Raw genomic sequence first — 115,343 nt, 5'->3', positions numbered from 1 at the left:
AACGACGCCGGACGCACCGCCATGGACAACATCACCCGCGCCGATCCCGACCGTGTATGGACGGTGCGGGAAGTCGCCGAGCATGTCGGCATTGGCGGCATCGGCCCGGTCGTCGCCGGCGGGCCGGAAACCGTCGCCAATGCCATCGAGGCCTGGGTGGATTCTACCGGCGTCGACGGGCTCAACCTCTGCTATGCCGTGATGCCGGAGACCTTCGAGGATATCGCCGACCTGCTCGTCCCCGAGCTGACCCGGCGTGGCCGCTACAAGCGCGCCTACACGACCGGATCGCTGCGCGAGAAGCTCTTTGGCGAAGGCCCCCGCCTCGCCCTGCCGCATCCCGCCGCACGCACGAGGCCGGTAACGGCATAACGCACCCATGGCTCGGTATCGAACCTCTCGCCGGCAGGCGGCCGCCTGACAGGCCGCTCCGCCACTACCAGCAACCCCGCCACAACCAATGCAGGGTGGTGCTCCGCACCTGAAAATCCTTACATCTTAATCGGTTAAAGGAAGTCAGACCCGACAACTCGGCGTCCCGCCGGCCCTCATTCGCCGCCGCACGGGTTGACGTGATGGCCGTGGTATGCACACTGGTCTTACCACGGCATGACAAGACATGAGCGACACGTTCGAAATCACACGGCTGGATGAGCAGGGCGGCAAAGGCTTCGAGAAGGTCTTTGCCTTCCTGCGGGAACGGCTTCTGGCCGGCTCGCTGAAGCCGGGCGACCGGCTGATCCCGGAGCGCGAGCTCGCCGCACAGCTCGGCGTGAGCCGCCCCATTCTGCGCGAGGCGCTACGCGCGCTCACCGTGCTCGGCATCGTCGAGATCCGCGACCGCGTCGGCACCATCGTGCGGCGCCCGGATATCTCGGTACTGAACGACTTCTTCACTTTCGCGCTCTCGCACCGCGCCGACCTGATGGACGACGTGATCCAGGCACGCGTCGCGATCGAGTGCCAGGCTATCCGTCTCGCCGCCGAGCGCGCGAGCGTGTCCGACCTTGAGCGCCTGCAGGTCGCCCTGCGCCGGATCGAGGAGACGATCGACGACACCGAGGCCGGCGGCCGGGCCGACTTCGAGTTCCACCGCGCCATCGTCCGGGCCAGCGGCTCGGAAACGCTGGCCGTGCTCTACGACTCGATGGCGGCGGTGCTCACGCGCTCGCATCTCGACCGGCGTCACCTCGTGCGCCTCTTCGACATGCGCACCTATCTCGTCGAGGACCACAAGCGGGTGTTCGACGCCATCGTCGCCGGCGACCCCGAGGTCGCCGACCGCACGCTTCGCGAACACTTCGCGATAGGCGACGAGTTCCGCCGCAAGCTGGCCATCCAGGGAGGACGCGCCGCCGGCAAGCTCGACTGACGCATCGAACGACAAGCAAAAAGAAGGAAGTCATGGGACGGAACAACCAGGGACGCGTCGGCTTCATCGGCCTCGGCACGATGGGTCGCGAGATGGCGCGCAATCTCATCGAGGCCGGCTTCACCGTGCGCGTTTTCGACGTGCTGCCGAATGCCGTCGCCGAACTCGTCTCTCTCGGCGCGGAGCCGGCCACCGGCCCGGCGGATGCCGCCCGCGATGCCGACGTCGCCATCACCATGCTCCCGGACACGCCGCAGGTCGAGGAGGTCGTGCTCGGCCCCGGAGGCCTTCTTGCCGATCCGCCGCGCGGCCGGCTCGTGGTCGATATGAGCACCATCTCACCCGTCGCGGTGCGGCGCATGGCCGACGAATTGAAAGCCGCCGGCATCGACATGATCGACGCGCCGGTTTCCGGCGGCCCCGTCGGCGCCAAGAACGGCACGCTGTCGATCATGGCCGGCGGCGACGCCGAAGCCTTTGCCCGCGCGACGCCCTTCTTCGAAGCGATGGGCGCCACCATCAACCATGTCGGCGGCCCCGGCTCCGGTCAGGCGGTGAAGCTGTGCAACCAGCTCATCTGCGGCATCAATATCCAGGCGATCTGCGAGGCCATCGCGCTCGGGCGCGCGTTCGGCGTCGACCTCGATCAGATGCGCGGTGTTCTCCTTGGCGGCTCGGCCGCCTCCTGGATGCTCGACAAGCTCGGGCCGTCGATGATCACCGGAGACGCCTCCGCCGGCTTCCGCATCGATCTGATGCTGAAGGACCTGCGGCTGGTGCAGGAACAGGCGCTCGCTTTGTCGGTGCCGCTGCCGGCGACCGCGCTGGTCACAAGCCAGTATGTCGAGGCCCGCGCCCATGGCGAGGGGACGAACGGCAATCAGGCGCTGTTCCGCGTCTATGACCGCATGGCCAACCAGCCGCGGCATCCCGGCAACGGCTGACGCCACAAGCACGCATTCTGGACAGTGAGGTGGGGTTCTCCACCATGGGTCTTGAACTCGATTTCTCGGTCGTTCTCGACCGCTGGCAGAGCCTGCTCGACGGAGCAGCGCTGACGCTGGAGCTCGCCTTCATCGCCGTGATCTGCGGCGCGTTGATCGGCGCCCTCGGTGCCATCGGGCGGCGGGGCGGCAACGTCCTCATCGCGCGGCTCTGCGGCGCCTATGTCGAGGGCATCCGCAACACGCCACTGCTGGTGCAGATCTTCCTCGTCTATTTCGGGCTTTCCAGCCTCGGGCTGAAGTTCTCCGCCTTCACGGTCGCGGCGGTGGCGCTCACCATCAATGTCGGCGCGTACACGACCGAAATCATGCGCGCCGGCTTCGATTCGATCCACAAGGGCCAGATCGAGGCGGCGGAAGGCCTCGGCCTGTCGAAGGCGCAGGTCTACTGGCATGTCGTGCTGTGGCCGGCGATCGAGCGCGTCTATCCCGCCCTCACCAGCCAGTTCGTGCTGCTGATGCTGGCCTCGTCCGTCACCTCGCAGATCTCGGCCGAGGAACTGACGGCGGTCGCCAACTACATCCAGTCGGAAACCTACCGCTCCTTCGAGACCTACATCGTCGTGGCGCTCATCTACGTGGTGCTGTCCTTCATCATGCGGCTCGGCTTCTGGCTGCTCGGCCTCGCGCTGTTCCCGCGCCGGCGCCGCCTCGGCACCCCGCTGTGAGGAGAGGACCATGGGCGGCACTCTGAATCTCAACCATCTCCTCTTCCTCGGCCACGGCGCTCTGTGGACCATCGGCCTGTCGGTGATCGCCCTCATCGGCGGCGGCGCCGCAGGCTTCCTCATCGCGCTTTGCCGCGTCTCGCCGAGCCGCCTGCTGCGCATCCTAGCCGCGACCTATGTGCAGCTCATCCAGGGTACGCCGCTGCTCGTCATCATGTTCCTGTCCTTCTTCGGGCTGGCGGCGATCGGGCTCAACATCTCGCCTTTGCTCGCTGCCGGCGCCTCGATGACGATCTTCGTCGCCGCCTATCTCGGCGAGATCTGGCGCGGCTGCATCGAGGCGGTGCCGAAGCCCCAGTGGGAGGCTGCCGAAGGCCTCGCCCTGTCGCGCAGCCAGCGCATGGTGAAGGTGATCCTGCCGCAGGCAATCCGCATCGCGACCCCGCCCACGGTCGGCTTCATGGTGCAGATCATCAAGAACACGTCGCTCGCCTCGGTCGTCGGCTTCGTCGAACTGACCCGCTCCGGCCAGATCATCAACAACTCGCTGTTCGAGCCCTTCCTCATCTATTCGATCATCGCCCTCGTCTACTTCTCGCTCTGCTACCCGCTCTCGCGCCTCAGCCGCCGGCTGGAGCGAACGGCCCTCCAGAAGAAGCCGGCACTGGCCTGAAGCCGGCCCTCGAGGAACGCGAAGGAAAACGCCATGAACGCCCATACTCCTCCTCCCGTTTCAGCCGGTACCGCCCCGGTCGTCGCGCTGCGCAACGTGCACAAGAGTTTCGGCCCGCTGAAGGTGCTCGACGGCGTGAGTTTCGAAGTGGCGCGCGGCGAGGTGACGGTGCTGATCGGCCGTTCGGGCTCCGGCAAGAGCACGGCGCTACGCTGCATCGACCGGTTCGAGACCATCGACAGCGGCGAGATCGAGGTGTGCGGTCTGCGCGTCGACAATCCGCAGCTCGATCTCAGGGCCCTGCGGCTGGACGTCGGCATCGTCTTCCAGAGCTATAACCTGTTCCCTCACCTCACCATCGAGGAGAACATCACTCTCGCTCCGCATTCGGTGAAGAAGGTGCCGAAGAGGGAAGCGAAGACGCTCGCCGCCAGGGTGCTGGAGCAGGTCGGTCTCGGCGACAAGCTCCATGCCTATCCCGAGCAGCTCTCCGGTGGTCAGCAGCAGCGCGCGGCCATCGCCCGCTCGCTCGCCATGCAGCCCAAGGTGATGCTGTTCGACGAAGTGACCTCGGCCCTCGACCCGGAACTCACCGGCGAAGTGCTGAAAGTCATCGAAGCCCTCGCGGCCGACGGCATGACCATGGTGATGGTCACCCACGAAATGGGCTTCGCGCGCGGCATCGCCGACCAGGTGGTGTTCATGCACAGGGGCAAGGTCCACGAGGCCGGCCCCGCCGACATCCTCTCATCGCCCGCCACCCCGGAACTCGCTCAGTTCGTCGGGACAGGGCTCTGAGCCGACAAAGCAAACGAACCAAAGGGAGAGACGCATGCTCAAGCATTCCGTGCTCGCCGCCGCGCTGGCGGCCGCCTGCCTGCTCGGCGGCACCGCCGTCCGGGCCGACCAGCTCGACGACATCATGGCGGCGAAGAAGATCCGCATCTCGACGGATCTCGCCATTCCCCCGTCCGGCATGATGGACGGCAGCATGAAGCCCGTGGGCTCCGACGTGGAGACCGCCGAGCTGCTGGCCAAGGACCTCGGCCTCGAGATCGAGTGGGTACAGACCACCGGCGCCACCCGCATTCCGAACCTGCAGACCAACAAGGCCGACATCGTCATCTCGACGCTCTCGGTCACGCCCGAGCGTGCCAAGGTGATCGACTTCACCGCGCCCTACGCCGCGCTTCAGTCGGTCGTCGGCGGCCTGAAGACGCTCGACGTCAAGAGCTGGGACGACCTGAAGGGCAAGACCATCGCGGTCTCGCGCGGCACCACGCAGGACACCGCGCTCACCAACCGCGCCAAGGATGGCGGCGGCTTCAACGTCGCCCGCTATGACGACGACGCCACCATGGTGACCGCCGCCGTCACCGGCCAGGCCGACTTCGTCGCCACCTCGGCGACCATCGTGAACCAGGTGGGCGTGAAGAACCCCGCCCGCGCCTTCGAGCCGAAGGTCCTCATCACCACCTTCGATCTCGCCATGGGCGTGAAGAAGGGCGAACCGCGCCTCGTCGCCAGGCTCAACGAGTGGATCGCCGAAAACATCAAGAACGGCAAGCTGAACGCGATCTACAAGAAGTATCACGGAACCGATCTGCCCGAGAACATGCGCGGCGCGAGCTGACCCCAACCGATCCCGGCGGCGCCCGCTTTACGGGCGCCGCCTTTTCCCGACCCCAAGAGGAATAGAACATGCGCCTCGTCATTGGATCCGATCATGCCGGCTGGTCGCTGAAGGGCGCCGTCATCGACCACGTCCGCAGCCTCGGCCATGAGGTGATCGACGTCGGCTCGTATGACGACAAGCCGGTCGACTTCCCCGACATCGCCCGGCAGGTCGCCGCCAAGGTCACCTCCGGCGAGGCCGAGCGCGGCATCATGGTCTGCGGCACCGGCGTCGGCGCCTCGATCGCCGCCAATAAGATGAAGGGCATCCGCGCCGCGGTCTGCCACGACATCCATTCCGCCCATCAGTCGGTGGAGCACGACGACGTCAACGTCATGTGCATCGGCGCGCAGATCGTCGGACCGTGGCTCGCCAAGGACCTCGTCTCCTCCTATCTGTCCGCCGAATTCTCCACCGACGAGGACTTCCGTCGTCGCGTCGAGAAGCTGCATCAGATGGACGCCGAAGGCTGAGCGGACAGCGGAGCGTACACATGACGACGCCTGCCCAGCGGCCTCGCATCCTGGTTTTCGGCTCGATCAACATGGATCTCGTCGCCTCCGTGGCGACGATCCCCCGTCCGGGCGAAACCGTGCTCTCCGCCGGCTATCGCACGCTGTATGGCGGCAAGGGCGCCAATCAGGCCGTCGCCGCCGCTCGCATCGGAGGTTCGGTGGCCATGATCGGACGGGTGGGGCGCGACGCCTTCGGCGAGGCATGCCGCGCCAATCTCGCCGGCAACGGCGTGACGACCGATCACATCGCCGCCGGCGAGGAGCCGACGGGCTGCGCCTTCATCACCGTGGATGCCACGGGCGAGAACGCCATCACCGTGGCGAGCGGCGCCAATGGTTCGGTCCGTGCCGGCGACCTGCCGGACGCCCTCGTCGACGGAGAGACCGTCGCCGTCATGCAGATGGAGGTGCCTCTCTCCGCCAGCCTGTCCGCGGCGCGGCGCGTGAAGGCCGCGGGCGGGCGGGTCGTCTGGAATCTCGCTCCGGCCCCCGCCGATCTCACCGCCTCGGATCTCACCGACCTGCTCTCGGTGACGGATATCTTCATCGTCAACGAGATCGAGGCGCTGATGGCGGCGGCGAGGCTCGGCGCCCCTGCCGATATCGAGGACGCCGCCCGGCTTCTCGCTGGCCGGGGCAACGTCACCTGTGTCGTCACCGCCGGCTCGGCAGGTGCCATCGCCCATGACGCGCAAGGCACCCGCCTTCACGCGCCGGCCCTGCCGGTGAAACCCGTGGACACTACCGGTGCCGGCGACACCTTCGTCGGCATTCTGGCGGCGGAACTGGCGGGTCATAGCGAGTTGGGGAATGCGCTGGGGCTCGCCTGCGCCGGCGCGTCGCTCGCCTGTCTGTCCCAGGGCGCCCAGAACGGCATGCCGACGCGCCACGAACTCAACGATTTCCTCACCGGTAGCCGCTAGCAGCCGACGATCCGGGTGGGACGGGGCCGTCGGCCCCGTCGCTCACACCGGCGTCACGCGCCAGATGCAGTCACCGACGTCATCGACGACCAGCAGCCCCCCGCGCTTGTCGACGAGAACGCCGACCGGGCGGCCCAGCGCCTTTCCATCGACGCGGAAGCCGCCGAGGATCTCCTCCGGCGGCCCGGCCGGCACGCCATTTTCAAACGGGATGAAGATGGCGCGGTACCCCGATGGCGGGTTGCGGTTCCATGAACCGTGCTGGCCGATGAACACGCCGTTCCTGAACCGTGCGCCGAAGCGGTCGTCGTCGACGAAGGTCAGTCCCAGGGAGGCGGTGTGCGAGCCGAGCGCATAGTCCGGCTTCAACGACGCCGCCACGAGGTCCGGTCGCTGCGGCTTCACCCGCTCGTCGACGATCTTGTCGTAGTAGCAGTAGGGCCAGCCATAGAAGGCCCCGTCCTTCACCGAGGTCATGTAGTCGGGCACGAGATCGTCGCCGATCTCGTCGCGCTCGTTCACGCTGGTCCAAAGCTCCCCTGTCACCGGGTTCCAGTCCATGCCGACCGGATTGCGCAGGCCGCCGGCGAAGACGCGCACGGCGCCGGTCGCAATGTCGACCTCCAGAATGGCGGCGCGGTTCACCTCCTCCTCCATGCCGAACTCGGCGACATTGGAGTTGGAGCCGACGCCGACATAGAGCTTGGTGCCCGCCTTGTTGGCGACGAGGCTCTTGGTCCAGTGGTGATTCCGCCCGGCCGGCAGATCGCAGACCTTCACCGGCGGCGCGTCGATCCGTGTCGCGCCCGGCTCATAGGGAAAGCGCACTACGGAATCGGCGTTGGCGACGTAAAGCTGATCGCCAACCAGCGCCATGCCGAAGGGCGAGAACAGGCTCTCGAGGAAAGGTAGCTTGATCTCCGCCACGCCATCGCCATCGGCGTCGCGCAGCAGGGTGATGCGATTGGCGCTTTTCACTCCCGCGCCGGCCCGCACCATCACGAATCCCATCGCCCACCAGCGCAGGCTGAAGATGCCGGCCGGCAAGGGGGGCGCGGCCGTCTCGGCGACGAGGATGTCGCCATTCGGCAGCTCGTAGATCCAGCGCGGATGGTCGAGCCCCTCGACAAAGGCCTCCACCTTGAAGCCGGGCGCCGGTTTCGGCTTCTGTCCCGCGCTCCAGCCGATCGCCGGTGCGATCTTCATGATGGGAATGAGCGTCGGCTTGGGCTTGGGCAGCTTGGGCAGATCGCCATAGCCCGCCTCTTCCGCGAGCGCCGGCGACTTGCGCAGATCGGTGAGCAGATGAATCGCGCCGGTAATGCACGCGCCCACAAAACCGCTGATCTTCACATAGTTGGCCATGATCGGCTCCGGCTGGAGAGGTGCCGTCATCTGATCCCGGAAAGGTGCGGACACGCAATCCCCGGCTGACGATGCCCCGCCCATCTTTGCGGCACTTGGTGGTTGGCCTGCGGCATCATGCACAGATCTTTGGCCGACCGTCGGTTTTGGTAGCTCAGGCACGTGCGAGCTCGCACGATCATATGACTATCATGGCACCATCAATCGTCAGCCCGGCCGGCGAGATCCTTGCCTGCAATCGCGCGCCAGCTTGAAAACGCGTCCTTCATCCAGCGGGACCCGGCGCAGGCCGCACAAATCTATGTGCGATGCGCATCCTTTTTGCAGCCAGACATGTGGCAGCCACCTTTAGTTTCTGGCCCTCGTCATGTGTTCCGCGCCTAATAGAACTGCTGTCCGTTCGGCATTATTCCGCGCGGCGCCTCTTCGACTTCCCCCGACAAATGGAGAAAAAGATGACCTCACTTGGCATGAAAGATGAGTTCGCGGCGCGTGTCCGCGTGGCTTCCGCCTCCGGCAGCCTCTTGAAGGCACAGGCGGCTCAGGCAATCAGCGGTATTGGCTACGACAACCTGCGCCTGGAAATCGACACGCTGAACGCAACCTGCTGGTGCTTCATGCAGCCGGTCGACAAGCCCTCCTATACGCACGAACTCATGCACGACATCAGCCGGATGCAGACGGCGATCACGCGGACCTTCGCCGACCTGCCCGAACCGGCAGTCGCCCCCTTCTCCTGGTTCGTCATGGCCTCCGCCGTGCCCGGCATCTACAATCTGGGTGGCGATCTCGGCCATTTCGCGCAGCGCATCCGCAGCGGCGATCTCGATGCGATGCGCCGTTACGGCCACGTCGCGGTGAAGGCGATTCACCGCAACGCGGTCGCCTTCGATTCACCCATCGTGACCATGGCGCTGGTGCAGGGCGACGCGCTGGGTGGCGGCTTCGAGCATGCTCTCTCCTTCGACCTGATCGTCGCCGAGCGCTCCGCGAAGATGGGTCTGCCGGAAATCCTGTTCAACATGTTCCCCGGCATGGGCGCCTACAGCTTCCTGTCGCGCCGCATGGACAGGAAGAGCGCCGAGGCACTCATCCTGTCCGGGCGCGTGCATACGGCGGAGGAGCTTCACGAGATGGGCGTCGTGGACGTGCTGGCGGAGGATGGCCAGGGCCAGCAGGCAGCGGTGGAGTACATCTCCCGCCACAACCGGAAGCACAACGCCCACCACGCCGTCTATCGCGCCCGTCGCCGCGTCAATCCGGTGACGCTCGATGAGCTGATCGATGTCGTCGACATCTGGGCCGAGGCCGCGCTGAACCTCACCGAGGCAGATCTGCGGAAGATGGACCGGCTGTGCGCCGCCCAGAACCGCCGGCTCGCGGGCCTGCAGAGCGAGGTGCCCATCCTCGTGGCGGCCGAATGACCTGGATCGGCGATGCATCCTCTGGATGCATCGCCTACCTCCCGTTCTTCAGCCGAGGCCGGCTTCGCGCGCCGAATAGGCGCGCATGGCCGCCTGCGTCCGCTTCAGCTCCGCCCTGGCCTGCCGCGTGAATTCCGCGGCTCCCGCCCGCAATTCATCCCCGCGCAGATCCCTCCACGGCGCGCATACCCGACCGAGCGCGAGTGCACCTATATTGGCCGAGCTGCTCTGCAAGGCATGCGACTCGCTTCGGAATGCAACCAGATCGCCCTCGGCCGCACTGCGGCCGAGCCTGTCCAGCATGGCCTCCGCGTCGACGAGATAGTCTTCCATCAGCTCCACCAGGAATTCGGAACCACCGAGCTTGCGCAGGTTCTCGACAGCCTTTTCATCCAGGCTGGGCGGAGCATCCATTTGGACGAGCGTCGGCCGCGGCACGAGGCGCGGAAGCGGGCTCGGTCCGTCGCCGAGCGCGATCTTGTCGATGACTTCCAACAGAGCGGCCGGCTCGACGGGCTTGATGAGGCATTCGTCCATCCCGGCGTTCCGCCACCGGCTGTCGGTTGACGCGGTTGCGTCGGCCGTCAGGCCGACGATGGGAAGCCGCCGGTCGCCGGTCGCCATCATGCGGTAGAGTCGGGTGGCTTCCAGACCATCGGTATCGGGCATGTTGAAGTCCATCAGCACGATATCGATCTGCTCCGCCTTCTCCTCCAGAAGGTCGAGCGCTTCATCGCCGGTTTCAGCCAACAGCACGGAATGCCCCGCCCCTTCGAGGATACGGGAAAAGACTCGCTGGTTGATGCGATTGTCGTCGGCCAGCAGCACACGGCGCGGCCTTCCCGGACGCACCGGCCGCGGCGGCGCGACCGTACTGGAAGAAGGCGCGGCCAGCTCGCAGGCGATCGTCAAGGCGCGACGCAGCTCGATCTCCGCCGGATGCGCCGACAGGCGACTGACGCCACGTTGCCGCGCCGCCATGGCCGGCAAGCCCGCCGGGACCTGCGGCTCGATCAGCACGGTCTTGGAGGAAGGCCCGGCCGGACCGGAGATGAGCGGCAGATTGCGGCAATCCGGCTCGAAGAGCAGGCGTATGGCGCCCATCGCTTGCGGCGGGAACATGCGTGCCGGCCCTTTTCGGGGATCGGCGATGAAGGGGGTGATGCCCAGCGCGGACAGGCTATTCAGCAGGTCGGCCAACGGGGCCACATCCCGGCAGACCAGCACGACGCCGCTCTCGCGCCAGGGCTCGCGCGACGTCAGCCCCTCGTCGTCAAGCGCCGAGACGGGGACGTTGAAATGGAAGGTACTGCCCTCCCCGAGCGTGCTTTCCACCCCGATCGAGCCGCCCAACAACCCCACCAGCCGCCGGGCGATGGCAAGGCCGAGCCCCGTACCGCCGAAGCGGTTCATGATGCTTGGGTCGGCCTGGGTGAAGTCCTCGAAGATGCGCTCCTGGTCCTTCGCCGCGATGCCGATACCGGTATCGGTGATCTCCATGAGCAGTTGCAGGCTGCCGTCCTCTCCCGGCTCGCCGTCCACCGCGATAGTCACGCCGCCCTCGCGGGTGAACTTCACCGCATTGCCGACCAGATTGACGAGGATCTCGTGAAGATGCTGCCGGCTCCCCTGCAGACGCAGCGGAGTGCGGGGAGTGACATGGATGTCGAAGCCCAGCCCACGCGCACGCACCTGGCTCTCCACCATCCGCCGCGCATCGACCAGCAGCGCAATGAGATCAAACTCCTCATTCGCCACCGGCATCCGCCCCGCCTCGATTCGGGAGAGGTCTAGGAGGCTGGTGATGAGCGACTGTAGCGAGCGGGTGGCGACGGCGACGGTCTCGACCATCTCGCGCTGCTCGGCCACCAGCGGGCTGGCGCGCAGGAGGCCGGTCATGCCGACGATGGCGGTGAGCGGCGTGCGCAGCTCGTGGCTGACGCTGGCGAGGAACAAGCTCTTGGCCTGACTGGCTTCTTCCGCCGCCTGCGTCGCCAGCGAGAGCTTGCGGATCAGCGTGCCGGCATAGGCCGGCAGGATCACCAGCCCGCCCAGCAGCCCCGCCGACAGGTGCCATTGCTGGTACCAGAACGGCGTCGTCCATACCACGATACCGAAACAGGCCGTAGCAACCGGGATAGCGATCGCCAGCGAGGCGAGGCCGAAGCGGAAGCCGTTGCCGAAGATCACCCAGAGATAGATCGGGAAGAACAGCGCCGCGACCTCGCCGCCCAGATGCAGCTGCCAGGAGAGGAAGCCGCAGTCGAGCAGCAGCGCGAACAGGCGCCGGCCGCGCGACACGCCGGGATAGAGGATGATGTGGCCGAGCACCCCCAGGGCGAGCGGGATGTAGAGCGCCATCACCGCCAGCGCGCTGCCGAGATCGCTGCTGCTGCGGTTCACCAGCAGCACGATGACGATGATGAAGGCGAAGACGAGCCGGTTGAAGCTCATCTCGTGTTCGCTGTCGGGCCGGTTGCGCAGGCGCGACCCGATCCAGCGCAGCGGCGCGGTCAGGGAGCGGAGCATGCTAGCGGCGGCCCGCATGCTCTTTCTCCGTCGCCGGCGCACCCCCGGCCTCCCCGAGGCCATGCTGCGTCAGCCAGACGGCAAAGGCCTCGGACGGGATCGGCTGGCTGAAATAATAGCCCTGCACCTCGTCGCACCCTTCCGAGCGCAGCAGCGCGAGCTGCGATTCCTCCTCCACCCCTTCGGCGAGCACCTGAAGGTGCAGGATGTGGCCGAGATCGATGATGGTGCGCACGATGGCCAGCGCCGAGGGATCGCTGCCGAGATCCTGCACGAAGGAGCGGTCGATCTTGAGCCGGTGCAGCGGGAAGCTGCGGATGTAGCTGAGCGAGGAGTAGCCGGTACCGAAATCGTCCACCGACAGGGTCACGCCCAGCGCGCGCAGGGACTGCATCTGGGTGACGATCTGCTTGTCATAGCCGAGCAGGATGCCCTCGGTCAGCTCCAGCTCCAGCGAGGTCGGACGCATGCCGCTCGTGCGCAGGGCCTCGCGGACCAGCGTCTCGACCCCCTCGCGCCGGAACTGGATGGGCGACAGGTTGACGGCGATGCGCAGGTCGCCGAGGCCCTCGGCGCGCCACGCCGCGCCCTGCCGGCAGGCCTCGTTCAGCACCCATTCGTTGATGGGGACGATGAGGCCGGTCTCCTCCGCCAGCCCGAGAAAAGCGTCGGGCGCCAGCAGGCCGTGCTGGGGATGCTGCCAGCGCAGCAGCGCCTCGGCGCCGACCACGCGGTTGCTGCGCAGGTCAATCTGCGGCTGGTAGTGGAGAAGGAACTCCTGACGCGACAGCGCGCCCCGCAGGTCGCTCTCGAGCTGCGCCGTCTGGCTGGCGCGCGGGCGCATGTCGGCGGCGAAGAACCGCCAGGTGCCGCCACCGATGGACTTGGCGAGATACATCGCCTGATCGGAATTCTTGAGCAGTTCGTCCGGGTCGGTGCCGTCGCGCGGCGCGAGGGTGACGCCGATGCTGGCGCCGATCTTCAGCGCGTCCGGGGTATCGTCGCCATTGCTCAGAAGATCGAGGATCGACTGCGCCAGACGGGCCGCGTCGTCCGGCCCGTCAATGTCCGGCTGCAGGATGGCGAACTCGTCGCCGCCCAGACGCGCCACCGTGTGGCTGGGACCGACCAGCTCGGTCAGGGCCTGGGCGACGCGCTGCAGCAGTTCGTCGCCCTGATGATGGCCGTGGGCGTCGTTGATCGCCTTGAAGCGATCCAGATCGATGAAATGCAGGGCGAAGTTCTGGTCGCCGCGCCGCCCGCGCGCGAGCTCGCGGCGCAGATGATCGCGCAGCAGCATGCGGTTGGGCAGCCCGGTGAGGGAATCGTGATTGGCGATGTGCTCCAGCCGCCGCTCGGCATGGCGCCGCTCGGTGATGTCGATGGAGGTGGTGAGGATGTTGACGATCTCGCCCGAGGCATCGCGCAGCGGCGCCTTGCTGGTGAGATAGATGCGCGGCTCGCCATTGGGCGCCAGCGCCTCCTCCTCGCGGGTGGGGATGGCGCGGCCGGTCTTCATCACGAGCTGGTCGAGCCGGCGGCTGATATGGGCCCGCTCCTCGCCCAGCAGCGCCTCGATGGGCTGGCCGACCACATCGGACGGCGCCTTGCCGACGAAGGCGGCCTGATGGGCGTTGACGAACACGCAATTCCCGTCGCGGTCCGTCGCGTTGATCATGGCGGGCACGGTATCGATGACCTGCGCCAGGGCCTCGCGGCTCTCGCGGAGCTGAAGCTCCTTGGCGGAGAGGCTGAGCTCGAGAAGATCGGCGCGCCGCGCCAGCAGGATCTGCTGCGAGCGAAGCCGGAGCAGGTTGCGGGCGCGGGCGAGGAATTCGACGTGGTCGACCGGGCTGAGCAGGAAATCCGTCGCCCCCGATTCGAGCGACGTGACGCGATATTGCTGATCGTTATAGGCGGTGATGACGATGATCGGCACGTCGCGATTGCCGCTGGTGGCCCGTACCGCGGTGGTGAGTTCCGCGCCGGACATCGTCGGCATCTTGTAGTCGGTGATGATCAGATCAGCCGTGTTCTCGGCCAGCCAGTCGAGGGCCTTTCGCGGGTTTTCGAAAGACCGGACATTGACGTTCGATTCGAGCTGTCTGGACAGTCTTGAATAAATGCGCCGGTTGGTCGAGCTGTCGTCGATGATCAGTATTGCAGGCATCAGCGTTCGCGCCACCGGACACACAAGAAGCTACCCAAGCTAACCAAAACCCGGCGCGCCGGATAGGCCGGACAACATGCCCGGCATTCCGAAAACAGCCGCAGATTCGAAGCAGATTCAGCGCCCGGAAGCCTGCCGGACGGCGCGCGATTGAGGCCCCGGCGGCGCCGGCTATCGGCGCGGCGCGGCGGCATGGCAGGTCTTTCTGTCGGCAGATGGCGTGTCGCCACTTTATTCCTGCGCCCCCGGCGGACGAACCGACCCGACCGGCTCCGCATCGCGGACGTGATGACCCCGAACGCGGTTTTCGGCAAGCGCTTCCTCCATCCCGGCGGGAATGTCCGGTGGGAAGCGGGGAAGCCCGTCAGCGCAGCAGCGCCTCGGCCTGCCGCACGCGCATATCCGGGTGCGCCTCGACGAGCAGGTCCGCCAGCACGGTGCCGGGCGGCGCCTGCAGGAAAAGCTCCATCCCGCGCTCGACCAGAAGCTCCACGGCATCGTGCCACAGCACCGGCTCGGCGACGTTGCGGGCGAGATCCTGCGCGATGGCGGGCGCCTCGGTCAGCACGCGGGCGCGGCGGGCGCTGGCATAGAGAAGGCGCGGCGGGCGAACGGGCATCGCGGCGATGGCGCCAGCCAGCGCGTCCGCCACCGGTTCGAGCAGAGGACAGTGGGAAAGCGTCGCCACCGCGAGCCGCTCGGCCTTGCGGGCGCCCGCTTCCACCGCCAGACGGCAGAGCGCGTCCAGCGCCGGCTCCGCCCCCGCCACCACGATCTGACGGGGCGCGTTGTAATTCGACAGGTAGAGATCGCCCGACGCGCGGGCGCGTGCGACGAGATCGCGCAGGGTGCGGGCCGGCAGGCCGAGAACCGCCGCCATGCCGTAGCCCGCCGGGAACAGGCGCGCCATCCGCTCCCCGCGCAGGGCGACGAGACGCAGCGCATCGGCGAAATCCAGCACGCCGGCGGCGACGGCGGCGGGAAAGGCGCCGACCGAATGCCCGAGCACCGCGTCGACCGCGACGGCCTCCGCCGCCAGCGCCCGCGCCGTGGCGACGCCGGCGATGAGCAGGGCGAGCTGGGCGGCACGGGTGCCGGCCAGCGCCTCGGCGGTGTCGAGTTCGCGCCAGTCATGGCCGAGCCGTCCGGATGCCTCGTCAAGGGTCGCGGCGATGGCGGGATGCGGGGGCAGTGCCGCCAGCATGCCGACGCTCTGGCTGCCCTGGCCGGGAAAGAGGAGCGCGGTGCGCGGGGTGGACGCGGTGCTCATGGCGCTTCGGCCCGCTCCGCCGGCTGCTCCAGCTCCGTCCGCGTCACCAGACGGGGACCGCCGGCGCCGCGCAGCAGCAGCGTGTCGCCGGCACGGTAGAATTCGGCGAGCGCGAAGGCGCCGAGGGGGGTCTCGACGAGGGCGTCCACCCGGGCATCCACGCGGGCGGCGGGCGGCACGGGGGGAAGCGCGGCCTCGCACGCCGCCGCGGCCTGCCGGAGGGCGTCGACCGGCAAGGGAAAGCTCGCGCGCAGGACGATGTCGAGATCGCTCGCCTCGCGCAGCACCGGCCGGCCGGTCGCCAGCTCGAAGCCCGCCCCGCCAGCGACGCCCCAGACGAGGCCGGTGGCGTCGAGGCGCGGCGCCAGCGCCGCAAGCGCCCGCAGCGCCGGATGACCGGACCGTGCGGCGGTCTCCCAGGCGCGGGCACGCGCCAGCGCCTCCGGGGTGACGCAAGCGAGGATGGCGGCGGGATCGACGGCGGCGGCGCAGCGCTGGTCGCGCCGCGGGCCGCGTATGCCGACGGGCACGCGGCCGGCGACCGGCGCGGCGCGGCGCACCACCACCCAGGGCGCCGCCTCCAGCGCCGGCATCACCCAGTCCGGCGGCTCGGGCACGCGCGCGTCGGCGGGCGCGCGCAGGCGAAGGAGATCGTGCGGCCGGAGGAGATCGCGCAGCCGAGGGAGATCGCGCGACCTCAGTTCCATTCGCGCGCCAGCTGCTCGCGCACCCGGATCGAGGCGGCGCGGTTCCGGCGCGCATCCTCCGAGGCGAGGCGGCCGGCGAGATCGGGCGGGCCGCGGCGGGCATCGGCGATGGCGGCGGCGAGGCGCTCGCGCACCCGCGCGACGTCGGCGGCGGTGGGCGCGTCGGCGTCGACGCCGGAGATCAGCTCGTGCAGCAGGCCGAGCCGGGCGAAGGAGCGCACGTCATAGGCGAGCGGCAGGATGGTCTCGCCGAGCCGCTCCAGATCGGCGACGCTGCGGCGGGTGACGCGGGCGGCGGCGGCCTTGCCCATGGCGTGGATGGAAACGCCGGGATCGTCCAGCGCCAGCACGCGATTGGCCTGGTAGCCATGGGCGAGGAAGGCGCCGGACAGGGCGTTGCCGACCACCAGCGCCACCACCGGATGGCCGTCGAGCCGCGCCGAGGCATAGGCGTCCACCGCCGCCGCGCAGGCGAGGTACAGGCCGAGCAGTTCCTCGGTCCGGCCGTAGGCCTGGCTCGGCACGTCGACGATGGCGAGCACCGGCCGGCCGGGGACGGCGGCCGCCTCGCGCACCCGGGCGGCGATCGCCCAGCCCTCGTCGAGGCCGATCTCGCCCGAGCGGGCGCGCGGAAAGCGGTTGTGCGGATCGGGCACCACGGCAATGGCGCGGACCGCCTCGCCGCCGAGCGGCACGTCGGCGGCCAGCACCGAAGCCGGCCCGCCCGGCAGGAGCGGGGCATCGCCGGCGAGGGCCTCGAACCAGCGGCGGCCGCGCAGGCTCACGCTGTCGCTCATGTCCTGTCTCCCGACCAGAGGGAAGCGAGCGCCGCGCCGGTCGCCGGCTCGGGCAGCCGCGCCAGGCGGGCGCGCCAGAAATCGATGCGGGCGCTGGAGGCCGGCCCCGGGGCGCCGTTCGCGAAGGCCGCGCGCACGGCGGCGGCGAGGGCGTCGGCGTCGTCGGCGACGAGGGTGTCGGCGAGGCCGGTAACGGTGCGGACCTCGCCGCCGGTCAGGCTCCAGATCAGCGCCTGGTCGCGGCTGTCGAGCTCGGCGATGCCGGCGTTCTGCTCGATCACCTCCGGCCCGTTGAGGCCGAGCCGGCCCTGCCGGGTCATGATGAGGCGGCTCGCCAGGCCGGCGGTGATCGACATGCCGCCGAAGCAGCCGACGAGGCCGGCGATCACCCCGACGACCGGCACGTGGCGGCGCAGGGCGACGAGGGCGGCGTGGATCTCGGCCATGGCCGCGAGGCCGAGATTGGCCTCCTGCAGGCGCACGCCGCCGGTCTCGAACACCAGCACCGGCCGGATCGGACGGCCGGCCTCGGCATCCGCCAGCGCGCGTTCGAGCGAGCCGGCGATCTTGGCGCCGGAGACCTCGCCGGTGCTGCCGCCCTGGAAGGCGCCCTCGATCGCCAGCACCACGGCCGGCACGCCGTCGATGGCGCCGCGGGCGACGACGACGCCGTCATCGCTCTGCGGCACGATGCCCTGCGGCGCCAGCCAGGGGGATTCGACGTGCTCGAACGGACCAAGCAGCTCGCGGAAGCTGCCGGCATCGAGCAGCGCCCGCGCCCGCTCGCGGGCATTCATCTCCACGAAGCTCCGGCGGTTCAACAAGGTGGCGGCCGATGTCATCCCTGCGTCTCCCTCAAGGGCCTGCGCCAGACGAAGCGAGACGACGCCCGGCGTCGCGCCGGCATCGTTGATCTCGACCCGCGCGGCGACGGGATGGCGGGCGAAGAAGCGGGCGAGCGTCGCCTGCCAGGTCGGCCCGAAGCCGTCGACGCTGGTGCGTATGGTGACGGTGGTCTCGCCGGCCGGCGACAGCAGCACCTCCAGATCGCCGGAGCCGACGACGCCGACATGCGCGCGCCGCGCGATGGGCCGATCGCCGGGAAAACGGAGCTCGATGATCTCCATGGCTCACATCTCCCGCTGGGCCTGAAGAGGCGCCGGAGACCGATGCTCCGGCACCCCGTCGAGGAAGAGGGCGGCGGCGAGCATGTCGGCGACCCCGCCCGGCGAGGCGTTCAGCGCCAGCAGCCGGCGGTCCAGCGCCAGCAGCGCCCCCTGCCCTTCCGCCGTCGCGGCGCCGCCCGTGCCGAGAACCGCGCGCGCGCCGAGCCGGGCCACGCGCAGCGCCCGCCGCCCGCCCCGGTGCAGCAGGCAGGTGTCGTCGAGCCGCGCCATGACGCTAAGCAGCGCGTCGAGGCGGGCATGATCCTCGGCCGCGCCAGCCGCGCGCCGCGCCCGCAGCGTCGCCACGGCGAGCCGCACATGCGGGAAGCCGGCATCCGCCTCGCCCCGCGCGCCGGACACGCCATAGGCCCGGCAAGCGCGCGCGCCGTTGGTGGCGCGCGGCGGGGCGAAACGGTCGGCGTGGCGGGCGATGCGGCCGGCGGTGGCGCAGACGGTCTCGACGCTGCCGCCGGCACCCTCCAGCACCCGTGCGGCGGCCAGCAGGCCGAGCGCCCAGATGGCGCCGCGATGGGTGTTGGCGCCGCCGGTCACGGCGAACATGCGGCGCTCGCCATCGCGGCCGATCCGCGCGAGGTCCTCGCGCAGTTCCGGCGAGGGCCACCGCCCGGCGGAGGCGCGGGCGATTTCCGCGAAGGTCGGCCGCAGCGCCTCGGCGGAGGCGAGCAGCGTGGCAAGCTCGACATCCGCATGCGCGCCGGGCCCGCGCCGGTCGACGAGGCCCGGCTTGGGAGTGAGCGTCGCCTCGGCCACCAGAGCCGCGACCGCGCGACCGGCGATGGCGTCAGCGTCAGCGTTCGACACCGGGAAACCGGCTCCCGAGGGGCCGGCTTCCAACAGGCGAGCTTCCAGCAGATCGGCTTGCAGCAGATCAACTTCCAGCAGGTCAACGTGCATGGGTCAGTAGCTCCTGAAGCGCGCGGGGGGCTCGTAGAGGCCGCCCGACCAGGCGACGAGATCGTCGATGCTGCGGGCCGCCAGCAGGGAGCGGCGGGCATCGGTGGGACGCACGCCGAGATCCTCGGGATAGGCGACCAGACCGCGCCGGCGCAGATCGTCGGTGCGGGAGGGATCGTGCCGCAGGCCGATGGGGCTGACGCCGGCCACCGCCGCAAGCGCGGCGCGGCGCTCCTCCTCGTCGCGGGCGAGATAGAGATAGGCGACGCCTTCCTCGGTGACGACATGGCTGACGTCGTCGCCATAGATCATCACCGGGGCGATGGGCATGCCGGCCGCCCTGCCGACCTCGACGGCGTCGAGTTCCTCCACGAAGGTGGGAACGCCCCCGGACTGGAAGGTCTCGGCCATCTGCACCACCAGCTTGTGGCCGCGCGCGGTGGGGCCAGGATCGGTCTTCAGGTCGAGCCACGCCTTGCTGGCATGGCGCCGGCCGCCGGGGTCGTGGCCCATGTTGGGCGCGCCGCCGAAGCCGGCGAGACGGCCGGTGGTGACGGTCGAGGAATTGGCGTCGCCGTCGATCTGCAGCGTGGCGCCGATGAACATGTCGACCGCGTACTGGCCGGCGAGCTGGCAGAGCACGCGATTGGAGCGCAGCGAACCGTCCGGGCCGGTGAAGAACACGTCGGAGCGCGCCTCGATGTAGCGCTCCATGCCGACCTCGCCGCCGAAGCAGTGGACGCTCTCCACCCACCCACTCTCGATGGCGGGAATGAGCGTCGGGTGCGGGTTGAGCGTCCAGTGCCGGCAGATCTTGCCCTTGAGGCCGAGCGCCTCGCCATAGGTCGGCAGCAGCAGCTCGATGGCGGCGGTGTTGAAGCCGATGCCGTGATTGAGCGACAGCACGCCGTGGCGCTCATAGACGCCGCGAATGGCGAGCATCGCCATGAGGATGTGCTGCTCGGTGATGAGACGCGGATCGCGGGTGAACAGCGGCTCGATGGCGGCGGGACGATCCGCCTCGACTACGAAGTCGACCCAGCCGCCGGGAATGTCGACGCGCGGCAGCGTGTCCACGATCTCGTTGACCTGGGCGATGACGATGCCGCCGCCGAAGGCCGTCGCCTCCACGATGGTGGGCGTGTCCTCGGTGTTGGCGCCGGTGTAGAGGTTGCCGTGGCGGTCGCCCTTCTCCGCCGCGACCAGCGCCACGCGCGGCGTCAGGTCGACGAACATCCGCGCATAAAGCTCGACATAGGTATGGATGGCGCCGACCTCGAGCTTGCCGTCCTCCAGAAGCTGGGCGACGCGCAGGCTCTGCGGGCCGGCATAGGCGAAGTCGATGCGCCGGGCGATGCCGGTCTCGAAGATGTCGATCTGCTCGGGACGGCTGATGCTGGACACCAGCATGTGCAGGTCATGGACCTTCGCCGGATCGACCCTGGCGAGGGAGCGGGAGAGGAAGTCCGCCTGCTTCTGGTTGTCCCCCTCCAGCGCCACGCGGTCGCCGGAGGCGATGACCGCCTCCAGCGCCTCGACGATGCGATCCGGCTTCAGGACGCGGCCGTCGGCGAAGGCGGCCGCCCGCTGGAGGCGGCGCTGCTTGTCCTCGCGCCGGGTCGACCAGGAACGCTGCGTCCCGTCCGGTCTGGTCATCGATGCCTCCTCACAACACCACGAAGAGCAGCCACACCACGAAGGGCGCGATGACCGTCACCGCCGCGCCATAGGCGACGAGCTGCTTGAAGAAGCCGTCACGCGAGGCCTCCGGCGCATTGGCGAGCACGAGCGCGCCATTGGTCGAGAACGGGCTGACGTCGACGATGGTGGAGGACACCGCCATGGCGGCGATGAAGCCGACCGCCTCGACGCCCGTGCCGGCCTGGAGGAAGGGCACGGCGAGCGGGATGAGCGAGCCGAGCACCGCCGTCGAGGAGGCGAAGGCCGAGACCACCGCGCCGATGAGGCACAGGACCAGCGCCGCCATGAGCGGCGAGGCGAGGCCGGCGACGCCGTTGGCGGCGTAGTCGATGGTGCCCATGGCCTGCATCACGCCGACATAGGTGGATACGCCGGTGATCAGCACGATCTCCGGCCAGGTGACCTGCGCGACCGCCTTGCGCTGGAGCGTCGGCGCCACCAGCGAAAGCACGAGGCCGATGGTGATGGCGCAGAAGCCGATGTCGAGATTGAAGGCGAGTGTGAGCACCGCCAGCAGCACCAGCCCGGCGAGGGTGAGGAACTGGTAGGGACGGTTGCTGGCCATCGGGTCGCCATTGGCCACCCCGCCCTCGGCGATGCGCCGCTCCAGCGTGATGGCCTCGGTCTCGGCGTCGCCATAGCGCGGCGGCGTCGCGGCGGGATAGCCCGCCCCCGCCGGCGCGCCCGCCAGCTCGGCCCGCCGGCCGATGAGCTTCAGCCCGCCCAGCGCGAAGAACAGCAGCACCGCCACCGCGCCGTTGACGAAGAAACTGGCGAGGAAGGTGACGATGGGATCGAGCGGCAGCCCGGCCTTGGCGACGACGCCGTTGGTGATGCCGCCATAGATGCTGATCGGCGAGAAGCCGCCGGCCTGCGCGCCGTGGATCACCATCAGGCCCATCATCAGCGGGCTGATGGCGTATTTCACCGCGAAGCCGAGCGCGATGGGGGCGATGATCGCCACCGCGCCGGGGCTGACCGCGCCCACCGAGGTGAGCGCCGCGGCGATGAGGAACATGATCCACGGGATCGCCGCCACATGCCCGCGCACGGCGCGGACCGCGAGGCGGACCAGCCAGTCGATGGTGCCGTTGTTCTGGGCGATGGCGAAGAGATAGGTGATGCCGACCAGCGTGAGGAACAGGCTGGACGGGAAGAACGACATGATCTTCGCCGCCGTCAGCCCGGCCAGCAGCGTGCCGGCGAGGAAGGCGCCGGCGAAGGCCAGCACGCCCATATTGACCGGCAGGATCGTCGCGACGACGAACATGGCCACCAGCCCGAAGATAGAAATCAGCTCATGCGACATGGCGTGCCTCCCCCGTCCGGCGGGCGACGCGCGCATGAGAAACCCGTCCGCGCGGCGGGCGCGGATTCGCTGTCACATCCATTGGCGTTTCCTCGGGGCGATTGGTTTTATGTCTGCCCGTGTGCGATCATCGCTCAATAGAATGCCAAGTCAACTTTTTTGTATACAAGAGACGCCATGTTGTGCGGAGGGTGGCGGCCACGCTAGTTTCACGCAGCGGCAGCGCTCCCGGAATCAGGGGCGCGCCGCGGGCAGGACGCGGGACCGCCGCGCAGGAAAAGAGGTCGATCTTGACGAGTTTGGTCGCTGATCGCGACACCGGCACCCGGCACGCCGACCGGCTGCGCCAGGCGCTGGAAGCCGACATCGTGACGGGGGTCTTCAAGCCCGGCGAAAGGCTGGACGAGCAGCGGCTGGCCGACCGCTTCGGCGTCTCGCGCACGCCGCTGCGCGAGGCGCTGGCGCAGCTCGCCGCCAACGGGCTGGTGACGCTGCAGCCGCGGCGCGGCGCCTTCGTGGTATCGCTGACCTTCCAGGAGATCGTCGAGCGCTTCGAGATGATGGCGGCGCTCGAGGGCATGTGCGGCGCCCTCGCCGCGCGCCGGCTCGACGAGGCCGACCGGGCGGCGCTGGTCGCCTCGCTGGAGGAGTGCCGCCATGAGGCCGCCGAGGGCGACAGCGACAGCTACTACCACGCCAACGAGGCGTTCCATCAGATCATCTACCGCGCGGCGCGCAACGCCTTCCTCGCCGAGCAGACGCGCCAGCTGCAGACCCGGCTGCAGCCCTATCGCCGGCTGCAGCTGCGCGCCGGGCGGCGGGTCGCCACCTCCTTCGCCGAGCACGAGCGGATCGTCGCGGCGATCCTGGCGGGCGACGCGGGGACGGCCGAGCGCGAGTTGCGCGAGCACGTGCTGATCCAGGGCGACCGGCTGCGCGACTTCTTCGCCAGCCTCGCCCATGCCGGCTGACGGGTGGGGACGGGGCGCTCAGGCGTCGGCGGCGTGCAGCTCGTCCCAGACCGGCTCCATCAGCTCGGCGAGGGTGAGGAACAGCCGGTAGCGCCGGTCGTGCAGCGCCTTGTGGCGCGGCGACGGGGTGAAGCTCTGCGCGGTCTTCACCATGCGGGCGACGCCGTGGCCGAGATCGGGGAACAGCCCGGCGCCCACACCGGCGGCGATCGCCGCGCCGAGCGCGCCGGTCTGCGAGCACAGGCTGGTGCGGATGGGGATGCCGAGGATGTCGGCGAACATCTGCGGCCACACCTTGCTGCGCGCCGCCCCGCCCGACAGCACGACGTTCTCGAAGGTGGCGCCGGCGCGCTTGAGCTTCTCGACATGCTGGCGATGGCCGAACACCACGCCCTCGAACAGCCCGTAGAGCAGGTGCGCCTTGTCGTGCCAGCCGGCGATTCCGTAGAAGCCGCCGCGCGCCCGGGCATTGCCGGAGCTGCCGTAGATGAAGGGGTGGAACAGCGGCAGGTCCATGGAGGGCGACACGCGCGCCACCAGATCGCTGCACGCGGAGGCGACGGTGCCGGTGCCGACCTCGATGCCGCTGCCGAACTCGCGGATGAACCATTCGAGATTGGCGGCCGAGGTGGCGCTCGCCTCCACCGCCATGTAGCGGTCCTTCTCGATGATCGAGGTCATGAAGACCAGCTCGTCGAGCTCGGGATCGTCGACCACTTCCTGGTTGATGCTCCAGGTGCCGGCGACGATGGAAGCCTGGCCGGTAGCGGAGACGCCGGAGCCGACCGCGCTCGCCACGATGTCGATCATGCCCGCCACGACCGGCGTGCCGGCGCGCAGGCCGGTCGCCTGCGCCACTTCCGGCCGGATGCCGCCGACGATCTCGCAGCTCTCGCGCAGCGGCGGCAGCAGCGCGCCGAAATGGGCGACTCCGTAGGCCTCCAGCATCTGCGCGTCGTAGCGGCGCTCGGGGAAGCGCACCAGACCGGCCACCGCCGCGTCCGAATAGTCGCCGGACAGCGTGCCGGTGAGGAAATGCACGATCACGTCCTTGCACAGCAGCACCGCATGGGCGCGCGCCATGATCTCCGGCCGGTGCTCGCCGAGCCAGCGCATCAGCAGGGGGGTCTGGCCCGCCCAGGGCTGCTGGCGCGACCAGCGATGGATCTGCCCGGTCTTCTCGCCCAGCCCGCCAGCGATGGCTTCCGCCCGCCGGTCGATCGACTGGATGCCGAGCAGCCCCGTGCCGTCGCGGTCGAGGACATAGGCGCCGTTGCCGTGGCCGGCGGCGCCCACCGCGCGCACGTCGGCGGGGTCGATGCCGGACTTGGCGATGCAGCCGCGGATCGCTTCCACGGTGAAGCGGCGTATCTCGTCGATGCTGCGCTCGGCCTGGCCGGGCTCGGGATAGCTGGTCGACCCCGAGCGCTCCTCCACGGCGAGCTCATTGCCGGCGCTGTCGAACAGCACCGCCTTGACCATCGTGTTGCCGGCATCGATTCCGAGGAGATAGTCGCTCATGCATCCTCCCGATATGGCGGCAGGCCGATGCGCGCCGGCCTGCCTTGTCGTTGTGGCGGTCCCGGGTCTCAGGCCGCTTCGTAGATGGCGTTGGCCCGCTCGGCGTCGGCGCCGTCATGGATCATCGCCATCAGCGCCGCGACGACCCGGCTGGGGTTGTCGTGCTGGTAGACGTTGCGGCCATAGACCATGCCGGCCGCGCCCTGCTGCATGAGCACGGCGGACTTCTGGAACACGCCCTTCAGCTCGCCCTTGCCGCCGCCGCGCACCAGCACCGGCACGCGCGCCGCCTCGACCACCTTGTGGAAGTCCTCGGCGACGTCGGTGGGATCGGCCTTGATGATGTCGGCGCCGATCTCCTGCGCGAGGCGCACGAGGTTGACGATCTTGGAGGTGTCGCCATCGACCTGATAGCCGCCCGCCGCGCTGGGCGCCTGCATCGCCAGCGGCTCGATCATGAGCGGCATGGCGTATTTCTCGCACTCGCGGCGCAGCTTCGCGATGTTCTCGATGCACTGCTTGAACATCTCCGGCTCGTCCGGGATCATGTAGATGTTCACGACGACGGCGGCGGCATCCATCTGCAGCGCGGCGAGGATCGGCTCCTCGGCGTTCTGCAGCGTCGCCCACATGAAGCGGTGACGGATGGTGTTGTAGCCGTTGGCGATGTCGGTGCGCATCACCAGCGCCGGCTTGTCCTTGCCGTCGACGTTCTGGAGCAGATCGGCCTGACCGTAATTGACCTGGATCGCGTCCGGACCGGCCTTCACGAGGTCGGCCATCACCTTGGTGATGTTCTCCAGGCCCGGATAGAAGGTCGGTTCGTTGGCGATGCCGTGGTCGATCGCCACGTCGAGGCAACGGCCGTTGCGGAACAGCCGGTTCATGCGGACCTTGTGGCTACCGCTCATGACACTCTCCTTTTCGCGTGAAATTCGTCCGCCGTCCGTTCCAGCCGGACGGCGTGATCGCGGGCCAGCCGCGTGATGAAGTCGTCGAGGCGCTGCTCGCGCTCGGCGCGGGACCAGCCCTTGGCGCCGGCGAGGACATCGGCCGCCTCCTCGGCGACGGACAGGCCGAGGCGCCCGGTGATGCCGATCGGGGTGCGGCGGAGCAGCAGGTCGGCCAGCGTCTCCACATCCTCGCGGCGGGCGAGATAGTCGAGCTCCTGCCGGCTGAATTCGGGAAGGCCGGCGAGCGGCGTGTCGCCCTGCTCGCCGAGTTCCTCGGCCATGGCGCGGGCGCTGGTGCCGTAGCGGTGCAGCAGCGCCTCGACGCGCGCCGGCGGCAGGCCGGTGGCGCGGGCGCAGGCCTCGATCCACGCGGCCCGCTCGCCGGCCGAGGCGGGATAGTGGCGCCCGCCGCCGATCGGCAGGTCGGCGGTCGAGACGCTGCGCGACAGGTGCAGCGCGTCCAGCACCCTGTCGGCGACCTGCTCGCCGAAGGCGCGGAAGGTCGTCCACTTGCCGCCGACCATGCAGTAGACGGGAAAGGGGCGCCCCGCCGTCGCCGGGACCACCGGGCAGGAATGGTCGCGCGAGATGCGGCCGACCACGCTGGCGTCGCTGGCGGGCAGCGGCCGGGTACCGGCGAAGGTGTAGACGATCTCCTCGCGGCGGATCGGCAGATCGGGGAAGATCAGCCGCACCGAGTCGAGGATGTAGGCGATCTCGTCATCCTCGCAGCGCAGCCCGTCGGGGTCGGAGACGGGAATGTCGGTCGAGCCGATGAGCACCCGGTCGAAATAGCGGAACAGGATGCAGACGCGGCCTTCCTGGTTCTCGTAGTAGACCATCTCGTCGCCCAGCGCGTCGTAGAGGCGCGGGTTGTCGACGATGAGATGCGAGCCCTTGGTGCCGCCGATCATCCGCGGGGGACGGGCGTTGGGGCGGGCCTCCGGCGGGGTGAGGGCCTCGTTGGCGAAGTCGATCCAGGCGCCGGTGGCGTTCACCACCACGTCCGGCTGGAGCGAGAACAGGCGGCCGGACAGCGTGTCGGCCAGCATGACGCGGCCGTCCTTCGTCCCGGTCATGCGGACATGATTGACCGCCAGCGCCTGCGGATTGGCCGCCATGGCGTCCGCGACCATCTCGAAGCCGAGGCGCTCGGGCTGGCTGATCTGCCCGTCGTAATAGGTGGCGCTGCAGGCGATCTCGCGGTTGAAGTCCGGCCAGCGCCGGAAGGTGGCGGAGCGGCCGTGGAAACGGTGCTTCGGCATCGGCGAGGGCGCGGCGAAGATGTCGTAGAGCGTCAGGCCGATCTTCACGATCACCCCGCCGCGGCGCGCCTTCTTCTCGGTGAGGCGGAGAAAGCGCTGGAACGCGCTGGTGATGCCGGAGGTGTAGTCGAACAGCGGCACGGTGGTGGGCAGCGGCGAGACGAAATGCGGCGCGTTGGCCAGCAGCCGGTTGCGCTCCAGAAGCGATTCCCGCACCAGCGCGAACTCGCCGGTCTCCATGTAGCGCAGGCCGCCATGGATCATCCGCGAGAGCGCGCCGCTGGCCGCCTCGCACCAGTCGCCGCGCTCCACCAGCACGACGTCCAGACCCTGGAGCGCCAGCTCGCGGAAGGTCGAGATGCCGTTGATGCCGCCGCCGACCACGAGAACGGTGGTCCGTTCACGCCGGGCGAGTGCATCGAGCCTGGAAGCGCGGAGATCCGGCCTGGCGGCCTGCGAGGCGTTCATTACCTGTCCTTCTGGTCGAGACGGCCGACAATCTCGACGGCCGTGTGTTCGTCCGTCGCCAGCGCCTTGAGGTAGTGGCCCTTCAGCACGCTGATGATGGGAGAGACCTTGGCGCTGCCCGCCGCGACGCCGAGCGTCATCGGGATGCGGGCCAGCTCGTCCGGGGTCACGCAGACGAGGTGCCGGTTGAGCGCGTAGGGCGCGACGCGGCCGGCGCCGTCGAGCAGATGGGCGAGCAGCTCCGCCTCCGCCCGGGATTCGCGGATCGCCGCGATGTCGCCGGAGGCTTCCGAGGTGAGGTCGAAATAGCTGGAATCGACGGCGTGGATGGAGCCGATGCCGACCACCGCGACATCGGCGTTGCGGGCCCGGTCCAGCGCCTCGATGCAGGAGCGCACCTGCATCAGCGCGTCGCGCTCCTGCGGCGAGGCGGCGAACATCGGCACGTGGATCTGGTAGGCCCGCCCGCCCAGCTTGAGCGCCAGCTCCGAGGCGAGGTGGTTGACGTCGGTGTAGTGCTTGCCCTGCACGCCGCCGGTGGCCGGCACCACGCTGACGTCGAATTTCTGGTCGGTGTCGAGCGCCTCGACGAGCGCGCTCACGCCCTTGCCGCCGGTGACGCAGATGGTCTGCCCGTCGCGCAGGTGCTCCAGCAGGAAGGACGCCGCCGCCTTGCCCGCCGCCTTCAGCCGCGAGGGATCGTCCAGCGTCGGGCAGGGAGCGGCGACGACCTCGGCGAGGCCGGCGCGCTCCGCCAGCTTGCGGGCGGCGTCGAAGGCCGATTCGAACGGGCTGCGGATGGTGATCTCGACCATGCCGAGATCGCGGCCCTGCTTGATGATGCGGTTGACGCTGGCCACCGACAGGTTGGTCCGCGTGGCGATGTCGATCTGCTTCATGCCCTCGATGAAGTGCATGGTCAGGATTCGATGCATCCGTCGGATGGCGTCGAAGCTTTCGCGGTCGGCCGTGCTCACCTTCGATCCCTTATTTCGCGCGATAGCGGTTGAGGAGATGATCGAAGGATACCGCTCCGAGCAGGATGATGCCCTTGATCATCTCCTGCCAGTAGGCGGACACGTTCAGCAAAATCAACGAGCTGCTGACGATGGACAGCAGCGCGATACCGAGCACCGCGCCGAAGATGGAGCCGGTTCCGCCCTTCAGGCTGGCCCCGCCGATCACCGCCGCGGCGATGACGTTGAGCTCCATGCCGACGCCGAAATTGGGCGTCGCCGAGCCGAGGCGGGCCATGTAGACGATGCCGGCGATCCCCGCCAGCACCGAGCACAGCACGGTGACGAGGAACTTCACCTTGTTCACCTTCACGCCGGAATAGGCGGCCGCCTTCTCGTTGCTGCCGGTGTAGAAGACCTGCCGGAAGGCGGTGGCGTTGCGCAGCAGGAAATCGAACAGCAGCGCGATGACCACGAACAGGATGATCACGAAGGGAATGTCGTAGACGCTGCCCTGCCCGATGAACTTGAACTCCTTGGGCAGCGAGAACAGCGACAGCGGCGAGCCGTTGGTGATGACCATGCACAGCCCGCGCACGATCACCATGGCGGCGAGCGAGGCGATGAAGTGGCTCAGCCCGATGCGGGTGACGCACAGGCCCATGCCCACGCCCACCGCGGCGGCGGCAGCGATGCCGCCCAGGCTCGCGAGCCACGGGTCCACCCCGCCGAGGAAGAGCTGGCCCGCCACCACCATCGACAGGCAGACCACCGCGCCGACCGAGAGGTCGAGCCCCCCGACGATCAAGAGGATCGTCATGCCCACTACGACGATGCCCTCGACCGAGAAGGAGAGCAGCATCGTCTTGATGTTGGAGACGGTGAGGAAATAGGGCGAGGCGAAGCTCATCACCGCGAACAGGATCACGATGATCGCCAGCAGCCCCATCTCGCGATGCCCGGTCAGCGTCACGAAGAGGGAGGGAGCCGGCGCGCGGGCGGTCTCGGTGGCGCCGCCGCTGGTCTGGTGTCCGATGGCCATGGGTGTTCTCTCGATCCTTCAGGGCGTCAGGCGGCCGCGCTCGCAGGGGGCTGCAGGCCGGAGGCAAGGGCGATGATGTGCTCCTCGGTCATCAGCGGGCCGTCGGCGACCTCGCCGGCGATGCGCCCCTCGTGGACGACGAGGATGCGGTCGCACAGCCCGATCAGCTCGGGCAGCTCGGAGGAGATGACGGCGATGCCGGTGCCGGCGGAGGCGAGCTCGCGCAGGATGTCGTAGATCTCGGCCTTGGCGCCGACATCGACGCCGCGGGTCGGCTCGTCGAGGAAGATGACCGAGGGGTTGACCGACAGCATCTTGGCGATGCCGACCTTCTGCTGGTTGCCGCCCGACAGCGAGGAGACGGGATCGGTGATGCGGCCCCGCTTCAACCCGACCTTGCGGCCGAGCGCGTCGGCGAAGGAGCGCTCGCGCGCCTGGTCGATGAGGCCGAAGCGCGAGACCAGCGAGGGGCGCAGCGCGGTGACGTTCTGCGCGATCGGCAGGTCGACGAAGACGCCGGAGGCCTTGCGGTCCTCGGAGAGGTAGACGACGCCGCTGCGGATGCTGCCGGCATAGCTTTGCTGGGTGAGCGGCACGCCGTTCAGCGCGATATCGCCGTGCGTGCGGGGACGCAGGGCGCACACCGCCTCGGCGATCTCGGTGCGGCCGGCGCCGATGAGGCCGGCGAAGCCGAGGATCTCGCCGTGGCGCAGCTCGAAGGACACGTCCTCGAAGCGCCGGCCGTCGGAGAGGCCGCGCACCGACAGCACGGGCGGCTTCTGCGAAAGGTCCTGCGCCTTGTGCGGGAACAGGCGGGACAGCTCGCGCCCGACCAGCCGGTTGACGACCGTCTCCGGCGACAGGGCGGCGATCGGGTCGGTGCTGACGTGGTTGCCGTCACGCATCACGGTGATGCGGTCGCACAGCGCGAAGATCTCGGCCATGCGGTGGCTGATATAGACGAGCGACATGCCCCGGGCGCGCAGGTCGCGCAGGATGGCGAACAGGCGCTGCGCCTCCGGCTCGGTGAGCGCGGCGGTGGGCTCGTCGAAGATGAGCACGCGGCAGTCGAGCGTCAGCGCCTTGGCGATCTCGACGAGCTGCTGCTCGGAAATGGACAGGTCGCCGACGCGGGTGTCGACGGGGATCGGCTGCAGCCGGTCCATCACCTCCTGCGCGCGGCGGCGCAGCGTGCCGAAATCCATGAGCAGCCGGCCGCTGGTGGCGGTCGCGCTCATGAACAGGTTCTCGGCGATGGACAGATCGGGGCAGAGCGCGATCTCCTGATGCACGAGGCCGATGCCGAGCGCCTGCGCCGCCGCCGGGCTGGCGATGGTCACTTCCTCGCCGTCGACGAAGATGCGGCCGGAGTCCGGCTGGAGAATGCCGTCGACGATGTTCATCAGCGTCGACTTGCCCGCCCCGTTCTCGCCCGCCAGCGCGTGGATCTCGCCGGGGCGCAGGTCGAATTGCGCGTTCTTCAGCGCCCGGACCGGGCCGAACGACTTGACGATGTTCTCCAGCCGCAGGCGCGGCGGAGCGGCCGTTTCGGAAACCATGCGAGCTTCCTCCGTTTACCGGCGGCGTGGCGCGGCTGCGGCATTCCGGGACGCGGCCCCGGAATGCCGCAGGGCACGGCTCAGTTCTGCGCGGCCTTCTCGCGGCGCGCCTTGTAGGCGGGCCAGCGGAAGTCGTCGGCGTTGTCCCGGGTGACGATGGCGAAGCCGTTGTCGATCACCGGCAGGGCAAAGGGGTTGGCGCCGGTGCGCTTGTAGTCGTTCATCGGGTCGATGAGCTCGGGATGGGCGGCCAGGAACAGGGCCATGAAGCCCATATAGCCCTGCACGCCCTGGTTCGGGTTGATGGCGCCGAACATGTCGCCGGCCTTGATCAGGTCGAGCACCTTCTCGTTGACGTCGACGGTCATGACCTTGATGCCCTTGTTCAGCTCGACGGCGGCCTGCGCCGCGCCGATGGCCGAGGTGGCTTCCGGCATGAACACCGCGCCGAGATTCGGGTTGGCCTGGGCGAGGCTGAGGACCGACTGATAGGCCTTGTTGGCGTCTTGGTTGGTGACCGAGCGGCCGACCAGCTTCATGTCGGGATGGGCTTCCTTCATGCGCTCGATGAAGGAGGTGACGCGCAGGTCGTGATTGCCCTGGCCGGGGTTTTCCAGCACGGCGTATTCGCCCTTGCCGCCCATCGCCTTGGCGATGGCGTCCGCGGCGGCGGCACCCTCGCGGCGGTTGTCGGAGGTGACGTAGGCGACGCGCGCGCTGTTCGGGGAGTCGGCGGCGAAGGTGACGACCGGGATGCCGGCGTCATGGGCGCGCTGGATCGGCTCGATGAACGGATCGGCGTTCATCGGGTGCAGCAGGATGCCCTTGGGCTGGCGGGGCAGGATCTGCTCGAAGGAGGTGAGCTGCTTGGTCACGTCGTATTCCGGCGTGCCGCTGTACTCGGCCTTGCAGCCGAGCTGCTCGGCGGCCTGCTTGAACATCTCGAACACCGGCTGCCAGTATTCGATGCCGCTGACCATGACGTTCATGTAGTAGGTCTCGCCCGGCTGGCAGCGGAACTGCGGCTTGTCGGCCGCGAGGGCGGAGCCGGCGGCGAAGGGCAGCGCGATCGACGCCGCCAGGACGGCAAGTTTCATCTTCATTGGGCCATCTCCATGAGCGAGCCCGCCCGTGGCGGCTCAAGGCCGCGCCAGGCGCTGATTGTTTCATGGAAGCGGAACCGGACCCGGCATCGGCCGGACGGCACGCCTCCTCCCCACGACAGCCGCCGGACCCTGCCCGAAACGGCACGAGAAATTTTTCACAGTCTGATTTTTTTCTCGTGAGGCGCACGCTGATGGAGATCGGCGGTGATGTCAAGCGCCGCCTGCCAGCCCCCGACCGCTTGGAATGACTTCAGGGAAAGGAGCGGACATGCCTGAAGGCACGGTCGCCAAAGGCCGGCAAGGTCGGGGCAGGCGGAACCGTGCTGGCCGAGGCTGGTGATGCAGTTCCGCCCGGCGCGACGCCGACGGGCAAGGGCTCGCCACCGGCGGACGCGCACCGCGCCTTTTCCACCAATCCCAAAAGAAAACCCCGGCAGGACATCGGTCCTGCCGGGGCTTCCTCGGCGATATCGGCGTGAGCCGTCGGGTCACACGAAGGTAAAGTCGTCCGCGCTCAGATGCGTCCTGACGATGCCTTCCAGCACCACGTAGTTGTCGCCGCTGTCGTCGAGCTGGATGGCCACGCCGGCCGCGGTGTTGACCATGGCGGCGACCACGTCGTCGAAGGTCTCGAAGTCGAGACCGTCGAACTCGATGGTGTCCTCGCCCGGCCGGAAGTCGACGATGATGTCCGCTCCGGAGTTGGCCGCGAACACGAAGGTGTCCTGGCCCGCGCCGCCCGTCATCACATCGTCGCCGGTGAAGCCGATCAGACGGTCGTCGCCCTGGCCGCCGTCGAGCTGGTCGTCGCCGGCGCCGCCATAGAGGGTGTCGTTGCCGCCACCGCCGTACAGCACGTCGTCACCGGCGGCACCGCCGAGGATGTCGTCGCCCTGGCCCCCCTGCAGGACGTCGTCGCCTTCGCCGCCGCGGAGCCGGTCATTGCCGGCGCCCCCTTCGAGAAGGTCGTCGCCCGCGCCGCCGGCGAGGGTGTCGTTGCCCTGGTGGCCACGGAGGACGTCGTTGCCGGCGCCGCCGTCGAGTTCGTCGGCGGCCATGCCGCCATAGATGACGTCGTGGCCGGCGTCCCCGTAGATCTTGTTGGCCGCCACCGCATTGCCGCGCAGTTCGTCGTCACCGGCGGTACCACGGGTCCAGCCCTCATAGGGATCGACTTCCTTGACGTTGACGGTCACCGTCGCGCTCGACGTCCCACCCTTGCCGTCGCTGACGGTGTAGGTGAACTTCGCCTCGCCGGTGAAGCCGTCGGCCGGGGTGAACACGACGTGGTCCCCCTGCAGCTTCACCGTGCCGCCGGTGCCCGACTGCACCGAGACGACGCTCAGCGGGTTGGCATCGGCGTCGGTGTCGTTGGCCAGCAGCAGGGCCGTCGCGAGCGAGGCGGCGGCACCGGCATTGACCTCGAAGCTGTCATTGGCCGCCACCGGCGCCCGGTTCGGCTGCGGACGCACCACCACCGTCACGCTCGCCGTGTCCTGCCCGCCCTTGCCGTCGGAGACGGTGTAGGTGAACGAGGCCTCGCCAGTGAAGCCGGCCGCCGGCGTGAACACCGCCTTGCCGTTGACCAGCTGCACGCTGCCATGGGTGGCGTCCTGAACCGACACCAGCGTCAGCGTGTCGCCGTCGGTGTCGCGGTCATTGGCCAGCAGGCTGCCGACGGCGATGTCCACCGGCTTGCCCTGCAGCACGTAGAGCCGGTCGTCCGTCGCTTCCGGTACGTGGTTGACCGGCGCGCCGACGGCGATCTCCACCTTCGCGGTGTCATGGCCGCCCTCGCCGTCGGAGACGGTGTAGGTGAACGACGCCGCGCCGTTGAAGCCGGCTGTCGGGGTGAACAGCACGTTGCCCGCCGCGTCGAGCGTCGCGGTGCCGCCCACGGCATTGCTGACCGAGAGGATGCTCAGCGTGTCGCCGTCCGCGTCGGTGTCGTTGGCCAGCAGCAGCGCCGCGCTCAGCACCAGCATCTGGCCGGCCTGGGCGGTGAAGCCGGTGTCGTCGGACGCCAGCGGCGCGGTGTTGTCGCCCGGCTGCGGGCCCGCGTCGTCGGCCAGCGACACCACGGAAACGTTGTCGAACGATACGCCCGCGCTGTCCCAGGCGAAGAGACCGACCGTGCCCTTGGTCTGGGCATGGTCCTCGATCGCGTAGGCGAAGAGTTCCATCCCGTCGACCGAGGCCTGGATCTTGTTGTCCTTCACTTCGACGCGAAGATCGAAGGCCTCGCCCGGCGTGTACTTCGCCGGGATCTGGGTGAGGTACTTCTCGACGCCGTCCTTCACCTGGATCAGCTGGAAAAGGCTGCCAGCGCCGTTGTAGGGGTTCCAGTCGTAGTCGCCGTTCGCGTCCAGCTCGAGCTTATAATAGTTGTTCTCGTCCTGGTAATAGAACAGCACGCCGACCGCGCCGTTGTCCGGTGTGGAGATGGTGGTTTCGACCGCGTAGTCGCTCCACCCCTTCGCGTCCGGGTCGTTGTAGAGGGCATAGGTGCCCTTGCGCAGCACGTTCACGCCGTCGCCGAGCGGGCTCCAGCCCTTGTCCCACGGGTCGGTGTTGGACGCGCCGTTCCACTCGAGCTGGCGGCTCTTCAGGTCGGAGAGCTGGACCAGCGCGCCGTTCCGCAGCTCCCACTGCGAGGAGGTGCCATCCGCGCCGACGCCGCCGAACTCGCCTTCGTCGACGATGGTCCAGTCGGAGAAGTCGGTGCCGCCGAACGCGTCGGACAGCAGCACGCGGTCCTTGGCGACGGCGTCGACGGTGACCGTGTCGGTCGAGGTCTTGCCGGCGGCGTCGGTGACCGTCAGCGTCAGCACGTTGCGGCCGGTGCCCACGGTGGCGGACGCCGTCTTGCCCTCGGCGACGACAGTGCCGTCGGCGTCCTTCCAGACATAGCTGACGATGTCGGCATTGCCGTAGGAGCTGCCGGCGTCGAGGTCCACCGCGACCAGGCCGTCACCGTCGCTGTCGAGCAGGCGGACGTCGCTGCCGGCATGGGCGGTGAGCGCCACCTTGTTGACGCTGATGTTGTCGAACTGCGCGCCCATCTGGTTCTGCGAGTTCTCGTTGCTCGAATAGAGCCCGATCGTGCCGCCGGTGAAGGGGGCGGTATCGACGACCGCGCCGAACATGTCCTCGCCGTCGAGGAAGGCGCGGATCTCGCCGTCCGACACCGTGACCTTGAGCTGGAAGTCGCGGTTCCACGGCGTGCCGCCATGCTCGGTGGCGAGCACCGTGGCGACGCCGTCCTCGACCTTCACCACCGACCGGCTGTTGCTCTGGGATTCGAGCACCACGCGGTAGTAGTTCTTGTCGTCCTGATAGTAGAAGACGAGGCCGATATCGTCGCCGTCATTGACCTTGAGCGTCGCCTCGACGGTGTAGTCGGACCACGACTTGGCCTCGTCGGCGTTCCAGAACAGCACGTTGTTGGCGTTGTTGGAGCGCTCATAGGCGCGCCCTTCGAGGCCCGCCTGACCGTCCTCCGCGGTGTCGCGCGAGTTCGCCGTGCCCTTCACCATGTAGCTGCCGACACCGCCGCCGAGCGCACCGGCGCTGGCCGTGGAGTGGCCGAACGTGTCGGGCATGCCGGACGCGCCGAAGTCGATCTGCGTGGAGAACGGCGAGGGCGCGGTGTCGACGATGCCGCCGGCCTTGGCGCCGCCGAGGGCGGAGATCTCGTCGTCGGTGTAGACCTTGTCGGTGACGAGGAAGCTCGACACGTAGAGCGGCGAGACCTCCCGGTCATTGTCCGAGAACAGCAGCACGCCCTTGCTCAGGTCGATGGAGAAGCGGCTGTCGTCGATGGTCTGGACGCCGACCTTGACGCCGTCGACGTACTTGGAGAGCACGTAGCCGGCATCGGTCTTGTCGACGGTGATGGCGACGCGATGCCATTCGTCATAGCTCATCGCGCCCTCATAGACGCCGCTGATGCCGAGGCCCGCGGTACCGTCCGAATTGTTGCGCAGGAAGAACTCGGCGTCGGAGGCGTTGGCGGTGTCGGTCTGGAACAGCGAGGTGAAGCCGGACGCCGTCTCTTCCGGGATCAGCAGGTCGAACACCAGCGTGTAGCTGTCGAGCGAGGTCTGGCCGGGGGGCAGCTGGGTCGGCTGGACCCGCAGGCCCTGCGCGAGATCGAAGCCGGGAAGCTGCGTGACCGAGGCGCCCTCGCCGAGGGCGGCGATGCCGAACTCCTCGGTCGTGCCCTGGTTCACCTCGACCGAGCCGGGGGCCGACCAGCCGTCGAGGTTGCCGTCGTTGAAGTTCTCGACGAGCAGCGTGCCGGCGTTGGAGACCACGATGCGCACGTCGTCGCGGGAGACGTTGCCGGCGCTGTCGGTGACGGTCAGGGTCAGCACGTGATCGCCCGCGCCGAGCGCCAGCGTCGGGGTGGCGCCGGTGGCGATCTCGTTGCCGTCACGGTCCGTCCAGACATAGGTCAGGCCGGTGTCGTTGTTGGGATTCAGCGTCCAGTCGCCGTCGAGCGTCACCGAAGCCTTGTCCTGGCCGGTGGCGGCGCTCACGAACTGGTCGTTACCGGCCTTGGCGATCGCCGGCACCTCGGGCGTGCCGAGATCGATGCCGGTGTAGGTCTCCTCATGGCCGCGATAGGGGCCGGTCAGGTCGTCGCGGTCGAGTTCCTCGCCGCGGCCGGGGACGACGTACTCGTCGAGCTCGGAGAAGTAGGTGGTGGTGTACATCGCCCCGTTGTCGGGATCGATGGTGATGAGGCGGATGGCGCCGTGGCCGCCGGTGTTGCCGTTGGCCGGATCGCCGTTGCCGGTGGTCTCGTCGGCGACGCCGTACTGGTAGTTGACCATCATCTGGTAGACGGGGTTGCCGAACTGGTCGTAGCTGACCAGCGTTTCCGCGCCGTCGCCGAAGATGTGGCCGGAGAAGGTGAAGGTGACGTTCGGGTACTTCTGCACCAGCGCGCGGTACATCGCCTCGCCGTCGCTCGCGCCCTCGGCCGAGTTGCCGAGGCCGTAATTGTAGCCCGTGCCCTCGTCATAGAGCGGCGAGCCGGTGGCGTCGTGGCGGCCGGCCCAGGTCATGTAGGAATGGGTGTTGATGATGACGCGGGCGTCGAGATTGTCCTCGATCACCTCGCCGGCCCAGCGCACCACGTCCTCGCGCGCGCCGAATTCGAGGTTGAGCACCAGCCACTTCGTGCCGTCCGGCGCGGTGAAGGTCTGGTAGCTGTTGCGGGCGCTGTCCGGCTCCTGGTCGTAGACGCCGCCGAAGGTGTCGGGATTGTTCGCCGCCTGCTGCTCGGGCGAGAAGTAGAGGTCGAGGTTGCTGGTGTAGTCGCTGGCCGAGCCGCCGGACGCCTGGTCGTGGTTACCGGGCAGCACGGAATAGGGGATCTTGCCGTTGAGGATGCCGAGCGCCTGCGCCGCGTATTCCCATTCGGCCACCGTGTTCGAGCCGGTGACGTCGCCGACATGGTTCACGAACTGGATGTTCAGGCTGTCCTTGTTGTCGACCAGCCACTGGGTCATGCCCTTGAAGGTGTCGATGGCCCAGGCGTTGGTGTAGTCCTGCGTGTCGGGCAGCACCGCGATGGTGTAGGCGTTCTCGCCGGCGACGCGCACGCGGACATTGTCGGTGACGCTGGTGCCGCTCGAATCCGTGGCGGTGATCTTCAGATCGGAATAGCCGAGCGTCTCCAGGAAATCGATCGTGAGCTGGCTACCTTCGACGGTGACCGCCGCGACCGAGGGATCGGAGCCGGAAACCGTGTAGGTGAGCCCCTCGCCGCTGAAGACGGTGTTCAGATCGATGACCCGATTTTCAGAACCGCGCGCGGTAATGAAATCGAGAATCGGCTTGGTAATGGTAACCATAGGTCATCTATTCCCGTTCGATGCGCCCGGTGCGGCGCTGTTGCCATGGCCGCCGTAGCTAGATGTCGTGGATGACAGGTTCTTGAAACCTGGGGCTTCACATCCAGTCTCATTCGCAATGCGGCCTATGGGTATTTTCGATGGCGGCAGATCGGGCGGGATTCATCGAGCGAATTCAGCACTTTTGGGGTAACGCCGAACTGTCACAAATCCATCCGGGAGCCTGCGTTAATCCCCCCCTTCGGGACCAGCCGGTCCGAGGACGAGCGCCGACGCCCTGCCCCCGCATGGCATGCCGGCTTCGCAATCGGAGCGGCGCCCGGCAGGCGAAGAAGCGATGGAGACACGCATGGTATCGGTCACGCAGCTGCGCGCGTTTCATTTCGTGGCCGCCGCCGGCGGCTATTCGCAGGCGGCGCGCGAGATGGCGGTCAGCCAGTCCACCCTTTCCGGCCAGGTGCGCCAGCTCGAGACCGCCTCGGGCGTCGCCCTGTTCGAGCGCAAGCCGCGCGGCGTCACCCTCACCCATGACGGCGAGGCGCTCTACAAGGTGACCTCGCGCCTGTTCGCCGCGCTCGCCGAGGCCGGCATGCTGCTGAAGAGCCCGCAGGTGGAAGGCGGGCGGCTGAGGGTGGCCTCGGACGGCGTGGTCCACTGCCTGCCGATCCTGCGCCTTCTGAAGATGCGCCGGCCCAAGCTCGCCTTCTCGCTCATCGTGCAGAACTCCGACAGCGTGATCGAGCAACTGCTCGAATACCGCGTCGACATCGGCATCACCGCGCAGCTGCCGGCCGACGAGCGGCTTCATGTGCGCCCGCTGACGCACATGAAGATCGGCATCTTCCTGCCCGAGCGCCATCCCTGGGCGGCGCGCCCGGAACTGTCACTGGCCGATCTCGAAGGCTGCCCCTTCGTGCTGCGCGAACGCGGCTCGCGCACGCGGGCGGTGTTCGAGCAGAACCTCGCCCAGAAGGGCGTGACGCTCGGCCCGGTGCTGGAGGTCTCGACGCGCGAGGGCGTGCGCGAGGCGGTGGCCGCCGGCTTCGGCGCCGGGGCCATTTGCGATCTCGAATTCGGCTTCGACTCGCGGCTGCGCTACGTGCCGCTGCGCGACGCCAGCATCTGCATCGACGAGTATGTGGTGTGCCTCGACGAGCGGCGGCGCCTGCCGATCATCGCCGACTTCTTCGCCTGCGCCGAGGCGGCGTTCGCGCTGCCGGCGGTCGCCGGTGCCGCGCTCACGGGACCGACGCCCGCGAGCCCGGCGCTCGCGGCTCCGGTGCTCACTCTTCCCGCATCGCCCGCGCGATCTGGTCCCGCAGCGGCTTGACGAGATAGCTCAGCGCCGTGCGCTCGCCGGTCTGCAGGTGCACCTCCGCCGGCATGCCCGGCATGAGCTGGAGCCCGCCGAGCCGGGCGATCTCCTCCGGCGGCAACTCGACGCGGGCGAGATAGAAGCTGGTGCCGGCCTTCTCGTCCTTGGTCAGATCGGCGGCGACCCGCGCCACCGAGCCATGCAGCTCCGGCGTGGTCTTCTGGCTGAAGGCCGAGAGGCGCACCATGGCCGGCTGGCCGATCGACACCTGATCGATATCGGCCGGCGAGATCTGGATCTCGACCACCAGCTTGTCCTTCTCCGGCACGATCATCATCACCGTCTCGCCCGGCGAGATGACGCCGCCGACGGTGTGGACCGCGAGTTCGTGCACGACGCCGGAGATGGGCGCGCGCAGGTCCACGCGGGTGAGCTTGTCCTGCGCGGCGATGCGGCGCTCCTGCAGCTCCGCCCATTTGCCTTCGAGCTCGCGCAGTTCCTTGATGACCTCGGCGCGCATGTCCTGATCGATCTGGATGATCTTCAGCTCGGTCTCGCTGGCGCGCCCCTGCGAGCGGGCGAGATCGGCCTGGAGCTGGCCGCGCTCGCCCTCGATCCGCACCTTCTCGCGCTGCAGGGAACGCAGCCGGGTCAGCGGCGTGAGGCCCTTGGCGTGCAACTCCTCCGCGCCGGCGATTTCCTCCTCGATATAGCCGAGCTCGGCGTTCTTGGCGGCGATCTGCGCGGAAAGGCCCGCCGCCTCGTCGTAGAACTGGCCGATCTGCGCCTTCAGCTGCGCGACCTGCCCGTCCACCGCCGAGCGGCGCGAGACGAACAGGCTGCGCTCGCCATCGATCGCGCGGGCGACGTTCTCCTGCCCGCGCCGGCCGGCGAGATAGGACGGATCGTCCATGGCGGGGCGGCCGTCGCGCTCGGCCTCGAGACGGGCGCGGCGGGCGGCGAGCTCCACCATCTGCGTGTCGACGACGCCGAGATTGGCGAGGGTCACGGTGTCGTCGAGGCGCAGGACGACGGTGTTCGCCTCCACCTTCTGCCCGTTCTGGACGAGGATCCGCCCGACCACGCCGCCTTCCGGATGCTGGACGCGCTTGGCGTAGCTGTCGACCACCACCGTGCCGGCGGTCACGATGGCGCCGTTGAGCGAGGCCATCGCCGCCCAGCCGCCGCCCCCGACGACGAGGAACACCATGACGGCGATGCCGAGCCGCAGATGCCGGTCGACGCCGTCATCGGCGGTGCCGACCGGCGCCGGGCGCCGCGTGGCGAGGCGGCCCAGACGGGCGAGGAGCTTCTTCATCATCACGCGGCCACCGGCTGCTTGAGAACACGGCCGAGGATCTCGGCCTTGGGGCCGAAGGCCTGCTGCTGCCCGCCGCCCATCATCAGCACGAGATCCACGGCGGACAGGGCGCTGGGGCGATGGGCGACGACGATGACCACGCGCTGCGCCTCGCGCGCCCATTTGATGGCGCGGGTCAGCGCCGCCTCGCCATCCGCGTCGAGGTTGGAGTTGGGCTCGTCGAGCACGATCAGGAAAGGCTCGCCATAGAGCGCGCGGGCCAGCGCCACGCGCTGGCGCTCGCCGCCGGAGAGCGAGACGCCGCCCTCGCCGAGGCGGGTGTCGTAGCCGCTCGGCAGGCGCAGGATCATCTCGTGCACGCCGGCCCGCTCGCAGGCGGCGATCACCTTTTCCGGGGTGGCGTCGGACTGGAAGCGCGAGACGTTCTCGGCGATCGTCCCGTCGAACAGCTCGATGTCCTGCGGCAGGTAGCCGATGTGCCGGCCGAGGGCGTCGCTGTCCCACTGCTCCAGCGCGGCGCCGTCGAGCCGCACGCCGCCCTTCGAGACCGGCCAGGCACCGACGAGGCCGCGCGCCAGCGTCGACTTGCCCGAGCCGCTCGGCCCGATCACGCCGACGGCGCTGCCGGCCGGAACGGAAAAGCTCAGGCCGGCCACGGTGGGCCGGGGCTGGCCGGGCGGCGCCACGGCGAGCGCCTCGACATCGAGGCGCCCGACCGGGGCCGGCAGCGGCATGGGCGTGGGCGCGGCGGGGAACTCGGCCGACAGGGCGGACAGGCGCGCATAGCTCTGGCGGGCGGCGACGAAGCCGCGCCAGTTGGAGATGGCCAGCTCGACCGGGGCCAGCGCCCGCGACGACAGGATCGAGGCGGCGATCATCACGCCGGCGGAAGCCTCGCCCTCGATCACCAGCAGGGCGCCGGCGGCGAGCATCAGCGACTGGAGCAGGAAGCGGAACACCTTGCTCATCGACGACAGGTCGCCGGAGACGTTCACCGCGCGCTGGTTGTCGTCGAGATAGGCGGCATGGGCCTCGTTCCAGCGCTGGCGCAGGGTCGCCTTCATGCCCATCGCCGCGACCGGCTCGACGTTGCGGCAATAGCTGTCGGCGAGGCTGTTGCGCACCGCGGAGCGACGGGCGGCGATGCGGGTCGGCCCCTTGGTGGAGAACTCGGTGATCAGCATCAGCGTGCAGAGCACCACGATGCCGGCGAGCCCGAGCAGGCCCAGAACGGTATGGAAGATGAACAGCACCGCGAGATAGAGCGGCATCCACGGCAGGTCGAAGATGGCGACCGGCCCCTGCCCCGAGAGGAACTGGCGGAGCTGGTCGAGATCGCGCAGCGGCTGCTGCGCGTTGGCGTCGCGCCCGCGCCGGAGCGCCAGCTGCGACATGAGATCGAAGGAGATGGCCCGCAGCCGGGAATCGAGGCGCATGCCGAAGCCCACCAGCACGCGCGCCCGCAGCAGATCGAGCAGGCCCTGAAAGGCATAGAGCCCGGCCGCCAGGATCAGCAGCGCAACGAGGGTGGGAACGCTGCGGCTGGCCAGCACGCGATCATAGATCTGCAGCATGAAGAAGGGGCCGGTCAGCATCAGCAGGTTGATGACGCAGCTGAGCGCGCCGATGCCGATGAGCACGTTCCGGCAGGACGCGAAGGCGGAGCTGACCGGCGACGCCGGATGGGTGCCGCTCGTCACTTTCATGGGGCAAGGACTCTTATAAGCTGTTCCGGGCGCGAACGGTCGCCCCGGCGAGCCGCCTCTCTAGTGCAGCGACCTGACAGCTCCATGACGGTGCGCGGGGCCCGGCGCGAAGACCCGCGGAAGGCTAGCCGGCCCCTTCGGCGGCGGCGCCGCGGCGGTTCGCCAGCGCGGTGGCGAAGCGGTCGAGCGAGACGCACAGGCACCAGTAGACGACGCCGACGAAGAGGAAGACCTCGGTCGGATAGACCATCGCCCGGTTGTTCACCTGCGCGGCGACGAAGGACAGTTCGGGAACGCCGATGACATAGGCGAGCGAGGTGTCCTTCACCAGCGAGGTCCACTGGTTGACGAAGGACGGCGCCATCGCGTGCAGCGCCTGCGGCAGCACGATGAGCCGCAGCACCCGCCAGCGGCCGAGCCCCAGCGCGAAGCCGGCCTCCCACTGGCCCGCCGCGATGCTCTCGATGCCCGCCGCCACGGCATAGGAGAGATAGGCGCCGCCGATCAGCGACAGCGCCACCACCACCGTGCCGATCTCCGGCACCGAGAAGCCGAAAAGGATGGGCAGCAGGAAATAGGTCCAGAAGATCAGCATGATGACCGGGATGGCGCGGAAGAAGCCGAGCACCACCACCAGCAGGCGCTTCGGCCAACCCGCGCTCATGGCGAGGCCGATGCCCAGCACCAGGCCCACCAGCCCCGAGGCGACCGCCGACAGGGCCGACAGGACCAGCGTGAGGGCGAGGCCGCCGACCGGCCCGTTCGGCCAGGCGCCGACGAGCAGGTAGTCCAGATTGTCGGAGATGACCGAGAAATTCATGGCCGTTGGGTCGCCCAGGCAAAGCGGCCGCTGCGTGCCACGGCGTGGCCGGCGGCCTCGGTGACGGCGACGGCGGCGACGTAGAGGATGGTCGCGATGCCGAAGGCCTGGAAGGTGAGGAAGGTCTCCGTCTCCACCTGCCGCGAGGCGTAGGAGAGCTCGGCGAGCCCGATCGCCATCGTCAGCGAGGTGTTCTTGATCGTGTTGAGATACTGGCCGACCACGGGCAGCCAGGCGATGCGCACCGCCTGCGGCAGCACCACCAGCCAGAAGACGAGAGCCGGCCTCAGGCCGAGCGCCATGGCCGATTCGCGCTGCGCCGGATCGACGCCGTTGATGCCGGCGCGGAACTCCTCGGCGATGTAGGCGCCGGCATAGAGCGTCAGCCCGAAGAAGCCGGCTATGGTCTCGAAGGCGGGCCAGTGCAGCGACACCAGCACCGCGTCGAGGACATGCGGGGTGTTCAGCCAGGTCATCAGGCCGGAGGGCATCAGCGCCGAGGCGCCGAAATACCAGAAGAACAGCTGCACCAGCAGCGGCGTGTTGCGGATGATGCTGACATAGGTGTCGGCGAGGATGACGAGCGGCCGGCGGCCGCTCAGCTTGAGGCCGCACACCGCGATGCCGAGCCCGGTCGCGGCGACGGAGACCGCCGCCGATAGCAGAAGGGTGACGGCGAAGCCCTCAAGGAGCCAGATGAGATAGCGCAGGGCCATCGGCTCGCCGAAGACACCCATGTTCGCCTCGTGGACTGGAGATGAAAAATGCCGCGCGGGGGCGCCGCGCGGCGTCCGGCAGGCCCTGCCGGACCGGCAGGGCCTGCCTCACTTCTTGTCGCCGATCTTGAACAGGCGCGGCAGCGGCTGCTTGGTGTTCGGGCCGAACCAGGCGTCGTAGATGGCAGCCGCCTTGCCGCTCGCCTCCAGCTCCAGCAGCGTCTCGTTCACGACATCCGCCAGCCGCTTCTCGCCCTTGGGAATGCCGACGCCGATATAGTCGTCGGAGATGGTGAAGGGCGGGATCTCGTAGTTCTCGCGGTCCGGCACATTGGCCAGCAGCCCGACCAGCTTCGGACCGTCCTGGGTGATCGCCTGCACGTTGCCGTTGCGCAGCGCGGTGAAGGCGAAGGGCGTGTCGTCGAAGGCGACCACTACCGCCTTCGGGAAGTCGCGGCGCAGCACGATCTCGTTGGTGGTGCCCTTGTCGGCGCCGATGCGCAGGCCGTTGAGCTGGTCGGGCGAGGTCAGCGTGCCCTTCTTCGCCAGGAACTGCTGGCCGGAGGAGAAATAGGGAATGCTGAAGTCGAGCTGCTTGGCGCGTTCCTCGGTGATGGTGAAGTTGGCCAGCACCAGATCGACCTTGCCGGAGGTCAGCAGGGGAATGCGATTGGCCGGATTGGTCGGACGCAGCTCCAGCTTCACGCCGAGCTTGTCGGCGAGGACCTTCGCATAGTCCACGTCGAGGCCGACGATCTGCTTGCTGTCCGGGTCGACGAAGCCGAAGGGCGGGTTGCTGTCGAAAGCCGCCACGCGCAGGACGCCGGCCTGCTTGATGTCGTCGAGGCGGTCGGCATGGGCCGCGCCCGAGGCGAGGAACGAGGCGATCAGGAGGAGGAAAAGTCTGCGCATGGGGTGCGTGTCCGTCTGATGGGAACAGGAGTCACGCGCAGCCGGGAAAGGCGGATGGCGTGAGGCTGCCCGATTTCCAGGCTGCCATTGCCCATTCTTTGCTCATAATCTATAAAATCAATAGACTAAATTTGCATAGCACTACCGCAGTGTGGGCGTGGCTCGCCAGTTTCGGTTCGGAATGCCGCTCGACGTCGGGGCCCCCGGGCGCAAAAGAGGCAGGCCGACGGGGGGCGATCGACGCCTTCATCGAGGCATCGGACAACGAAATATAAAATCTATAGAATTTATATATTGCTTTTTGAGTCGATCGGCCGGATTGTGTCTCGATCCTATTCGAGTGGAGACGGCCATGGCGCTTCAAGACGCTGCGATACGGCTGGCCACCAAGGCCGCCCCTCTCAAAGAAGAACTTCTGCACAAATTCCATGATCGGGCCCCGGTCTACGACCGGGAGAACCGCTTCTTCTCCGAGGACTTTGAAGACCTCAGGGCTTCCGGCTATTTCAAGGCGGCCGCGCCGCTCGAATTCGGCGGCGGCGGACTGACGCTGCCGGATATACTTCGTGAGCAGGCACGCCTCGCCTATCACGCCCCGCCGACCGCGCTCGCCGTGAACATGCATCTCTACTGGGTGGGAACCGCCGCCTATCTCTGGCGCCATGGCGACCATTCGACGGACTGGATCCTCGAAGAGGCCGCCGCCGGCCGCATCTTCGCCGCCGGCCATGGCGAGCCCGGCAACGATGTCGGCCTCGCCGGCTCGAATGTCGACGCGCGGCCGACGGGCGACGGCGGCTACAGCTTCCACGGCCGCAAGATCTTCACCTCGCTGTCGCCGGTCTGGGACTGGCTCGGCGTGCACGGCCTCGACAGCAGCGACCCCGCCAATCCCAGGATCGTCCACGCCTTCATCCGGCGCGAGGACCCCGGCCACCATACGGTCGAGACCTGGGACACGCTCGGCCAGCGCGCCACCCGCAGCGACGACACCGTGCTCGACGGCGTCGTGGCGCGCCGGGAGCACGTGACCCGCGTGCTTCCCGCCGGGCCGCCGGCCGACCCCTTCATCGACGGCATCATCTCCTCGGCGGTGCTGCCGATCGGCGCCGTCTACTACGGCATCGCCCGCCGGGCCTTCGACATCGCGGTGGAAGGAGCACGCCAGCGCGTGTCGCCGGCGCTGGGCGGACGGACCTACGCCCATCATCCGCAGACGCAGGTCGAGATCGCCAAAGCCTCGGTCGAGCTCGACAGCATCTGGGCCTATCTCGACCGCGTCGCCGTGGAATGGGTGCAGGGCGTCGATCACGGCGCGCTGTGGCCCACCAAGCTGCTCGGCGCGAAGCAGCACGCCGTCGACGGCGCGCGGCGGGTGGTGGACCGCGCGACCAAGGTCGCCGGGGCGCAGTCCCTCACCAAGCGCAGCGAGCTGGAACGGCTGACGCGCGACGTTCGTTCAGGCCCCTTCCATCCGCCGAACAGCGACGCGACCCACGACCTCATCGGCCAGATCCATCTCGGCGTCTTTCCGCCGGTGGCGCAGGCCGCCGAATGACGCGCCCGCTTCCGCAAGGGACACTGCCATGCTCGACACCATCGCCCCGCGCCCCGACACCCCGGAATGGCGCCTGCCGCCCCCGCCGCCGACCGAGCTTGCGGACGACATCCGCGCTCTGGCGGCCGCGAACCACAACGAGAACTGGATACGCTCGCTCTCGGTGAACGGCGCCACCGCCAGGCGCTTCGTCGGCTATTTCGCCAGCCTTTTCGACGCCGGCACCGGCCTCCTGCCGCTCGCCGAGCGCGAGCTGATCGCGGTCGTGGTCTCGGCCACGAATGGCTGCGGCCTGTGCGAGATCCACCACACCAACGCGCTCGCCGACGCGCTGGGCGACGCGGAGAAGGCCCGGCGCATCGCGCTCGACCCGCATCTGGCGCCTCTGACCCCGCGCGAGCACGCGCTGGTCGACTTCGCCACCAAGGTGACGAAGGCGCCGAAATCGGTCTCGACGGCCGATCTGGACGAGCTGCGCGCCGCCGGCCTGAGCGACCCCGAGATCCTCGAGGCGCTGGAGACCAGCAGCTGGTTCAACCACACCAACCGTATCTTCATCTCGCTCGGCGTCCGGCCGGACGAGGCCTATTTCACCCGCTGACCGCCCGGAACCGGAGAGACGCCATGGCCACCGCTTCCCTCGCCGCGACCCGTCCCGAATCCGAGGCCTTCTCCGCCGAAACCCCCGAGCCGATATCGCTCCTGGGCATTCGCGACGAGGCCAGCCTGCCGGCCCATCTGAAGGAGATCTACGACGATTTCCGCCGCCACTACGGCTTCATTCCCAACTGGCTGCGGGCGCTCTCCGCCAATCCGGACACCGCCTACCGGCTGGTGACCTTCTACAGGCACCTGTTCGACCCGGCGCGGAGCCACCTGTCGGCGGCCGAGCGCGAGCTGATCGCGGTGGTGACGTCCGCCGCCAACCACTGCAGCTACTGTGTGTTCAACCACACCCAGGCGCTGGCGGCGGCGACCGGCGACCCCATCCGGGCGCGCCGCATCGCGCAGGGCTATCATCATGTGCGCCTGTCGCACCGCGATCAGGTGCTCGCCGAGACGGTGGAGCGGCTGACGCTCGACCCGGTGTCGCTCGGCGAGAAGGGACTGGCGCGGCTCGGCAATTTCGGCTTCTCCGCCGCGGCGATCCTGGAGATTCTCGAGATATCGGCCTTCTTCAGCTACGCCAACCGACTGACCATCGCGCTCAACGTCGTGCCCGACGAACGCTTCTTCGCGAACTGACGGCGCCACCGGCGCGCGATGGACGGCTCGGCCGGCGATCCGACAGGCAACGGCGCCCGGATCGCCGGCTTTCGTACAGAAGAGAGGACGGTTCGAGAACTCGAATTCTCTGACGATACGTCACTTAACTGCACGCCTATGTTGCATAAACGGCTATTGAACAACCTTCATACGTCGACGCGCAGATCGCATTACTGACGCCCTCCGCCCCGATACCCGGCATTTACGTCACAGGGCGCATCTTAGTTATTGACTCAGTCTATGTATTTTATATTTTATCGAACCCGTATCGCCCGCCCCGCCGGGGATGGCGGGACCGCAACCGACTTACGCGCGATCGGCCCTCGCCCGCTCCAAGGGGGGAGTAGGGCGAGGCGCCACGCGCGGCCTGCACGCATCCGACACCAGACGGAATGACGGCCGCGAACGACCGCCGTGCCGCCACCCTTCAGGGAGACCACCCCATGGCCCATGCCAGCTCCGCCCCAGGCATCGTCGTCCTCTCCGCCAGCCCGAACGTCGCCACCTCGACGACGCGCCGCGCCGTGTCGCGGCTGTTCGACCATGTGGCCGCGCAGGGCGGCGGCGCGGGGCACCGGATCATCGATGTTCCGCTGCTGCCGGGGCTCGCGGCGCCCGACCGCGCCTCCGCCGGACCGGAACTGGAAGCGGCCCTGCGCGCCACCGAGACGGCGAGCCTGATCCTCGCCGCGACGCCGGTCTACAAGGGCTCCTATCCCGGCCTGTTCAAGCACTTCATCGACCTCGTCGACTACCGGGCGCTCGTCGGCGTGCCGGTCGGCCTGCTCGCCAGCGGCGGCAGCGACCGCCATGCGCTGGTCATCGAGCACCAGCTCCGCCCGCTGTTCAGCTTCTTCCAGGCGCAGGTGCTGGCGACCGGCGTCTTCGTCACCTCGCGCCATGTCGAGGCGGACGGCCGCGTCGAGGCGGAGATCGACGAGCGGCTGCGGCGCCTCGCCCACGAGATCGTGGTCGCCCTCGGCTATGCCCCCGCGCTGACCGCCCACCGGGTGCGCGACGCCGCCTGACGCCACCCCGCCCCTTCCCCGCACCGAGAGAGCCGCGATGAACACCCATGCCGCCGTCCCGCACGTTCCGCCGCGCACGGGCGTGACCTTCGAGGCCGCGGGCATCTCGAAGTCCTACGGCCCCAACGTCATTCTCGACGACATCGGCTTCGAGGTTCCGGCCAACCAGGTGGTGACGCTGGTCGGCGAGAACGGGGCCGGCAAATCGACCATCTTCAACATATTGAGCGGCCTGACGGCGCCGAGCACCGGCTCGATGCGGCTCAACGGCAGGCCCTACGCGCCGCGCAGCTATGGCGAGGCCGTCGACCACGGCGTCTCGCGCGTGTTCCAGGAACAGGCGCTGATCCAGAACGTGCCGGTCTACGAGAACCTGCTGCTGGGCCAGGATCACCGCTTCCTGCGCTACGGGCAGATCGTCGACCGCGCGGCCATGATCGAGGTCGCCGAGCGCATCGTCGACGAGGCCGGCATCGATGTCGACGTCCGCCGGCGCACAGGCGACTACGACTTCTCCAAGCGGCAATCGATCGAGATCGCTCGTGCCTGCCTCGCGCCGACCATCGTCGGCGGCGTGCGCACGCCCCTCGTCCTGCTCGACGAGCCGACCTCCGCACTCGACCGCCGCGACGAGGAAGCCTTCTTCCGGCTGGTGAAGCGCATCCGGCAGTTCGGCTCGCTGCTCTTCGTCTCCCACCGCCTTTCGGAGGTGCTGGAGATTTCCGACCTGATCTACGTCCTGAAGGACGGCAAGCTGGTCGCCAAGCTGGATCCCCGCACAGCCGACGAGCCGCTGCTGCACAGCCTGATGGTCGGCCGGGAGCGGGCGACGGACTATTATTACGAGCGCCGCCAGCGCGATGTCGCCGCGCAGCCGGTGGTGCTGGCCGCCGAGGGCATCGACATCGACGGCAAGGGCGAGGTGCTCGATATCGAGGTGCGGGCCGGCGAGGTCGTGGGCATTGGCGGCCTGCTCGATTCCGGCAAGTCCGCGCTCGGCAAGGCGGTCGCCGGCGTCGTCCCGCCGGCCGCCGGCAAGGTGGCGCTGGCCGGCGCGCGCGGCCGTACCCCGGACATCCGGCGCTTCGTCGGCAAGGGGCTCGGCTATATCCCGGCCGAGCGCCTGGCCGAGGGCATCATCCCCTCCTTCAGCGTCTCCTGGAACCTCTCGACCGGCAGCGGCGGCGACCTGTTCAGCGGGCCGCTCGGCTTCTGGCGCCGGCGGCGGGAGGTCGCGACCGCGCGGCGCTACATCGACAGCCTCGCCATCCGCTCGGCGACGCCCGACCTCTCCTGCCGCCGCCTTTCCGGCGGCAACCAGCAGAAGGTGGTGCTCGCCCGCTGGCTCGCCCGCACGCCGAAGGTGCTCATCCTCGACAACCCGACACGCGGCGTCGACGCGGGCGCCAAGCAGGAGATCTACCGGCTCATCCGCGAGCTTACCGAGGCGGGGGTCGGCATCGTCCTGATCACCGACGAGCTGCTCGAACTGATCGGCCTGTCGAACCGCGTCCTGATCATGCAGCGCGGCCGGATCGTCGCCGAAGTCCCCGCCCCGGCCGACGCCAAGCCCACCGAGCACCAGCTCGTCGTGCAGATGCTGCCGCAGGGCTCGTCGGGCGAGGCTCCGTCCAGGGCGCCCGCTACCGCCCCTGCCCCCTTCCAACCCGCCGCGCTGGAGACGGTGTAATGAGCCTCGCAGTCCCTTCCGAGAACGGCAAGCCGCTGCGCGGCCTCCTCGATGCGTTCCGCAGCGTCGAGAAGAGCCTGTGGTTTCCGATCGGCGTCGTCCTCTTCCTGTTCGTCTTCTTCTCGCTGGCGACGGATTCCTTCGCCACCATCCGCAACTTCACGGCGATCAGCGGACAGGCGGCGACGCTGCTGATCGTCTGCCTCGGCGCCACCTTCGTGGTGCTGATGGGCAGCATCGACCTGTCCGTCGGCGCCATCGTGCTGCTGGTCGGCGCCGGCAGCGTGCAGATCCTCAACAGCTTCGGCATCGGCTACTGGGTGCTGCCGCTGGCCGCGCTGCTCGGCGGCCTGCTCGGGTCGATCAACGGCGCCATTTACGCCTATGGCCGCATCCCCTCCTTCATCGTGACGCTGGGCACGCTGTCGGTGTTCACCGGCATCGCGCTCACGCTGCTGGACGGGCGGGCGATCCAGTTCACCGCGCCCGGCTTCGAGCAGATCGCCATCGGCCAGTTCATCCCGCGCCTGCCCAACATCGCGCTCTGGTCGCTCGTCGCCTGGGCCATCGTGGTCGTGGTGGCGGTGCGCACGCGCTTCGGTCGCTACATGTATCTGATCGGCGGCGGCGAGCAGGTGGCGAGCACCTCCGGCCTGCCGGTCCGTCGCTACAAGATCTACGCCTTCGCCATTTCGGGCGTGCTGGCCGGGCTCGGCTCGATCCTTGCGGTGGCGCGCCTCGGCGCCGCCGGCCCCTCGCTCGGCTCCGACCTGCTGCTCAACAGCCTGGCGGCCATCGTGGTCGGCGGCACCTCGCTCGCCGGCGGCGTCGGCGGGCCGCACCGCACGCTGATCGGCGTCCTCATCATCGCGATCCTCGACAACGGCCTGAACCTGATGGGCGTGTCCCAGTACCTGCAGATGATCATCAAGGGCCTGGTCGTCATCGCCGCCGTTCTCGTCAGCCGCAACGCCACCCAGGAAGCCGTGGTCAAGTAGACCGCGAGCATCGCCAGGAGATTTCACGAATGGCCAAAAGGCTCGTCTTCAACGGCTTCTCGATGAACGCCGTGTCCCATGTCTTCCATGGCCTGTGGCGGCGCCCGGACACGCGGCAGACCTCGTTCAACGAGCTGGAAACCTGGGTCGACCTCGTCCGCATCCTCGAGAAGGCGAAGTTCGACGCGCTGTTCGTCGCCGACGTCATCGGCGTCGACCCCGCCTACAAGGGAAGCTGGGACACCTACATCAACGAGGCCGTGCAGATCCCGATCAACGATTCCGGCGCGCTGATCGGGGCGCTGATCGGGGCGACCGAGAATCTGGGGCTGACCCTCACCAGCTCGATCCTGCAGGAGCACCCTTTCAACTTCGCGCGCAAGCTCTCCACGCTCGATCATCTCAGCAAGGGGCGCATCGGCTGGAACATCGTCACCAGCGTCAGCCACAACGCCGCGCAGAATTTCGGCCTCGACCGCATCGTTCCCCATGACGAGCGCTACGCCTGGGCCGACGAATATGTCGAGGTCCTCTACAAGCTCTGGGAAGGCTCCTGGGACGAGGGCGCGGTGATCAACGACGCCGCCGCCAACCGCTACGCCGACCCTTCCAAGATCCACCGCATCCACCACGAGGGCCGGCGCTACAAGGTGCTCGGCCCGCATCTCAGCCAGCCGTCGCGCCAGCGCACGCCGGTGCTCTTCCAGGCGGGAGCGTCGCGCGCCGGCCGGGCCTTCGCCGCCCGCAACGCCGAGGGCACCTTCATCGTCGCGGTCAATCCCGAGGGCGCCCGCCGGCAGATCACCGAAACCCGCGCGCTGGTCGCCGCGGCCGGCCGCGATCCGCACGACCTGCTGTTCATCCAGGGGCTGAACGTCGTCGTCGGCGGCACCGAGGAGGAAGCCTGGCGCAAGGCGCGCGACTATGACGAGGACGTCAGCGTCGACGGCCTGCTCGCCCATATCAGCCGCGACCTCGGCATCGACCTCGGCCGGCTCGACCCGGACCGGCCGGTGGAGGAGCTGGAGATCGACGGCGTGCAGGGCGTGATCCGCGCCTTCGAGGAAGGCCACCCGGGCCAGAAGGCGACGGTGCGCGACCTCGGCCAGGCCTACGCCCATGCCTGCCGCATCACCGGCACGCCGGAGACCATCGCCGACCAGCTGGAGGAATGGCAGCGCGCCGGCATCGACGGCGTCAACCTCATCTACAGCACCACGCCCGGCTCCTTCATCGAATTCGCGCAGGAGGTCATTCCCGTCCTGCAGGCGCGCGGCCTCGCCCAGAAGGACTACGGCCCCGGCACCTATCGCGAGCGGCTGTTCCCCGGCAGCGGCGCCCGCCTCAACGCCCGACATCCGGCCGCCGCCTACCGCAACGCCTTCGCCGAACAGCGCCTGCGCGAGCCGGCCGAATAGGCCCCGCGCCCCTCGATCACCAGAAAGGACCGATCATGCCGATCTTCAACCCCCGCTGGCTCCGCACGCTCGATGAGCGCAAGACGGTCGACGAGCTCATGGGGCGGCTCGACACGCACGGCGTCTCGCGCCGCGATTTCCTGGCGCTGGCCTCGGCGGGCGTCGCCGCCTCCACCTGGGCGGCGAGCATGGGGCTGCCCTCGGTCGCGGTCGCCTCGCCGAACGGCAAGCTGGCCTTCCTCTCGGCCTTCCTCGCCAACGAGTACAACGTCATCCTCAACAAGGCCTTCGAGAAGGCGACGGGCGACCTCGGCTTCAGCTATGTCGGCCTCGACAGCCAGTTCGACAGCCAGCGCCAGCTCAACCAGTTCGAGCAGCAGGTGGCGGCCGGCTCGCAGTCGGTGATCTTCAACCTCGCCGACGGCAGCGCCATCAAGGGCGCCTCGCGCATCGCCGGGGATTCCAAGGTCTATATCGGCAATGTCTGGGACTCGCTGCCCTGGTTCACCCCCTTCGAGGCGAACGACTACTACACGCTCTACGCGGTGCCCGAGGAGTTCGACGCCCACAAGGCCGTGACCTCCGAACTGCTGAAGGCGGTCACGGAGAAGTTCGGCGGCGGCAATATCGTCGGCGTCACCGGCACCAACGGCAACCTGACCGACCGCCAGCGCAGCGCCGGCCGCGACGCCGCCTTCAAGGATTTCCCCAAGACCAAGCTCGTCGACCAACTGCCCGGCAAGTGGAACCGCGAGGACGCGCTGAAGGCCACCGAGGACCTGCTGACGCGCAACCCCAACGTGGTCGGCGTGGTCGCGCAGAACGACGATGTCGGGCAGGGCGTCATCGCCGCGCTGAACGCCGCCGGCCTGCGGCCGGGCGAGGACGTGCTCGTGGTCGCGGCGGACGGCACCAGCCTCGGCGCGAAGTCGATCGCCGCCGGAACCCAGCTCGCGACCAGCGGCAACAGCCCGGCCTATGCGGCGGCGCTGTTCGCCGCCCGCATCTACGACGTGACGCATGGCTGGCAGCCGCGCGCCTCCGAGCGCCTGCTCAACTGGCGCTCGCTCACCATCACCAAGGACAATGTCGGCGCCTATATCGAGCGCTACGTCGACAATGGCGGCGTCGAGCCCTTCGACTACCGCCGCATCTCCAAGGTGCTGCACCCCGACGACTGGGACCCGCAGGCCGAGGTCTTCCCGCTCGACATCGACAAGGCATGGGCCGGCATCCCCAAGCCGGAAGGCTGGACCTATCCGCAGGCCTATCTCGACGCCAAGTCGAAGGGCGAATGGGAGGTCGTCGCCGAGGAATATCGCGACCACTACAAGATCAAGTTCGACGGCCCGTCCCCAAACAGGAAGTCGTAACCCGCCAGGCAGGCTGCGCTGTCGCCGGGCGCTGCCCTGTCGATGCGTCCCGTACAGGATCCGAGGACACCTACCGTGAACAAGAAGCATATTTCCCGGCTGTTCCCCGACTTCACCGACAAGAAGGTGGTCGACAGCCATATGGATCGGCTGGACACGCACGGCGTCAGCCGGCGGGACTTCCTTGCGCTCGCCTCGGCCGGGGCCGCCGCGAGCCTCGGCGCCGCGAGCCTGGGGATGCCGACCGCCGCCGTGGCCTCGCCCGACGGCAAGCTCGCCTTCCTGACCGGCTTCATGTTCAACGAGTGGAACACGACCTTCGATCGCACCGCCAAGACCGCGGCGGCCGAATTCGGGATCGCCTACACCTCGCTGGACAGCCAGTTCGACGCCCAGCGCCAGCTCAACCAGTTCGAGCAGCAGGTGGCGGGCAATGTCGGCTCGGTGATCTTCAACCTCGCCGACGGCAGCGCCATCAAGGGGCTGGCCAACACGGCGAAGGAGAACAAGATCTACATCGCCAACATCTGGGATTCCCTGCCCTGGTTCACCCCTTTCGACGCCAGCGAATACTACACGATGTTCGCCGTCTCGGAGGAGGTGCGGGCGCATCGGGAAGTGACCGAGAAGCTGCTCGCGGCCGTCACCGAACGCTTCGGCGGCGGCAACATCATCGGCGTCACCGGCAGCAAGGGCAGCCTGCTGGAGCTCCAGCGCAATCGCGGACGCGACCAGGCCTTCGCCAAGTACCCCAAGACGCGCCTCGTCGACGAGTTGCCGGGGCTGTGGAACCGCGAGGATGCGTTGAGGGTCACCGAGGATCTGCTGACCCGCAACAAGGACGTCGTCGGCATCGTGACGCAGGACGACGACATCGCGCTGGGTTCCATCGCGGCCCTCAACGCCGCCGGCCTCGTTCCCGGCAAGGACGTCCTCGTCGTCGGCGCCAGCGGCACCGGGCTCGGCTCCAAGGCGATCCAGTCGGGCACCTATCTGGCGACCAGCGGCAACGCGCCCGCCTTCGGGGCGGCGCTGTTCACCGCCCGCCTCTACGACGTCACCCATGGCTGGCAGCCGCGCGCCTCCGAGCGCCTGCTGAACTGGAGCACCGTCACGCTCACCCGCGACAACATAGACGGCTGGATCGCACGCTACGTGGACAACGGCGATGTGGAGCCGTTCGACTACAAGCGCATGTCCAAGGTTCTGCACCCCGACGACTGGGACCCGCAGGCCGAAGTGTTCCCGATGGATATCGACAACAACTTCCACGGCACGCCCAAGCCGCCGGGCTGGACCTATCCGGCCGCGTACATCGCGGCGCGCGATCAGGGAGAGCACGAGAAAGTCGCGGCGGAATATGCGGCGCACTACAAGATCAAGTATGACGGCCCGTCGCCGAACAAGAAGGCGTGAGGCCCGGCGATGACGAAACGCCTGATCTTCAACGCCTTCGCCATGAACAGCCCGTCGCACGTCTATCACGGCGTGTGGCGGCATCCGCAGACCCGCCAGACCGAGTTCAACGACCTGTCCACCTGGGTGGAGCTGGTCCGGGTCCTCGAGAAGGGCCGCTTCGACGGGCTGTTCCTCGCCGACGTGATGGGCCTCGACGAGATCCATCGCGGCACCTCCGACATCTATGTCGAGCAGGCGATCCACTTCCCCGCCAACGATCCGGCCATCCTGTCCGCCGCGCTGATCGGCGCGACCGAGCATCTCGGGCTGATGTTCACCAGCTCGATCCTGCAGAGCCATCCCTTCGAATTCGCGCGGCGCGCCTCCACGCTCGATCATCTGAGCAAGGGCCGGGTCGGCTGGAACATCGTGACCAGCACCAGCCGCGCCGCCGCCCGCAACTTCGACTTCGAGGACCGGGTTCCCCACGACGAGCGCTACCGCTGGGCCGAGGAATATGTCGAGGCGGCCTACAAGCTGTGGGAGGGCTCGTGGGAGGACGACGCGGTGCTCGCCGACAAGGCGCGCGGCGTCTACGCCGATCCGCGCAAGGTCCACCGCATCAACCACCGCAGCGAGCGCTACCGCATCGACGGGCCGCATCTGTGCGTGCCCTCCCCGCAGCGCACGCCGCTGCTCATCCAGGCGGGATCGTCGGTGGCCGGACGCCGCTTCGCCGCGCGCAACGCGGAAGCCACCTTCATCGTCAGCCTGACGCCGGACGGGGCGCGGGTGGCGGTCGACGACATCCGCCGGCAGGCCGTCGCCTTCGGCCGCGATCCCTCCGACATCCTGTTCTTCCAGGGTCTGTCCTTCGTGATCGGCAGCACGGAGGAGGAAGCGTGGCGCAAGTCGCGGGAGCTCGACGACTACATCGACACCGACGCGCTCGCCGCTCATGTCGGGCGCGACCTCGACGTCGATTTCGGCCTGCTGGACCCCGACAGGCCGGTGGCCGATTTCAACATCCAGGGCCTGCAGGGCTTCGCGCGCTTCGTCGAGGAGGCGAACCCCGGCAAGGTGGTGCGCCTGCGCGATCTCACCACCGCCATGTCCTATAACGGCCGCATCGTCGGTACGCCCGAGACCATTGCCGACCGGCTGGAGGACTGGCGCGCCGCCGGCATCGACGGCGTGAACGTCGCCTACCAGCGCACGCCCTCGGCCTTCATCGAGTTCGCCGAGCACGTCATGCCGGAACTGCGCCGGCGCGGCCTGGCGCAGGAGGACTACGCCGACGGCACGCTGCGCGAGAAGCTGTTCGCCGGCCGCGGCGCACGGCTCACCGAGCGCCATCCCGCCGCCCGCTTCCGCAAGCTCTCCGCTCCCGTCGCGGAACCCGCGCTGTAGCCGCTCGCGGCGCCCCTACGTCCTCGAAAGGAAGAGCCATGCCCAAGGCCCAGACACCGCGGCAGATGAAGCTGGGGCTGTTCATGATGGCACCCGGCCACCATATCGCCGCCTGGCGCCAGAAAGACGCGCAGGCCGACCTCGGCGCCAATTTCAGAGCCTATGCGCAGCTTGCGCGGCAGGCCGAGGCGGCGAAGTTCGACATGATCTTTCTCGACGACGTCGTCGCGGTGAAGGACATCAGCGCCGACACCGGCACCCGCGTGGCCCGCGTCGCCTATTTCGAGCCGACGACGCTGCTCTCGGGCCTTGCCGCCGTGACCGAGCGGATCGGCCTCGTCGCCACGGCCTCGACCACCTACAGCGAGCCCTATGCGCTGGCCCGCCGCTTCGCCTCGCTCGACCTGATCAGCGAGGGGCGGGCGGGATGGAACCTCGTCACCTCCAACACCGAGGCGGAGGCGAAGAACTTCGGCAGTGCCGGCCACCCCCGCCACGACCACCGCTACGATCGTGCCGACGAGTTCATCGACGTCGTTCTCGGCCTGTGGAACAGCTTCGCCGACGACGCCTTCCGGCGCGACAAGGAAAGCGGCATCTATTTCGACCACGAGAAGCTTCGCGTTCTCAACCATCGCGGCCGGCACTTCTCGGTGCGTGGGCCGCTCAATGTCGCGCGCTCGCCGCAGGGCCACACGGTGATCGTGCAGGCGGGCTCCTCGGAGCCCGGCAAGGAGCTCGCCGCGCGCACCGCCGAGGTGGTCTTCACCGCCCAGCAGACGCTGGCCGACGCGCAGGCCTTCTATGCCGACCTCAAGGGCCGGCTGGCCCGATACGGGCGCCGCGAGGACCAGCTCAAGATCATGCCCGGCATCTTCCCGGTGGTCGGCCGCACCCGCGCCGAGGCACAGGCCAAGTTCGACGAGTTGCAGGAGCTGATCCACCCGGCCGTGGGCATCAACCTGCTCTCCGCCATGATCGGCGACTTCGACCTCTCGCAGTATCCGCCGGACGGGCCGGTGCCGGAGCTTCCCGAGACCAATGGCGGCAAGAGCCGGCAGCACCTGCTGTTCGACCTCGCCCGCAAGGAGAACCTCACCATCGGCCAGCTCGCCCGCCGCATCGCCGGCGCGCGCGGCCACTGGCAGGTGGTGGGGACGGCCGGCGACATCGCCGACCTGCTGGAGGAGCGCTTCCTCAACGGCGGCGCCGACGGCTTCAACATCATGCCGCCCACCCTTCCCGGCGGGCTGACGGACTTCGCCACGCTGGTGCTGCCCGAGCTGCGCCGGCGCGGGCTGTTCCGCACCGAGTACGAGGGCACGACGCTGCGCGAGCATCTGGGGCTGGACGTCCCGCGCTGGCAGCGGCAATCGGCCTCCACTTCGGCCTCGACCGCCGCCGAGTAGGCACGGTCATCCGGCGACGAGGAACGCCTCGTCGACCGGCACCTGCAGCGCCGTCACCAGCGCGTTGGTCTGGGCGGCCATGCCGATGATCGCCACGAGATGGGCGTGCTGGTCATCGGTCATCCCCTTGGCGCGGGCGGCGGCGGTGTGCGAGTGGATGCAGTAGGAGCAGCCATTCGCCGTCGACACGGCGATGTAGATGAGCTCGCGGGTCAGCGGATCGAGCGGCCCCTCCGCCACCATGATCGCCTTCAGGCTTTCCCAGGTGCGCTTCAGCGCCGCCGGGTCATGGGCGAGAGCGCGCCAGAAATTATTGATGAAATCGGATTTCCGGGTCGCGCGGATGTCGTCGAACACCGCCTGCACCGCCGGGTTCACCGCTGCTTCCTCGTCGCTCAGCAGCCGGACCGTCGCCATCGTCTTCGCCTCCATCCATGACCCTGCATCCCTAGCACCTTCAGCCGTGAACGGCCTCCCGCGCAGCGGGGAAGAAGCGGTTCTCCGGGCGCGGCAGCCCGAGATGCTCGCGCAGCGTCGTGCCCTCATATTCGCGCCGGAAGATGCCGCGGCGCTGGAGCTCGGGCACCACCTTGTCGACGAAATCGTCGAGACCGGCGGGAAGGAACGGGAAGGTGATGTTGAATCCGTCCGAGCCCTCGGTCTCCAGCCATTCCTCCATCTCGTCGGCGATGGTCTGCGCCGTGCCGACGAAGGCGAGGCCGGAATAGCCCCCGAGCCGCTGGGCGAGCTGGCGCACGGTGAGGTTCTCGCGCCGGGCCATCTCGATCACCCGCTCGCGGGCGCTGCGGCTGGCATTGGTCTCCGGCACCTCGGGCAGCGGCCCGTCCGGGTCGAAGCGGGAGGCGTCATGGCCGAGGGCGATGGAGAGCGAGGCGATGGCGCTGTCGTAATGGACGAGGCTGTCGAGCCTGGCCCGCTTCGCGCGCGCCTCCTCGACGCTGTCGCCCACGACGACGAAGGCGCCCGGCAGGATCTTGAGGTGCTCACGCGGCCGCCCGAGCCTGTCGAGCCGGCCCTTCACGTTGGCATAGAAGGCGCGGCCGGTCGCGAGATCCGGCGCCGCCGCGAAGATCGCCTCGGCCGTCTCGGCGGCGAGCTGGCGGCCCGGTTCCGACGCGCCCGCCTGCACGATCACCGGCCAGCCCTGCACGGGGCGGGCGATGTTGAGCGGCCCGCGCACCGAGAAATAGGGGCCCTTGTGGTCGAGCACGTGCAGCCGCGACGGATCGAAATAGAGGCCGGACGACGCATCACGCGGGAAGGCATCGTCGGCGAAGCTATCCCACAGGCCGGTGACGACGTCGTAGAACTCGCGCGCGCGGACATAGCGCTCGTCATGCTCCATATGGTCGTCGAGACCGAAATTCAGCGCTGCGTCGGGGTTCGAGGTGGTGACGATGTTCCAGCCGGCCCGGCCGTTGCTGATGTGGTCCAGCGAGGCGAAGCGACGGGCGAGGTGATAGGGCTCCTCGAAGGTGGTCGAGGCGGTCGCCACCAGCCCAATCCTCGTCGTCACCATCGCCAGCGCCGAGAGCAAAGTGAAGGGCTCGAAGGAGGTCACGGTGTGGCTGCGCTTGAGCGCCTCCACCGGCATGTTCAGCACGGCGAGATGGTCGGCCATGAAGAAGGCGTCGAACCTGCCCTCCTCCAGCTTCTGCGCCAGCCGGACGATATGGCCGAGATTGAAGTTGGCATCCGGCCAAGCGCCCGGATAGCGCCAAGCGCCGGTGTGGAGGCTCACCGGCCGCATGAAGGCGCCGAGATGAAGCTGCTTGCGTGTCGTCATGCCGATGATGATCCCCGTGAGGCTGCGATCGGCGCGGGAGGCGAGCACCACCACCGCGAACTGCTGGCGGCAGATGGGAAGCCGGGCGGCACAATGCCAGTTCGCGGCCGGCAGCTTTTATGTTGATTTAGTCTATGGATTTTATATTTTGATCATAACACCATTCCACACGGCCAGTCAGGTTGAGAATCGATGGAAAGCTCCGCTCCCGCCCGCATCGCGCGCCGCTCGCTTCTCAAGACGGGCGCGGCCCTGGCCGGCGCCCTCACGCTTGGCGGCCCCGCCCTGGCGCAGGAGGCCGCGCCGGCCGCCGCGGATGCTCCCGTGCCCTCGCTCAAGGGCAAGACGATCGCCATCAGCGTCGCCGGCACCGATCATTTCTTCGATCTCAAGGCCTATCAGGCGCAGATCGAGACGGTGAAGGAACTGGGCGGCACGCCGATCGGGCTCGACGGCGGACGCAACGACAAGGCCATCGTCAGCCAGCTCCAGACGCTGCTGACGCAGAAGCCGGACGCGGTGATCCAGACGCTCGGCACGCTCACGGTGGTCGATCCCTGGCTGAAGAAGCTGCGGCAGGCCGATATCCCGGTCTTCTCGGTCGACCTGCCCTCCACCAACGTCATCAACACGGCGACGTCCGACAATTTCTCGCTCGGCGCCCAGCTCGCCCTGCAGCTCGTCTCGGACATTGGCGGCAAGGGCAACATCGTCGTCTTCAACGGCTTCGCCGGCGTTCCCGTCTGCGAGATCCGCTACAACCAGCTGCGCCATGTGCTGAAGTACTATCCCGAGGTGAAGATCGTGCAGCCGGAGCTGCGCGACGTCATCCCGAACACGGTGCAGGACGCCTACGCGCAGATCACCGCACTGCTGAGCAAGTATCCGGAAAAGGGCTCGATCTCGGCCATCTGGTCGGCCTGGGACATCCCCCAGCTCGGCGCGACGCAGGCGCTGATCGCCGCCGGTCGCACCGAGATCCTGACCTATGGCGTCGACGGCACGCCGGAAGTGCTGGCGCTGGTGAAGGACCCGAAAGCGCCGGCCGGCGCGGTGGCGGCCCAGCAGCCCTCGTTGATCGGGCGCACCGCCGTGCTCAACGTCGCCCGCTATCTGAACGGCGACACCTCCCTGCCGTCGCAGACCTTCCTGCCGGCGATCGTCGCCAACAAGAAGAACGCCGCCGACGTGCAGAAGCAGCTCGGCCAGGTCTGAGGCAGCCGCCTCGCTCCGAGGCGCATGGAGCCGGAGGCGGCAACGCCTTCGGCCACCGGGCAGCATGATGACAATTCTCGCTCCTACCCTCGCCATGCGCGGGCTGGTCAAGACATTCGGCCCCACCCGGGCGCTCGATGGCGCCTCGCTCACCGTCGCGCCGGGAACGGTGCACGGGCTCGTCGGCCAGAACGGCGCCGGCAAGTCGACGCTGATCAAGGTCCTCGCCGGACTGGTCGCGCCCGACGCCGGCGACATCGAGGTCGGCGGCACGCCCCTCGGCCCTCTCACCCCGCGGCGCGCCGAAGAGCTCGGCATCGCCTTCATCCATCAGGACCGGCTGCTGGTGCCCACCGCGACGGTGGGCGAGGCGCTGTTTCTCGGCCAGGAAAGGCTGGGCTCGCGCCACGGGCTGTGGCGCGGCCGGCTGGAGCGTCGCGCCGCCGGGCTGCTGGATCGCTTCTTCGGCATATCGCTGCCGAAGGGGGCGCTGATCCAGGACCTGACGACGGCGCAGCAGCAGATCGTCCAGATCACCCGCGCCCTGCTCGCCGACCCGAAGATCATCGTCTTCGACGAACCCACCGCCTCGCTTTCCCGGCGTGAGGTGGACCATCTGTTCGACGCCATCGGCCAGCTCAAGGCGCACGGCCTGACCAGCATCTACATCTCGCACTATCTCGCCGAGATCGAGCGCATCTGCGACGCGGTGACGGTGATGCGCAACGGGCGGGACGTCGCCCATGTCGACCCGCGCACGACCGGCACCGCGGAGATCACCCGGCTGATGGTCGACCGCGACGTGAAGGACCTGTTCCCCCGACACAACGCGACGCCCGGGGCCCCGGCGCTGAGCGTCTCCGGCCTTGCCGCGCCGCCGGCCTTCCGCGACGTGTCCTTCACCCTGCACCGGGGCGAGGTTCTGGGCCTGACCGGCCTGCTCGGCTCCGGCGCCAAGGAACTGGTGCGCAGCCTGTTCGGCCTCTCGCCCGCAAGGGCCGGGCGGATCGAGGTCGACGGCCGGCCGGTGCGGCTCGGCAGTCCCGGCGCCGCCGTCCGTCAGGCCATCGCCATGGTGCCGGAGGATCGCCGCGCGCAGGGCGTCGCGCTCGCGCTCGGCATGCGGGAGAACATGACGCTCGCCAGCCTTCCGGCCTTCAGCCGCTTCGGCTTCATCGACCGCGCCCGCGAGCGTCTTCGCGTCTCGCAGCTGATCGACGAGCTGAAGATCAAGACTTCCGGGCCGGAGGCCGCCGTGCGGACGCTGAGCGGGGGCAACCAGCAGAAGGTGGTGATCGCCAAATGGCTGGCGCGCCAGTCCCGCATCTATGTGCTGGACGAGCCGACGGTCGGCGTCGACGTCGCCGCCAAGGCGGAGATCTACCGGCTGATCGCCCGCCTCGCCGAACAGGGCGCGGCCATCCTGCTGCTCTCCGCCGATCTCGACGAACTGCTCGGCGTCAGCGACCGAATCCTGGTGATGTATCGCGGCGAACTCGTCTCCGAGCACATCCCGTCGGAGACGACGAGCGCACAGCTGCTGGCCGCCTCCGTCTCCGGCACCCGAGCGGAAGACACCGCCCATGTCGCTTGAATCCTCGTTCGAATCCTCGCTCGCCGCCTCTCAAGCGCTCCATTTGCCCCGCGCAGGCAGGCAGGCTCCTCCGCCGGAAGCGGCTGCGTCGGCCCCGGGGCTGTCGCGCGGCGCGCTCGCCGGCCTGCTGCGCTTCGCCGGCCTGCTGGCCCTGCTCGCCGTGGTCGCCTTCTTCGCGGTGCGCGTTCCCTCGTTCCTGACACCCGGCAATATCGGGCTCATCCTCTCGCAATCCGCCGTGCTCGGCATTCTCGGCCTCGGGCTCACGCTGGTGCTGATCACCGGCGGCTCGGACGTGATCCGCGGCGGCATCGACCTCTCGCTGGCCGGCACGCTCGGGCTCGCCGCCGCGGTCTTCGCCACGCTCAACCAGGCAGGCTACGGGGATGCGGCCTGCGTCGCCGCGACGCTCGCCACCGGCCTCGCGGTCGGCGCGCTGAACGCGCTGTCGGTGACGTGGCTGCGCATCCTGCCCCTGCTGGCGACGCTGGCGGTGATGAACATCTGCGCCGGGCTGGAGCTGGTGCTCACCGAAAACACCACCGTTCCCGCCGCCGCGCCGCTGATCGACGCGCTGAACCTCGCCGGGCCGTTCGACCTGCCGGTCATCGGGCTGGTCCTCGTCGCGGCGTGGCTGGTCCTCGCCGTCACCCTGCGCTTCACGCCGGTCGGGCTGCGGGCCTATGCGGTGGGCGGCCACCCCGAGGCCGCACGGGCGGCGGGCATCGCCCTCAACCGCTATGTCGCCGGCTCGTACATCGTCGCCGGCCTGTTGGGCGGGGTGGCGGGCATCCTCTCCGTCGCCTTCCTCAACGCCGCGACCTCCGGCTCCGCCGACATGCTGCTGCCGGTCATCGCGACCGCCTTCCTCGGCCGGATGTTCTCGCGCCGGCTGGTGCCGAGCGTGACGGGAACGCTGCTGGCGGCGGTGTTCCTCGGCGCCCTCGCCAACGGTTTCCAGCTCCTGCACGTCTCGTCCTACTGGGTGAACGGCATCGAGGGCGCGCTGATCCTCGCCGTCGTCGGCGTCACCTCCGGTCTCGCCCAGCGGGGAGCGCGCCCATGAGCCTCGATATCCTCGACAGCCGGCGCACCGCCGCGCCGGACCTGCTGCGCTTCGGCGTACCGCTGGCGCTCGCGCTCGTGCTGGTGGTGTTCTCCCTGCTGGCGCCGGGCTTCCTCACGCTCTCCAACATCGTCGGCGTGCTGGTGAACAATGTCGCGCTGGCGGCGATCGTCTCCATCGCCATGACGCTGACCGTCGCCTCGGGCGGCACGGACCTTTCCGTCGGCACGGCGGTGGATCTCGGCAGCCTCGCCTTCGTCTCCACCATCATCGCCGGCCAGCCGGTCTGGATCGCCGCCCTCATCGGCGTGCTGGCCGGCGTCGGCACGGGACTGTTCAACGCGCTGCTGATCGCCGGTCTGTCGATCACGCCCTTCCTGGCGACACTGGGCACGCTGTTCATCGGCCACAGCCTGCAGCAGCTCACGACCGATGGCGGCAATCCGGTCTATGTGCCAACCGGAAGTATCCCGCCGGCGCTCGCCTTCATCGGCCACGGCTCGGTCCTCGGCGTACCGCTGGCGCTGTGGCTGGTGGCGGTCCTCGCCATTGGCGCCTGGCTGCTGCTGGCGAAGTCGCGCTTCGGCCGGGAGGTTCTGGCGGTGGGAACCGAGCCGCAGGTGGCGCTCTATTCCGGCCTGCCGGTGCGCGCCGTGCTGGCCTTCATCTACATCGCCAGCGCCGCCATCGCCTCGATCGCCGGCATCCTCATCTCGGCCAACGTCAACGCCTACGTGCCCTATTCGGGCAACGCGTACCTGCTCAACAGCATCGGCGCCGCCTTCATCGGCACCTCGCTCAGCCGCACGCGGCGCGCCAACATCCCCGGCACCCTGCTCGGCGTGCTGCTGCTCGGCTTCGTCTCCAACGGGCTCCTGCTGATCGGCTGGAACTTCTACTGGCAGCAGGTCGGCAGCGGGCTGCTCATCTTCCTCGCCCTGCTGCTCGCCTTCACCGGCCGCCGCGACACGGCCTGAAGGCGCTCCACTGTGTCCAGACCGATCCTCCTCAACGCCTTCGTGATGAACACGCCGAGCCATCTGTCGCCCGGGCTCTGGCGCCATCCCGACGACAGCTCCACCGCCTATACGCGCCTCGACCACTGGATCGGGCTCGCGCAACTGCTGGAGCGGGGCCGCTTCTCCGCCATGTTCCTCGCGGACACGCTCGGCACCTACGAGGCGTTCGGCGGCTCGATGGCACCGGCCTTCCGGCACGGGTTGCACGCTCCGGTCAACGATCCCCTGCTGCTGGTGCCGGCGATGGCCGCCGCCACCCGGCACCTTTCCTTCGGCGTCACCTGCTCGGTGAGCTACGAGCATCCCTTCAGCCTCGCCCGCCGCTTCTCCACCCTCGACCACCTCACCGGCGGGCGGATCGGCTGGAACATCGTCACCTCCGCCCTCGACAGCGCCGCGCGCAATTTCGGCCGCCCCGAGCAGCTTCCGCACGACGCGCGCTACGAGCGCGCCGAGGAGTATCTCGAGGTCTGCTACAAGCTGTGGGAGGGCTCCTGGGCCGACGACGCGGTGCGCCGGGACAAGCATGGCGGCCTCTATGCCGATCCCTCGCGCATCCGCCCCATCGACCACCGCGGCGCGCATTTCGACGTCGCCGGCCCACATCTGGCCGAGCCCTCGCCCCAGCGCACGCCCGTGCTCTACCAGGCCGGCGCGTCGCGGCGCGGACGGGCCTTCGCGGCGCGCCACGCCGAATGCATCTTCGTCGGCGCCCCGTCGAGGGTCGCGCTCAAGAGAACCGTCGACCATCTGCGGGCAGCACTCGCGGAAGCCGGGCGTGATCCCGCCAGCGTGCCCATCGTCGCCGAGCACACCGTCATCACCGCGCCCACCGCGGCCGAAGCCGAGGACAAGCGGGCCGACTACGCACGCTACGCCTCGGAGGAAGGCGCCCTCGCCATGATGTCCGGCTGGATCGGCGTCGACCTCAGCCGCTACCGGCTGGACGATCCGTTCGAGCATGTGGAAAGCAACGCCATCCAGTCGGCGGTGGAGGCCATGAGCGCCGCCGATCCCGGCCGGGTCTGGACCATCCGCGAAATCGCCGCCTGGTGCGGCATAGGCGGGCTAAGCCCCGTCACCACCGGCACGCCCGCAGCGGTCGCCGACGAGCTCGAGGACTGGATCGCCGCGACCGGCATCGACGGCTTCAACCTCTCCTACGCGGTGATGGATGGCGGCTTCCGCGACTTCGTCGAGCTGGTCGTGCCGGAGCTGGAGCGGCGCGGGCGCCATCCGGCGCGCTACGCGCCCGGCACCTTCCGCGAAAAGCTCTTCGGCAACGGCCCGCGCCTTCCCGCAACCCATCCCGCGGCCGCCTTCCGCTTCGGCGTCGAGCCGGCCCGGCGGACGGCCTGACCCCGATCACATGAGAGATGACACGATGACAGCGACGCAGATCGAACAGGCCTGGGGCGCCGGACCGAGCCCGCGCTACGAGACCCTGGCGGCGCGGTTCCGCCCGCTCTTCGAGCGCATCCGGGCAAATGCGACCGAGCGCGAGCGCAGCCGCACGCTGCCCCATGCCGAGATCGGCTGGCTGAAGGAAGCCGGCTTCACCGCCGTGCGCCTGCCGGAGGCCGAAGGCGGCGCGGACGCGAGCCTGCCGGAATTCTTCAACCTGCTGATCGAGCTCTCCGCCGCCGATTCCAACCTCACGCAGGCGCTGCGGGCGCATTTCGGCTTCGTCGAGGAGATCATCCGCACCGACGTGCCGGGGCGGCGCGAGATATGGCTGCCGCGTCTGGCGCGCGGCGAGACCGCCGGCAGCGCCCGCAGCGAGGCGGGAGACGCGGCCCAGGCGGCGTTCGAGACGACGCTGCGCCGTCACGAGGACCATTGGCGGATCGCCGGCCGCAAGTTCTACACCACCGGCTCGCTCTACGCCGAATGGATCCACGTCGCCACCACCCGCGCCGAGGATGGCGGCTCGGTGACGGCGGTGGTGCGCCGCGACGCGCCCGGCGTGCAGGTGGTGGACGACTGGGACGGCTTCGGCCAGACGCTGACCGCGAGCGGCACCGCGCTCTTCGACGAGGTGGACGTGCAGGATGCCGATCTGGTCGAGGACGCCTCGATCTTTGGCTACACGCTGCCTTTCTACCAACTCGTCCACCTGTCGACGCTGGCCGGCATCGCGCGGGCGGCGGCGCGCGACGTCGCCGAGGCCGTCGCCCGGCGCCAGCGCAGCTACTCCCACGCCGCCGGCCCCCTGCCCCGGCTCGACCCGCAGGTGCTGCAGGTGGTCGGACGCGTTCGTGGCGCCGCCTATGCGGCGGGAGCCATCGTCACCAGGGTGGCGGAGGCGGTGGAGCGGGCAGCGAACTCCGGCGACGGGAAGGCCACGCTCGATCCGGCCGCGCTGGCCGTCGCCGAGCTCGAATCCGCCCAGTCCGTCAGCGTGATCACCGACCTCGTCTTCAACGCCACGACCGTGCTGTTCGACGCGCTCGGCGCCTCGGCGACGCTGCGCAGCGCCGGGCTCGACCGGCACTGGCGCAATGCCCGCACCCTCGCCTCGCACAATCCACGTATCTACAAGGACCGCATCGTCGGCGACTTCGCGGTGAACGGCACGCTCCCGCCCCAGTCGTGGCGGATCGGCCGCGTGTAGCTTCCCGCGTCCAATTCATGGGGGAAGGAAAGACGGACATGCTGCCCATCGACAGCGCCGGAGCCGGAGAGTTTGCCGAGGTCGGCTTCGTGCTGACGGACATGGACGAGACGCTCACCTTCCACGGCCGCCTGAGCGCGCGGACCTATGCCGCGCTCGAACGGCTTCAGGCGGCGGGGGTGAAGGTGATCCCGGTGACGGCGGCGCCTGCCGGCTGGTGCGACCAGATGGCGAGGATGTGGCCGGTGGACGGCGTCATCGGCGAGAATGGCGGCTTTTTCTTCCAGCGGGACGAAGACGGCCACGGTCTCCGCCGCCATTTCTGGCATCCGCCCGAGGAGCGCCAGCGCGTGACGCGGGAACTGGAGCGGATCGCCGCGCGCGTGCAGGCGGCTCTGCCGACGGCGCGCTTCGCCGAGGACCAGCCTTTCCGTGTGACCAGCATCGCCTTCGCCCAGCCCGACGACCCGCAGCAGCGTGCAGACATCGTCGATCTCCTCCGCCGGGAGGGAGCGGACGTCACCGTGAACAATCTCTGGGTGCTCGGCTGGCTCGGCGGCTACGACAAGCTGGCTGCGGCCCGCCGGTTTCTGGAAAGCCGCTACGGCCTTGCCATCGAGGCCGACCGCCGGGCGGTGGCCTATGTCGGCGATTCGACGAACGACGCGCCGATGTTCAGCTTTTTCGAGCACAGCTTCGGCGTCAGCACGGTGCGAAACTATCTCGCCGAGATTCCGAAGGCGCCCCGATGGATCACGCGCGGACCGGGCGGGGACGGCTTCGTCGAGGTCGCCGACGCCGTGCTCGCGGCGAAGCGCTGAATCACGCGGAGCGCCGCCGGTAACGGGCTCCCTCTATTTCGCACGTTCGTCCGATCTCCGGCGCCATCGTTACATTCCGCTTGCTCCCTAAATTATCTATTTATACGATAGACTATATGTATATCTGAGCAAGGTGGAGTGAAATGTCCCGGTCGATAGATCCCACGCGGTTTCCCGATTTCGAAAACAGGAAGGTGGTCGATGAACACCTCGAACGCCTCGACACCCACGGTGTCTCGCGGCGCGACTTCCTGGCCCTCGCCTCGGCGGGAGCCATCGCCGGCGCCACGGCCGGCATCGCCGGGCTGCCCTCGGTCGCCGTGGCGTCGCCGGACGGCAAGCTGGCCTATCTCGCCTGGACCTCGCGCGTCGAGTACATGATCCAGGCGAGCAAGGCGATCGAGGCCGCCAGCAAGGCGCTGGGCCTCGGCTACACCTTCCTCGACGGGCAATTCGACAGTCAGCGCCAGCTCAACCAGTTCGAGCAGCAGGCGACCATCGGCTCCGGCGGCATCATCCTGCATGCCTCGGACGGCAGCGCGCTCAAGCGCATCGCCCAGCTCTCGCAGGACAATCAGGTGTATTTCGCCAATGTCTGGGCCACGCTGCCGTGGTTCACGCCGTTCGACGCCAGCGACTATTACACGCTCTACGCCGTCCCCGAGGAATTCTCGGCCCATCGCGGCGTCACCGCCAAGCTGCTGGAGACCGTCACGAAGGACTTCGGCGGCGGCGACATCGTCGCCGTCACCGGCGTGCCGGGCTTCTCCACCGACACGGTGCGCAGCCGCGGACGCGACGACGCCTTCAAGGACTTCCCGAAGACCAGGCTGGTCGGCCAGCTGCCCGGCAATTTCAACCGCGAGGACTCGCTCAAGGTGACCGAGGACCTGCTGGCCCGGCACAAGAACATCGTCGGCGTCGTGGCGCAGAACGACGACGTGGCGCAGGGGGTGATCGCGGCCCTGCGCAGCGCCGGGCTGCAGCCCGGCACGGATGTCCTCGTGGTCGGCGCCGACGGCACGAGCGAGGGCGCGCGGGCGATCGTCCAGGGCACGCAGCTCGCCACCAGCGCGAACAGCCCGGCCTATTTCGGCGCCTTCTTCACCGCCCGGCTCTACGACGTCACGCATGGATGGAAGCCCCGCGCCGCCGAGCGCCTGCTCTACTGGCGCTCCGTCACCACCACGCGCGACAATGTCGACGTCTACCTGAAGCGCTATGTCGACAATGACGGGGTCGAGCCCTTCGACTACCGCCGGCTCTCCAAGGTTCTGCACCCTACCGACTGGGATCCCCAGGCCGAAATCTTCCCGCTCGACATCGACCAGGAATGGGCCGGCATTCCCAAGCCGGACGGCTGGACCTATCCGAAGGCCTATCTCGACGCGAAGACCAATGGCGAGTGGGAGGCGGTGACGGCGGAGTACCGCGACCACTACAAGATCAACTTCTTCGGCCCCTCGCCCAATGCCAAGTCCTGAGGCAGCTCCTGAGACAGGGGTCTGGCGCAGGCCCTGATCTTCATGAAGGCTCCCGGTGGCCGCGCCTGCGCGTGGCTGCCGGGGCGGCATTTCAGCCCGCCGCCAGCCGCCGGCGCAGCGGCAGTCCCGCGAGCAGCCCGACGAAGGCGGCGGCTAGGAAGACCCATCCCGACAGCGCCCCGGCATGGATGCCGGACAGCAGCACCCCGACCGTGCAGCCGAGCGCCATCATCGCTCCCCATCCCATCAGCAGCCCGCCGGCGAGACCGGCCACGACATCGCGCCCGCGCGGCCGGCGCGGCGTGAACTGTCCCGCGACCAGCGCCGAGGCGAAGCTCGCCCCGACGAGCCCGAGCACGAACAGCCCGTTCTCGGAGAGCAGCGCCTGCTTGATCACCGTCGCGCAGCCGCGGAAGCCGTCCAGCCCGTGCAACGTCTCCGGCAGGATGCCCCAGCCACTCGCCGCGCTGCGGGCGAGGCTGCCGATCTCCGCCGTCACCCCGAGCGGGCCGACGCGCAGATAGCTCGCCGCCGAGATCGCCCCCACCGCCAGCCCGGCGACCGCCGCCGGCCAGCGCGCGACGAAGATCGCGTGGGCAAGCGCGGAGAGACCCGTGCTCCCGTGCACCGCAATGGACACTGGCGGCCGTGCCCGCCAGAGACTCAGTGCCGCGAGCAGGGCCAGCGCCGCGAGGCTCGCCGCCAGCGTGCCGGCATAGCCGAGATGGTGCGGCAGCCAGACTACGGGCGCCTCGGAGATCACCGTGAGATAGAGCGGGTTCCAGGTGAGAAACCCCGCCGCGAAGCCGGCCACCGTGCCGGCGAGCGCGAAGGGTGCCGTCGGCGAGCCCTCCCCCAGCCGGTAGAGATGCGCCGAGATGCAGGAGCCGGACACCGCCATGCCGAGGCCGAAGGCGAAGGCGGCAACCGCGAGCGCCCCGCTCACCGGGCCGATATGCGCGTCCGGCGGCAGCCGCTCGGGCGCCGGCACCGGAAGCCACGCGCCGATCACCAGCGCATATCCGACGACGCCGACCGCCAGCGCCAACAGCAGCGCCAGCACACCGCGCGGATCACGCTGCTCGATCAGATCGCGGGTGTTGCAGAAAAAGCAGAAGCGCGAGCGCTGGAGCACCACGCCGAACGCCGCGCCGAAGGCCAGCGAGAGGCCCAGCCCGCGCCGGGCGGCATCGCCATCCGACAGATGAAGCACACCGGCGAGGATCGCCAGGGCAATGAGCACGGCCAGACCGAGAGCCGACCGACGCAGAACGGTTGGACGCATGGGAGAATTCCGGACGGGCGTCCACGCGACGTCGTCCCGGCCGACGCGGACGAAAACGGCGCGGGAACCGGTCCCGCGCCGAAAGGAGATGGAGGGAATACGCACGAACAGGCATGCGCACGTCAGGCATATGCACGTCAGGCACTTGGAGATCAGGCACGCCGCGCCCGCGCGCCGCCTGCCCGCTCCGTCGACGCCGCCCGGGTGCGCCGCCCGAGCCCCCGGTTCGGCGGCGTCGCCGTTACTTGCCCTGCCACACCGTGCCAGCAAGATTCACCACCGGCACGCCGACCGAGTTGCCGTACTCGGTCCACGAGCCGTCATAGTTCTTCACCTCGTAGCCGAGGATGCGCGAGAGCGCGTACCAGGTGTGGCTGGAGCGCTCGCCGATGCGGCAATAGACGATGACCGGCTTCGAGCCATCGACGCCCGCGTCGGCATAGAGCTTCCTGAGCTCTTCCTTCGACTTGAACTTGCCGGTCTCGGGATCGACCGCCTTCGACCACGTCACGTTCTTCGCGCCCGGCACGTGGCCGGCGCGGATGGACAGCTCCTTCGAGCCTTCCGGCGCGAACAGCTTGCCGGAATATTCGTCCGCCGAGCGGATATCGACGATCACCGCGTTCTTCTTGCCGTCGACCGTCTCCAGCACATCGGCGAGGCGGGCGCGCAGTTCCGGCTTGGCCGGCGGCAGCGTGAGGTCGGAGCTGGCGAAGCTCGGCGCCTTGGTGTCGAGCGGAAGGGCCTGCTTCTCCCAAAGCTTGCGCCCGCCGTCGAGCAGCTTCACCTGATCGCCGAGGCCATACTGGTTGAACACCCAGGCGCCCCAGGCCGCGAACCAGTTGTTGTTGTCGCCGTAGAGGACGATGGTGGTGTCCTTGGTGACGCCGGCCTTTTCCAGCAGTTCCTCGAATTTCGCCGGGCTGACGATGTCGCGCTTCACCGGATCGACGAGATCGGTGTGCCAGCTGATGTTGACGGCGCCGGGAATGTGGCCGCGCTCGTAGACGCCGGGATCGACGCTCACCTCGAAGACCCGCACCTTGGGGTTCTCGAGGTTTTCGGAAAGCCACCCGACATCGACGAGCGGCCCCTCCTGGGCCGCCGCCGGCGCCGCGAAGGCCCCGCCCGCCACCGCCAGACCCGCGACGGTCAGCGCGGCGAACGACCGGCGGCCACGGACGAAGATGCCGCTGATACGGCTCGATGACATGAGAGAATCCCCGCCTTGAAGCCGCCCGCCGGAGCGGGCGGCGTGATGAAAAGGACGAGAAACTTCACCTTGGGTAAGGCATCGTGTCAATAGTCTATATAAAAAATAGACAATAACCCTTGAAGCTCACTCCAGACCTCACCAGGCGGGAAGGATGGCGCCCTTGAAGCGGGTGTCGAGGAAGTCCTTCACCGCGTCGGACTGGTACGCTTTCACCAGCTTGACGATGACCGGCTTGCTCTCCTCGCCGGCGCGCACGGCGACGAAATTGCCGTAGGGATTGTTGGTCCGGCTCTCCTGCACCAGCGCGTCCTTGCGCGGGTCCAGCTTGGCGGCGAGCGCGTAGTTGGTGTTGATCACCGCGCCGTCGAGGTCGGGAAGCTGCTTGGGCAGCAGCGCGGCGTCGAGCTCGTGGAACTTCACCTTCTTCGGGTTCTCAGTGACGTCGAGAACGGTCGGCAGCAGGCCCTTGCCGGGCGCCAGCTTAATGAGGCCGTTGTCCGCCAGCAGATTCAGCGCGCGCCCGCCATTCGACGGATCGTTCGGGATGCCGATCTGCGCGCCCTCGGGCAGGGATTTGAAATCCTTGAACTTCACCGAATAGAAGCCGATCGGCTCGACGATGGTGAAGCCCGCCGGCACGATCTTGTAGCCGCGATTGGCGATCTGCGAATCGAGATAGGGTTTGTGCTGGAAGGCGTTGGCGTCGAGATCGCCGCGCGAGAGCGCCTCGTTGGGCAGCGTGTAGTCGGAGAAGGCGACGATCTCGATGTCGAGGCCATCCTTGGCGGCGACCTTCTTCACCACCTCGGCGAGTTCCTCCTCGTCGCCGCCGATGACGCCGAGCTTGATCTTGTCGGCGGCGTGGGCGGGAAAGAAGGCCGCGGCGGCCAGCACCGCGCCGAGGGCGGCGCCGAGCCAGCGGTTGGACAGGGCGGTCATGGGTTCTACTCCTGAATCACGAAGGCGCACGGCGCCGATTGCCCCAGCAAGGCGGGAGCCGGCGAAATTATCTAGTGACTTTATGGAATACTAGACATGCATATTTGTTATGCGCAATGAGCACAGATTGTGCACGTGCCGGCCGCACAATAATCTACTATCTTGGTTGACTTCTGATGCCGACCTGCTACATGTCGCTGATCCGGAGGCACCCGTGTCGCTGGATCGCGGGATTTGACACCCGGCAGCTTGCACCGCGACACCAACGCTAAAGCGCCACGGAGCGACTTCGTGGTCGGGCAACGAGCTGAGGAGCTGAGCCATGACCATGTGTTGTCGACGTCCCAAACGGGCCTGAGGCCCTTTCTCCGCCCCTTAGCCGAGACTGCCGGATGCCCGCGAGGCCTCCGGTCATTGGGATATCTGCCATGACCTCCGTGACACAGCCGGGCGCCGATGCGTCCTCCACCACCTATGAACCCACCCTCGACGAAATCCTCGCCGACCCGCTCGTCGACCTGATCCTGCGCCGCGACGGCCTGACCGCCGGCACGGTCCGGGCCCGGCTCGATCGCGAGCGCCGGCGCATTGCCGCCCGCGCCTCCGCGCCGGGTCTGGCGCGCGCCGCCTGAGGGCCGTATCACACCCGCCATGCTTCAGGACGCTGCCGCCTCCCCGTTTCCACCCGTACTCCGGCGCGATCTCGCGCCGGGTTCCCCGCATCCGATCCCCCACGGAACGACGGCCGGCACGGCCGCCGGATCGGACCGGCGGGCAGAAAGCGGGCGCGAGGGGGGAGGCGCGGCCATCGTGCTCGACCGTGTCTCCAAGACCTTCTCCGCCCGCGGCAACGATCCCGCCGTCGCGGCGCTGAAGGACATCTCGCTCGCTATTCCGCGCGGTGAAATCTACGGCGTGATCGGACGCTCGGGCGCCGGCAAGTCGACCCTGATCCGCACCATCAACGGCCTGGAGCGGCCGAGCAGCGGCGACGTCATCGTCGACGGCGTGACGATCAACCGGCTGGACGAGCGCGCGCTGCGCGGCGAGCGGCGCAAGATCGGCATGATCTTCCAGCACTTCAACCTGCTGTCCTCGCGCACCGCCTTCGACAATGTGGCGCTGCCGCTGGAGCTGGTCGGCCTCTCTCGCACCGCCATCCGCGAGAAGGTGCTGGGCCTGCTCGATCTTGTCGGGCTTTCCGACAAGAAGGACCGCTACCCGGTCGAACTCTCCGGCGGCCAGAAACAGCGCGTCGGCATCGCCCGCGCCCTTGCCACCGACCCGAAGGTGCTGCTCTCGGACGAGGCGACGAGCGCGCTCGACCCCGAGACTACCCGCTCCATTCTGACCCTGCTCGCCCGCGTGAACGCCGAGCTGGGCGTCACCATCGTGCTGATCACCCACGAGATGACGGTGATCAAGGAAATCTGCCACCGCGTCGGCGTCATCGAGGCCGGCAGCATCATCGAGGAAGGGCCGGTCAGCGAAGTCTTCGCCCATCCGCGCACGGCCACCGCCCGCTCCTTCATCGGCAGCCTGCCGGGCCGCGAGGTGCCCGCCGCGCTGGCGGGACGGCTCGGCGCCGACCCGGCCACCGCGACGCAGACCGTGCTGCGCCTGACGCTGACCGGCGACGCCGCCAGCCAGCCGCTCGTCACCCGCATCGCCCGCGAGCTCGGCATCGACGTCGCCCTGCTCGGCGGGCAGATCGACAGCATCGGCTCCCACCCCTTCGCCCTGCTCTATGCGGGCGTGCCCACCGGCGCCTGGACGAGCGGCGCGGTCACGGCGGCGCTGGAGGCGGCGGGCGTCGACACGGAGGTGATCGGCCATGTCGCCTGAACTCGCCAACCTCATTCTCGCCTCGACCCTCGACACGCTCTACATGGTCGCGGTCGCGACGCTGATCGGCACGCTGGTCGGCCTGCCGCTCGGCATCTTCCTGGCGACCAGCGGCAAAGGCGAGCTGTTCGAGGCGGTGGCCGTCAATCGCGTGCTCGGCCTCGTGGTGAACGCGGCGCGCTCGACGCCGTTCATCATCCTCGTCGTCGCCATCATTCCGTTCACCCGCCTCATCGCCGGCACTTCCATCGGCACCACCGCCGCCATCGTGCCGCTGTCCATCGCCGCCGCGCCCTTCATCGCCCGCATCGTCGAGGCGGCGGTGCGCGAGGTCGATCAGGGCCTGGTGGAAGCCTCGCTCGCCATGGGCGCGACGCCGTTGCAGATCGTGCGCAAGGTGCTGATCCCCGAGGCGCTTCCCGGCCTCGTGCTGGGCGTCACGCTGGCCATCGTCAGCCTGCTGTCGAACTCCGCCATGGTCGGCGCGGTCGGCGGCGGCGGCCTCGGTGATCTCGGCATCCGCTACGGCTACCAGCGCTTCATGCCGGAAGTGATGGTCATCGTCGTCATCGTCCTCATCCTGCTCGTGCAGTCGGTGCAGACGCTCGGCGAGACGCTGGCGCGGCGAGTGAACCGGCGCCTGCGACGCAGCTGACCCCTCACCCGGCCGGAGGCCCTCCGATGCTCAACCGCTCCTTCCTCGTCGCCCTGTCGCTTGCTGTTCTCGTGGGCACGGCCTCCGCCGAGACCATTCGCGTGGCGGTGACGCCGGGCCCGCACGCGCAGATCCTCGAAGCGGTGAAGCCGGTCGCCGCCGCGAAGGGGCTCGACATCGAGATCCTCGAATTCTCCGACTATGTCGTACCCAACCAGGCACTGGACGCCGGCGAGATCGAGGCCAATTCGTTCCAGAACCAGCCCTATCTCGACAACCAGAAGGCCGACCGCGGCTACCGGATCGAGCCGGTCGCGCCCACGGTGAACTTCCCGCTCGGCGTCTATTCCCGCAAATGGAAGAGCTGGGACGAGGTACCGGAAGGCGCCAGCATCGCCATCCAGAACGACCCCACCAATGGCGGGCGCTCGCTGCTGCTGCTTCAGGACAAGGGCGTGATCCGGCTGAAGGACGGCGTCGGCTTCAAGCCGACCGTGATCGACATCGTCGAAAACCCGAAGAAGCTGCGCTTCGTCGAGCTGGAGGCCGCCCAGACGCCGCGCGCCCTCGACGACGTGGACGCCGCCGCGATCAACACCAACTATGCCGTCTCCGCCGGCCTCGACCCGGTGAAGGACCCCATCCTCAAGGAGGACGCCAAGGGGCCCTATGTGAACCTCATCGCGGTGCGGGCCGTCGACAAGGACAAGCCGTGGGTGAAGACGCTCGTCGATTCCTACCGCTCGCCGGAGGTGAAGGCGTTCGTGCTGGATACCTTCAAGGGCTCGGTGCTGCCGTCCTGGTGAACCGCCGGCCGCGGCGGGCCCTTCCCGCCCGACCGGAGCCGCGCTCCCGTCCGGCTGATGGCCGGCTCTGCCGCAGCGCGATATCGATCATCCCCGTACTGCCTCCATCGCTCCCGCCGGAGCGCGGGCGCATATGTGCGCGATCCGAAGATTTCCAGCACCCGAGAGGCTGGATCAGGCTTTTGCACCAGCTAACAAATCCGCATGTTTTCCTTGTCGGACAAGATGCGCCTTCTTCGCACATGCAACACAAACAAATTCAATATTTGGATTAATTGACAATAATTGGGACGCCTAGCCCATTTCTTGAAATTACTGCTAGTCTATAGCTCTGGACAGACTATGCCTTCCTGATTTCAAGAGGTGCAACATGGCTGACCCATCGGCGGGCAAACTCTCGCTTCCCACTTTGACCGCCATGGTTGTCGGCTCGATGGTCGGGGCAGGCATCTTCAACCTTCCCGGCCGCTTCGCCACGGCGACCGGCCCGTTCGGCGCCATCATCGCCTGGCTCATCGCCGGCACCGGCATGTACATGCTGGCGCGGGTCTTCCAGGCCCTAGCCGAGAGGCGGCCGGACATCGACTCCGGCGTCTTCGCCTACGCCAAGGCCGGCTTCGGCGACTATATGGGCTTCCTGTCGGCCTTCGGCTACTGGCTGGGAAGCTGCCTCGGCAACGTCTTCTACTGGGTGCTGATCGGCTCGACGCTCGGGCGCTTCTTCCCCGACATCTTCGGGGACGGCAGCAGCGCCACCGCCATCATTGTGTCGCTGATCGGCGTCTGGGCCTTCCATTTCATGATCCTGCGCGGCGTCGAGCAGGCCACCTTCATCAACAGCATCGTCACCATCGCCAAGATCGTGCCGCTGATCGTGGCGATCCTCGGCTTCGTGTTCTTCTTCAACTACGACCAATTCGCCGCGAACTTCTTCGGCGGCGTGGACATGCCGGAGAAGACGCTGCTGGCGCAGGTGCGCGACACCATGCTCATCACCGTCTTCGTGTTTCTCGGCATCGAGGGCGCGAGCGTGTATTCCCGCTTTGCCAGGAAGCGTTCGGATGTCGGTGCCGCCACCATCCTCGGCTTCGTCGCCGTCACCGGCCTGATGGTCGCCGTCACGCTGCTGCCCTACGCGACAGCGCCCCGTGCGGCGATCGCCGGGGTGCAGAATCCCTCGCTCGCCGGGGCGCTGGAGCTGGTGGTCGGCCATTGGGGCGCGGTACTGATTTCCATCGGCGTACTGGTTTCGGTGCTCGGCGCCTATCTCGCCTGGTCGCTGATCTGCGCGGAAGTGCTGTTCGCCGCCGCCAAGTCGAGCGACATGCCCCGGCTCTTCGCCGCGCAGAACCGCAACCGCGTGCCCGCCAATGCGCTGTGGCTGACCAACATCGTCGTATCGCTGTTCATCATCTCCACCTACTGGTCGCGCGACGCCTTCAACTTCATGCTCGACATGACCAGCGTGACGGCGCTGATGCCCTACCTGCTGGTTGCCGGCTATGGCGTGCTGCTGGCGCGCAGCGGCGTCGGCTACGAAACGACGCCCGGCGAGCGCGGCCGCGACCAGATCTTCGCCTGGATCGCCGTGGTCTACACGCTGTTCATGTTCGTCGCCGCCGGCCTGAAATACGTGCTGCTGGTGACCGTGCTCTTCGTGCCCGGCACCATTCTCTACGTCTGGGCCCGCAGGGAACAGAACGCCCGGCTGTTCACCCCGGTCGAGCTCGTCATCTTCGCCGTCACGCTGCTCGGCGGCGCCATCGGCGCCTACGGTCTGCTGACCGGCCTCATCACTCCCTGACAAGAAAAGCCACGAGGAGCCCCACGATGGAAACGACCTTCGGCGTCCATTCGGAAGTCGGCCAGCTGCGCAAGGTCATGGTCTGCGCCCCCGGCCGCGCCCACCAGCGCCTCACCCCGAGCAATTGCGACGCCCTGCTCTTCGACGACGTGCTGTGGGTGGATGTCGCCAAGCGCGACCATTTCGACTTCATCACCAAGATGCGCGACCGCGGCATCGACGTGGTGGAGATGCACAACCTCCTCACCGAGACGCTCGCCGTCCCAGAAGCCAAGAAGTGGATCCTCGACAATCAGGTGGTCCCGAACCAGATCGGCCTCGGCTTCGTCGAGGAGGTACGCTCCTATCTCGAGGGCCTGCCGAACCGCCAGCTCGCCGAGACGCTGATCGGCGGCCTGTCCACCTACGAATTCCCCGAGACCATCGGCGGCGAGACGTTGGCGCTCATTCGCGACGCCGCCGGCGTCAACGAGTATCTGCTGCCGCCGCTGCCCAACACGCTCTACACCCGCGACACCACCTGCTGGATCTATGGCGGCGTCACCCTCAACCCGCTCTACTGGCCGGCGCGGCACGAGGAGACGATCCTCACCACCTCGATCTACACGTTCCATCCGGACTTCGCCGGCAAGGTGAACGTGTGGTGGGGCGACCCGACGAAGGACTGGGGCCTCGCCACGCTGGAAGGCGGCGACGTGATGCCGATCGGCAAGGGCAACGTGCTGATCGGCATGAGCGAGCGCACCTCGCGCCAGGCGATCAGCCAGGCCGCGGCGGCGCTGTTCGAGAAGGGTGGCGCGGAGCGTGTCATCGTCGCCGCCATGCCGAAGCTGCGCGCCGCGATGCATCTCGACACGGTGTTCACCTTCGCCGACCGCGACTGCGTGCTGCTGTACCCGGACATCGTCAACGGCATCGAATGCTTCTCCTACCGGCCGGACGGCAAGGGCGGCGTCGAGCTCTCCAAGGACAAGGGCGGCCTCGTCGAGACCGTGCGCGAGGCGCTCGGGCTCAAGGAGATCCGCGTCGTCGAGACCGGCGGCAACGACTACATGCGCGAGCGCACGCAGTGGGACAGCGGCGCCAACCTCGTCTGCGCCTCGCCGGGCGTGGTCTTCGCCTATGACCGCAACACCTACGCCAACACGCTGCTGCGCAAGGCGGGCATCGAGGTGATCACCATCGACGGCTCCGAGCTCGGCCGCGGGCGCGGCGGCGGCCATTGCATGACCTGCCCGATCATCCGCGACGCGGTGGATTTCTGAGGGCGCGCCTACAACCAGCGTCATGGCCGGGCTTGACCCGGCCATCCACGTCCTCGCCGATGTAGGATGCGCACGCCAAAAGCGTGGATCCCCGGGCCAGGCCCGGGGATGACGGAGCTTTCGGATGGCGCGGCGAGCCTGCACGTGGTTAGGACCAGACTCTCAGGCGACGCGATGACCCAGCCCGCCCAACAGAAATTCGCCCTGCCGACGCTGGCCGCCATGGTGGTCGGCTCCATGGTCGGGGCGGGCATCTTCTCGCTGCCGCAGACCTTCGGGCGCGTCACCGGCGGCCTCGGCGCGCTCATCGCCTGGGCCATCGCCGGCGGCGGCATGCTGATGCTGGCCTTCGTCTTCCAGACGCTGTCGCGCCGCAAGCCCGAACTCGACGCCGGCGTCTACGCCTATGCCAAGGCCGGGTTCGGCAATTACCCCGGCTTCCTCTCGGCGCTGGGTTACTGGACGGTCTGCTGTCTCGGCAACGTGTCCTACTGGGTGCTGATCAAGTCGACCTGGGGAGCGCTGTTTCCCATCCTCGGCGACGGCAACACGGTCGTCGCCGTCGCCCTGTCGTCGGTCGGCATCTGGGTGGTGCATTTCCTGATCCTGCGCGGCGTGCGAGAGGCGGCCTTCATCAACACCGTCGTCACGGTCGCGAAGATCATCCCGATCCTGATCTTCCTCGTCTTCGTCGGCTTCGCCTTCCGGGCGGGCATCTTCGCGGCGAATTTCGACGGCGGGCCCGGCCTCGAGGCCGAGGGCCTGTTCGCACAGGTGCGCGGCACCATGCTGGTAACGGTGTTCGTCTTCGTCGGCATCGAGGGGGCCAGCGTCTATTCGCGCTATGCGCGCAAGCGCTCCGATGTCGGGCTCGCGACGGTGCTCGGCTTTCTCGGCGTGCTGTGCCTGCTCGTACTGGTGACGATGCTTTCCTACGGAGTACTGCCGCGTCCTGACCTCGCCGAGTTGCGCAACCCTTCCATGGCGGGCGTTCTGCGCGCGGTGGCGGGGCCCTGGGGCGCCGTGTTCGTCAGCGCCGGCCTCATCGTCTCGGTGCTCGGCGCCTATCTCTCATGGTCGCTGCTGGCGGCGGAGGTTCTCTATTCCGCGGCGAAGATGGAAAGCATGCCGGCCTTCCTGGCGGTGGAGAACCACAACAAGGTACCCGCCGCCGCGCTCTGGCTCACCAACATCCTGATCCAGCTCTTCCTCGTCCTGACGCTCTTCGCCGAGGAAGCTTTCCTGCTGGCGCTGAAGCTCACCTCCTCGATGATCCTGCTGCCCTATTTGCTGACGGCGGCCTACGCGCTGAAGCTCGCCTGGACGGGGGAAACCTATGCGCAACAGCCGCGCGAGCGGAACGGCGACCTGATCCTCGCGGCACTCGCCACGATCTACGCTATCGGCCTGATCTATGCGGGCGGGCTGAAATTCCTGCTGCTGTCGCTGGTCATCTACGTGCCGGGGACGATCCTGTTTGCCATCGCGCAGAAGGAGCGCGGCCACCGCCTCTTCACCCCCGGCGAGACCGTGCTTTTCGCCGTCGCCGCCATCGGCGCGGCCGTCGCGCTCTACGGGCTGGTGACCGGGCTTATCCGCGCCTGACCGCCCCCCTCCGGCGACAGGCGGGTGGAAACGCGGTAGGCATCGAAAGGTCTGTCCCGCCGCCCGGCGGGCACCGTATTGGCGGGTGAATGAGCGCAAACACGACCCGAAGCGAAGGAAGGCCCCCGCACGCGACGGGCACGGCCGGACGAAGGGGAACGGCGGGCATCGTCCTCCTTCTGGCCGGAACCGCGCTGCTGCTCCTGTGGGTCTGCGCGGCGGCGTGGTTCCAGTTCGAGCCCCCGCTGCGCTGGGCGGTGATCGCGCTGGCCGTGGCCATTGGCGGGACAATCGCCCTGCTGGCGTGGCGACGGCGCGCGGCCGGCTGGATGGCGCTGGCGGCGGCCATGTGCGCGACAGCGGCCTGGTGGGCGTCCGTCACGCCCTCCAACGACCGCGACTGGGCGCCGGACGTGGCACATGGCGTCACCGGCGAGGTCCGCGGCTCAGACGTGGAGCTCCACAATGTACGGGCCTTCGACTGGCGGACCGAGCATGACGGCACGCCGCATTGGGAGAGCCGCCGCTACGATCTCGACGCGCTCGAGACAGTCGATCTGTTCAGTTCGGTCTGGGGTAATCCGGCCATCGCCCACACGCTGATCGGCTTCGGCTTCAAGGATGGCGCGCGCGTCGTCTTCTCGGCGGAGATCCGCCGCGAGCGCGGCGAGGAGTTCTCCGAGATCGGCGGCTTCTTCAAGGAATTCGAACTGGTGATGATCGCCGCCGATCCGGACGACATCATCCACCTGCGCACGGACATGCGGCGCGAGACGGTGTCGCGCTTCCCGCTCCGGCTCACGCCCGAGCAGGCACGCACGCTGTTCCTGTCCTATGTGACGAAGGCGAACGAACTCGCGACCGAGCCGGAATTCTACCAGACCATCACCACCAACTGCACGACGGTGATCTTCCATCTGGCGCGTCTCGTCGACTCGCGCATGCCGACCGACTGGCGCATCCTGCTGTCGGGCTATCTGCCGGACTATCTCTACGATCTCGGCATCATCCGCACCGACCTGCCGCTCGACGAGGTGAAGCGGGCCGCCGTTCTCGTCCCGGACGGCCGTCCGCCGCCGGCCTCGAAACCGATGCCGGTGCCTCAGGCCGACCAGCTCTGAAGCAGCGCCCGCAGCATGTCCTCGCCGTCCCCGACGAAGTCGAAGGCGTCGCGGTCCTTGAGCCATTCGAAGAGCAGCCCCGTCACGGACCACTGGAACGTGCGGACCGCCGTCTCGGGCTTCCAGTGGGCGGCGAGCTGTCCCTTCTCGCGGGCCAGCTCGAAGAACTCCAGCAGCTGGCCGAAATGCCGCTGCGTCGTCTCGCGGTCGCGCTTGAGCAGCTCGGCCAGCTCGCCATGATAATCGCAGCGGAACAGGATGGTGTAGATGCGCTGGCGCCGCTCGTCCCTGGCGATGATATGGAGGCACTGCCGGGCGACCTCGCACACGAAGTCCAGCGGCCGCTCCGGCTTCGTCTCCCGACTGAGGACCAGCATTTCCTCCGCCGGCAGGGTCGTCAGCTCGTCGAGCGCCAGCAGCAGCTCCGCCTTGTTGGCGAAGTGCCAGTAGATGGCACCGCGCGTCACGCCCGCTGCCGCCGCGATCCGGTCGAAGGTAACGGCCGACACGCCGAGCTCGAAGAACAGGTGCTCGGCCACGTCGAGCAGCTTCGCGCGTGTCTCCTCGGCTTCCGCCTTCGTCCGTCGCATGGCAGCCTTCTCCCGTCCCCGTTTCCCCTCTAGTGGGTGGAGGCGCGCTCCTCAAGCGGATCCCCTTCCCCGGTGGGGTTCGACGCGGTCTTTTCGCTCTTGCGGCCGAGCCTTTCGAACAGGCGGATGACGAAGACGAAGAAGACCGGCACGAAGAACACCGCGAGCACGGTGGCCGAGATCATGCCGCCCATGACGCCCGTGCCGATGGCCTGCTGGCTGGCGGCGCTGGCGCCGGCGGCGATGGCAAGCGGCACCACGCCGAGCGTGAAGGCCAGCGACGTCATGACGATCGGCCGGAACCGCAGATGGGCGGCCTCGATGGTCGCCTCCAGCAGCGGCTTGCCCTGGGCGCGCAGATCCTTGGCGAACTCGATGATCAGGATTGCGTTCTTGGCCGACAACCCGATGATGGTGATCAGGCCGACCTTGAAATAGACGTCGTTCGGCATGTCGCGCAGCATCACCGCGAGGACGGAGCCGATGACGCCGAGCGGGATCACCAGCATCACCGCGATGGGGATGGACCAGCTCTCGTAGAGCGCCGCGAGGCACAGGAAGACCAGCACGCAGGACAAAGCGAGCAGCATCGGCACCTGCGAGCCGGACTGGATCTCCTGCAGCGACTGGCCGCTCCATTCATAGCCGAAGCCGTCCGGCAGCAGGCCGGCGATGCGCTCGACCTCGGAGATGGCGTCGCCGGAGGAATAGCCCGGCGCCGCCTGCCCGCTGAAGCGCACCGACGGATAGCCGTTGTAGCCCACCGCCTGCGAGGAGCCGCGCGTCCATTCCACATGGGCGAAGGACGACAGGGGCACCATGCCGCCATTCACGTTGCGCACATTGAGCTTGAGCAGGTCCTGCGTCTGCATGCGCCGCGCCTGGTCCGCCTGCACGGTGACGCGCTGCATGCGTCCGGAATTGGGGAAGTCGTTGATGTAGGACGAGCCGAGCGCGGTGGTGATGGTGGCGTTGATGTCGGCGAAGGTGACGCCGAAGGTGTTGGCCTTCTCGCGGTCGATCACGAGATTGACCTGCGCCGCGTTCGGCATGCCTTCCACATTGACGCCGACGAGGATCGGGCTCTTTGCCGCCTCGGCGAGGAACTGCGCCTCGGCCGCCGCCAGCGCGGCCGTGCCGAGACCGCCGCGGTCCTGCAGGCGGAAGGAGAAGCCGTTGGAGTTGCCGAGCCCCTGGATCGGCGGCGGCGACAGGGCGAAGACGATGGCATCACGCAGCGAGGCGAGCGCCATGGTCGCGCGCCCGGAGATCGAGGTGGCGGAATCGCTCGCGTCGCGCTCGCTCCAGTCCTTCAGCGTGACGAAGGCGAGGGCGGCGTTGTCGCCGACGCCGTTGAAGCTGTAGCCGCTGATCGCGACCACTTCGGCCACGCCCTTCTCGCCGGCGAAGGTCTTCTCCATTTCCTGGATGACCTCGAAGGTGCGGTTGGCGCTCGCCTCCGCGGGCGTCTGCACGTTCACCAGCACGTAGCCCTGGTCCTCGTTCGGCAGGAAGGCGGAGGGCAGGCGCACGAACATGTAGCCGAGCGCCACCACGATCACGAGATAGATCGCCATCACCCGGCCGGCGCGCTTCAGCAGCCAGCCCACCGAGCCGCTGTAGCCGCGCGAGGTCCGGTCGAACCCGCGGTTGAACCAGCCGAAGAAGCCCTTGCGCTCGGCGTGATGCCCCTTGGGGATCGGCTTGAGGAAGCTGGCGCACAGGGCGGGCGTGAGCGAGAGGGCGAGCAGCGCCGAGAACAGGATCGAGGTGACCATGGTCAGGCTGAACTGGCGGTAGATCACGCCCACCGCGCCGGGGAAGAAGGCCATCGGCACGAACACCGCGGTCAGCACGAGGGTGATGCCGATCACCGCGCCGGTGATCTGCTTCATCGCCTTGCGCGTCGCCTCCTTCGGCGGCAGTCCCTCCTCGACCATGATGCGCTCGACATTCTCGACCACGACGATGGCGTCGTCGACGAGGATACCGATGGCCAGCACCATGGCGAACATGGTCAGCACGTTGATGGAGAAGCCCGTCGCCAGCATGACCGCGCAGGTGCCGAGCAGCGCGACGGGCACCACCAGCGTCGGGATGACGGTGTAGCGGATGTTCTGGAGGAACAGGAACATCACCAGGAACACCAGCCCCACCGCCTCCAGCAGTGTGTGCAGCACCTTCTCGATCGAGGCTTCGACGAACGGGGTGGTGTCATAGGGCACGACATATTCGATGCCGGTGGGGAAGAAGCGCGAGAGCTCGTCCAGGCGCGCGCGCACCGCCTGCGATGTCGCCAGCGCGTTGCCGGTCGGGGTGAGCTGGACGCCGATGGCGGCGACCGGCTTGCCGTTCAGCCGGGTGGAGAAATTGTAGTCCTGCCCGCCGACCTCCACCCGCGCCACGTCGCGCAGCCGGACGGTCGAGCCGTCCGGATTGGCGCGCAGCACGATGGAGCCGAACTCGTCCGGCGAGGTGAGCTGGCCCTTGACCAGCACGGTCGCGGAAATCTGCTGGTTGATCGGATTGGGCTGCGCGCCGATGCGCCCCGCCGCGACCTGCGCGTTCTGCGCGGAGATCGCATTGGTGATGTCGGCCGTGGTCAGGTTGAGGCCGACCATGCGGTCGGGATCGATCCAGATGCGCATCGAGCGTTCGGTCGAGAAGAGCTGCGCCCGGCCGACGCCGTCGATGCGGCGGATCTCGCTCAGCACGTTGCGGCTCGCATAGTCGCCGAGGCCGATGGCGTCGACGGCTCCGTCCGTGGAGGTGATGGCGACCACCATGAGGAAGCCGGACCCGGCCTCCTCCACCTGCACGCCCTGCTGGATGACCGACTGCGGCAGGCGCGATTCCACGCGCCGGATGCGGTTCTGCACGTCGACCGCGGCCTGCTGGGAATCCGTGCCCGGCTGGAAGGTGATGTTGATCTCGACCCGCCCGGACGTATCCGAGGTGGATTCGAAATAGAGCAGGCCAGTGGTGCCGTTCAGCTCCTCCTCGATCAGGCGGGTCACGCTCTGGTAGATCGTCTCCGGTGAGGCGCCGGGGTACACCGTGGAGACGGTGATCTGTGGCGGCGCCACGTTCGGATATTGCGAGATCGGCAGCATCGGCAGGGCAATGACGCCGGCGAGCGCGATGAAGATCGCGACGACCCAGGCAAAGACCGGCCGGTCGATGAAAAAGCTCGGCATGGTTTCCGCCTCAGTTCGCCACGTTCTTCTCGCCGCCCTCGGCACGGGCGTCGTGGTGCCATCCCGGCTTCCAGTCCTGCGCCGTGACCTTCGCGCCGACGCCGATCTTCTGGAAACCGTCCACGACCACCCGGTCGCCGGGCTTCAGCCCACGCTCGATCACCCAGCGGTCGCCGACGATCCGGCCCGCCGTCACGCCGCGCAACTCCAGCGTGTCGTCCGGCCTGACGATGTAGAGCTGCGCCTGGCCGGCGGTGTCGCGCTGCACCGCCTGCACAGGAACGGCGAGCGCGTCCTTCTGCAGGCCCTGCTCGATCTCGACGCGCACATACATGCCCGGCAGCAGGTCGCCGTCGGGGTTCGGGAATTCGCCGCGCAGCGTGATCTGCCCGGTGGAGGCATCGACCATCGCCTCGGAGAACAGCAGCCGTCCCGGGCGGGGATAGCGGCTGCCATCCTCAAGGATCAGGTGCACCGGCGTCTGGTCCGGCTCCACCTCTTCGAGAGTGCCCTCCTTCAGCGCACGGCGCAGGCGAATGAGCTCCGTCGCCGACTGGGTGAAGTCGGCATAGACGGGATCGAGCTGCTGGATGGTCGCCAGCGTGCCGGAGGTCGACCCGACCAGCGCGCCCTCGGTGATGGTGGCACGACCGATGCGCCCGCTGATCGGGGCGGTGACGTTGGCGTATTGCAGGTTGAGCTGCGCCTCGGCGAGCCCGGCTTCGGCCGCGGCGACGTCCGCATCCGCCTGAGCCAGCGCCGCAACGGAATTGTCGACCTGCTGGGCGCTGCTGACGCCGCGCGTGCGCAGCTCCTGCTGGCGGTCGTTCTGCTGGCGGGCCTGAAGCTGCGAGGCCTTGGCCCGCTGCAGCGTCGCCTTGGCACTGGCCACCTTCACCTCGAACGGCGCGGGATCGATGCGGTAGAGCACGTCTCCCTCGCGCACCATCGTGCCCTGCACGAAGACCCGCTCGACGACGATCCCCGAAACCCGCGGCAGCACTTCCGCGATCCGCGTCGGCGCGATGCGGCCCGGCAGCTCGTTGGTGATGGCGATGGGCTCCGAGGCGACGGTGATCACTCCCACGGCGGACGGAGGCATTTCCTGGGCTCCGGCCTCGAAAGGCAGCGCAAAGGTTGCCGCAAACGACAGAGCGAAGATGTGCCGGAGAGAGAACGGGATCATGAGATGTCTCGCGGAGGGTACACGTGCCACGACAGACGCGCCAATTAACATACAAACAGTATGTATGTAAATGGGCTTGGCGAATGGCGGCAAAAGCGGCCAGTGGTTCGTGGCCGACCTCGCGACCCGTGCTGCTTCATCTGGCTGCCGGGCAGCCGGTCGCGGACCTCGCCAAGGAGAAGCCCGAACGGAACTCATGTTGAATGGGGTGCCCGACGCTCCGGCGGCCGTCGTCACCGGCGCGCATCCGTTCCGAAAGCGGTGACGGGCTAAGAAAGCCGTTCCTGCCGAGGGAAAAGGCCGGGTTCCGGAACGAGGTATGAGTTTCAGCCGCTGATGCGCACCGGCATGGCCGGACGCGCGTGCCGGACGCGCCGCGCGGCCGGCCGGGTAGGAACCTCGCAGGTGTGCTGCTCCAGCTGCCGGTGTGCCGCTTCGAGACGCTTCCATGCTTCCACGCCGGCCTCGACGAGCTTGAGGCGATCCTCCGGGGTGAGTGCCGGATTGCGCGCCTGCGAAATGATGAAGGCGTACTCCTCCAGCTCGACGTCGACGTCCAACAGCATCTCCCGGACCGCTTGCATGTCGCTTCCTCCCGGCTGCTCGGCCTGATCTTGGTTTTGAGGCCGGAGGACAACGTTCGCCGCCGTTGCCTGTTCCGGCCGACACGACGCCGGGACTTCACGATTGCAACGGGCAGAGCCGGAAGTTTTCAGGCTCCGGCGCGGAACAGATTCTCCGCCATGAAGTCCACAAAGGCGCGGACCTTCGGCGTCAGCTGACGGCCGGCGGGCCAGAGCACGCTGAACTGGTCCGCTTCCACCACGTGATCTTCGAGCAGCGAGACGAGACGCCCGTCGGCGATCTCGTCGCGGACCGCGAAAGGCGGCAGGCAAGCGATCCCCAGCCCCTCGACGGCCAGTCGGATCAGCGGATCGATCGCCGTCGCGCTCATCGCCTCCGGCAGGTCGATCTTCTCCGCCGCCCCGGATCGGGCGAAAGGCCAGGGGCGCAACTTGCCGGTTGTCGGCGAACGCTGATGGAGACACCGGTGGCGCGCCAGATCCTGTAGGGTCGCGGGAATCCCGCAGCGCTCCAGATAGGCGGGCGCCGCCACGATCCGCAGCCGGAACCGGCCAATGTTACGGCTCATCAACCGGCTGTCGGACGGCCGGCCGGTACGGATCACCGCGTCGAAGCCTTCCTCCACCACATCGACGAGGCGGTCGGTGAAGTCGAGGTCGAACTGCACCTCGGGATAGGCACGCATGAAGCCGGCAAGGACGGGTGTGAGCAGCATGCCTACCAGCGGGAGGCTGACGCGCAGCCGTCCCCTCGGCGTCCGGCTCGCCTGGGCGAGCTCGGCCTCGGCCGCCTCGACCTCGTCGAAGATGCGCCGGCATCGTTCGAGGAAGAGCCGGCCCTCTTCCGTCAGCGTCATGTTGCGGGTGTTGCGGTGGAACAGGCGCACATCCAGCCGCTGTTCCAGCCGGGCCACCGCCTTGCCCACCGCCGAGGCCGAAAGACCCAATTGCCGCCCGGCGGCGACGAAGCTGCCGGTCTCGGCGGACTGCACGAAGGCGCTGAGGGCGGCGAACTGGTCCATGGATACTCGATAGCGGAATCTTTTTCCGTAGTCATAGGAATAGACGCCTATTTTTCCCTTTCTGACGCTCGGCTACCGCTGGTCGCACCATTCACCACGGAGCCTGCCATGACCGGAACCTCGCCCGCCGCCTTCTCGGCGCACCCCGCGCCGACGACCTTCATCGTCAATGTGATCCACGCCCATCCCGGCAAGCAGGGCGAGGCGTTCCGGCTCATTCAGGATGTCGTGCACTACGTCGCAGAGCGAAAACCCGGCTTCCTGTGGAGCAGCCTTGCCCGGAGCACGGACGGCCGGACCGTCGTCAACATCGAGGCGATCTCGGATGCCGGCGACGTGGAGCGGTTCTTCTCCGATCCGGTGTTCCTCGAGAAATTTCGCCGGCTCGATGCCGTCTCCACCAGCGAGTTCCACACCTATGCAGTGGATGATCTCGTGCTGCCGAAGGCCGCGGGATGAACGGGGCCGCCACCGCCGCGGAAATCCGCCGCTTCCCGCTCGCCGGCCTTCTGGCGCTCGCCACCGCCGGTTTCATCACCATCCTCACGGAGGCCCTGCCGGCCGGCCTCCTGCCGCAGATCGGGGCGGGCCTTGCGGTTTCCGAGGCGCTCGCGGGGCAACTCGTCACCATCTATGCCGGGGGATCGCTGGTCGCCGCGATCCCCCGGACCGCCGCGACGCAGGGCATGCGCCGCCGACCGCTGCTGCTGGTCGCCATCGGTGGTTTCGCGGTGGCCAACACCGTGACCGCGCTCTCCGCCGATTACGTTCTGACGATGCTCGCACGCTTCATTGCCGGGGTCTCGGCCGGCCTGCTCTGGGCTCTGCTCGCCGGCTACGCCGCCCGGATGGTGCCGGGTCATCTGAAGGGCCGCGCCATCGCCGTCGCCATGGTCGGCACGCCGCTGGCGCTTTCGCTCGGCGTCCCCGCCGGAACCTTCCTCGGCACGGCGATCGGCTGGCGGGCTTGCTTCGGCCTGATGAGCGGGCTGACGCTGCTCCTCGTCATATGGGTGCTGGCGAAAGTGCCCGATTTTCCCGGCCAGGCGGCGGGCCAGCGCCACTCGCTGGGCGCGGTGTTCGGCATGGCGGGCGTACGGCCGGTGCTGTTCGTCACCCTCGCCTTCGTTCTCGGCCACAACATCCTCTACACCTACATCGCTCCCTTCCTCGCCGCCGCGCGCATGGCGGAACGAACCGACCTCGTGCTGCTGATCTTCGGCGCGACCTCGGTCATCGGCATCTGGATCGTCGGCGTCCTGGTCGACCATCGCCTGCGAAGCCTGACGCTCGCCAGCATCGCACTGTTCGTCCTGTCGGCGCTGACGCTGGGCATCCGGGCCGATGCTCCCGCAGCGATCTACGTGGCGACCGGCGTGTGGGGCCTCGCCTTCGGCGGCGCCGCGACGCTGTTCCAGACCGCGCTGGCCAAGACCGCCGGCAATGCAGCCGATGTCGCCCAGTCCATGCTGGTCACCGCCTGGAACACGGCCATTGCGGGCGGCGGGATCATCGGTGGGCTGCTGCTGGAGAAGATCGGTGTACAGGTGTTCTCCCCGGCCCTGCTCTGCCTTCTGGTGCCGAGCTTCATCGTTGCCTGGGCTGCGCGGCAGGGTTTTCCGGCCGACACGACACCTCGTCCGGCAGGGTTCAGCCCTCCTCCGGCCGCCGGGCCCGCGCCGCGTGATGGTGGGCCAGATGCACCCGGTCATCCAGCGTCGAGCACAGGACCGCGAGAACGATCCCGATGCTGATGCCGATCAGCGTATCGAGAACGCGCTCCGACGCCATGCCGGCGCCGTCCGCGGAGGGGGAGGCAAGATAGCTCATCAGCAGCGCCATGGGCGTCACCGTGATCTGCCCGAACGCATAGTTCGTGCCGATCACCATCTCCGTCACGATCTGGAGGACGACCAGCAGAGCGATCACCGTCCACACGGACGGCGCCTGGAGCATGATGAGCCAGACCAGCGCGGCGCCGATCAGCGTCCCGCCCATGCGCTGAAGGGCGCGGTTCATGCTGATGTGAAGATGGCTCCCCTGCATCACCGCCAGCGTGCCCATCGCCGCCCATGCCGGGTGGGCCGCGCCCATGGCATCGGCCGCGAAGGCTGCTATCGCCGAGCCGATGGCGATGCGGGTGGCGGCGATCAGGCGGTGGTCGAGCGGCCGCGCCGGCTCGACCGGGAACGGCGCCTCCGGCGTCGCCTGCCGGCGGACGATCTCCGTCGACGCGCAGACGAGCCAGGCCAGTCCCGCGACCAGGGCCGTCGCGGCGGTGCGCTCCACGATCTGCCACCCGGCATCGACGGGCCCCATGGAGGCCCCGGCCGCGAACGCAAAGATCAGCGCGCCCGGCGGCCCGAACTGCCAGCTGACCGTCGCCAGGAAGAAGAGGCCACACAGAAGCGCCAGCAGCGCCAGTTGAACCGGCAGGGGCGCTCCCAGCCACACGACGGTCGACATGATCAGGACCGCGAGGCACTGGCACAGCGCGCACAGCGCCACGACGCGGCCGCGCCGAGCCGGCGGCGCGAAGCGTCCGAAGAGAGCGACCAGCGCTCCCAACGAGGCGAACCCGACCATGTGCGGCCACGCCGACACATAGGCGAGCGGCAGCGCGACCGCCATGGTGAGCGCCGCCTGTACCCCCGCCAGCAAGGCATTGCGCGGGGAGGCCTGCCGCGCCAGGGCAAGGCTTTCCCGGATCTGGTGCGATCTCAGGAGATGGCGCGCCGCATCGGCACGACCGGCTGCCGGAACCCGCGCGACGGCGGGACGGGCGGAGGGCCGGCTCTCGGCGCTCATGCCGCCGCGTCCTCGCGCCGTGCCGCCTGCAGATCGGCGAGCCGTTGCTCGATATGGTCGAAATGCCCGAGCATCATCGCGATGTCGGCGTCGGAAATACCGGCCAGTATCTCCTCTTCGCCTCGGGCGAGTTCCAGACGGATCACCGCCACCCGCTCCTCGCCAAGTGCCGTGAGGTGGATCCGCCGGGCCCGGCCGTCCGCCTCGTCCACCCGCCGATCCACGAGCCCCCGCCGGCACAGTATGTCGAGCAGGCGCACGAGGCTCGATCCGTCGATGCCGACCCGTGCGGCGAGTTCCTTCTGGGTAATGCCCCCGCCAGTTTCCTGAAGGTGGACCAGAGGCACCCAGGTGGCGTCCGACAGGCCGGCGGCGGCGAGGCGGGCTTCCAGCGCCCGTCGCCAGTGGCGGGCGAGCAGCGAGAAACGGATGCCGAAGCGGCTGCGGGGAGAGGAATTGATACGGTTCATGGCGTCAGGAACCACTATTTAATTTGTATTGCAAATCAAATTAATCGCGCACGAGGTTTATCCAGGCCCGCCAGCAACCCAGACTTCGTAGACCTTGGCACCCGAACCCTGCGGCAATCTCCCGGCCTCCGCCGTCCCTAGCCCCGTTCGACCGAGTCTTCCGCAACCCGCGCACTCCCTCCGGATCTGCATGACCCCGACACCGCCGCTTGAGCAGAATGGTCCCAGGCGGACAGGAGCCGTTCCCCGCAAGCGGATCGGCGACCTGATCATCGCGCTGGTGGCAGTCGCCTCGCTGGCCATCCTCGGCGCCATGATCGACACGCTGAGAACCGCCTACAACGATGTCGAGCTGCGGGCGGAGCGCGAGGCACACAGCCTGCTGGAGGCCAGCGTGAGCCATCTGGAGAGCCAGCTGGCGCTCTGGGACCTCTCGCTCAAGCTGGCGGCGGACATCTTTCACAGGGATCGCTTCGCGACGCTGAATGCCGACGACCGGATCCTCCTGCTGTCGAACCTCGCCACCAATGTCAGCTTCATCGGCTCCCTGCTGGTGCTGGACCGACAGGGAAACATCAGCCTCGACCCGATGTCCCCGGTGCGCCGCACCGGCAATTTCTCGGACAGGGACTACTTCCTCGCCCCCCAGCAGGCCGATGTCGGCACCTTCATCAGCCAGCCCTACCGCAGCCGGCTGCGGAACCACGATCCCAGCATCGCCCTGAGCCGCCGCATCACGGGCCCCGACGGCGGCTTCGACGGTGTCGTCATGATCGCCGTCCGGCTCGCATCGATCCGCGCCATGTTCGACGATCTCGACCCTGGCCAGCGGGGCGCCATCGCCGTGATCAACGCGGCGGGGCGCGTCCTCATGCGCCACCCCTCGCTCGACGGGTCCGGCGATGTCGATCTCGACCTGTCCGCGAGCCCGAACTTCCGCCGCATGCTCGCCGAACAGACCGGAAGCTTCTCGGCCCGCGCCGTCACCGACGGCACCCAGCGGCTCTACGTCTTCACCACCGTGCCGAGGACCGACCTTCTCGTCAGCGTCGGGCTGGCGGAGAACGAAGTGTTCTCGGGATGGTACCGGCGCGTCTACATCACGATCGCGGTCATCGTCGCGATGTGCGCCGTCGCCCTGCTCATCTCCCTGCGGCTGCGCGCCGAACTCGCGCGCCGCGAGGCCGCCGAGACCCAGCTGGCGAAGCTCGCGCGCACCGACCCTCTGACCGGCCTTGCCAACCGGCGGGTCTTCGAGGAATTCGCCGAGCGCGAGCTGCGCCGCTCCCGACGCACGGACCGCCCGCTCTCGATGATCCTGATAGACGCCGATCACTTCAAGGCAGTCAACGACCGCTACGGGCACGCGGTCGGCGACACTATCCTGCAATTGCTGGCGACCGTCATGACACGGCATCTGGGGCGGCCGGGCGACCTCGGCGTGCGGTTCGGCGGCGAGGAATTCATCGCCCTGCTCGCCGATACGGGCGCGGCGGGCGCGGCAATCGTCGCCGACCGGATTCGCCAGGGTTTCGAGACCGCCACGTCGCAGACCCCCAATCTCGACGCGCCCGTCACCGTCAGCATCGGCGTGGCCGAGCTTACCGCCCGCATGGCGGACGTACCCGACCTCGTGGCCGCGGCGGATCGCGCGCTGTATCGCGCCAAGGCATCCGGACGAAACCGCGTCATGCGCGACGAGGAAACGGCCGGCCCGCCGGAGGCGCACGAGGGCGGGCGCCGCGAGGCCTGAAACATTTACGCAGCGGCACTTCCCCCGAACCTCCACCCGGGGTAGAAGAAGCGCCCCGGCCGACGATCCCCGGCGCCTTCCGGCCCATCCGGCGAACGGCCGACGAAAACCTCACGCAGACCCGCCGCAATGGCCTGGACCGCGTGACCGGGTCTTGGAGTGCAGAAGTGATTTCCCTGCAGCGAAACACTCGCCGCATCGTTTACGTCGTCCTGTTCGAGATCATTGCGATCGTTGCGTCGACGATCCTCCTGTCCGAGCTGAGCGGCGGACCGCCCTCCCACTCGTTGCCCATCGCCATCGCGATCTCCTTCATCGCCGTTGCCTGGAACTACCTCTACAATTCCATGTTCGAGGAATGGGAAAAGCGGCGACGCATCCAAGAGCGGCGCTTTCTTCACCGCTGCGTGCACGCCATCGGCTTCGAGGCCGGTCTCATCATCTGCATCGTGCCGCTTTACATGTGGTGGTACGGCATCGGCCCGCTCGACGCCTTCATCATGGAAGTGTCGATCCTGATTTTCTTCCTGGTGTACACCTTCGTGTTCACCTGGACCTTCGATCAGGTCTTCGAGCTTCCGCAGGCGCGCGACTGGCGGCAAACCTGCGCCGAAGGTCCTCCCGGCGCGCAGGGCTGAGCGGCGCGGCCCGACCGAGGACGCCGCTTCCCGGCCGCCGGCGTCGTCCCCGGCCTAGCCGGCCCGCTCCGCGCACGTGCGGGCGCAGGCCCACGGAGGGAACCGGTGCCGCAACGCGCTATCGAAGGAATTTCCGGAAGCGCTGCAGGGAAAACAGGAACAGCGCCCCGCCGATGACGATGAGCGCGAGGAATTGCGGCCACACGACATCGAAGCCGGCGCCCCGGAACAGGATCGACTGCGCCAGCATCACGAAATGCGTGTTCGGCGCAGCGAGCATGATGTCCTGAATGATCTGCGGCATGCTCTCGCGTGGCGTGACGCCGCCGGACAGCACTTGCAGCGGCAGCAGCACGAGCATCAGCAGCAGGCCGAACTGCGGCATGGTGCCGGCCACGGTGGCCAGGAAGATGCCCATCGACGTCGTGGCGAAGAGCAGCAGCCCGGTGCCGAGCAGGAACAGCGTCAGCGACCCGTTGATCGGTACGTTGAGCAGGCCCTGCACGATGAAGATCATCGACACGCTGGTCGCGACCAGAACCACCAGCCCCATCGACCACACCTTGCTCAGCATGATCTCGACCGGCGTCACCGGCATGACCAGCAGGTGCTCGATGGTGCCGTGCTCGCGCTCGCGGATCAGCGCGGCCCCGGTCAGGATGATCGACAGCATGGTGATCGAGGAGATCACGTTGGTGATCGCGCCGAACCAGCTCTTGTTGAGCTCCTGGTTGAAGCGGGAGCGCAGGACCAGGTCGACCGGCACGGTGGTTCCGCCGCGATAGCGGTTCAGGAACTCGCCGACCTCGTCGGAGACGATGGTCTGCACGTAGCCGCCGCCGGAGAAGGCCTGCGACATGCGCGTGGCATCGACGTTGAGCTGGATGGTCGGCGACCGGCCGGCCAGCAGGTCGCGCTGGAAATTCGGCGGAATGTCGAGCGCGAACGTATCGAGCCCCGCATCCATGCGCCGGTCCATCTCATATTGCGAGATGAGTTTGGGCACGGAGAAATAGGGAGGATAGAACGCTGTGACGATGCGCGAGGAAACCGGCGACTGGTCCTCGTCGACGATCGCGATCGCCGCCCGGTTCAGCGTCTCCGGCATGGCCGTGGAGGCGGTGTAGATCGACACCGTGAAGGAATAGACGATCAGCACCAGCAGCATGGGGTCCCGCGCAAGCCCGCGCAGTTCCTTGATCCCGAGCTGGAAGATGTTGGCGCCGCGCATGGTCAGCTCGCCTGCTTCTTGAGGAGCGCGATGCCGAGGCCGATCAGGACGGGGCCGGCGATCAGCAGCGGGATGAAAGAGCCGGCGAGATCGGAGAAGCCCAGCCCCTTGGAGAAGGCGCCCCGCGCGATCGTCATGAAATAGGTCGTCGGGTAGATATGCCCGATGAAGGCGCCGGCCCCCTCCAGCGAGGAGACCGGGTCGATCATGCCGGAATAGTTCACGGCGGGGATGAGCGTGAGCAGCGCGGTGCCGAAGATCGCGGCGATCTGGCTGCTCATGAAGGTGGACATGAGCAGCCCGAGGGCGGTGGTGGCGAAGACATAGAGCAGCGCCGCCGTGCTCAGGGCGGTGAGGCTGCCGGTCAGCGGCACCCGGAAGATGAAGACGGCGAAGGCGACCAGCATCGCGAAGTTCAGCATGGCGAGCGCGACATAGGGGAGCTGCTTGCCGACGAGGAACTCGAACCGGGTGACGGGCGTGACGTAGAAATTGGTGATGGAGCCGAGCTCCTTCTCCCGCACCACGCTGAGCACGGCGAGCATGGCGGGGATCATCATCAGCAGCAGCGGGATCATGGCCGGCACGATCGCCACGAGGCTTTCGACGCCGGGGTTGTAGCGGTAGCGCAGCGCGATCTGGAAGTCGCCGACGATGGCGCGGTCGCCGTAGAGCTCGCGCGCCTTCTGCGTCAGCCAGGCCGCGTGCATGCCCTGGACATAGCCGCGCACGGTCTCCGCCCGGGTGGGCATGGCCCCGTCGATCCAGGCACCGACCTCCACCGTCTTGTTGCCGCGCGACACGTCGCGCGCGAAGCCGGGCGGAATCTCGATGGCCAGGCTGATCTCGCCGGCGCGCATGCGCCGGTCGAGGTCGGCGTAATCGGTGATCGGCGGCTTCTCGATGAAGTAACGCGAACCGGCGATCTGCTGGACGTAGTCGTTGCTGAGGGTCGTGTTGTCGCGGTCGAGGACGGCGAAGGACAGGTTGTCGACGTCCATATTGATGCCGTAGCCGACGACGAACATCAGGATCACCGTGCCGAGCAGGGCGAGCGTGGCGCGAATGGGATCGCGCCGCAGCTCCAGCGCCTCGCGCTGCGTATAGGCGAACATGCGGCGCGGATCGAAGCGGCGGGGGGCGGCGGCCGGGGTTCCCGTCGCCGTCGGCACCGCCGCCGGGAGGCGCGCGGCCGGTCCGGCCGTCGCCTTCTCGCCGATCGCTTCCTCGAGATAGGCGATGAAGGCCTCCTCGAGCGAGTGCGCTCCGCGCTTCTCGACGATCGCCTGTGGCGTGTCGCTGATCAGCACCTTGCCCGCATGCATGAGCGAGATGCGGTCGCAGAGTTCCGCCTCGTTCATGAAGTGGGTCGAGACGAAGATCGTGACGTTGTCCTTGCGCGAGAGGTCGGACAGGATCTGCCAGAAGGCGTCCCGCGCGACCGGATCGACGCCGGATGTCGGCTCGTCGAGGATGAGGATGTCCGGCGCGTGGATCATCGCCACCGCGAGCGACAGGCGCTGGCGGATGCCGAGCGGCAGCGCGTCGGGCAGGCTGTCCATGATGTCTTCGAGGTCGAAGCGGGCCGCCATCTCCTCGATCCGCGCCGGGATCGCCTCCGGCTCCAGCCGGAACAGACGCGCGTGCAGATCGAGATTCTGCCGGACGGTGAGCTCGGAATAGAGCGAGAAGGCCTGGCTCATGTAGCCGACGCGCCGGCGCACCTCGATGTCGTTCGGATCGACCTCGCGACCGAAAAGCCGGGCCGTGCCCTCGGTGGCGGGCAGAAGGCCGGTCAGCATCTTCATGGTCGTGGTCTTGCCGCAGCCGTTCGAGCCGAGAAAGCCGAAGATCTCCCCGCGCGGGATGCGGAAGCTGACGTCGCTGACGGCGACGAAGTCGCCGAAGCGCATGGTGAGGTGCTCGGCCTCGATGGCGATATCCTCGGCGCCGTCGCCCGCGCGCGGGGGGATGACCACCTCGCGATGATCGCGGCGCTTCTCCTCCGGCAGCAGGGAGATGAAGGCGGCATCGAGATTGGGCGTGCCGGTGCGCGACAGCAGCTCCGCCGGCGTCCCGGTCGCGAGGATGCGCCCGTCGTCCATGGCGACCAGCCAGTCGAAGCCCTGCGCTTCCTCCATATAGGCGGTCGCGACGATCACGCTCATGTTCGGCCGGTCGCGCCGGATGGCGTCGATCAGTTCCCAGAACTGGCGGCGCGACAGCGGATCGACGCCCGTGGTGGGCTCGTCCAGGATGAGCAGGTCGGGATCGTGGATGAGCGCGCAGCACAGGCCGAGCTTCTGCTTCATGCCGCCCGAAAGCTTGCCGGCCGGACGATCGGGGAAAGGATCGAGCCCCGTCGCCCGCAGCAGCTCGTCGATCCGGCGCTGCCGCTCCGCGCGATCCTGGCCGAACAGGCGGCCAAAGAAATCGACGTTCTCGAATACCGAGAGCGTAGGATAGAGATTCTTGCCCAGCCCCTGCGGCATGTAGGCGATACGCGGACAGGTCAGCCGCCGGTGCACGGCGTCGGCGATGTCGCCCCCCAGCACCTCGACATGGCCGGACTGGACGACATGCGCGCCGGCGATCAGCGACAGCAGGCTTGACTTGCCGACGCCGTCCGGCCCGATCAGCCCGACCATCACCCCGGCGGGAATGTCGAGGCTCACGCCGTCGAGGGCGCGGGTCGTCCCGTAGGAAAGCCCGACATCCCGCAGGCGCACCACCGACGCCGGCGGCTCCGGCGACCCGGAGGGCGGACTCATTGCGCGAGATTCCCGCTCAGGCTGGCCGGCCAGGCGGCGTCGGGATCGAGCCGGACATAGGCCATGCCGGGCAGTCCGGTCTTCACGTAACGGATGTACTTGCGCAGCAGCTCCGGCGGAATCTGCGCCTTGATGCGGAACATCAGCTTCTGGCGCTCTTCCTCCGTCTCCACGGTCTTCGGCGTGAACTGCGCGACGTCGGCCACGAAGCTCACCTTCGCCGGGATCACATATTGGGGGATCGCGTCCAGGACGAGCCGCACCTCGGAGCCGATCTCCACGCGCCCGGCCTGGGCCGTCGGCAGGAAGAAGGTCATGTAGACGTCGCCGAGATCGACGAGGTTCAGCACCCGCCCGCCGGCCGACAGGACCTCCCCCGGCTGGGCGACGCGGTACTGCACGCGCCCGTCGCGCGGCGAGACCAGCGTGCTGTCGTCGATATCGGCCACGATGCTCTCGATCGCCGCGCGAGCGGCATCCACCGCGGCCTCGGCATCGACGACCGTCGCCTTCGCCGAGCCGATGGCCGCCTCCGCCGCGGCGAGCTGGGCCTGCGCCGCCGCCACGGCCGCCTTCGAGCTTTCCTCGCTCGCACGATCGTCGTCGACCGTCTGCTGCGACACGGCGTTCGTCTTCACCAGCTGGGAGGAGCGGGCGAGCCGCTTCTCGGCCGCGTCAAGTTCGGCCTGCCGCTGCGCGATGGTGGCCTGCGCCGCCGTGCGCTCGGCCTCGCGCTGCTCGACCAGGCTGCGGGCGGTGTCGACGCTGATCAGCGCGCGTTTGAGCTGGGCTTCCGCCTGCCGGCGCTGGGCTTCGAGCTGCGCGGTGTCCATGCGCGCCAGAACCTGGCCGGCGGTGACGAAATCGCCCTCGTTGACGAGGATTTCCCGGATGCGGCCGGAAGCCTTCGTCGACACGTCGATCTCGGTCGCCTCGATGCGGCCATTGCCGCTGGCGATGCCCGCGGGCAATCCAGTTCCCGCATAGAGGCGCCAGCCATAATAGGCTCCGGCGATCAGCGCGGCGCAGATGACGGCCAGAATCCAGTTCTTCGGCGACTTCATTTTTCCAACCCGTTGCGACGACCGAGCCGCCCTTCGATGCATCTTCCTAGAGGCTGCAAACACTACCCGCAGCGTTGCGTCGTTGATCGGAATCAACACCTGTTGACCACCTCTCAGGCTAGCCGTAATTTCCACCCGTGCAATGGCTCTGCGAGGAATAATGTCGAAGCCAGCCATCCCTTCCCAGGCACCGGAGCGGACGCGCGAGCGCATCCTGAAGGCGGCGATCATACGCTTTTCCACGCACTCCTACGAAGCGACCGGCTTGCGTGATCTGGCCGCCGACGTCGGCGTAGACGTCGCCTATGTGCATCGCTGCTTCGGGTCGAAGGAAAAGCTCTTCCGCGAGGCGCTCAAGGCCTCCATGAAGCCGGAGCGGCTGTTCGCCGAGGACGGGGACATCGCCGCGATTCTGTCCCGGGAGATGATGCGCGAGCGCGGCGCCGACGAGATCGGCTCCCTCGACATCGCCATTCGGTCCTTTTCCAGCCCGGAAGCCGCCCGCGTGCTGCGCGACACCCTCATGGAGGACTTCGTCACGCCGCTGACGGAAAGACAGCAGGGCCTGTCGGAGATGCGCGCGACGCTGATCGCGGCGGTTCTCGGCGGTGTCGGCATACTGAAGGACGTGATCGCCGCGGGGCCGCTCAGGGAGAGCAGGCCGGAGCAGATCGAGGCGGCCCTCGCTCAGATCATCCAGGAGATCCTGGTTTCCGAGGACGACGACGGCGCCCTCCAGCATCGCCCCCATCCGCCGAAGGGCACGCAATGACTCTTCCGCGTCCCTGAGAAGGTCCGCTTCCGCGGCGTATCCCGTCGGCCAAGGCCGTCGCACGGCCGGAAGCGGCGGTCACGGACCGAAGGCGAGCTTCTTCAGACGGGCGACATAGGGCTGCACCGCCCCGATATGCACCGCCCCCTGCGCGCGGATCGCACGCAGCTTGACCTTCTGCTCCTGCCACACGCGCCGCGCGGCCTGCCGCTCTTCCTCGCTCAGATGCGCCAGTGCGGCGAGCTGCCGATGCCTCGCATCTGAAGGGCCTAGCGGCAGGCAAATGATGCCCTGTTTCGCGCGTCGAGCCCCTTGTCCAGCGCGGCTCGACTGATCAGGACGCCTCGGCGATGACGGACAGACCCTCGAAGCGATCCGCCCCTCACCGGCGCGACGTCAGCCCTTCATCTTCTGCAGGGCCTGCGCGCAGCCGACCGACATTTCCTTGGTGTGCGCCTTCAGGCACTTCATCACGCGCCCCCCACCCGGCTGCACGCCGTTGCACAGCCGCGCAATGTCGGCCTTGCAGTACGTCACGAGGTCGCCTTCCTGGGCGAAGGCGATCGTGGAGGTGGCGACGAGAGCAAGAGCGATAAGCGTGGTGCGCATAGGGGTTCCCCTCGATGATCGGTTCGAGCCGGATAACCGAATGGGGAACCGCCAGCGATGTCGATTCTTGGTCGCATCCGCGGATGCGGAAGGGCGCAGCTCGGAGCCGCAAGCCTGCCGCATCAATGGCACCGCCATCACGGTCTCAGGGGCAGATCGGTATCAAGACGACGCGGCCAAGGCGCGGCGAGACGCCCGTGCCCTCGATTATGACCGCCGCTGTCGACGTCGAAGTGCGCATCGTTGGAAGCAGTTCCCACGCCTCGCGATCCTGCCTTGGGCTTCACGCTCCGGGAGCAAGGCCCGGCCAATAGAAGGCATCGCCCGTCGGTCGCGCGCCAAAAATCGCCTGACCAACCCGCACGATGTGCGCTCCTTCCTCGATGGCGGTCTCGAAATCCGCCGACATGCCCATGGAAAGCTGCGTCAGGCCCGGATGGACGGCAACGGCGCGGTCCCGCAAGTCGCGGAGCAGCCGGAAACAACCGCGCACGCGATCCGTCTCCGCGCTGAAGATAGCCAATGTCATCAGGCCGCGCGGTTTGAGCCGGGGATAGTCCGCCAGGCGTTCGATGAACGGCCGGAGATCGTCGGGACGGAGGCCGTATTTACTGTCTTCCCCCGAGGTATTGACCTGTACGAAGACGTCCAGGTCACGATTCTGGGCGTCGAGCCGGCGGTTGAGTTCCTCCGCCAGCCTTATGCTGTCGAGCGCATGAAACTCCGACGCCAGCCGGACCAGATACTTCACCTTGTTGGTCTGGAGATGGCCAATGATGCTCCAGCGGATGGACAGGTCGCCGAGGTCGGCCTGTTTGTCGCGAGCCTCCTGGAGCTTGTTTTCCCCGAAGTCGGAGATCCCCGCGGCATGGGCGAACCGCAGGACATTGGCAGGGACCGTCTTGGTGACGGGCAGGAGACGGACGTCTTCGGGATGGCGTCCGCTGCGATGACAGGCCGCCGCGATGCGATCCTGGACGGCGCAAAGGTTCGCTGCGAACGTACCGGCGGGATCGGCGCCGAACCGGGCGATCTCCTCCGGCAGAAGCCCCGTCTTCGAGAATGGTCTCATCTTGCTCGCGCTCCCGACCGGCAGCAGGTCACCCCTCGCAGGGGGATCGTGTCGCCGGTGGCAGCGGCTTCATCTGCAGTGGAGAAGGCGACGGCGACGCCTCCCGCCTTTCCGACCGCGGACGGCGGCACAGCCGATGATCCCATTGACGATCTCCTGCGCGGCCGGCCCATGACCCATGCGGCGGGACTGGGCGCCACCCATCGCATCTACCGGGAAAATGATCCGCCGCTCCCTTCCACTTTTGAGCGGTCGGCCAGACCATTACGCGGGAGGTCCCGGCAGAACCGGATCGCCTTCACCGTTTCGTTGCTGCCCGGAGCGCATTCGCCAGCCTCTTGACCGCAACCTCGATCTCGGCAGGCGTGGACGCTGCAAAGCCCATCAGGAAGCCAGCCTCGGCATCATCCGTGGCGTGCAGCGCCGACAAGCCTAGAAGCTCGATGCCCGCGTTCCGCCCGGCGTCGATGGCAACGCGCTCGGACAGGTCGCCGGTCAGCAGGCAGGGCATTTGCAGCCCACCGACGGGAATGCGCGGCTCGACGAAATCCGGCAGGTGCTTCCGAACGAGATCGGCGAGCGCCTCGAGCCGCTGCGCATAGATGCCGCGCATGCTCCGGACATAGGCGCCGAAATGCCCGCCCTCCATGAACCGGGCCAGCGTCAGTTGCGCCATCGGAGCGGAATGCCCGTCGAGCAGGGTGCGCGCGATGGTCATCGGCTTCACCAGTTGCGGCGGCAGCACGACGTAACCGATCCGCAGGCCCGGAAAGAGCGACTTGGTGAAGGTGCCGATATAGATCGTCCGGTCATGGGGATCGAGCCCCTGCACGCAGGCCATCGGCTTGCCGGCATAGTGGAATTCGCTGTCGTAGTCGTCCTCTATGATCCACGCTTGATGCCGTGCCGCCCATTCGATCAGCGCCAGTCGCCGGTCGAGCGCCAGCGTCGCGCCGGTCGGAAACTGGTGGGACGGCGTCAAAGAAACGGCTTTGGCCTTGCGCGGTTCGGCCAGGATTCGCTCAGCGACGATCCCGTGCCGGTCTACCCGGATCGGGACGCATTCCAGCCCTGCCGCGTCGAACGCCTTGCGCGCCCCGTGATAGGCCGGGTCTTCGATGAAGATCCGGTCGCCGGGATCGAGCAGCACGTTGGCGCACAGCATCATGGCTTGCTGCGAACTGGTGAGGACGAGCACCCGGTCGGCCGTGGCGCGCGCCCCGCGCTCAAGGTTCACGTAATCGGCAATGGCACGGCGTAGCGCTTCGGTGCCCTGCGGATCGCCATGAGCCAGAGCCTGCGTGCCGACCTCCCGGCGCACCTGTCGCTCCAGCCTCTCCCAGAGCTGCAGCGGAAAGCTGCGCGTTTCCGGCACGCCGGGCGAAAACGGCCTGGGCAACAGCGCGTCGTGTATCCCGCCACCATGGAACATGGCGTTGCCGCGCTTGCTGAGCTTCGGAGCCTGGTGGCGCGGCGGCGCATCCCGCCGGAACGGGCGATGGCCGGATGCGAACTCCGTCATCTGCGCCACGAAGCTGCCGCTCCCGACGCGGCGGTCGATGAAACCTTCGGCGTGGAGCTGGGCGTAGGCCGCCTCGATCGTGTCGCGCGATACGCCCAGCGACAGGGCAAGCGCGCGCGAGGCCGGCAGAGGTTTCCCCGCCCCGAGCGCACCATCGACGATCAGTTGCCGGATGGCCCGCTGGATCCGGGCATGAAGCGGCATCGCCACGTGAGCGGGATGGGCGATCCACGCTTTCACCGATTCGAGCTGGGAATGCCTGAACAAATGGTCTGACTCATTCGACAAAAATGGACGGAAATATCCGACCATTGATCGGCTATGTGTCAAGCCCGCTTGAAATCCCGCCTGTAATCCCGCGCCGACCTTCAGGAGGTTCGTCAGGATCATGTCGTCCCGTGCCGCATCGTCTCCCATTCGCCTGAGCGACCTCGTCCATCCGGCCATCGCCGGCCTGATCTCCGTCATCGTCAACTATGGCGGCACCTTCATTCTGGTCTTTCAGGCGGCGAAGGTCGCGGGACTGAGCCCGGAACTCACCGCGTCCTGGGTCTGGTCGGTGTCCATTGGCGTGGGACTGACGGGACTGTTCCTGAGCTGGCGCTATCGCGAGCCGATCATCACGGCATGGTCCACGCCGGCGGCCGCGTTTCTCGTCACGGCTCTGGCGACGACGCCGTATCCGGAAGCCATCGGCGCCTACATGGCCTCGGCGGCGGCCTTCGTCGGGCTCGGGTTATCGGGCTGTTTCGAGAAGGTCATCCGGCTGATTCCACCGGGCATCGCCTCCGGCCTGCTGGCCGGCATCCTGCTGCCGTTCGGCATCGGCGCGTTCGGGGGCGCCAGCGTCGATCCGCTGCTCGTCGGCCTGCTGGTCGTTGCCTATCTCGCGCTGAAGCGCTTCTCGGCGCGCTATGCCGTGGTCGGCATCCTCGTTCTCGGGCTGGCCCTCCTGCTCGTGCAGGGGCGGGTCGATCTGTCGGAACTGAAGCTGGAGTTCGCGGCCCCCGTCTTCACCAGCCCGGAGTTCTCGGTGAACGCGCTGCTGTCCGTCGCGCTGCCTCTGTTCCTCATCACGCTGACCGGCCAATACATGCCGGGAATGCTCGTGCTGCGAAACGACGGTTTCAGGACCAGCGCCAACCCGATCGTCACCGTGACGGGACTGGGTTCGCTCGTCATGGCTCCGTTCGGGTCTCATGCGTTCAACATCGCCGCGATCACCGCCGCCATCGCCACGGGCAAGGAGGCGCATGAAAACCCGTCGAAACGCTGGATCGCCGGCATCGCGGCCGGCTGTTTCTACGTGCTGGTCGGGGTGTTCGGCGTCACGCTCGCCGCCGTCTTCATGGCTTTCCCGGCGACCTTTATCACCACGCTGGCCGGTTTGGCGCTGCTCGGCACGATCGGGGGCAGCCTCGCCGGAGCGATGGCCGATCCGGCGTCCCGCGAAGCCGCGCTGATCACCTTCCTGGCCTCCGCCGCGAACATAAAGCTGCTCGGAATCGGCGGCGCGTTCTGGGGACTGGTCGTCGGTCTTCTCGCCCATCTCGTCCTGAACGGCCGCCTGCTGCGCCGCCGCCGGGCCGGGCGGACCGGGAACGAAGCCGCCGCGAAGTGACGGCCGAAACCCGCCTCCGCCGTCCCAAGTCGGAACCGATGACCTCCTCCACTTCGGCCGCCTTTGGCATGCCGCCGCTCCGCGCGGGAGTCCCGCTTCCGCGCGGATGAACGTCTCGCTCTCTTATGATCGATGCGCCATAGACCATCGGCTCTGGTGCCGTTGATCAGAGCCTGCACCGTTCGACCACCGACCACTTCACTCGGGTACAAAACTCCAGTGCCAGCCGTTCTGCCTCGATCTTTGCGTTCGCACGCGCCACCTGCTCAGCTTCCAACTCAAACAGCGTGCGCTCGATCAGAATTGAATCGATATTCGTTACGCCGATCATCCTGAGCCAAGCCTCGACGTTAGGGCTTCTGGAAATCGTAGCTCTCGCCCGGTGTCCAAGTTGACGTGGGCGCTCAATCCAATCCCCGAGCATATATTACCGCAGCTCGGCTGGCATTTACCCCCCCGAAAACCCATTGGCATCGAACGAAAAGAGCACATCCTTCTGCGAAATCAGGTCAATCAATTGCTTGAACCGATAAGGAATGCCGCCGGTGATCGAACGGGGCAGAAGCACGCACGGATGACCTGCTCCTGCACCACGTCGAAGGTCATCCAGAGACAGAAGCTCATCCAGAGACAGAAGCTCATCCAGAGACACTTGCCCACGCCCCACAGGCGGCGGGAGGCAGCGGCTGCGCGGGCTGGATCGGCGCTCGCAGAGCGAAGCTGAAGGCGCCTGCGGCAAAGGCCAGCCGCTCGGCGCCTCAAGAAACACCGGCAAACAGTCACCTAAGCGTCGAGCGTCCCCTCGACCACATCGAGGGGCGATAGCTCCCGCATTGGCACGCGCCAACGGCTCCCAGCCGTGATCGCACGGCCCCACAGCCGCCCTGATCCTCTCCCCGACCAAAGGCTAACCAGGCCCCAACGGAAAGTGGAACGGCTTTTGCGAAATCAGGATCACCCCAACCCGCCATCGACACAAGCCACAGATTATAAGGAGTCTTTTCGTGATCACATTTGCCGATCCGATGTCAATTATTGGGTTCCGGAAGCCCATTCCGCGGATTTGCGGACCGAAAAACACCTGTGATTTCAGTCATGTCCAGCAACTGTGATCACACAATAAGCTGCCCGCCTAGCAATCATGCATATTTGATAGGCATCAAAAGGGGCCATCCATGCCACTCCCCAATTCCATCGAAGCCCGCGACATCGCCTTCCATCTCCACCCCGCGACGAATGCCGCCAGGCACCGCGAGATCGGTCCGCTGGTCATCGAGCGTGGCGAGGGCGTGCATGTCTTCGACGCTTCCGGCCGCAAATACATCGAGGCGCTGGCCGGGCTCTGGTGCGCCGGGCTCGGCTTCAGCGAGACCCGGGTGGCCGATGCCGTCTATCAACAGATGAAGACGTTGCCCTACTATCACACCTTCGCCCATCGCTCGCACGGGCCGGTGGTCGACCTTGCCGAGAAGCTCGTCAGCCTCGCTCCGGTGCCGATGAGCAAAGTATTCTTCACCAACTCCGGCTCCGAGGCGGTGGATACCGTCATCAAGCTCGTCTGGTACCGGGCGAACGCCATGGGCCAGCCGGAGCGCAAGAAGTTCATCGCCCGCGATCGTGCCTTCCACGGCCTGACCATCGCCGCTTCCTGCCTCACCGGTCTGCCGGCCAACCATCGCGGTTTCGATCTCGTCGGGCCGGAGGTGCTGCGCGTCACGGCACCCGACCATTACCGCAACGCCCTGCCGGCCGAGAGCGAGGAAGAGTTCGCCACGCGGCTCGCCGCGGAGCTGGAGGCGCTGATCCTCCGCGAGGGGCCGGAGACCATCGCCGCCTTCATCGGCGAGCCGGTCATGGGTGGCGGCGGCGTTATCGTGCCCCCGGAAGGCTACTGGCCGAAGATGCAGGCCGTGCTGCGCAAGTACGACATCCTGCTGGTCGCCGACGAGGTGATCTGCGGCTTCGGGCGAACCGGCACGCTGTTCGGCAGCACGACCTTCGGCATCGAGCCGGACATCATGACGCTCTCCAAGCAGCTGTCCTCAGCCTATCTGCCGATCTCCGCCGTCCTCGTGAACGAGAAGGTCGTCGAGCCGATCATCGAGGAGAGCGGGCGCCTCGGCATTCTCGGGCATGGCTTCACCGCCAGCGGACATCCGGTGACGGCCGCCGCCGCGCTGGAAACGCTGCGCATCATCGAGGAGGACGGCCTCGTCGAGAACGCGGCGCGCTCCGGCGCCCATCTGCGCGCGGGACTGGAGGCGCTCGCCGATCATCCGCTTGTCGGCAATGTGCGCGGCGTGGGTCTCGTGGCAGGGGTCGAGCTCGTCCTCGACAAGCAGGCCAAGACTGGCCTTCCGGAACAGCCCGGCGGCCTCGGCCTGCTGGTGAATACCCGGCTGCAGGAACTCGGCGTGCTCACCCGCGCCATGGGCGACACGATCGGCTTCTCCCCGCCCCTCATCATCAGCCTCGCCGAGGTGGACGCTCTCCTCGCCGCGTTCGCCCAGGCGCTGGACGATGTCGCCGCCACCCTCGCGGTCCGGATGGAGCCGGCCTGACCGCCGCCTCCCACAACAATGCCGGCGCTCGAGCGCTGGCCCCCCTTCCAACTGGAGAACAGCAGCATGACCACCAAGTACGCCTTGCGTCGCCTCGGTTTCGTCTCTGCGGCCGTCGTCGCCATTGCCACGACGCCGGCGCTGGCCCGCGATCTCACCATCGTCGGATGGGGCGGCGCCACCCAGGACGCCCAGCGCGAAGCCTATTTCAAGCCCTTTGCGGAGAAGGAAGGCACCAAGGTGCTAGAGGATTCCTGGGACGGCGGCTACGGCGTCCTGCAATCCAAGGTCAGCGCCGGCACGCCGAACTGGGACCTGGTGCAGGTCGAGGCAGAGGAACTGGTGCTGGGCTGCGCCGACGGCATCTACGAGAAGCTGGACTGGGAGCAGATCGGCCCGAAGGAGGACTTCCTCGACGAGAGCGTCAGCGACTGCGGTGTAGGCGCGCTGACCTCCTCCACCGGCCTCGCCTACGATTCCGAGAAATGGCCGGACGGGCCGAAGAGCTGGGCTGATTTCTGGGATCTGAAGAAGTACCCCGGCAAGCGCGCGCTGCGTAAGGGCCCGAAATACACCATCGAATTCGCCCTGCTCGCCGACGGCGTGAAGCGCGAGGAACTCTACGAGGTCATGTCGACGCCGGAAGGCATCGATCGCGCCTTCAAGAAGCTGGAGGAACTCGGCCCCAATCTCATCTGGTGGGAAGCCGGCGCGCAGCCGATCCAGCTTCTGGCATCCGGCGAGGTGGCGATGACCGCCTCCTACAACGGGCGCATCGCCAACGTGAACAAGAAGGAAGGCAAGAAGTTCGTCTTCGTCTGGCCGGGCAACGTCACCGCCACCGACAGCTGGGTCATCCTCAAGGGCTCGGAAAACAAGGCAGCGGCGATGAAGGCCATCGCCTTCATGAGCCAGCCCGAGCCGGAGGTGAAGATGGCCGAGCTCATCACCTACGGCCTGCCCAGCAAGAAGGCCGCCGCGATGGTGCCGGCGGAAATCTCCAAGGACCTGCCGACCGATCCGAAGAACCTCGCCGAGGCAGTGCCGCTGAACATCGAGTTCTGGATCGACAACAATGAGAGCCTGACCAAGCGTTTCAACGCCTGGCTCGCCGCGCGCTGACGACCGCCGCCGCGGCCCGGCCGCCCGTCTCCGGACGGGCCGCCGGGCGCCTCACCGATCCTTCGCCTGCGGTCGGCACCGCAGGCTCCCGTCAGTCCGCCTGACGCCCTGCTCCGGTCCGCCCCATGCGGGCCGGAGACGGCCAGGCACCGAACGGAGACCGGACGTGGTCGACTACCATATTCGCCTCGACGGCGTGACGAAGACCTTCGGCGCCTTGCGCGTGGTCGACAATCTGCGCCTCGACATCGTGCGCGGCGAGTTTCTGAGCCTGCTCGGGCCGTCGGGCTCCGGCAAGACGACGATCCTGATGATGCTCGCCGGCTTTCAGGACGCGACGGAAGGAACGATCTATGTCGACGGACATATGATCAACGACATCCCTTCGCACCGGCGCAACATGGGGGTGGTGTTCCAGAGCTACGCGCTCTTTCCGCATATGACCGTGGCGCAGAACGTCGCCTTCCCGCTGAAGATGCGCGGTGTCGGACGGGCGGAGATCGACGCGCGGGTCAACAGGGCGCTCGACATGGTGCAGCTCGCCGCGCTGAGCGAGCGCCGGCCGGCGCAGCTCTCCGGCGGCCAGCAGCAGCGCGTGGCGCTGGCCCGTGCACTGGTGTTCGAGCCCGGCGTGGTCTTGATGGACGAGCCGCTCGGCGCACTCGACAAGCAGTTGCGCGAGCAGATGCAGCTCGACATTCGCGAACTGCACGGGAGGCTCGGCCTCACCATCGTCTTCGTCACGCACGATCAGTCCGAGGCACTCACCATGTCGGACCGGATCGCGGTGTTCAACAAGGGGCTGATCGAACAGATCGATACCCCCCGCATGATCTATGACCATCCGGCGACCCGCTTCGTCGCCGAGTTCATCGGCGAGACGAACCTCATGGAGGGCGAAATCGCCGGCCGGGAAGGCGGCGAGGCGCTGATCCGGCTCGACAGCGGCGGCATGCTGCGGGTACGCGACCGGGCGGAATTCGATGCCGGCCGCCGCGTGCTGGCGACCGTCCGGCCCGAGAAGGTCGAACTGTCCGAGGCGCCGGCGGCGATCAACAGCATCCCCGTCGCAGTGACAGATTCGATCTATCAGGGCGATCATCTGCGCGTGCAGTTGCAGGGGCCCGGCCAGCGGCTGGTCGCCCGGCGCGACCGGCGCGCGGCGGAATGGACGCCGGGAGCGAAGATCAACGCGACCTTCGCCCCGGAAGACTGCTGGGTGATCGTCCCATGACGGCCCGGCTCTGGAACCGAAAGACCCGGGCGGCGCTGCTGATCCTGCCGCTGGCGCTGTTCATCGGCATCTTCTTCGTCTGGCCGCTCGGCATCATGGTCAAGCAGTCGGTCCTCGATGACGCCGTGCTGCATCTGCTGCCACGCACCACCGAGGCGATCGCCGGCTGGGATCGGACCGCGCCGCCGACCGAGGCGATGCAGGCCGCCCTCATCGCCGACCTGCGCGCCGCCGACGACGAGAAGGCAGTTGGCGACATGGTGCGCCGCCTCAACAGCGCCCAGTCCGGCTATCGCACGCTGATGACCAAGACCCTGTCGGCGGTCGCGAAGCCGGAAACCGGCCCGCTGCTGACGGATGTCGACAAGCGGTGGGCACAACCGGCCTTCTGGATCGCCATCGCCGATGCCCTGGAGCCGATGACCGACCGCTATCTGCTCGCCGCCGTCGACCTCGAGCGCAACAAGGCGGGCGAGATCGCGGGACTGCCGGACGGCGCCTCCGCCAACCGGACGATCTTCATCCGCACTTTCTGGATCGCCGCCGTGGTCACCTTCTTCTGCGTGCTGATCGGCTATCCCTATGCCTTGCTCACAGCCGCCTCGACGGGCATCACGCGGACCATCCTGCTGACGGCCGTGCTGCTGCCGCTGTGGACCTCGCTTCTGGTGCGCACCGCCGCCTGGTTCATCCTTCTGCAGGAGCAGGGGCTGATCAACGGCTTCCTGCTGAGCATGGGGGCGATCTCCTCGCCGCTGCCGCTTATCTTCAACCGCACCGGCGTGGTCATCGCCATGACGCATGTGCTGCTGCCGCTGATGGTGCTGCCGATCTACAGCGTGCTGCTGACCATTCCGACCAACCTCATGCCGGCCGCAACCTCGCTGGGCGCGCATCCGCTGCGGGCATTCCTCCACGTGCTGCTGCCGCTCAGCCTGAGGGGGGTGATCTCGGGGGCGCTTCTCGTCTTCATGACGGCGGTCGGCTACTACATCACGCCCGCCCTGGTCGGCGGCGCCGGCGACCAGATGATCTCCTCGGTCATCGCCTTCTATTCGACCCAGACCGCGAACTGGAGCATGGCGAGCGCGCTCGGCATCGTGCTCCTCGTCATCACGCTCATCCTCTACGTCGTCTATGTGCAGCTCTCCGGCCGCACCAGCGTGAACGGGAGGATGTGAGATGGCCGGCAAGCTCATCTCCGCCGTCTTCGGCGTTCTGGCGGTCTGCTTCCTGCTCCTGCCGCTGGTGGTCATCCTGCCGCTGGCCTTCACCTCCAGCCAGTTCCTGATCTATCCGATCCCGTCCTTCTCCCTGCGCTGGTTCGAGGAGCTGTTCACCACGCCGGTCTGGCGCGACTCCATCGTCAACAGCCTGATCATCGGCGCTGGCACCACGATACTGGCAACGGTGCTCGGTGTTCTGGCGGCGTTGGGTCTGCGCGAGAAGCTCAACTTCATCAGCGCCCCGCTCAACACCGTCTTCCTGCTGCCGATGGTGGTGCCGGCAGTGGTGCTGGGCGTGGGCATGCAGATCCTCTACGCGAAGCTCGGGCTCTCCAGCTCCTATGCCGGCATCATCATCGCCCATACGGTGATCGCCATTCCGCTGGTGATCGTCAGCGTGGCCAACTCGCTGCAGGGCATGGACACGCGGCTCGAGCTGGCGGCGGCGAGCCTCGGAGCCGGACCGGCGGCGACGCTCCGGCACGTCACGCTGCCGCTCGCCTTTCCCGGCATCATGACCGGGGCCGTTCTCGCCTTCGCCGTCTCGCTGGACGAGGTGGTGCTCAACATCTTCCTTGCCGGTCCCGGTCAGCGGACGCTGGCCAGGCAGATGTTCGCCACGCTGCGCGACAGCATCAGTCCTGCCATCGCCGCGGCCGCCTTCTTGTTCATCGCCGGCACCGTGCTTCTCACCCTGCTTGTCCTGCTGGCCCGTCGCCGCTTCAGCGGTGCCCGCTGAGATGATCGGCCCTTCGAAAAGAAAGGAAACCCGGAAATGGACGCGATGACCGACGAGATCGCCACGCTGCGTGGCAGATATGCCGGAGGGGCCGCCTATCTCGACGGCGAATTCATGCCGCTCGCCGAGGCGAAGATTCCCGTCACTCATTGGGGCTACCGGCGCTCGGACGTCACCTACGACGTCGTCGGCGTGCGCGATGGGCGCTTCTTCCGGCTCGACGACCACATAAACCGTTTCCGCAACTCGATGACGGCGCTGCACATGGAGCCGCCGGAGGGCGACGCGGAGATCCGCGACATCCTCATGAAGCTGGTGCTGATGGCGGATGTGCGCGACGCCTACGTATCAATGGAATGCCTGCGGGCCTCGCCGGCGCCGGGAGCGCTACGCCATCCCGCCTCCTGCCGCTCCTATCTCTCCTGTTCGGCGGTGCCGTGGATCTCGGTCGTCAGCCCGGAAATGGAAGTGCGCGGCATGCATCTGATGATCCCGAAGGTGAAGCGCATTCCCCCATCCTCCTTCGACCCGCGCGTGAAGAACTTCCACTGGGGCGACCTGACCGAGGGGATGTTCGAGGCCAAGGAGGCGGGCGCGGACTTCGCCGTGCTGACGGACGAGGCCGGCAACGTCACCGAAGGTCCGGGCTTCAACGTGTTCTGCATCGTCAACGGTCGCGTCATCACGCCCGCGCGTGGCGGACTGGACGGCATTACCCGCCTCTCGGTCTTCGAGCTCTGCGAAGAACTGGGGCTGCCGCTTGAGATACGCGACGTGACGGTCGAGGAATTCGTCAACGCCGACGAGATCTTCGCCTGCACCACCGCGGGCGGCATCATGCCGGCGACGCGGATCGACGGTCGTATCCTCGGCAATGACGTGCCCGGTCCGATCTCGATGCAGCTGAAGGAAACCTTCTGGCAGAAGCGCGCCGAGGGCTGGCACGGCACCGAGATACTCTGACGCGGCGGAGGATGCCGACCCGGCGCCGGCATCCTCTTCAGGCGGCGGCCGGCCGCCGCTGCCGGAGCACCAGCAGCACGCCGCCGAGGATCAGCACCGTGCCGGCGATCTTGAGCGGAGGAATACTCTCGCCGACCACGAGCACGCCAAGGCCGATCGTCATCACCGGATTAAGCATGGAATAGGGCACGATGGCGTTTACCGGATTGCGCGCCAGCAACCAGTACCAGACGCCATAGGCCATGACTGACGAAACGACGGCGCTGTAGACGACCGCGCTCCATCCGTGCCAGCCAGCCGCGGCGAGGTGGGGCCAGGGATCGCCCTCGAACAGCAGCGCCGCCACCGCAAGCTGCGGCACGCAGAACAGTGAAGACCACCCCGTCAGAGCCATGGCGTCCAACGGCGGCATGAGCTTCACGACGAGATTGGTGACGGCCCAACCGGCGGCGCTGGCGACCAGCAAGGCCAGCGGCAGGAAGCCGGGGAAGGTCGGCCCCTGCGCCAGCACGAACACGCCGGCAACCGTCAGCGCCAGTCCGAAGGCCCGCATGAGACCCAGCGGCTCACGGAAGACGAGACAGGCGAGAAGGCTCGCCATCGGCGCGCCGAGCTGCACCAGCACCGCGCTGGTGCCGACCTCGGCGAGGCCCAGCGCCATGAACAGCAGGCCGAAATGCACCGTGCCAAATGTGAAGGACACGAGCAGCAGCCAGGGTATGTGCCGCCGTCCGATGCGTGTGAACGGCACCACCAGCGCAGCGACGAGCGTGAAGCGCATCACGCTCATGAGCATGGGGGGCATTTCCGCGACGCCCTGCTTCACCAGCACCAGCGTGCCGGCCCAGCAGGCGACGACGCCTACCGCCAACCAACGGTCGATCATGTTCATGTCGGGAAATCCACCGGCAGGGGGCGAACCGCTCCGCCCCCTTTGGTTCATGCGCGAGACACGGAGATAGATGCCGCGCGGCCAGTCAGCGCGGAAGGGCGGCGAGTGTGGCATCCAGCGCGACGCGCAGGCGCCTTGAGAGCTCGCCGATCTCGGCCTCGGTGATGATGAGCGGCGGCGCAAGCACGACGCAGCCCTGCAACGGGCGCACGACGACGCCGGCGGCGAGGCCCTCCTGATAGAGTTGCTCGCTCAGGCCGCCCGGCGCGAGCGAAGGTGACGCGGCCACCGGCCCGCCCTCGCCCGGACGAGCGATCTGTACCGCGCCGGCAAGGCCGAAGCAGCGCGTGGCGGTGACGAGCGGGTGATCTTCAAGGCTCGCCAGCGCCTTTTGCCAGATCGGCATGATCGACTGCACATGGCCGAGAATGTTCCGGCGCTCGAAGATGTCGAGCACCTTCAGGGCCACCGCAGCCGAGACGGGATGGCCGCCATAGGTACCGCCATGGTTGAAGATGCCGGCCGAATTGCTGCCTTCTTCGAGGTAGCTGTAGAAGTCATCGGACATCACCACGGCGGAAATCGGCTGATAGGCGCCGGAGAGCCCCTTGGCGCAACTGATGCAATCCGGCTCGATCCCCAGCGTCTCGCTGCCCCACAGGCGCCCGGTGCGGCCGAAGCCCGTTACGACCTCGTCGGCGAATAGACGGATACCGTAGCGATCGAGTAGCGCCTTCACCTTCTGGAAATAGCCGACCGGCGGCGGGAACATGCCCGACGAGACCGAGACCGGCTCGGCGATGAAAGCCGCGACCGTCTCCGGCCCGGCGGCCTCGATCGTCTGGCGCAATTCCTCGACGAGGCGGTCGGTATAGGCTTCCTCGGTCTCGCCCGGATTGGCACCGATGGGCCAGGTCGGGTGCGAAACGAACAGGCTGTCGCCGGTCGGAATGCCAAAAGCCTCCTGCAAAGCGGGGCTGCCGGCTAGGGCGGTGGTGGCGATGGTGCCACCATGGTAGCTCGCCCGCCGCGAGATGATCTTGCGGCGCTGCGGCTCGCCGGCGACGCGGTTGGCGTACCAGGTGAACTTCAGCAGCTGGTCGTTCGCCTCCGAGCCGGTGGTGGCGAACATCACGTGGCCGCCGCGCACCGGCGCCTTCTCCGCCAGGCGCTCGGCGAGCTCCATGACCACCGGCACGGTGCGGTGAATGCCCGAGGGGTACATGGGCAGCGCGCGAAGCTGCTCCACCGCCGCCTCGATCAACTCCTCGTCGCTGAAGCCGAGATTGACGCAGTAGAAGGTCGAAAC

Annotated in this window: 95 protein-coding genes (2 of these 95 cut by a window edge); 51 read left to right on the top strand and 44 right to left on the bottom strand. The window is 68.1% G+C overall.

Features of this window, described 5'->3' with window-relative positions; genetic code table 11:
- The 9 genes from FO470_RS18940 to FO470_RS18900 form a co-directional block, all read left to right on the top strand.
- A protein-coding gene (locus FO470_RS18940; protein WP_144344554.1) for an LLM class flavin-dependent oxidoreductase crosses the window boundary here: on the top strand, positions 1-372 show its final stretch. Its footprint begins 999 nt before the window's first position; 372 of the gene's 1,371 nt are visible here — the last part of the coding sequence; its start codon lies beyond the left edge, outside the window; its stop codon occupies positions 370-372.
- Between the two features lie 247 nt (positions 373-619).
- Entirely contained in the window at positions 620-1,372 is a 753-nt protein-coding gene (locus tag FO470_RS18935) for a FadR/GntR family transcriptional regulator (protein WP_144344553.1), read from the top strand.
- A complete protein-coding gene (locus FO470_RS18930; RefSeq protein ID WP_335881019.1) occupies positions 1,369-2,316 on the top strand; it encodes an NAD(P)-dependent oxidoreductase in 948 nt (315 codons plus the stop codon). The genes FO470_RS18935 and FO470_RS18930 overlap by 4 nt, the downstream gene beginning before the upstream one ends.
- A 44-nt stretch (positions 2,317-2,360) precedes the next feature.
- Positions 2,361-3,044 carry an amino acid ABC transporter permease gene (locus FO470_RS18925; RefSeq protein ID WP_144344551.1) on the top strand — a complete coding sequence of 228 codons (684 nt, stop codon included), beginning with the start codon at positions 2,361-2,363 and terminating at the stop codon, positions 3,042-3,044.
- A gap of 10 nt (positions 3,045-3,054) precedes the next feature.
- Positions 3,055-3,717, top strand: coding sequence for an amino acid ABC transporter permease (locus FO470_RS18920; protein ID WP_144344550.1), 663 nt, complete (start codon positions 3,055-3,057; stop codon positions 3,715-3,717).
- 33 nt (positions 3,718-3,750) lie between these two features.
- The gene (locus FO470_RS18915; RefSeq protein ID WP_144344549.1) at positions 3,751-4,515 is read left to right on the top strand and encodes an amino acid ABC transporter ATP-binding protein; all 765 of its coding nucleotides are present in this window, start codon (positions 3,751-3,753) and stop codon (positions 4,513-4,515) included.
- 34 nt (positions 4,516-4,549) lie between these two features.
- A complete protein-coding gene (locus tag FO470_RS18910; protein ID WP_144344548.1) occupies positions 4,550-5,350 on the top strand; it encodes a transporter substrate-binding domain-containing protein in 801 nt (266 codons plus the stop codon).
- Positions 5,351-5,418: 68 nt separating this feature from the next.
- Positions 5,419-5,865 (top strand): ribose 5-phosphate isomerase B, encoded by a 447-nt coding sequence (rpiB, locus tag FO470_RS18905; protein WP_144344547.1) that lies wholly within the window; start codon positions 5,419-5,421, stop codon positions 5,863-5,865.
- A 20-nt stretch (positions 5,866-5,885) separates the two neighbouring features.
- Positions 5,886-6,830 (top strand): ribokinase, encoded by a 945-nt coding sequence (locus tag FO470_RS18900; protein WP_144344546.1) that lies wholly within the window; start codon positions 5,886-5,888, stop codon positions 6,828-6,830.
- Positions 6,831-6,872: 42 nt separating this feature from the next.
- Here the strand turns inward: FO470_RS18900 and FO470_RS18895 are convergent, their stop codons facing one another.
- A complete protein-coding gene (locus tag FO470_RS18895) occupies positions 6,873-8,195 on the bottom strand; it encodes a PQQ-dependent sugar dehydrogenase (RefSeq protein ID WP_144344625.1) in 1,323 nt (440 codons plus the stop codon).
- A 455-nt stretch (positions 8,196-8,650) separates the two neighbouring features.
- Between FO470_RS18895 and FO470_RS18890 the strand changes: the two genes are divergently transcribed.
- The gene (locus FO470_RS18890; RefSeq protein ID WP_144344545.1) at positions 8,651-9,619 is read left to right on the top strand and encodes a crotonase/enoyl-CoA hydratase family protein; all 969 of its coding nucleotides are present in this window, start codon (positions 8,651-8,653) and stop codon (positions 9,617-9,619) included.
- A gap of 48 nt (positions 9,620-9,667) precedes the next feature.
- On the opposite strand, the gene FO470_RS18885 is transcribed toward FO470_RS18890, so the two are convergent.
- The 9 genes from FO470_RS18885 to FO470_RS18845 form a co-directional block, all read right to left on the bottom strand.
- Positions 9,668-12,148, bottom strand: a complete 2,481-nt coding sequence (locus FO470_RS18885; protein WP_144344544.1) for a sensor histidine kinase — start codon at positions 12,146-12,148, stop codon at positions 9,668-9,670.
- A gap of 1 nt (position 12,149) precedes the next feature.
- Positions 12,150-14,318, bottom strand: coding sequence for a GGDEF/EAL domain-containing response regulator (locus tag FO470_RS18880; RefSeq protein WP_144344543.1), 2,169 nt, complete (start codon positions 14,316-14,318; stop codon positions 12,150-12,152).
- A gap of 364 nt (positions 14,319-14,682) precedes the next feature.
- Positions 14,683-15,588 (bottom strand): ACP S-malonyltransferase, encoded by a 906-nt coding sequence (locus tag FO470_RS18875; RefSeq protein WP_144344542.1) that lies wholly within the window; start codon positions 15,586-15,588, stop codon positions 14,683-14,685.
- Positions 15,585-16,295 (bottom strand): malonate decarboxylase holo-ACP synthase, encoded by a 711-nt coding sequence (locus FO470_RS18870; RefSeq protein ID WP_144344541.1) that lies wholly within the window; start codon positions 16,293-16,295, stop codon positions 15,585-15,587. The genes FO470_RS18875 and FO470_RS18870 overlap by 4 nt, the downstream gene beginning before the upstream one ends.
- A complete protein-coding gene (gene mdcE, locus FO470_RS18865; RefSeq protein WP_144344540.1) occupies positions 16,286-17,092 on the bottom strand; it encodes a biotin-independent malonate decarboxylase subunit gamma in 807 nt (268 codons plus the stop codon). The genes FO470_RS18870 and mdcE overlap by 10 nt, the downstream gene beginning before the upstream one ends.
- Positions 17,089-18,219 carry a biotin-independent malonate decarboxylase subunit beta gene (locus FO470_RS18860; RefSeq protein WP_144344539.1) on the bottom strand — a complete coding sequence of 377 codons (1,131 nt, stop codon included), beginning with the start codon at positions 18,217-18,219 and terminating at the stop codon, positions 17,089-17,091. Before FO470_RS18860 ends, mdcE begins: the two co-directional genes overlap by 4 nt.
- 3 nt (positions 18,220-18,222) lie before the next feature.
- Positions 18,223-19,173, bottom strand: coding sequence for a triphosphoribosyl-dephospho-CoA synthase (locus tag FO470_RS18855; RefSeq protein ID WP_144344538.1), 951 nt, complete (start codon positions 19,171-19,173; stop codon positions 18,223-18,225).
- A 3-nt stretch (positions 19,174-19,176) separates the two neighbouring features.
- The gene (gene mdcA / locus FO470_RS18850) at positions 19,177-20,829 is read right to left on the bottom strand and encodes a malonate decarboxylase subunit alpha (RefSeq protein ID WP_144344537.1); all 1,653 of its coding nucleotides are present in this window, start codon (positions 20,827-20,829) and stop codon (positions 19,177-19,179) included.
- A gap of 10 nt (positions 20,830-20,839) precedes the next feature.
- Positions 20,840-22,183 (bottom strand): SLC13 family permease, encoded by a 1,344-nt coding sequence (locus FO470_RS18845; protein WP_144344536.1) that lies wholly within the window; start codon positions 22,181-22,183, stop codon positions 20,840-20,842.
- A gap of 290 nt (positions 22,184-22,473) precedes the next feature.
- On the opposite strand from FO470_RS18845, the gene FO470_RS18840 reads away from it, so the two are divergent.
- Positions 22,474-23,154, top strand: coding sequence for a GntR family transcriptional regulator (locus FO470_RS18840; RefSeq protein ID WP_244616760.1), 681 nt, complete (start codon positions 22,474-22,476; stop codon positions 23,152-23,154).
- An 18-nt stretch (positions 23,155-23,172) separates the two neighbouring features.
- Here the strand turns inward: FO470_RS18840 and FO470_RS18835 are convergent, their stop codons facing one another.
- The 8 genes from FO470_RS18835 to FO470_RS18800 all read right to left on the bottom strand — a co-directional run bounded on the left by FO470_RS18835 (position 23,173) and on the right by FO470_RS18800 (position 37,888).
- On the bottom strand, positions 23,173-24,675 hold the full coding sequence (locus FO470_RS18835; RefSeq protein WP_144344535.1) for an FGGY-family carbohydrate kinase: 1,503 nt from the start codon (positions 24,673-24,675) through the stop codon (positions 23,173-23,175).
- Between the two features lie 68 nt (positions 24,676-24,743).
- Complete coding sequence (locus FO470_RS18830) at positions 24,744-25,586, bottom strand: class I fructose-bisphosphate aldolase (protein WP_144344534.1); 843 nt, start codon at positions 25,584-25,586, stop codon at positions 24,744-24,746.
- Positions 25,583-27,361, bottom strand: a complete 1,779-nt coding sequence (locus FO470_RS18825) for a glycerol-3-phosphate dehydrogenase/oxidase (protein ID WP_144344533.1) — start codon at positions 27,359-27,361, stop codon at positions 25,583-25,585. The genes FO470_RS18830 and FO470_RS18825 overlap by 4 nt, the downstream gene beginning before the upstream one ends.
- Positions 27,361-28,338 carry a sugar-binding transcriptional regulator gene (locus FO470_RS18820; RefSeq protein ID WP_418655069.1) on the bottom strand — a complete coding sequence of 326 codons (978 nt, stop codon included), beginning with the start codon at positions 28,336-28,338 and terminating at the stop codon, positions 27,361-27,363. The genes FO470_RS18825 and FO470_RS18820 overlap by 1 nt, the downstream gene beginning before the upstream one ends.
- A gap of 10 nt (positions 28,339-28,348) precedes the next feature.
- Entirely contained in the window at positions 28,349-29,359 is a 1,011-nt protein-coding gene (locus FO470_RS18815; protein ID WP_144344532.1) for an ABC transporter permease, read from the bottom strand.
- Positions 29,360-29,385: 26 nt separating this feature from the next.
- A complete protein-coding gene (locus FO470_RS18810) occupies positions 29,386-30,918 on the bottom strand; it encodes a sugar ABC transporter ATP-binding protein (RefSeq protein ID WP_144344531.1) in 1,533 nt (510 codons plus the stop codon).
- A gap of 80 nt (positions 30,919-30,998) precedes the next feature.
- Positions 30,999-32,021 (bottom strand): substrate-binding domain-containing protein, encoded by a 1,023-nt coding sequence (locus FO470_RS18805; RefSeq protein WP_144344530.1) that lies wholly within the window; start codon positions 32,019-32,021, stop codon positions 30,999-31,001.
- A gap of 491 nt (positions 32,022-32,512) precedes the next feature.
- A complete protein-coding gene (locus FO470_RS18800) occupies positions 32,513-37,888 on the bottom strand; it encodes an Ig-like domain-containing protein (RefSeq protein WP_144344529.1) in 5,376 nt (1,791 codons plus the stop codon).
- Between the two features lie 349 nt (positions 37,889-38,237).
- On the opposite strand from FO470_RS18800, the gene FO470_RS18795 reads away from it, so the two are divergent.
- The gene (locus tag FO470_RS18795) at positions 38,238-39,218 is read left to right on the top strand and encodes a LysR family transcriptional regulator (protein WP_144344528.1); all 981 of its coding nucleotides are present in this window, start codon (positions 38,238-38,240) and stop codon (positions 39,216-39,218) included.
- Here the strand turns inward: FO470_RS18795 and FO470_RS18790 are convergent.
- From FO470_RS18790 to FO470_RS18770, 5 genes are all read right to left on the bottom strand, one after another.
- Entirely contained in the window at positions 39,172-40,524 is a 1,353-nt protein-coding gene (locus FO470_RS18790; protein WP_144344527.1) for an HlyD family type I secretion periplasmic adaptor subunit, read from the bottom strand. The two genes, FO470_RS18795 and FO470_RS18790, sit on opposite strands and share 47 nt — an antisense overlap.
- Positions 40,524-42,230 carry a type I secretion system permease/ATPase gene (locus FO470_RS18785; protein ID WP_144344526.1) on the bottom strand — a complete coding sequence of 569 codons (1,707 nt, stop codon included), beginning with the start codon at positions 42,228-42,230 and terminating at the stop codon, positions 40,524-40,526. Before FO470_RS18785 ends, FO470_RS18790 begins: the two co-directional genes overlap by 1 nt.
- 124 nt (positions 42,231-42,354) lie before the next feature.
- Positions 42,355-43,050, bottom strand: a complete 696-nt coding sequence (locus FO470_RS18780) for an amino acid ABC transporter permease (RefSeq protein ID WP_144344525.1) — start codon at positions 43,048-43,050, stop codon at positions 42,355-42,357.
- Positions 43,047-43,787 carry an amino acid ABC transporter permease gene (locus FO470_RS18775; protein WP_144344524.1) on the bottom strand — a complete coding sequence of 247 codons (741 nt, stop codon included), beginning with the start codon at positions 43,785-43,787 and terminating at the stop codon, positions 43,047-43,049. Before FO470_RS18775 ends, FO470_RS18780 begins: the two co-directional genes overlap by 4 nt.
- Positions 43,788-43,874: 87 nt before the next feature.
- Positions 43,875-44,678, bottom strand: coding sequence for an ABC transporter substrate-binding protein (locus FO470_RS18770; RefSeq protein ID WP_144344523.1), 804 nt, complete (start codon positions 44,676-44,678; stop codon positions 43,875-43,877).
- A gap of 352 nt (positions 44,679-45,030) precedes the next feature.
- On the opposite strand from FO470_RS18770, the gene FO470_RS18765 reads away from it, so the two are divergent.
- The 11 genes from FO470_RS18765 (at position 45,031) to FO470_RS18715 (ending at position 58,226) form a co-directional block, all read left to right on the top strand.
- A complete protein-coding gene (locus FO470_RS18765) occupies positions 45,031-46,236 on the top strand; it encodes an acyl-CoA dehydrogenase family protein (RefSeq protein ID WP_144344522.1) in 1,206 nt (401 codons plus the stop codon).
- 28 nt (positions 46,237-46,264) lie between these two features.
- The gene (locus FO470_RS18760) at positions 46,265-46,837 is read left to right on the top strand and encodes a peroxidase-related enzyme (RefSeq protein WP_144344521.1); all 573 of its coding nucleotides are present in this window, start codon (positions 46,265-46,267) and stop codon (positions 46,835-46,837) included.
- A gap of 23 nt (positions 46,838-46,860) precedes the next feature.
- A complete protein-coding gene (locus FO470_RS18755; RefSeq protein ID WP_144344520.1) occupies positions 46,861-47,481 on the top strand; it encodes a peroxidase-related enzyme in 621 nt (206 codons plus the stop codon).
- Positions 47,482-47,945: 464 nt separating this feature from the next.
- Positions 47,946-48,530: an NAD(P)H-dependent oxidoreductase gene (locus tag FO470_RS18750; protein WP_144344519.1), complete on the top strand. Its 585-nt coding sequence runs from the start codon at positions 47,946-47,948 to the stop codon at positions 48,528-48,530.
- Positions 48,531-48,567: 37 nt separating this feature from the next.
- Positions 48,568-50,220 carry a sugar ABC transporter ATP-binding protein gene (locus tag FO470_RS18745; protein ID WP_144344518.1) on the top strand — a complete coding sequence of 551 codons (1,653 nt, stop codon included), beginning with the start codon at positions 48,568-48,570 and terminating at the stop codon, positions 50,218-50,220.
- Complete coding sequence (locus tag FO470_RS18740; protein WP_144344517.1) at positions 50,220-51,218, top strand: ABC transporter permease; 999 nt, start codon at positions 50,220-50,222, stop codon at positions 51,216-51,218. Before FO470_RS18745 ends, FO470_RS18740 begins: the two co-directional genes overlap by 1 nt.
- A gap of 29 nt (positions 51,219-51,247) precedes the next feature.
- Positions 51,248-52,636: an LLM class flavin-dependent oxidoreductase gene (locus FO470_RS18735; protein WP_144344516.1), complete on the top strand. Its 1,389-nt coding sequence runs from the start codon at positions 51,248-51,250 to the stop codon at positions 52,634-52,636.
- Positions 52,637-52,671: 35 nt separating this feature from the next.
- Positions 52,672-54,009, top strand: coding sequence for a sugar ABC transporter substrate-binding protein (locus FO470_RS18730; protein ID WP_144344515.1), 1,338 nt, complete (start codon positions 52,672-52,674; stop codon positions 54,007-54,009).
- Positions 54,010-54,084: 75 nt separating this feature from the next.
- On the top strand, positions 54,085-55,425 hold the full coding sequence (locus tag FO470_RS18725) for a sugar ABC transporter substrate-binding protein (protein ID WP_186292028.1): 1,341 nt from the start codon (positions 54,085-54,087) through the stop codon (positions 55,423-55,425).
- Between the two features lie 9 nt (positions 55,426-55,434).
- Positions 55,435-56,817 (top strand): NtaA/DmoA family FMN-dependent monooxygenase, encoded by a 1,383-nt coding sequence (locus FO470_RS18720; protein ID WP_144344513.1) that lies wholly within the window; start codon positions 55,435-55,437, stop codon positions 56,815-56,817.
- A gap of 38 nt (positions 56,818-56,855) precedes the next feature.
- Complete coding sequence (locus tag FO470_RS18715; protein ID WP_144344512.1) at positions 56,856-58,226, top strand: LLM class flavin-dependent oxidoreductase; 1,371 nt, start codon at positions 56,856-56,858, stop codon at positions 58,224-58,226.
- Between the two features lie 6 nt (positions 58,227-58,232).
- Here FO470_RS18715 and FO470_RS18710 read toward each other — a convergent pair whose 3' ends face one another.
- Both FO470_RS18710 and FO470_RS18705 read right to left on the bottom strand, forming a co-directional pair.
- Positions 58,233-58,643, bottom strand: a complete 411-nt coding sequence (locus FO470_RS18710; protein WP_144344622.1) for a carboxymuconolactone decarboxylase family protein — start codon at positions 58,641-58,643, stop codon at positions 58,233-58,235.
- A gap of 40 nt (positions 58,644-58,683) precedes the next feature.
- The gene (locus FO470_RS18705; RefSeq protein ID WP_144344511.1) at positions 58,684-60,033 is read right to left on the bottom strand and encodes an LLM class flavin-dependent oxidoreductase; all 1,350 of its coding nucleotides are present in this window, start codon (positions 60,031-60,033) and stop codon (positions 58,684-58,686) included.
- A gap of 192 nt (positions 60,034-60,225) precedes the next feature.
- On the opposite strand from FO470_RS18705, the gene FO470_RS18700 reads away from it, so the two are divergent.
- The 8 genes from FO470_RS18700 (at position 60,226) to FO470_RS18665 (ending at position 69,846) form a co-directional block, all read left to right on the top strand.
- Positions 60,226-61,248 carry a sugar ABC transporter substrate-binding protein gene (locus FO470_RS18700; RefSeq protein WP_144344510.1) on the top strand — a complete coding sequence of 341 codons (1,023 nt, stop codon included), beginning with the start codon at positions 60,226-60,228 and terminating at the stop codon, positions 61,246-61,248.
- 64 nt (positions 61,249-61,312) lie between these two features.
- A complete protein-coding gene (locus FO470_RS18695) occupies positions 61,313-62,842 on the top strand; it encodes a sugar ABC transporter ATP-binding protein (RefSeq protein ID WP_144344509.1) in 1,530 nt (509 codons plus the stop codon).
- Complete coding sequence (locus FO470_RS18690) at positions 62,832-63,908, top strand: ABC transporter permease (protein WP_144344508.1); 1,077 nt, start codon at positions 62,832-62,834, stop codon at positions 63,906-63,908. The genes FO470_RS18695 and FO470_RS18690 overlap by 11 nt, the downstream gene beginning before the upstream one ends.
- The gene (locus FO470_RS18685) at positions 63,905-64,885 is read left to right on the top strand and encodes an ABC transporter permease (RefSeq protein ID WP_144344507.1); all 981 of its coding nucleotides are present in this window, start codon (positions 63,905-63,907) and stop codon (positions 64,883-64,885) included. The genes FO470_RS18690 and FO470_RS18685 overlap by 4 nt, the downstream gene beginning before the upstream one ends.
- A 12-nt stretch (positions 64,886-64,897) precedes the next feature.
- Positions 64,898-66,286 (top strand): LLM class flavin-dependent oxidoreductase, encoded by a 1,389-nt coding sequence (locus tag FO470_RS18680; RefSeq protein ID WP_144344506.1) that lies wholly within the window; start codon positions 64,898-64,900, stop codon positions 66,284-66,286.
- A gap of 25 nt (positions 66,287-66,311) precedes the next feature.
- On the top strand, positions 66,312-67,541 hold the full coding sequence (locus tag FO470_RS18675; RefSeq protein ID WP_144344505.1) for an acyl-CoA dehydrogenase family protein: 1,230 nt from the start codon (positions 66,312-66,314) through the stop codon (positions 67,539-67,541).
- 38 nt (positions 67,542-67,579) lie between these two features.
- Positions 67,580-68,362, top strand: a complete 783-nt coding sequence (locus tag FO470_RS18670) for an HAD family hydrolase (protein WP_144344504.1) — start codon at positions 67,580-67,582, stop codon at positions 68,360-68,362.
- A gap of 194 nt (positions 68,363-68,556) precedes the next feature.
- Positions 68,557-69,846: a sugar ABC transporter substrate-binding protein gene (locus FO470_RS18665; protein ID WP_186292027.1), complete on the top strand. Its 1,290-nt coding sequence runs from the start codon at positions 68,557-68,559 to the stop codon at positions 69,844-69,846.
- A 91-nt stretch (positions 69,847-69,937) separates the two neighbouring features.
- Here FO470_RS18665 and FO470_RS18660 read toward each other — a convergent pair whose 3' ends face one another.
- From FO470_RS18660 to FO470_RS18650, 3 genes are all read right to left on the bottom strand, one after another.
- Entirely contained in the window at positions 69,938-71,131 is a 1,194-nt protein-coding gene (locus FO470_RS18660) for a YeeE/YedE family protein (protein ID WP_144344502.1), read from the bottom strand.
- 241 nt (positions 71,132-71,372) lie between these two features.
- On the bottom strand, positions 71,373-72,344 hold the full coding sequence (locus FO470_RS18655) for a sulfurtransferase (protein ID WP_144344501.1): 972 nt from the start codon (positions 72,342-72,344) through the stop codon (positions 71,373-71,375).
- 138 nt (positions 72,345-72,482) lie between these two features.
- Positions 72,483-73,286: a MetQ/NlpA family ABC transporter substrate-binding protein gene (locus FO470_RS18650; RefSeq protein ID WP_144344500.1), complete on the bottom strand. Its 804-nt coding sequence runs from the start codon at positions 73,284-73,286 to the stop codon at positions 72,483-72,485.
- A gap of 428 nt (positions 73,287-73,714) precedes the next feature.
- On the opposite strand from FO470_RS18650, the gene FO470_RS18645 reads away from it, so the two are divergent.
- From FO470_RS18645 to FO470_RS18610, 8 genes are all read left to right on the top strand, one after another.
- Complete coding sequence (locus FO470_RS18645; RefSeq protein WP_144344499.1) at positions 73,715-73,918, top strand: hypothetical protein; 204 nt, start codon at positions 73,715-73,717, stop codon at positions 73,916-73,918.
- A gap of 178 nt (positions 73,919-74,096) precedes the next feature.
- On the top strand, positions 74,097-75,131 hold the full coding sequence (locus tag FO470_RS18640; protein ID WP_246659640.1) for a methionine ABC transporter ATP-binding protein: 1,035 nt from the start codon (positions 74,097-74,099) through the stop codon (positions 75,129-75,131).
- Positions 75,121-75,786 carry a methionine ABC transporter permease gene (locus tag FO470_RS18635; RefSeq protein ID WP_144344497.1) on the top strand — a complete coding sequence of 222 codons (666 nt, stop codon included), beginning with the start codon at positions 75,121-75,123 and terminating at the stop codon, positions 75,784-75,786. Before FO470_RS18640 ends, FO470_RS18635 begins: the two co-directional genes overlap by 11 nt.
- Before the next feature lie 26 nt (positions 75,787-75,812).
- On the top strand, positions 75,813-76,592 hold the full coding sequence (locus FO470_RS18630) for a MetQ/NlpA family ABC transporter substrate-binding protein (RefSeq protein ID WP_144344496.1): 780 nt from the start codon (positions 75,813-75,815) through the stop codon (positions 76,590-76,592).
- A 370-nt stretch (positions 76,593-76,962) separates the two neighbouring features.
- The gene (locus FO470_RS18625; protein WP_144344495.1) at positions 76,963-78,396 is read left to right on the top strand and encodes a basic amino acid/polyamine antiporter; all 1,434 of its coding nucleotides are present in this window, start codon (positions 76,963-76,965) and stop codon (positions 78,394-78,396) included.
- Between the two features lie 26 nt (positions 78,397-78,422).
- Positions 78,423-79,661 (top strand): arginine deiminase, encoded by a 1,239-nt coding sequence (locus FO470_RS18620; RefSeq protein ID WP_144344494.1) that lies wholly within the window; start codon positions 78,423-78,425, stop codon positions 79,659-79,661.
- Positions 79,662-79,835: 174 nt separating this feature from the next.
- Positions 79,836-81,266: a basic amino acid/polyamine antiporter gene (locus tag FO470_RS18615; protein ID WP_144344493.1), complete on the top strand. Its 1,431-nt coding sequence runs from the start codon at positions 79,836-79,838 to the stop codon at positions 81,264-81,266.
- Between the two features lie 89 nt (positions 81,267-81,355).
- The gene (locus FO470_RS18610) at positions 81,356-82,387 is read left to right on the top strand and encodes an Lnb N-terminal periplasmic domain-containing protein (protein WP_144344492.1); all 1,032 of its coding nucleotides are present in this window, start codon (positions 81,356-81,358) and stop codon (positions 82,385-82,387) included.
- On the opposite strand, the gene FO470_RS18605 is transcribed toward FO470_RS18610, so the two are convergent.
- The 5 genes from FO470_RS18605 to FO470_RS18585 form a co-directional block, all read right to left on the bottom strand.
- A complete protein-coding gene (locus FO470_RS18605; protein ID WP_144344491.1) occupies positions 82,369-82,977 on the bottom strand; it encodes a TetR family transcriptional regulator in 609 nt (202 codons plus the stop codon). The two genes, FO470_RS18610 and FO470_RS18605, sit on opposite strands and share 19 nt — an antisense overlap.
- Positions 82,978-83,006: 29 nt before the next feature.
- The gene (locus tag FO470_RS18600; RefSeq protein WP_144344490.1) at positions 83,007-86,174 is read right to left on the bottom strand and encodes an efflux RND transporter permease subunit; all 3,168 of its coding nucleotides are present in this window, start codon (positions 86,172-86,174) and stop codon (positions 83,007-83,009) included.
- Positions 86,175-86,184: 10 nt separating this feature from the next.
- Positions 86,185-87,360, bottom strand: coding sequence for an efflux RND transporter periplasmic adaptor subunit (locus FO470_RS18595; protein WP_144344489.1), 1,176 nt, complete (start codon positions 87,358-87,360; stop codon positions 86,185-86,187).
- 326 nt (positions 87,361-87,686) lie between these two features.
- Positions 87,687-87,920, bottom strand: a complete 234-nt coding sequence (locus tag FO470_RS18590) for a hypothetical protein (RefSeq protein ID WP_144344488.1) — start codon at positions 87,918-87,920, stop codon at positions 87,687-87,689.
- Positions 87,921-88,072: 152 nt separating this feature from the next.
- Positions 88,073-88,966 (bottom strand): LysR family transcriptional regulator, encoded by an 894-nt coding sequence (locus FO470_RS18585; RefSeq protein WP_144344487.1) that lies wholly within the window; start codon positions 88,964-88,966, stop codon positions 88,073-88,075.
- 108 nt (positions 88,967-89,074) lie between these two features.
- Here FO470_RS18585 and FO470_RS18580 point away from each other — a divergent pair, with 108 nt between their 5' ends.
- Together FO470_RS18580 and FO470_RS18575 are read left to right on the top strand one after the other, a co-directional pair.
- A complete protein-coding gene (locus FO470_RS18580) occupies positions 89,075-89,425 on the top strand; it encodes an antibiotic biosynthesis monooxygenase (protein WP_144344486.1) in 351 nt (116 codons plus the stop codon).
- Positions 89,422-90,720 carry an MFS transporter gene (locus FO470_RS18575; RefSeq protein ID WP_144344485.1) on the top strand — a complete coding sequence of 433 codons (1,299 nt, stop codon included), beginning with the start codon at positions 89,422-89,424 and terminating at the stop codon, positions 90,718-90,720. Before FO470_RS18580 ends, FO470_RS18575 begins: the two co-directional genes overlap by 4 nt.
- Here the strand turns inward: FO470_RS18575 and FO470_RS18570 are convergent.
- Both FO470_RS18570 and FO470_RS18565 read right to left on the bottom strand, forming a co-directional pair.
- The gene (locus tag FO470_RS18570) at positions 90,617-91,774 is read right to left on the bottom strand and encodes an FUSC family protein (protein WP_144344484.1); all 1,158 of its coding nucleotides are present in this window, start codon (positions 91,772-91,774) and stop codon (positions 90,617-90,619) included. The genes FO470_RS18575 and FO470_RS18570 overlap by 104 nt on opposite strands.
- Positions 91,771-92,244 carry a MarR family winged helix-turn-helix transcriptional regulator gene (locus tag FO470_RS18565; protein WP_144344483.1) on the bottom strand — a complete coding sequence of 158 codons (474 nt, stop codon included), beginning with the start codon at positions 92,242-92,244 and terminating at the stop codon, positions 91,771-91,773. Before FO470_RS18565 ends, FO470_RS18570 begins: the two co-directional genes overlap by 4 nt.
- A gap of 190 nt (positions 92,245-92,434) precedes the next feature.
- Between FO470_RS18565 and FO470_RS18560 the strand changes: the two genes are divergently transcribed.
- Together FO470_RS18560 and FO470_RS18555 are read left to right on the top strand one after the other, a co-directional pair.
- Complete coding sequence (locus FO470_RS18560; RefSeq protein ID WP_144344482.1) at positions 92,435-93,997, top strand: sensor domain-containing diguanylate cyclase; 1,563 nt, start codon at positions 92,435-92,437, stop codon at positions 93,995-93,997.
- Positions 93,998-94,164: 167 nt separating this feature from the next.
- A complete protein-coding gene (locus FO470_RS18555; RefSeq protein WP_200837796.1) occupies positions 94,165-94,635 on the top strand; it encodes a PACE efflux transporter in 471 nt (156 codons plus the stop codon).
- Positions 94,636-94,753: 118 nt separating this feature from the next.
- Here FO470_RS18555 and FO470_RS18550 read toward each other — a convergent pair whose 3' ends face one another.
- The 3 genes from FO470_RS18550 to FO470_RS18540 are packed head-to-tail and all read right to left on the bottom strand — an operon-like array spanning position 94,754 to position 99,701.
- Positions 94,754-95,866, bottom strand: a complete 1,113-nt coding sequence (locus FO470_RS18550; protein WP_144344481.1) for an ABC transporter permease — start codon at positions 95,864-95,866, stop codon at positions 94,754-94,756.
- Positions 95,867-95,868: 2 nt separating this feature from the next.
- A complete protein-coding gene (rbbA, locus tag FO470_RS18545) occupies positions 95,869-98,637 on the bottom strand; it encodes a ribosome-associated ATPase/putative transporter RbbA (RefSeq protein ID WP_144344480.1) in 2,769 nt (922 codons plus the stop codon).
- Positions 98,634-99,701: an HlyD family secretion protein gene (locus FO470_RS18540; protein ID WP_144344479.1), complete on the bottom strand. Its 1,068-nt coding sequence runs from the start codon at positions 99,699-99,701 to the stop codon at positions 98,634-98,636. Before FO470_RS18540 ends, rbbA begins: the two co-directional genes overlap by 4 nt.
- Before the next feature lie 160 nt (positions 99,702-99,861).
- Here FO470_RS18540 and FO470_RS18535 point away from each other — a divergent pair, with 160 nt between their 5' ends.
- A complete protein-coding gene (locus FO470_RS18535; protein ID WP_144344478.1) occupies positions 99,862-100,473 on the top strand; it encodes a TetR/AcrR family transcriptional regulator in 612 nt (203 codons plus the stop codon).
- Between the two features lie 396 nt (positions 100,474-100,869).
- Here FO470_RS18535 and FO470_RS18530 read toward each other — a convergent pair whose 3' ends face one another.
- The 3 genes from FO470_RS18530 to pdxR form a co-directional block, all read right to left on the bottom strand.
- Positions 100,870-101,082 (bottom strand): cysteine rich repeat-containing protein, encoded by a 213-nt coding sequence (locus FO470_RS18530; RefSeq protein ID WP_144344477.1) that lies wholly within the window; start codon positions 101,080-101,082, stop codon positions 100,870-100,872.
- A 283-nt stretch (positions 101,083-101,365) separates the two neighbouring features.
- Positions 101,366-102,154: a YggS family pyridoxal phosphate-dependent enzyme gene (locus FO470_RS18525; RefSeq protein WP_144344476.1), complete on the bottom strand. Its 789-nt coding sequence runs from the start codon at positions 102,152-102,154 to the stop codon at positions 101,366-101,368.
- Positions 102,155-102,452: 298 nt separating this feature from the next.
- Positions 102,453-103,943: a MocR-like pyridoxine biosynthesis transcription factor PdxR gene (pdxR, locus tag FO470_RS18520; protein ID WP_144344620.1), complete on the bottom strand. Its 1,491-nt coding sequence runs from the start codon at positions 103,941-103,943 to the stop codon at positions 102,453-102,455.
- 121 nt (positions 103,944-104,064) lie between these two features.
- Between pdxR and FO470_RS18515 the strand changes: the two genes are divergently transcribed.
- Positions 104,065-105,297 (top strand): benzoate/H(+) symporter BenE family transporter, encoded by a 1,233-nt coding sequence (locus FO470_RS18515; RefSeq protein WP_144344475.1) that lies wholly within the window; start codon positions 104,065-104,067, stop codon positions 105,295-105,297.
- A gap of 166 nt (positions 105,298-105,463) precedes the next feature.
- Here FO470_RS18515 and FO470_RS19585 read toward each other — a convergent pair whose 3' ends face one another.
- Positions 105,464-105,628: a hypothetical protein gene (locus FO470_RS19585; RefSeq protein WP_186292026.1), complete on the bottom strand. Its 165-nt coding sequence runs from the start codon at positions 105,626-105,628 to the stop codon at positions 105,464-105,466.
- An 844-nt stretch (positions 105,629-106,472) separates the two neighbouring features.
- On the opposite strand from FO470_RS19585, the gene FO470_RS18510 reads away from it, so the two are divergent.
- The 6 genes from FO470_RS18510 (at position 106,473) to FO470_RS18485 (ending at position 113,142) form a co-directional block, all read left to right on the top strand.
- On the top strand, positions 106,473-107,858 hold the full coding sequence (locus FO470_RS18510; protein ID WP_144344474.1) for an aspartate aminotransferase family protein: 1,386 nt from the start codon (positions 106,473-106,475) through the stop codon (positions 107,856-107,858).
- Positions 107,859-107,924: 66 nt separating this feature from the next.
- Positions 107,925-108,980, top strand: a complete 1,056-nt coding sequence (locus FO470_RS18505; RefSeq protein ID WP_144344473.1) for an ABC transporter substrate-binding protein — start codon at positions 107,925-107,927, stop codon at positions 108,978-108,980.
- 166 nt (positions 108,981-109,146) lie between these two features.
- Positions 109,147-110,214 carry an ABC transporter ATP-binding protein gene (locus FO470_RS18500; protein ID WP_144344472.1) on the top strand — a complete coding sequence of 356 codons (1,068 nt, stop codon included), beginning with the start codon at positions 109,147-109,149 and terminating at the stop codon, positions 110,212-110,214.
- Positions 110,211-111,395 carry an ABC transporter permease gene (locus tag FO470_RS18495; protein ID WP_144344471.1) on the top strand — a complete coding sequence of 395 codons (1,185 nt, stop codon included), beginning with the start codon at positions 110,211-110,213 and terminating at the stop codon, positions 111,393-111,395. The genes FO470_RS18500 and FO470_RS18495 overlap by 4 nt, the downstream gene beginning before the upstream one ends.
- 1 nt (position 111,396) lies before the next feature.
- A complete protein-coding gene (locus FO470_RS18490) occupies positions 111,397-112,179 on the top strand; it encodes an ABC transporter permease (protein WP_144344470.1) in 783 nt (260 codons plus the stop codon).
- Between the two features lie 36 nt (positions 112,180-112,215).
- Positions 112,216-113,142 carry an aminotransferase class IV gene (locus FO470_RS18485; RefSeq protein ID WP_144344469.1) on the top strand — a complete coding sequence of 309 codons (927 nt, stop codon included), beginning with the start codon at positions 112,216-112,218 and terminating at the stop codon, positions 113,140-113,142.
- A gap of 37 nt (positions 113,143-113,179) precedes the next feature.
- On the opposite strand, the gene FO470_RS18480 is transcribed toward FO470_RS18485, so the two are convergent.
- On the bottom strand, positions 113,180-114,034 hold the full coding sequence (locus tag FO470_RS18480) for a DMT family transporter (protein WP_144344468.1): 855 nt from the start codon (positions 114,032-114,034) through the stop codon (positions 113,180-113,182).
- A gap of 85 nt (positions 114,035-114,119) precedes the next feature.
- Positions 114,120-115,343, bottom strand: partial view of an aminotransferase family protein gene (locus FO470_RS18475; protein WP_144344467.1) — the 3' portion only. 156 nt of this gene lie beyond the right edge of the window; only the last 1,224 of its 1,380 coding nucleotides appear in the window; its start codon lies off the right edge, out of view — the gene reads right to left on this strand; the stop codon is at positions 114,120-114,122.

It is taken from the genome of Ancylobacter moscoviensis (assembly GCF_007559435.1).
GTDB classification, from domain to species: domain Bacteria; phylum Pseudomonadota; class Alphaproteobacteria; order Rhizobiales; family Xanthobacteraceae; genus Ancylobacter; species Ancylobacter moscoviensis.
This window is presented reverse-complemented; position numbering and strand designations above follow the sequence as displayed.

Coding starts and splice junctions, on each gene's coding strand:
- FO470_RS18935 (WP_144344553.1), top strand. CDS start 620: ATGAGCGACACGTTCGAAATCACACGGCTGGATGAGCAGGGCGGCAAA.
- FO470_RS18925 (WP_144344551.1), top strand. CDS start 2,361: ATGGGTCTTGAACTCGATTTCTCGGTCGTTCTCGACCGCTGGCAGAGC.
- FO470_RS18920 (WP_144344550.1), top strand. CDS start 3,055: ATGGGCGGCACTCTGAATCTCAACCATCTCCTCTTCCTCGGCCACGGC.
- FO470_RS18915 (WP_144344549.1), top strand. CDS start 3,751: ATGAACGCCCATACTCCTCCTCCCGTTTCAGCCGGTACCGCCCCGGTC.
- FO470_RS18910 (WP_144344548.1), top strand. CDS start 4,550: ATGCTCAAGCATTCCGTGCTCGCCGCCGCGCTGGCGGCCGCCTGCCTG.
- rpiB (WP_144344547.1), top strand. CDS start 5,419: ATGCGCCTCGTCATTGGATCCGATCATGCCGGCTGGTCGCTGAAGGGC.
- FO470_RS18900 (WP_144344546.1), top strand. CDS start 5,886: ATGACGACGCCTGCCCAGCGGCCTCGCATCCTGGTTTTCGGCTCGATC.
- FO470_RS18895 (WP_144344625.1), bottom strand. CDS start 8,195: ATGGCCAACTATGTGAAGATCAGCGGTTTTGTGGGCGCGTGCATTACC.
- FO470_RS18890 (WP_144344545.1), top strand. CDS start 8,651: ATGACCTCACTTGGCATGAAAGATGAGTTCGCGGCGCGTGTCCGCGTG.
- FO470_RS18885 (WP_144344544.1), bottom strand. CDS start 12,148: ATGCTCCGCTCCCTGACCGCGCCGCTGCGCTGGATCGGGTCGCGCCTG.
- FO470_RS18880 (WP_144344543.1), bottom strand. CDS start 14,318: ATGCCTGCAATACTGATCATCGACGACAGCTCGACCAACCGGCGCATT.
- FO470_RS18875 (WP_144344542.1), bottom strand. CDS start 15,588: ATGAGCACCGCGTCCACCCCGCGCACCGCGCTCCTCTTTCCCGGCCAG.
- FO470_RS18870 (WP_144344541.1), bottom strand. CDS start 16,295: ATGGAACTGAGGTCGCGCGATCTCCCTCGGCTGCGCGATCTCCTCCGG.
- mdcE (WP_144344540.1), bottom strand. CDS start 17,092: ATGAGCGACAGCGTGAGCCTGCGCGGCCGCCGCTGGTTCGAGGCCCTC.
- FO470_RS18860 (WP_144344539.1), bottom strand. CDS start 18,219: ATGGAGATCATCGAGCTCCGTTTTCCCGGCGATCGGCCCATCGCGCGG.
- FO470_RS18855 (WP_144344538.1), bottom strand. CDS start 19,173: ATGCACGTTGACCTGCTGGAAGTTGATCTGCTGCAAGCCGATCTGCTG.
- mdcA (WP_144344537.1), bottom strand. CDS start 20,829: ATGACCAGACCGGACGGGACGCAGCGTTCCTGGTCGACCCGGCGCGAG.
- FO470_RS18845 (WP_144344536.1), bottom strand. CDS start 22,183: ATGTCGCATGAGCTGATTTCTATCTTCGGGCTGGTGGCCATGTTCGTC.
- FO470_RS18835 (WP_144344535.1), bottom strand. CDS start 24,675: ATGAGCGACTATCTCCTCGGAATCGATGCCGGCAACACGATGGTCAAG.
- FO470_RS18830 (WP_144344534.1), bottom strand. CDS start 25,586: ATGAGCGGTAGCCACAAGGTCCGCATGAACCGGCTGTTCCGCAACGGC.
- FO470_RS18825 (WP_144344533.1), bottom strand. CDS start 27,361: ATGAACGCCTCGCAGGCCGCCAGGCCGGATCTCCGCGCTTCCAGGCTC.
- FO470_RS18815 (WP_144344532.1), bottom strand. CDS start 29,359: ATGGCCATCGGACACCAGACCAGCGGCGGCGCCACCGAGACCGCCCGC.
- FO470_RS18810 (WP_144344531.1), bottom strand. CDS start 30,918: ATGGTTTCCGAAACGGCCGCTCCGCCGCGCCTGCGGCTGGAGAACATC.
- FO470_RS18805 (WP_144344530.1), bottom strand. CDS start 32,021: ATGAAGATGAAACTTGCCGTCCTGGCGGCGTCGATCGCGCTGCCCTTC.
- FO470_RS18800 (WP_144344529.1), bottom strand. CDS start 37,888: ATGGTTACCATTACCAAGCCGATTCTCGATTTCATTACCGCGCGCGGT.
- FO470_RS18795 (WP_144344528.1), top strand. CDS start 38,238: ATGGTATCGGTCACGCAGCTGCGCGCGTTTCATTTCGTGGCCGCCGCC.
- FO470_RS18790 (WP_144344527.1), bottom strand. CDS start 40,524: ATGATGAAGAAGCTCCTCGCCCGTCTGGGCCGCCTCGCCACGCGGCGC.
- FO470_RS18785 (WP_144344526.1), bottom strand. CDS start 42,230: ATGAAAGTGACGAGCGGCACCCATCCGGCGTCGCCGGTCAGCTCCGCC.
- FO470_RS18780 (WP_144344525.1), bottom strand. CDS start 43,050: ATGAATTTCTCGGTCATCTCCGACAATCTGGACTACCTGCTCGTCGGC.
- FO470_RS18775 (WP_144344524.1), bottom strand. CDS start 43,787: ATGGGTGTCTTCGGCGAGCCGATGGCCCTGCGCTATCTCATCTGGCTC.
- FO470_RS18770 (WP_144344523.1), bottom strand. CDS start 44,678: ATGCGCAGACTTTTCCTCCTCCTGATCGCCTCGTTCCTCGCCTCGGGC.
- FO470_RS18765 (WP_144344522.1), top strand. CDS start 45,031: ATGGCGCTTCAAGACGCTGCGATACGGCTGGCCACCAAGGCCGCCCCT.
- FO470_RS18760 (WP_144344521.1), top strand. CDS start 46,265: ATGCTCGACACCATCGCCCCGCGCCCCGACACCCCGGAATGGCGCCTG.
- FO470_RS18755 (WP_144344520.1), top strand. CDS start 46,861: ATGGCCACCGCTTCCCTCGCCGCGACCCGTCCCGAATCCGAGGCCTTC.
- FO470_RS18750 (WP_144344519.1), top strand. CDS start 47,946: ATGGCCCATGCCAGCTCCGCCCCAGGCATCGTCGTCCTCTCCGCCAGC.
- FO470_RS18745 (WP_144344518.1), top strand. CDS start 48,568: ATGAACACCCATGCCGCCGTCCCGCACGTTCCGCCGCGCACGGGCGTG.
- FO470_RS18740 (WP_144344517.1), top strand. CDS start 50,220: ATGAGCCTCGCAGTCCCTTCCGAGAACGGCAAGCCGCTGCGCGGCCTC.
- FO470_RS18735 (WP_144344516.1), top strand. CDS start 51,248: ATGGCCAAAAGGCTCGTCTTCAACGGCTTCTCGATGAACGCCGTGTCC.
- FO470_RS18730 (WP_144344515.1), top strand. CDS start 52,672: ATGCCGATCTTCAACCCCCGCTGGCTCCGCACGCTCGATGAGCGCAAG.
- FO470_RS18720 (WP_144344513.1), top strand. CDS start 55,435: ATGACGAAACGCCTGATCTTCAACGCCTTCGCCATGAACAGCCCGTCG.
- FO470_RS18715 (WP_144344512.1), top strand. CDS start 56,856: ATGCCCAAGGCCCAGACACCGCGGCAGATGAAGCTGGGGCTGTTCATG.
- FO470_RS18710 (WP_144344622.1), bottom strand. CDS start 58,643: ATGGCGACGGTCCGGCTGCTGAGCGACGAGGAAGCAGCGGTGAACCCG.
- FO470_RS18705 (WP_144344511.1), bottom strand. CDS start 60,033: ATGACGACACGCAAGCAGCTTCATCTCGGCGCCTTCATGCGGCCGGTG.
- FO470_RS18700 (WP_144344510.1), top strand. CDS start 60,226: ATGGAAAGCTCCGCTCCCGCCCGCATCGCGCGCCGCTCGCTTCTCAAG.
- FO470_RS18695 (WP_144344509.1), top strand. CDS start 61,313: ATGATGACAATTCTCGCTCCTACCCTCGCCATGCGCGGGCTGGTCAAG.
- FO470_RS18690 (WP_144344508.1), top strand. CDS start 62,832: ATGTCGCTTGAATCCTCGTTCGAATCCTCGCTCGCCGCCTCTCAAGCG.
- FO470_RS18685 (WP_144344507.1), top strand. CDS start 63,905: ATGAGCCTCGATATCCTCGACAGCCGGCGCACCGCCGCGCCGGACCTG.
- FO470_RS18675 (WP_144344505.1), top strand. CDS start 66,312: ATGACAGCGACGCAGATCGAACAGGCCTGGGGCGCCGGACCGAGCCCG.
- FO470_RS18670 (WP_144344504.1), top strand. CDS start 67,580: ATGCTGCCCATCGACAGCGCCGGAGCCGGAGAGTTTGCCGAGGTCGGC.
- FO470_RS18660 (WP_144344502.1), bottom strand. CDS start 71,131: ATGCGTCCAACCGTTCTGCGTCGGTCGGCTCTCGGTCTGGCCGTGCTC.
- FO470_RS18655 (WP_144344501.1), bottom strand. CDS start 72,344: ATGTCATCGAGCCGTATCAGCGGCATCTTCGTCCGTGGCCGCCGGTCG.
- FO470_RS18650 (WP_144344500.1), bottom strand. CDS start 73,286: ATGACCGCCCTGTCCAACCGCTGGCTCGGCGCCGCCCTCGGCGCGGTG.
- FO470_RS18645 (WP_144344499.1), top strand. CDS start 73,715: ATGACCTCCGTGACACAGCCGGGCGCCGATGCGTCCTCCACCACCTAT.
- FO470_RS18635 (WP_144344497.1), top strand. CDS start 75,121: ATGTCGCCTGAACTCGCCAACCTCATTCTCGCCTCGACCCTCGACACG.
- FO470_RS18630 (WP_144344496.1), top strand. CDS start 75,813: ATGCTCAACCGCTCCTTCCTCGTCGCCCTGTCGCTTGCTGTTCTCGTG.
- FO470_RS18625 (WP_144344495.1), top strand. CDS start 76,963: ATGGCTGACCCATCGGCGGGCAAACTCTCGCTTCCCACTTTGACCGCC.
- FO470_RS18620 (WP_144344494.1), top strand. CDS start 78,423: ATGGAAACGACCTTCGGCGTCCATTCGGAAGTCGGCCAGCTGCGCAAG.
- FO470_RS18615 (WP_144344493.1), top strand. CDS start 79,836: ATGACCCAGCCCGCCCAACAGAAATTCGCCCTGCCGACGCTGGCCGCC.
- FO470_RS18610 (WP_144344492.1), top strand. CDS start 81,356: ATGAGCGCAAACACGACCCGAAGCGAAGGAAGGCCCCCGCACGCGACG.
- FO470_RS18605 (WP_144344491.1), bottom strand. CDS start 82,977: ATGCGACGGACGAAGGCGGAAGCCGAGGAGACACGCGCGAAGCTGCTC.
- FO470_RS18600 (WP_144344490.1), bottom strand. CDS start 86,174: ATGCCGAGCTTTTTCATCGACCGGCCGGTCTTTGCCTGGGTCGTCGCG.
- FO470_RS18595 (WP_144344489.1), bottom strand. CDS start 87,360: ATGATCCCGTTCTCTCTCCGGCACATCTTCGCTCTGTCGTTTGCGGCA.
- FO470_RS18585 (WP_144344487.1), bottom strand. CDS start 88,966: ATGGACCAGTTCGCCGCCCTCAGCGCCTTCGTGCAGTCCGCCGAGACC.
- FO470_RS18580 (WP_144344486.1), top strand. CDS start 89,075: ATGACCGGAACCTCGCCCGCCGCCTTCTCGGCGCACCCCGCGCCGACG.
- FO470_RS18575 (WP_144344485.1), top strand. CDS start 89,422: ATGAACGGGGCCGCCACCGCCGCGGAAATCCGCCGCTTCCCGCTCGCC.
- FO470_RS18570 (WP_144344484.1), bottom strand. CDS start 91,774: ATGAGCGCCGAGAGCCGGCCCTCCGCCCGTCCCGCCGTCGCGCGGGTT.
- FO470_RS18565 (WP_144344483.1), bottom strand. CDS start 92,244: ATGAACCGTATCAATTCCTCTCCCCGCAGCCGCTTCGGCATCCGTTTC.
- FO470_RS18560 (WP_144344482.1), top strand. CDS start 92,435: ATGACCCCGACACCGCCGCTTGAGCAGAATGGTCCCAGGCGGACAGGA.
- FO470_RS18550 (WP_144344481.1), bottom strand. CDS start 95,866: ATGCGCGGCGCCAACATCTTCCAGCTCGGGATCAAGGAACTGCGCGGG.
- rbbA (WP_144344480.1), bottom strand. CDS start 98,637: ATGAGTCCGCCCTCCGGGTCGCCGGAGCCGCCGGCGTCGGTGGTGCGC.
- FO470_RS18540 (WP_144344479.1), bottom strand. CDS start 99,701: ATGAAGTCGCCGAAGAACTGGATTCTGGCCGTCATCTGCGCCGCGCTG.
- FO470_RS18535 (WP_144344478.1), top strand. CDS start 99,862: ATGTCGAAGCCAGCCATCCCTTCCCAGGCACCGGAGCGGACGCGCGAG.
- FO470_RS18530 (WP_144344477.1), bottom strand. CDS start 101,082: ATGCGCACCACGCTTATCGCTCTTGCTCTCGTCGCCACCTCCACGATC.
- FO470_RS18525 (WP_144344476.1), bottom strand. CDS start 102,154: ATGAGACCATTCTCGAAGACGGGGCTTCTGCCGGAGGAGATCGCCCGG.
- FO470_RS18515 (WP_144344475.1), top strand. CDS start 104,065: ATGTCGTCCCGTGCCGCATCGTCTCCCATTCGCCTGAGCGACCTCGTC.
- FO470_RS19585 (WP_186292026.1), bottom strand. CDS start 105,628: ATGATCGGCGTAACGAATATCGATTCAATTCTGATCGAGCGCACGCTG.
- FO470_RS18510 (WP_144344474.1), top strand. CDS start 106,473: ATGCCACTCCCCAATTCCATCGAAGCCCGCGACATCGCCTTCCATCTC.
- FO470_RS18505 (WP_144344473.1), top strand. CDS start 107,925: ATGACCACCAAGTACGCCTTGCGTCGCCTCGGTTTCGTCTCTGCGGCC.
- FO470_RS18495 (WP_144344471.1), top strand. CDS start 110,211: ATGACGGCCCGGCTCTGGAACCGAAAGACCCGGGCGGCGCTGCTGATC.
- FO470_RS18490 (WP_144344470.1), top strand. CDS start 111,397: ATGGCCGGCAAGCTCATCTCCGCCGTCTTCGGCGTTCTGGCGGTCTGC.
- FO470_RS18485 (WP_144344469.1), top strand. CDS start 112,216: ATGGACGCGATGACCGACGAGATCGCCACGCTGCGTGGCAGATATGCC.
- FO470_RS18480 (WP_144344468.1), bottom strand. CDS start 114,034: ATGAACATGATCGACCGTTGGTTGGCGGTAGGCGTCGTCGCCTGCTGG.